Annotated in this window: 76 protein-coding genes; 31 read left to right on the forward strand and 45 right to left on the reverse strand. The window is 69.4% G+C overall.

The genetic code is table 11. The features are described 5' to 3' along the window. The 5 genes from ACWD4J_RS33470 to ACWD4J_RS33490 all read right to left on the reverse strand — a co-directional run. A partial coding sequence (locus tag ACWD4J_RS33470; RefSeq protein ID WP_451399239.1) for an ATP-binding cassette domain-containing protein occupies nucleotides 1–392 on the reverse strand: 392 nt, incomplete at its 3' end. Between the two features lie 74 nt (nucleotides 393–466). Continuing rightward, the gene (locus ACWD4J_RS33475) at nucleotides 467–2,038 is read right to left on the reverse strand and encodes an ABC transporter substrate-binding protein (RefSeq protein WP_451399240.1); all 1,572 of its coding nucleotides are present in this window, start codon (nucleotides 2,036–2,038) and stop codon (nucleotides 467–469) included. A gap of 90 nt (nucleotides 2,039–2,128) precedes the next feature. After that, nucleotides 2,129–3,031 (reverse strand): ABC transporter permease, encoded by a 903-nt coding sequence (locus ACWD4J_RS33480; RefSeq protein ID WP_451399241.1) that lies wholly within the window; start codon nucleotides 3,029–3,031, stop codon nucleotides 2,129–2,131. Continuing rightward, complete coding sequence (locus ACWD4J_RS33485; RefSeq protein ID WP_451399242.1) at nucleotides 3,028–3,966, reverse strand: ABC transporter permease; 939 nt, start codon at nucleotides 3,964–3,966, stop codon at nucleotides 3,028–3,030. Before ACWD4J_RS33485 ends, ACWD4J_RS33480 begins: the two co-directional genes overlap by 4 nt. Nucleotides 3,967–4,336: 370 nt before the next feature. Next, entirely contained in the window at nucleotides 4,337–5,356 is a 1,020-nt protein-coding gene (locus ACWD4J_RS33490; RefSeq protein WP_451399243.1) for a phosphotransferase, read from the reverse strand. A gap of 324 nt (nucleotides 5,357–5,680) precedes the next feature. Here ACWD4J_RS33490 and ACWD4J_RS33495 point away from each other — a divergent pair, with 324 nt between their 5' ends. Next, nucleotides 5,681–7,183, forward strand: coding sequence for an aldehyde dehydrogenase family protein (locus tag ACWD4J_RS33495; protein ID WP_451399244.1), 1,503 nt, complete (start codon nucleotides 5,681–5,683; stop codon nucleotides 7,181–7,183). A gap of 112 nt (nucleotides 7,184–7,295) precedes the next feature. Here the strand turns inward: ACWD4J_RS33495 and ACWD4J_RS33500 are convergent, their stop codons facing one another. Both ACWD4J_RS33500 and ACWD4J_RS33505 read right to left on the reverse strand, forming a co-directional pair. Continuing rightward, entirely contained in the window at nucleotides 7,296–8,936 is a 1,641-nt protein-coding gene (locus ACWD4J_RS33500) for an N-acyl-D-amino-acid deacylase family protein (RefSeq protein ID WP_451399245.1), read from the reverse strand. A gap of 97 nt (nucleotides 8,937–9,033) precedes the next feature. Then, the gene (locus ACWD4J_RS33505) at nucleotides 9,034–10,197 is read right to left on the reverse strand and encodes an aromatic ring-hydroxylating oxygenase subunit alpha (protein ID WP_451399246.1); all 1,164 of its coding nucleotides are present in this window, start codon (nucleotides 10,195–10,197) and stop codon (nucleotides 9,034–9,036) included. Between the two features lie 264 nt (nucleotides 10,198–10,461). On the opposite strand from ACWD4J_RS33505, the gene ACWD4J_RS33510 reads away from it, so the two are divergent. Then, the gene (locus tag ACWD4J_RS33510) at nucleotides 10,462–11,466 is read left to right on the forward strand and encodes a VOC family protein (RefSeq protein WP_451399247.1); all 1,005 of its coding nucleotides are present in this window, start codon (nucleotides 10,462–10,464) and stop codon (nucleotides 11,464–11,466) included. Nucleotides 11,467–11,490: 24 nt separating this feature from the next. Here the strand turns inward: ACWD4J_RS33510 and ACWD4J_RS33515 are convergent, their stop codons facing one another. Both ACWD4J_RS33515 and ACWD4J_RS33520 read right to left on the reverse strand, forming a co-directional pair. After that, the gene (locus tag ACWD4J_RS33515; protein WP_451399248.1) at nucleotides 11,491–12,702 is read right to left on the reverse strand and encodes an ABC transporter substrate-binding protein; all 1,212 of its coding nucleotides are present in this window, start codon (nucleotides 12,700–12,702) and stop codon (nucleotides 11,491–11,493) included. Between the two features lie 115 nt (nucleotides 12,703–12,817). Next, nucleotides 12,818–13,570 carry an ABC transporter ATP-binding protein gene (locus ACWD4J_RS33520; protein ID WP_451399249.1) on the reverse strand — a complete coding sequence of 251 codons (753 nt, stop codon included), beginning with the start codon at nucleotides 13,568–13,570 and terminating at the stop codon, nucleotides 12,818–12,820. Nucleotides 13,571–13,782: 212 nt separating this feature from the next. Here ACWD4J_RS33520 and ACWD4J_RS33525 point away from each other — a divergent pair, with 212 nt between their 5' ends. Both ACWD4J_RS33525 and ACWD4J_RS33530 read left to right on the forward strand, forming a co-directional pair. Continuing rightward, nucleotides 13,783–16,437 carry an ABC transporter permease subunit gene (locus ACWD4J_RS33525; protein ID WP_451399250.1) on the forward strand — a complete coding sequence of 885 codons (2,655 nt, stop codon included), beginning with the start codon at nucleotides 13,783–13,785 and terminating at the stop codon, nucleotides 16,435–16,437. 205 nt (nucleotides 16,438–16,642) lie between these two features. Beyond that, entirely contained in the window at nucleotides 16,643–17,350 is a 708-nt protein-coding gene (locus ACWD4J_RS33530) for a TetR/AcrR family transcriptional regulator (protein ID WP_451399251.1), read from the forward strand. A 113-nt stretch (nucleotides 17,351–17,463) separates the two neighbouring features. On the opposite strand, the gene ACWD4J_RS33535 is transcribed toward ACWD4J_RS33530, so the two are convergent. The 6 genes from ACWD4J_RS33535 to ACWD4J_RS33560 all read right to left on the reverse strand — a co-directional run bounded on the left by ACWD4J_RS33535 (nucleotide 17,464) and on the right by ACWD4J_RS33560 (nucleotide 23,845). After that, nucleotides 17,464–18,651, reverse strand: a complete 1,188-nt coding sequence (locus ACWD4J_RS33535) for a thiolase family protein (protein ID WP_451399252.1) — start codon at nucleotides 18,649–18,651, stop codon at nucleotides 17,464–17,466. A 103-nt stretch (nucleotides 18,652–18,754) separates the two neighbouring features. Then, complete coding sequence (locus ACWD4J_RS33540) at nucleotides 18,755–19,963, reverse strand: amidohydrolase family protein (RefSeq protein ID WP_451399253.1); 1,209 nt, start codon at nucleotides 19,961–19,963, stop codon at nucleotides 18,755–18,757. A gap of 253 nt (nucleotides 19,964–20,216) precedes the next feature. Then, nucleotides 20,217–21,005 carry an enoyl-CoA hydratase/isomerase family protein gene (locus tag ACWD4J_RS33545; RefSeq protein ID WP_451399254.1) on the reverse strand — a complete coding sequence of 263 codons (789 nt, stop codon included), beginning with the start codon at nucleotides 21,003–21,005 and terminating at the stop codon, nucleotides 20,217–20,219. A 108-nt stretch (nucleotides 21,006–21,113) separates the two neighbouring features. Continuing rightward, complete coding sequence (locus ACWD4J_RS33550; RefSeq protein ID WP_451399255.1) at nucleotides 21,114–21,752, reverse strand: PaaI family thioesterase; 639 nt, start codon at nucleotides 21,750–21,752, stop codon at nucleotides 21,114–21,116. Between the two features lie 24 nt (nucleotides 21,753–21,776). Then, nucleotides 21,777–22,973 (reverse strand): DUF2889 domain-containing protein, encoded by a 1,197-nt coding sequence (locus ACWD4J_RS33555; protein WP_451399256.1) that lies wholly within the window; start codon nucleotides 22,971–22,973, stop codon nucleotides 21,777–21,779. Between the two features lie 269 nt (nucleotides 22,974–23,242). Further along, nucleotides 23,243–23,845, reverse strand: coding sequence for a TetR/AcrR family transcriptional regulator (locus ACWD4J_RS33560; RefSeq protein ID WP_451399257.1), 603 nt, complete (start codon nucleotides 23,843–23,845; stop codon nucleotides 23,243–23,245). 329 nt (nucleotides 23,846–24,174) lie between these two features. Here ACWD4J_RS33560 and ACWD4J_RS33565 point away from each other — a divergent pair, with 329 nt between their 5' ends. Both ACWD4J_RS33565 and ACWD4J_RS33570 read left to right on the forward strand, forming a co-directional pair. After that, nucleotides 24,175–25,227, forward strand: coding sequence for an LLM class F420-dependent oxidoreductase (locus ACWD4J_RS33565; RefSeq protein WP_451399258.1), 1,053 nt, complete (start codon nucleotides 24,175–24,177; stop codon nucleotides 25,225–25,227). Further along, a complete protein-coding gene (locus ACWD4J_RS33570; protein ID WP_451399259.1) occupies nucleotides 25,224–26,366 on the forward strand; it encodes a CaiB/BaiF CoA transferase family protein in 1,143 nt (380 codons plus the stop codon). The genes ACWD4J_RS33565 and ACWD4J_RS33570 overlap by 4 nt, the downstream gene beginning before the upstream one ends. Nucleotides 26,367–26,400: 34 nt before the next feature. Here ACWD4J_RS33570 and ACWD4J_RS33575 read toward each other — a convergent pair whose 3' ends face one another. Continuing rightward, a complete protein-coding gene (locus ACWD4J_RS33575; protein ID WP_451399260.1) occupies nucleotides 26,401–27,579 on the reverse strand; it encodes an NAD(P)/FAD-dependent oxidoreductase in 1,179 nt (392 codons plus the stop codon). 148 nt (nucleotides 27,580–27,727) lie between these two features. On the opposite strand from ACWD4J_RS33575, the gene ACWD4J_RS33580 reads away from it, so the two are divergent. Together ACWD4J_RS33580 and ACWD4J_RS33585 are read left to right on the forward strand one after the other, a co-directional pair. After that, nucleotides 27,728–28,609, forward strand: coding sequence for an alpha/beta fold hydrolase (locus tag ACWD4J_RS33580; RefSeq protein ID WP_451399261.1), 882 nt, complete (start codon nucleotides 27,728–27,730; stop codon nucleotides 28,607–28,609). A 54-nt stretch (nucleotides 28,610–28,663) separates the two neighbouring features. Continuing rightward, nucleotides 28,664–30,121 carry a class I adenylate-forming enzyme family protein gene (locus ACWD4J_RS33585; protein WP_451399262.1) on the forward strand — a complete coding sequence of 486 codons (1,458 nt, stop codon included), beginning with the start codon at nucleotides 28,664–28,666 and terminating at the stop codon, nucleotides 30,119–30,121. 45 nt (nucleotides 30,122–30,166) lie between these two features. Here the strand turns inward: ACWD4J_RS33585 and ACWD4J_RS33590 are convergent, their stop codons facing one another. Continuing rightward, nucleotides 30,167–31,873 carry an N-acyl-D-amino-acid deacylase family protein gene (locus tag ACWD4J_RS33590; RefSeq protein ID WP_451399263.1) on the reverse strand — a complete coding sequence of 569 codons (1,707 nt, stop codon included), beginning with the start codon at nucleotides 31,871–31,873 and terminating at the stop codon, nucleotides 30,167–30,169. A gap of 184 nt (nucleotides 31,874–32,057) precedes the next feature. Between ACWD4J_RS33590 and ACWD4J_RS33595 the strand changes: the two genes are divergently transcribed. Both ACWD4J_RS33595 and ACWD4J_RS33600 read left to right on the forward strand, forming a co-directional pair. Further along, nucleotides 32,058–32,852 carry an SDR family NAD(P)-dependent oxidoreductase gene (locus ACWD4J_RS33595; protein WP_451399264.1) on the forward strand — a complete coding sequence of 265 codons (795 nt, stop codon included), beginning with the start codon at nucleotides 32,058–32,060 and terminating at the stop codon, nucleotides 32,850–32,852. 26 nt (nucleotides 32,853–32,878) lie between these two features. Then, entirely contained in the window at nucleotides 32,879–33,067 is a 189-nt protein-coding gene (locus ACWD4J_RS33600) for a ferredoxin (RefSeq protein WP_451399265.1), read from the forward strand. 102 nt (nucleotides 33,068–33,169) lie between these two features. Here the strand turns inward: ACWD4J_RS33600 and ACWD4J_RS33605 are convergent, their stop codons facing one another. From ACWD4J_RS33605 to ACWD4J_RS33650, 10 genes are all read right to left on the reverse strand, one after another. Further along, a complete protein-coding gene (locus ACWD4J_RS33605; protein ID WP_451399266.1) occupies nucleotides 33,170–34,273 on the reverse strand; it encodes an acyl-CoA dehydrogenase family protein in 1,104 nt (367 codons plus the stop codon). Continuing rightward, nucleotides 34,273–35,475: an acyl-CoA dehydrogenase family protein gene (locus ACWD4J_RS33610; protein WP_451399267.1), complete on the reverse strand. Its 1,203-nt coding sequence runs from the start codon at nucleotides 35,473–35,475 to the stop codon at nucleotides 34,273–34,275. Before ACWD4J_RS33610 ends, ACWD4J_RS33605 begins: the two co-directional genes overlap by 1 nt. Before the next feature lie 21 nt (nucleotides 35,476–35,496). Further along, entirely contained in the window at nucleotides 35,497–36,450 is a 954-nt protein-coding gene (locus ACWD4J_RS33615) for an acyl-CoA dehydrogenase family protein (protein ID WP_451399268.1), read from the reverse strand. After that, the gene (locus ACWD4J_RS33620) at nucleotides 36,447–37,631 is read right to left on the reverse strand and encodes an acyl-CoA dehydrogenase family protein (RefSeq protein ID WP_451399269.1); all 1,185 of its coding nucleotides are present in this window, start codon (nucleotides 37,629–37,631) and stop codon (nucleotides 36,447–36,449) included. The genes ACWD4J_RS33615 and ACWD4J_RS33620 overlap by 4 nt, the downstream gene beginning before the upstream one ends. 32 nt (nucleotides 37,632–37,663) lie before the next feature. Next, nucleotides 37,664–38,440, reverse strand: coding sequence for an SDR family NAD(P)-dependent oxidoreductase (locus tag ACWD4J_RS33625; protein ID WP_451399270.1), 777 nt, complete (start codon nucleotides 38,438–38,440; stop codon nucleotides 37,664–37,666). 78 nt (nucleotides 38,441–38,518) lie between these two features. Then, a complete protein-coding gene (locus tag ACWD4J_RS33630) occupies nucleotides 38,519–39,595 on the reverse strand; it encodes a Zn-dependent alcohol dehydrogenase (protein ID WP_451399271.1) in 1,077 nt (358 codons plus the stop codon). An 84-nt stretch (nucleotides 39,596–39,679) separates the two neighbouring features. Beyond that, nucleotides 39,680–40,879, reverse strand: coding sequence for an amidohydrolase family protein (locus tag ACWD4J_RS33635; protein WP_451399272.1), 1,200 nt, complete (start codon nucleotides 40,877–40,879; stop codon nucleotides 39,680–39,682). A 212-nt stretch (nucleotides 40,880–41,091) separates the two neighbouring features. Then, on the reverse strand, nucleotides 41,092–41,499 hold the full coding sequence (locus ACWD4J_RS33640) for a nuclear transport factor 2 family protein (protein WP_451399273.1): 408 nt from the start codon (nucleotides 41,497–41,499) through the stop codon (nucleotides 41,092–41,094). Nucleotides 41,500–41,544: 45 nt separating this feature from the next. Next, nucleotides 41,545–43,899, reverse strand: a complete 2,355-nt coding sequence (locus ACWD4J_RS33645; RefSeq protein WP_451399274.1) for a CoA transferase — start codon at nucleotides 43,897–43,899, stop codon at nucleotides 41,545–41,547. A gap of 67 nt (nucleotides 43,900–43,966) precedes the next feature. Beyond that, nucleotides 43,967–44,923, reverse strand: coding sequence for an LLM class flavin-dependent oxidoreductase (locus tag ACWD4J_RS33650; protein ID WP_451399275.1), 957 nt, complete (start codon nucleotides 44,921–44,923; stop codon nucleotides 43,967–43,969). Between the two features lie 163 nt (nucleotides 44,924–45,086). Between ACWD4J_RS33650 and ACWD4J_RS33655 the strand changes: the two genes are divergently transcribed. Together ACWD4J_RS33655 and ACWD4J_RS33660 are read left to right on the forward strand one after the other, a co-directional pair. Continuing rightward, nucleotides 45,087–46,565, forward strand: coding sequence for an aldehyde dehydrogenase (locus ACWD4J_RS33655; protein ID WP_451399276.1), 1,479 nt, complete (start codon nucleotides 45,087–45,089; stop codon nucleotides 46,563–46,565). Nucleotides 46,566–46,715: 150 nt separating this feature from the next. After that, a complete protein-coding gene (locus ACWD4J_RS33660) occupies nucleotides 46,716–47,948 on the forward strand; it encodes a cytochrome P450 (RefSeq protein WP_451399277.1) in 1,233 nt (410 codons plus the stop codon). Nucleotides 47,949–48,076: 128 nt separating this feature from the next. Here ACWD4J_RS33660 and ACWD4J_RS33665 read toward each other — a convergent pair whose 3' ends face one another. After that, a complete protein-coding gene (locus ACWD4J_RS33665) occupies nucleotides 48,077–49,075 on the reverse strand; it encodes a TauD/TfdA dioxygenase family protein (RefSeq protein WP_451399278.1) in 999 nt (332 codons plus the stop codon). Between the two features lie 199 nt (nucleotides 49,076–49,274). On the opposite strand from ACWD4J_RS33665, the gene ACWD4J_RS33670 reads away from it, so the two are divergent. After that, a complete protein-coding gene (locus ACWD4J_RS33670; protein ID WP_451399279.1) occupies nucleotides 49,275–50,264 on the forward strand; it encodes an extracellular catalytic domain type 1 short-chain-length polyhydroxyalkanoate depolymerase in 990 nt (329 codons plus the stop codon). A 73-nt stretch (nucleotides 50,265–50,337) separates the two neighbouring features. On the opposite strand, the gene ACWD4J_RS33675 is transcribed toward ACWD4J_RS33670, so the two are convergent. Continuing rightward, nucleotides 50,338–51,120 carry a phosphotransferase enzyme family protein gene (locus ACWD4J_RS33675; protein WP_451399280.1) on the reverse strand — a complete coding sequence of 261 codons (783 nt, stop codon included), beginning with the start codon at nucleotides 51,118–51,120 and terminating at the stop codon, nucleotides 50,338–50,340. 86 nt (nucleotides 51,121–51,206) lie between these two features. On the opposite strand from ACWD4J_RS33675, the gene ACWD4J_RS33680 reads away from it, so the two are divergent. Together ACWD4J_RS33680 and ACWD4J_RS33685 are read left to right on the forward strand one after the other, a co-directional pair. After that, a complete protein-coding gene (locus ACWD4J_RS33680; protein WP_451399281.1) occupies nucleotides 51,207–51,866 on the forward strand; it encodes a class I SAM-dependent methyltransferase in 660 nt (219 codons plus the stop codon). Between the two features lie 550 nt (nucleotides 51,867–52,416). Next, the gene (locus ACWD4J_RS33685) at nucleotides 52,417–53,058 is read left to right on the forward strand and encodes a lamin tail domain-containing protein (protein ID WP_451399282.1); all 642 of its coding nucleotides are present in this window, start codon (nucleotides 52,417–52,419) and stop codon (nucleotides 53,056–53,058) included. A 169-nt stretch (nucleotides 53,059–53,227) separates the two neighbouring features. Here the strand turns inward: ACWD4J_RS33685 and ACWD4J_RS33690 are convergent, their stop codons facing one another. Next, complete coding sequence (locus ACWD4J_RS33690) at nucleotides 53,228–53,359, reverse strand: DUF6893 family small protein (RefSeq protein WP_451399283.1); 132 nt, start codon at nucleotides 53,357–53,359, stop codon at nucleotides 53,228–53,230. Between the two features lie 181 nt (nucleotides 53,360–53,540). Continuing rightward, nucleotides 53,541–55,223 (reverse strand): hydrogenase maturation protein, encoded by a 1,683-nt coding sequence (locus ACWD4J_RS33695; RefSeq protein WP_451399284.1) that lies wholly within the window; start codon nucleotides 55,221–55,223, stop codon nucleotides 53,541–53,543. Between the two features lie 236 nt (nucleotides 55,224–55,459). On the opposite strand from ACWD4J_RS33695, the gene hypA reads away from it, so the two are divergent. The 6 genes from hypA to hypE are packed head-to-tail and all read left to right on the forward strand — an operon-like array spanning nucleotide 55,460 to nucleotide 61,657. After that, the gene (gene hypA, locus ACWD4J_RS33700) at nucleotides 55,460–55,837 is read left to right on the forward strand and encodes a hydrogenase maturation nickel metallochaperone HypA (protein ID WP_451399285.1); all 378 of its coding nucleotides are present in this window, start codon (nucleotides 55,460–55,462) and stop codon (nucleotides 55,835–55,837) included. Between the two features lie 18 nt (nucleotides 55,838–55,855). Further along, on the forward strand, nucleotides 55,856–56,620 hold the full coding sequence (hypB, locus tag ACWD4J_RS33705; RefSeq protein WP_451399286.1) for a hydrogenase nickel incorporation protein HypB: 765 nt from the start codon (nucleotides 55,856–55,858) through the stop codon (nucleotides 56,618–56,620). 25 nt (nucleotides 56,621–56,645) lie between these two features. After that, nucleotides 56,646–59,033, forward strand: a complete 2,388-nt coding sequence (gene hypF / locus ACWD4J_RS33710; protein WP_451399287.1) for a carbamoyltransferase HypF — start codon at nucleotides 56,646–56,648, stop codon at nucleotides 59,031–59,033. A 53-nt stretch (nucleotides 59,034–59,086) separates the two neighbouring features. Then, nucleotides 59,087–59,434, forward strand: a complete 348-nt coding sequence (locus ACWD4J_RS33715; RefSeq protein WP_451399288.1) for a HypC/HybG/HupF family hydrogenase formation chaperone — start codon at nucleotides 59,087–59,089, stop codon at nucleotides 59,432–59,434. After that, complete coding sequence (gene hypD, locus ACWD4J_RS33720) at nucleotides 59,431–60,564, forward strand: hydrogenase formation protein HypD (protein ID WP_451399289.1); 1,134 nt, start codon at nucleotides 59,431–59,433, stop codon at nucleotides 60,562–60,564. The genes ACWD4J_RS33715 and hypD overlap by 4 nt, the downstream gene beginning before the upstream one ends. Continuing rightward, the gene (gene hypE, locus ACWD4J_RS33725; protein ID WP_451399290.1) at nucleotides 60,557–61,657 is read left to right on the forward strand and encodes a hydrogenase expression/formation protein HypE; all 1,101 of its coding nucleotides are present in this window, start codon (nucleotides 60,557–60,559) and stop codon (nucleotides 61,655–61,657) included. Before hypD ends, hypE begins: the two co-directional genes overlap by 8 nt. An 86-nt stretch (nucleotides 61,658–61,743) precedes the next feature. On the opposite strand, the gene ACWD4J_RS33730 is transcribed toward hypE, so the two are convergent. The 8 genes from ACWD4J_RS33730 to ACWD4J_RS33765 are packed head-to-tail and all read right to left on the reverse strand — an operon-like array spanning nucleotide 61,744 to nucleotide 68,642. Next, nucleotides 61,744–62,586 carry a hydrogenase maturation protease gene (locus tag ACWD4J_RS33730; protein WP_451399291.1) on the reverse strand — a complete coding sequence of 281 codons (843 nt, stop codon included), beginning with the start codon at nucleotides 62,584–62,586 and terminating at the stop codon, nucleotides 61,744–61,746. Between the two features lie 23 nt (nucleotides 62,587–62,609). Continuing rightward, nucleotides 62,610–63,707 (reverse strand): hypothetical protein, encoded by a 1,098-nt coding sequence (locus tag ACWD4J_RS33735; protein ID WP_451399292.1) that lies wholly within the window; start codon nucleotides 63,705–63,707, stop codon nucleotides 62,610–62,612. Then, nucleotides 63,695–64,369, reverse strand: coding sequence for a DUF6084 family protein (locus ACWD4J_RS33740; RefSeq protein ID WP_451399314.1), 675 nt, complete (start codon nucleotides 64,367–64,369; stop codon nucleotides 63,695–63,697). The genes ACWD4J_RS33735 and ACWD4J_RS33740 overlap by 13 nt, the downstream gene beginning before the upstream one ends. A 5-nt stretch (nucleotides 64,370–64,374) precedes the next feature. Next, nucleotides 64,375–64,584: a hypothetical protein gene (locus ACWD4J_RS33745; RefSeq protein ID WP_451399293.1), complete on the reverse strand. Its 210-nt coding sequence runs from the start codon at nucleotides 64,582–64,584 to the stop codon at nucleotides 64,375–64,377. Further along, on the reverse strand, nucleotides 64,581–65,240 hold the full coding sequence (locus tag ACWD4J_RS33750) for a DUF5947 family protein (protein WP_451399294.1): 660 nt from the start codon (nucleotides 65,238–65,240) through the stop codon (nucleotides 64,581–64,583). The genes ACWD4J_RS33745 and ACWD4J_RS33750 overlap by 4 nt, the downstream gene beginning before the upstream one ends. Then, the gene (locus tag ACWD4J_RS33755; protein WP_451399295.1) at nucleotides 65,237–65,761 is read right to left on the reverse strand and encodes a NifU family protein; all 525 of its coding nucleotides are present in this window, start codon (nucleotides 65,759–65,761) and stop codon (nucleotides 65,237–65,239) included. The genes ACWD4J_RS33750 and ACWD4J_RS33755 overlap by 4 nt, the downstream gene beginning before the upstream one ends. A gap of 10 nt (nucleotides 65,762–65,771) precedes the next feature. Continuing rightward, entirely contained in the window at nucleotides 65,772–67,547 is a 1,776-nt protein-coding gene (locus ACWD4J_RS33760; protein ID WP_451399296.1) for a nickel-dependent hydrogenase large subunit, read from the reverse strand. 30 nt (nucleotides 67,548–67,577) lie between these two features. Beyond that, nucleotides 67,578–68,642: an NADH-quinone oxidoreductase subunit B family protein gene (locus ACWD4J_RS33765; RefSeq protein WP_451399297.1), complete on the reverse strand. Its 1,065-nt coding sequence runs from the start codon at nucleotides 68,640–68,642 to the stop codon at nucleotides 67,578–67,580. Nucleotides 68,643–69,043: 401 nt separating this feature from the next. Here ACWD4J_RS33765 and ACWD4J_RS33770 point away from each other — a divergent pair, with 401 nt between their 5' ends. From ACWD4J_RS33770 to ACWD4J_RS33790, 5 genes are all read left to right on the forward strand, one after another. Continuing rightward, nucleotides 69,044–70,807 carry an RCC1 domain-containing protein gene (locus tag ACWD4J_RS33770; protein WP_451399298.1) on the forward strand — a complete coding sequence of 588 codons (1,764 nt, stop codon included), beginning with the start codon at nucleotides 69,044–69,046 and terminating at the stop codon, nucleotides 70,805–70,807. Nucleotides 70,808–70,976: 169 nt separating this feature from the next. After that, entirely contained in the window at nucleotides 70,977–71,888 is a 912-nt protein-coding gene (locus ACWD4J_RS33775) for an HpcH/HpaI aldolase/citrate lyase family protein (protein ID WP_451399299.1), read from the forward strand. 58 nt (nucleotides 71,889–71,946) lie between these two features. After that, nucleotides 71,947–72,723 (forward strand): SDR family NAD(P)-dependent oxidoreductase, encoded by a 777-nt coding sequence (locus ACWD4J_RS33780; RefSeq protein WP_451399300.1) that lies wholly within the window; start codon nucleotides 71,947–71,949, stop codon nucleotides 72,721–72,723. 13 nt (nucleotides 72,724–72,736) lie between these two features. Then, the gene (locus tag ACWD4J_RS33785; protein WP_451399301.1) at nucleotides 72,737–73,639 is read left to right on the forward strand and encodes an LLM class F420-dependent oxidoreductase; all 903 of its coding nucleotides are present in this window, start codon (nucleotides 72,737–72,739) and stop codon (nucleotides 73,637–73,639) included. A gap of 23 nt (nucleotides 73,640–73,662) precedes the next feature. After that, nucleotides 73,663–74,535 carry an SDR family NAD(P)-dependent oxidoreductase gene (locus ACWD4J_RS33790; protein ID WP_451399302.1) on the forward strand — a complete coding sequence of 291 codons (873 nt, stop codon included), beginning with the start codon at nucleotides 73,663–73,665 and terminating at the stop codon, nucleotides 74,533–74,535. A gap of 86 nt (nucleotides 74,536–74,621) precedes the next feature. On the opposite strand, the gene ACWD4J_RS33795 is transcribed toward ACWD4J_RS33790, so the two are convergent. Then, the gene (locus tag ACWD4J_RS33795; RefSeq protein WP_451399303.1) at nucleotides 74,622–75,596 is read right to left on the reverse strand and encodes a TIGR03621 family F420-dependent LLM class oxidoreductase; all 975 of its coding nucleotides are present in this window, start codon (nucleotides 75,594–75,596) and stop codon (nucleotides 74,622–74,624) included. 115 nt (nucleotides 75,597–75,711) lie between these two features. Here ACWD4J_RS33795 and ACWD4J_RS33800 point away from each other — a divergent pair, with 115 nt between their 5' ends. From ACWD4J_RS33800 to ACWD4J_RS33820, 5 genes are all read left to right on the forward strand, one after another. After that, on the forward strand, nucleotides 75,712–76,569 hold the full coding sequence (locus ACWD4J_RS33800; RefSeq protein WP_451399304.1) for an enoyl-CoA hydratase/isomerase family protein: 858 nt from the start codon (nucleotides 75,712–75,714) through the stop codon (nucleotides 76,567–76,569). Next, nucleotides 76,542–77,765, forward strand: coding sequence for a CaiB/BaiF CoA transferase family protein (locus ACWD4J_RS33805; RefSeq protein WP_451399305.1), 1,224 nt, complete (start codon nucleotides 76,542–76,544; stop codon nucleotides 77,763–77,765). The genes ACWD4J_RS33800 and ACWD4J_RS33805 overlap by 28 nt, the downstream gene beginning before the upstream one ends. Nucleotides 77,766–77,825: 60 nt before the next feature. Continuing rightward, the gene (locus ACWD4J_RS33810; RefSeq protein ID WP_451399306.1) at nucleotides 77,826–79,115 is read left to right on the forward strand and encodes an aromatic ring-hydroxylating oxygenase subunit alpha; all 1,290 of its coding nucleotides are present in this window, start codon (nucleotides 77,826–77,828) and stop codon (nucleotides 79,113–79,115) included. An 11-nt stretch (nucleotides 79,116–79,126) separates the two neighbouring features. Then, a complete protein-coding gene (locus ACWD4J_RS33815) occupies nucleotides 79,127–79,468 on the forward strand; it encodes a hypothetical protein (RefSeq protein ID WP_451399307.1) in 342 nt (113 codons plus the stop codon). A 127-nt stretch (nucleotides 79,469–79,595) separates the two neighbouring features. Continuing rightward, complete coding sequence (locus ACWD4J_RS33820) at nucleotides 79,596–80,351, forward strand: SDR family NAD(P)-dependent oxidoreductase (RefSeq protein ID WP_451399308.1); 756 nt, start codon at nucleotides 79,596–79,598, stop codon at nucleotides 80,349–80,351. Between the two features lie 237 nt (nucleotides 80,352–80,588). Here ACWD4J_RS33820 and ACWD4J_RS33825 read toward each other — a convergent pair whose 3' ends face one another. The 5 genes from ACWD4J_RS33825 to ACWD4J_RS33845 form a co-directional block, all read right to left on the reverse strand. After that, entirely contained in the window at nucleotides 80,589–81,848 is a 1,260-nt protein-coding gene (locus ACWD4J_RS33825) for an amidohydrolase family protein (RefSeq protein ID WP_451399309.1), read from the reverse strand. Nucleotides 81,849–81,999: 151 nt separating this feature from the next. Then, the gene (locus ACWD4J_RS33830; RefSeq protein WP_451399310.1) at nucleotides 82,000–82,329 is read right to left on the reverse strand and encodes a hypothetical protein; all 330 of its coding nucleotides are present in this window, start codon (nucleotides 82,327–82,329) and stop codon (nucleotides 82,000–82,002) included. Nucleotides 82,330–82,345: 16 nt separating this feature from the next. Further along, complete coding sequence (locus ACWD4J_RS33835; protein ID WP_451399311.1) at nucleotides 82,346–83,632, reverse strand: aromatic ring-hydroxylating oxygenase subunit alpha; 1,287 nt, start codon at nucleotides 83,630–83,632, stop codon at nucleotides 82,346–82,348. A gap of 481 nt (nucleotides 83,633–84,113) precedes the next feature. Further along, nucleotides 84,114–84,614 (reverse strand): hypothetical protein, encoded by a 501-nt coding sequence (locus ACWD4J_RS33840; RefSeq protein ID WP_451399312.1) that lies wholly within the window; start codon nucleotides 84,612–84,614, stop codon nucleotides 84,114–84,116. Nucleotides 84,615–84,625: 11 nt separating this feature from the next. Beyond that, a complete protein-coding gene (locus ACWD4J_RS33845) occupies nucleotides 84,626–85,234 on the reverse strand; it encodes a TetR/AcrR family transcriptional regulator (protein ID WP_451399313.1) in 609 nt (202 codons plus the stop codon). Between the last annotated feature and the right edge of the window lie 381 nt (nucleotides 85,235–85,615).

Consider the following 85,615-nt stretch of genomic DNA (forward strand, 5'->3'; position numbering starts at 1 on the left):
CCGCGGGCCTCGGAGCGGCCGATTCCCAGCAGCCGGCGCATCCCTTCGGTCAGCTGGCGCTCGACCCGCACCACCGGGTTGAGGGAGCGGCCGGGGTCCTGGAACACCATGGCGATCTGCTTGCCCCAGATCTCGGCCTTCTCCTTCCGGGACAGGGAGAGCAGGTCCCGGCCCCGGAAGAACACCTCCCCCGAGCAGCCCGAGCGCGGCGGCAGCAGACCCATGATCGCCCGGGCCGTCACCGACTTGCCCGATCCGGACTCCCCCACCACCCCCAGCGCCTGTGCGTGATCGACATCCAAGGACACGTCATCCACGGCGCGCACGACGCCCCGCGGGGTGCCGATGTAGGCACGCAGATTCCGCACCTGCAGAACGGGCTGAGTACTCATGGTCTGCCGCGTCCTCTCATCCGGCGATGGCTTCGGTGACTGCTGCTTCTGGACCCACCTACTTCTGGATCCACCTACTTCTGGATCCACAGCTCCTCGGGCAGGACCGACTCCATGCCGTACGCCACGACGCCGTGGACCTTCTTCGACGCGATGACGCTGGTCGCGGCCCGGTTGACGAAGAGGACGGGGACCAGATCCTTCAGCCGCTCCTGCACCACCTCGTACGCCGCCTTGCGCTCCTGCGTGGACGCCGCGGTTCGGCCCTCCTGGAGCGCCGCGTTCAGCTTCTCGTCGCCGAGCCGCGACTGGTTGCCGCGCGAGTCGCCGTGGAAGGCCGCCCACATCCGCGGCTCGGGGTCTCCGAAGAAGGCGCCGCCGAGGATCATGTCGTAGTCGTAGCTGGCGCGCAGCCCGAGGAACGTCGCGGCATCGACCACCTGGATCTTGACCTTGACGTTCTTGAAGCTGCTGAGCTGGGCCTGGATGTTCTCCGCGACGGCCTTGTTCTCCGAGGTGGCGATGGCTTTGAAGGTGAAGGACACCGGCTTGCCCTCGGCGGCCAGCTCGTCGAAGAGCTTCTGCGCGGTGGCCTTGTCCGTCTTTGTCAGCTGGATGTCGGAGTAGAACGGCGACGACTTGGCGAACAGGGTCCGGGCAGGCTCGGACTTCCCGTTGTACACAGCCAGGTTGTACGCGTCGAGGTCGAACGCCGCGGCGACGGCCCGGCGTGCCCGCACGTCGTTGAACGGTGCCTTCTTCGTGTTCATCGCGAGGTAGAAGCCGCCGCTCAGCGCCGGGGTGTAGGTCGCCAGGCCCGCGTCGTGCGCCTTGGCGATGGTGTCCCAGTTGGACTCCATCGCCATGTCGGCGCCGCCGCTGGTGACGGTGTTGAGCCGCTGGCCCGCCTCGGGCGAGGTACGGACGACGAGGCGGTCGAGGTAGGGCTTGGGGGCGTCCCAGTACGTGGGGTTCTTCGCGAGCTCGATGCTGTTCTGGCGGGTCCACTTCGTCAGGGTGAAGGGGCCCGCGCCGACCGGCTTCGCGTCGAACGCCTTCCGGCCCGCCTTCAGCGCCTTCGGCGAGGCGATCCAGTTCATCGGGCTGTTGGTCAGGACCTGGGGGAAGTTCCGGTTCGCTGCGACCAGCGTGACCTTGAGCGTGGTGGCGTCCACGACCTTGCTGGAAGCGATCAGCGATGCGTCTTCAACCGCGTTCGACCCGATCTTCGGATCCTTGAGCCGGTCCCAGTTGACCTTCACGGCCTCGGCGTCCAGCGCAGTACCGTCGGAGAACTTCAGTCCGGGACGCAGCTTCAACTGGAACGTGGCACCGCCGTCGGTGGTGGAGAAGTCCTTGGCCATTGTGAACCGGACCTTGCCCGTCTCCACGTCGTTGACCACGAGCGTCCCGTACAGGGCGTTGCCCAGAATGCCGTTCACCGCCCACGCGTTGCCCATGGTAGCGGGGTCCAGGCTCTGGGGCTCGAGGATCTGGATGACGCGGGCGGTGCCGCCGGCCACCGGCTTGCCGTCGGAAGTGGAATCTGACGACGTGCCGGTGCCATTGCCACCACCGCACGCCCCCAGGACGAGGGCGGCGGCACACGCCACCACACCCGCCAGGAAACGCCTCTTGGGGATCATCGTCGACCTCTCATGAGCGGCTCGAGGAATTGCGGACAACTCGGGATGGCCGGCGGACACGACGGGCCGGCCGGCCGGGAGGGGAACACCTCAGTCGTGCATGGTGCGGTCGAAGCGGTGCCGCAGATGGTCGCCGACCTGGTTCAGTGCGAACACGGTGAGGAAGAGGACCGTCGCCGGGACGAACACCATGTGCGGGGTGTCGGCGATCGCGTCCTTGCCGTCGGAGATCATCCCGCCCCAGCTCGGAGTGGGCGGGGGAATGCCCAGTCCCAGGAAGCTCAGCGATCCTTCCGCCACGATCAGCGCCGCCATCACGATCGGCAGGTAAGCCCCCAGTGCCGGCAGCACGTTGGGCAGGATCTCCTTCAGCAGGATCCGCCGGTGCCCGGCGCCCATGTTCCGCGCCGCCAGGACGAACTCGCGCGCCGACCACGTCAGGGTGTTCGCCCGAGCCAGCCGGATGAACGTGGGAATGATCAGCAACGTCAGTCCCACCAGCAGCGTCCGCACGCTCGGGGTGAGGATCGACGACAGCGCCAGCAGCAGGATGAGCGGCGGGAACGCCAGCATCGTGTCGGCCACCAGCCGTACGAGCGAGTCGAGCGGCTTGCCGAAGTAACCGCCCAGCATCCCCAGGATCGAGCCGACGGCGGACCCCACCAGGCCCGCGACCGTGCCCACCAGCAGCGAGACCTGCGCCCCGTGGACACACCGCGACAGAATCGACCGGCCCTGCGTGTCCGTGCCCGCAAGCAAGTCCCACGACCCCCACTGCGGCGACTGCCGCGGTGGGCCGACCGGCGTGGCATACGACGCCAGCGGCAGCAGATCCGCCACCGCCGCCAGCACGATCACCGCGATCAGCCAGGCGTAGGACAGATACACCAGGACCGAGCGGGTCTTGCGTGCCCGGGGCACGACCGGCACGGCTGCCGCCGGAGCATGCGGCGCACTCTCCTCACGGCCCACCACCACATCCGACTGCGTCATGCCGCGGCCGCCTTCCTGATCCGCGGGTCGATCAGGCGGTAGCTCAAGTCGACCGCCATGTTGACCACCACATAGACCACCGCCATGAACGCCACGATCCCCTGCACCATGACCACGTCCCGGGAGATGATCGAGGACGCCAGCAACTGCCCCAGGCCCGGCAACGAGAACAGGTACTCCACGATCACCGTCCCGCCGATCAGCCGTCCCAAGTTGATCCCGACCAGCGTGACCAGCGACAACGACGACGGCCGCAACGCGTGCCGGAACATCACATAGCCCGCGCTCATGCCCTTCGCCCGCGCGGCCCCGACGAAGTCCTCCCGCAACGTCCCGATCAGATCGGTCCGCAGCAGACGGTGGAACGCGGCGATCTCGGTCAAGGCGATAGCGACCGCCGGCAGCACGGCTCCCCGCAGGTTAGGGCCGATGCCTTCACCGATCGGCGACCATCCCGTCACCGGGAACCACCCCAGCCGGAGCGCGAAGAAGTAGATCAGCAACGGCCCCGCGATGAACGCCGGCACCGAGAGGAAGACCGACGACACCGCGTTGATCGCCCGGTCCAGTGCACTGCCCGGCCGCACCGCGGAGGCCACGGCCAGCAGGACCGCGACGACGAGCGCGATGACGAGCGCCATCACGGCCAGTTCCAGCGTCACCGGCAGCCGCTCCGCGATCGCCGTACTGACCGGCTGGTTCGTCACCGGTGAGGTCCCCAGGTCCCCCTGCACCGCACCGCCCAGCCAGTCGGAGTACTGCGACCAGAAGGGCTGGTCCAGGCCCAGTTTGGTGTTCAGCTCTGCGACGGCCTCCGGCGTCGCGTTCTCGCCGAGGATGACCGACGCAGCCGAACCCGGCGCCAGACTCAGCAGTCCCACCACCCCCATGGTGACCAGCACCACCACGAGCAGACTGCGACCTATGCGTCGCACGACAGGGAGCACAACGGGGAGCACCATCTCACTCGCTTTCACCCGAGAACTCAGTTGAACGGCCGAGCAGTTCGTGCGCCTTGCCGGATCCCGCGCCGCCTCCGGCTCCCATCTCCGTGGCTGCGTCCTCGGACCATCGCGGTCGGAGGCCGGTCACCACCAGGGGAATTCGGAAGCCGCACAGGACCCAGGAGGTTCGTGCGCGTAAGGGAATGGGCGTTCCGGCGGCTTGAAGAGCGTCCGCCCGACCTTCGTCACCCACTCCTGACTGAGCGAGTACTTACTCTGATGCTTTGACACTATACGGATGCACCGGGTGCGCGTCACGACTCGCGTCAGAGGTTCGGCCGGCAAGCGGACCGGCCCAGCGCTACGCGCCCAGGCTCACCAGGGCCGCCGTGGTCGCGAGCTCCGCGAAGGCCGACGCATACCGCTCGGCGAGGGCAAGAGACACGTCATGCCGCTGAAAGCCGTCAGCCCCCAGGGTGGACAGCCAGATGGCGAGCCCGAACGCGGGCGCCGCCCGGTAGCGCAGCCACGCCTCCTCCGCTGTCGGCCGCTGCGAACCGGGGACGTCGAGCACCCTTCGGTACTCCTCGACGAGCTCGGCCTCGCTGCTGCGGCGGTCGTCCTCGGTGAGTGCGCCCACGAGGAAGTAGCCGAGGTCCTGGGACCACCCACCGCGGCGCACCACCTGCCAGTCGAGGAAACCTACGTCACCGTCGGGCATGACGTAGGTGTTGCCGATGTGCGCGTCACCGTGCAGCAGCGTCATCGGCCCTTTGCCGAGCGTCGAGACGTAACGCGCCCACATCCCTACGATGTCGTCGGCGTCGCACGTCGTCACCTCGACGGGCAGCCTCCCGGCCGCCCGCTCCAGGCCGATGGGGACGCGCTTGCTCAGCCCCGCCTGCCAGCCCTTCGTCGGCTTCCATGACTTCACCCACCGGAACTCCGGGTGCGTCCTGCGAGACAGGCCCCAGTACCGGCTGTGCAGGCGGGCGAGCCCACGTACCCCGTGCGCCACCTCGTCGATGCTCATCGGGCGCGTCGCGTCTCTCGGGTCGGCGCCGCGCGCCACGACGTCCTCCATGACGAGCAGGTAGTCCAGCCGCAAGCGGTCGACGACGGCTCTGTACACGAAGGGGTGCTCGATGGGGAGCGCCACACCCGACGTGACCAGCCGCGCCTCGCCGAACAGGTTGCCGTTGCGGAGGTGGATCAGCCGGTGCGCGGGGTCATGGGCCTTGACGAACACCGTCTCGGGCCCGGACCCGGCGGCGTACGTGAGGCCGAGCCGCGCGCGCCGGTTGTTGCCGTCTTCCCTCATGAGGACATCGACGTCACGGACGACTGCGCCGGGGTGGCGGCCGGCGATCGCCTCCGTCATCCACTCCGCTGTGACATCCTCCCAACGCCTCGGTATCCGGAGGGGCTTGAGTGACGCCTGCTTCGGCATGGTCTCCCACCTGTCCATCGCCGGAATGTCGCAGCGCGGGCAACGTCCTTGGTCAGCTGTTCAGCCTCGGTCCGTCCTGCCGGGCCGCCCCCTGGCGGCAGCGGTTCGAGCGAGGACCCACCCTAACAAGGTGAGCAATTACTTTCTACGGCTCGAGCGCCACTAGATGAGTGAGCACCCTTTTACTTGATGGTCCGCCCACGCTAGGTTGACGGAGAGACCGTCAACGGGCGTACCAGGCACTAAGGAGCCTGCATGTCGACACTCCCCCGCACGGACACGCCGAAGCCACCCTTCCTCGATGGTCGCCCCAAGCGATTGCTGATCGGAGGCGAGTGGGTCGAGGCGGCGTCCGGCAAGACCTTCCCTAGCATCAACCCCTCGACCGGCGAGGTGATCGCCGACCTGGCCGAGGCCGACACAGCGGACGCCGACCGCGCCGTCGCGGCGGCCCGGGCGGCCTTCAACGGCCTGTGGCGGCGCATGAAGCCCCGCGAACGCCAGTCACTCCTCTGGGCCTTCGCGGACGCCGTCCAAGCACACTACGAAGAGCTTCGGCTCCTCGAAGCGCTCGACATGGGTTCGCCGATCGGCCGACGCCGCTCCGGCACCACCCCCGCCTGGGAAGCAGAGGTGCTGCGCTACTTCGCCGGATGGGCGACGAAGATCCAGGGCGAGACCATCCCCAACTCCATCCCGGGATCGGTCTTCAGTTACACCCTCAAGGAACCGGTGGGGGTCGTCGCCGCGATCGTCCCGTGGAACCGGCCGATCAGCAATGCGATATGGAAGATCGCGCCCGTGCTCGCCACCGGTTGCACGATGGTGCTCAAGCCCGCCGAGGAAGCCGGCCTGGCCGCGCTGCGCATCGGGGAGCTGCTGACGGAGATCGGCCTGCCCGACGGCGTGGTGAACATCGTGACGGGCTTCGGAGAGACGGTCGGCGCGGCACTCACGGAGCACACCGGCGTCGACAAGGTGGCGTTCACCGGATCCACCGCGACCGGCCAGCGGATCATCCGGGCCGCCGCCGGCAACCTGAAGCGGGTCTCGCTCGAACTCGGCGGGAAGTCCCCTGACGTGGTGTTCGCCGATGCCGACCTGTCACGCGCCGTGCCAGGCGCGGGCATGGGGGTGTTCTCCAACTCCGGTCAGGTGTGCTGCGCCGGCACACGCATCTACGTGGAGCGGCCTGTCTACGACGAGTTCGTCGACCGCGTATCGGCGTTCGCCGACAACCTCAAGGTGGGCGACAGCCTGGCCCCGGAGACCCGGATCGGCCCGCTGGTGTCGGCAGAGCAACTGGATCGCGTCACCGGGTATCTCGAGGTGGGGCGCGAGGAAGGCGCGCGTACCACCGCCGGCGGCAGCCGCATCGAGTCGGGAGAGCTCGCCCAGGGGTATTTCGTTGCACCCACCGTCTTCGCGGACGTGCAGGACGACATGCGTGTGGCCCGCGAGGAGATATTCGGTCCTGTCGCGTGCGTGCTGCCGTTCGACTCCCTGGAGGAGGTCGCCGCCCGGTCGAACGCCACTGCCTATGGACTCGCGGGTGGCATCTGGACGCGGGACGTCGGCAAGGCGCACCGGTTGGCGCGCGAGCTGGAGGCAGGAACGGTATGGGTCAACACGATGCTGCTCTTCGACCCCGCGGTTCCCTTCGGCGGCTACAAGATGAGCGGATGGGGCCTGGAAATGGGGCAGCACACGCTTGACGAGTACCTCAACGTCAAGTCGGTGTGGATCGACACGGATTGACACCGCCGGCTCCCGGGCGGGCTTGGCCACCAAGCCCGCCCGGAGACAAGCCAGCCCGGAACCAAGCCAGCCCGGAACCAAGCCAGCCCGGAGACGAGCCAGCCCGGAGCACTCAGCTCCGCAGCAGCCGGCCCGCAGCTGCTGCGGCGACATCCTCGCCCGCGGTGCGCGTCGCCACCCCGTTGACCCACATGTGCTCCACGCCCGTACTGCGCACCACGAGCCGGTCGGCACCGCCCGGCTGGTCGTGGACGCGTTCGATCGGGGTCGTACCGATGGTGGCCGGATCGAAGGCCACGAGGTCCGCGAAGTACCCCTCCCGCACCAGTCCGCGCTCGGCGATCCGGAAGGCCCGTGCGGGCTGGCCGGTGAGCCTCCAGACGGCGTCTTCGAGGGAGATGGCCTTGCGTTCGCGGACCCAGTGCCCGAGCAGATGGGTCGAATAGCAGGCGTCGCACAGCTGACTGGCGTGCGCACCGGCGTCGGACAGACCCAGCAACGTGCGCTTGTCGGCGAGCAGGTCGCCGATCTCGTCGTCGCCGTCGTTGTCGAGGACGACCCGGAAACGAGTCGCCATGGTGTCGGTGAGCGCCAGATCCAGCATCAGGTCGAACGGTGTGGCGCCCCTGTCCTGCGCCAACCGGTCCAGCGGGATGCCCACGGCGTCCTGGTGGGCGTCCGTCTCCTCCACGCAGATCTTCGGCCAGCGGTGGCTCCAGGCATCGAGCGTCGCCGGACGGGCGCGATCCCGCCATGCGGCGTCCTCATAGAGGGCGGCCCGCTCCGCACGCGGACGCGCCAACACCTCCTTCCACTCGTCGATCTCGGCGAGCGGGGTCGGGTCGGCCATGCTGATCTGCATCACGATCGGACGGCAGGCGATCTGCGGATAGACCTCGCCCGGCAGCGAACCGCCGCGCTCGACCGTACGCAACGCGGCACCGGGCTTGTCCGCGCGCGCCACCAGAGCCGTCCATGTGACGGGAATTCCGTAGCGCACCGCCAACTCGGAGAACTGGTCCACGAACAGGCCCGGCCCGATGGAGACCTGCAGGACCCCCTTGCCGGCCTCACCGAGCACGGCGGCCAGGTCGTCGATCTCGTCCAGTTCGGCGAACCGGCTCGGCACCGGCCTGCCGAACGCACCCTGGTGGGCGGGCTGCCGGGAGGTCGAGAGCCCGATCGCACCGGCGTCGAGGGCCTCGCGCAGGAGGCTGCGCATCTTCTCGGTCTCGTCGGCCGTCGCCGCCCGCTCGTCCCCGCCCAGCACGAACAGGCGCAGCGGCGTGTGCCCGATGAAGGCACCGACGTTGAGGCGCTTGCTGCGCTTCTCGAGCGCGGACAGGTACTGCGGAAACGTCTCGAAGCACCAGTCGATCCCGGCGTCGAGCGCCTCCATCGACATGCCCTCGACGTTCTCGAGGGTGCGGACGATGATCTCCCGGTGCCCGGGACGCGTCGGGGCCACCCCGAAGCCGCAGTTGCCCATGATCACGCTGGTCACCCCGTGCCAACTGGACGGGGTGAGATCGCCGTCCCACAGGATCTGGGCGTCGTAATGCGTGTGGACGTCGATGAACCCGGGCGCCAGCGCCAGTCCCTCCAGGTCGACGACGCGTGTGCCGGAACTCGGTGTCAGCTCTCCGGCACCACCGATCGCAGAGATGCGGTCCCCGGTCACCGCCACGTCCGCGGCACGGCTCGGGCCGCCGGTCCCATCGACCAGCCAGGCTTGACGCAGCAGCAGATCCATCGTTCCTCCCGATCGCTCCGTCCGGCAGGTCACCGTCAATCCCCGAGGTTAGCAAACACTCGCTTACTTAGCGATGTGCTTCCCTCGGCCTTCCGCGTCAGCGGCGCTCCTTGGCCGCCTGGAGCGCGGCGGCGAATCCCCGGTGCAGGTGCTGGGGTGCGGGCTCGTTGCGCCCGAACACGACGGTGTCGAGCAGACCGGTTCGCACCCCGGGCTCCGTCCGGCCGGCGACCCAGAAGTCCTCTCCGTCGACCACCGTCTCGCAGATCCACGGCGCCATCTCCGCCGCCTTCGCCCGTTCCTCGTCACTCAGGCCGGGCCGGAGGTAGGCCGTGTGCACCACCTCCGAGGTGGTGGCGTCGACCGGGAGGATCTGCCACAGCTCGATGTGCCTGCTGTCGAACGTCAGGCTTGTGTTGGGGAAGAGCGCGTACTGGTAGCTGACGTGCCGCGTCACGTCCCCCCATTCCGACTCCGGACGGCCGCGCAGCTCGTCGATGGACCGAAGCGCCGAGCAGTTGCGCAGGTGGGGCCCGAAGGCGTCGAAGGTCAGGACGTTGCCGTAGGCGTATGTCGCCAGCGTCCGCCGGTGCAGGATGTTGAAGTGGTAGTTCTCCCGGAAGGTGTCGAGCGTGACCTTCCAGTTGGCTTCGACCCGGTGGACGTGCGGCTCGCCGTGGGGTTCCCAGTCGGCGAAGTCGAGCATGGCGAGTTCGTCCGCGAGTCCGGGGCCCAGGTAGTCGCCGACGTCCAGGGCAGGGCCGCCGGGCCGCAGGCGGCCGATGATCAGCCCGTAGCCCTCGGCGACCGGCAGTTCCACGAGCCCCTTCTGCTCGCGGCACATCCCGTCGAACGCCTCGGCGACCGGTGTACGCAGGAGACGGCCGTCGATGTCGTAGAGCCACGCATGGAAGGGGCAGCTGAACCTTTTCGCCGCACCTGATCCGTCCGCGACCCGCACGCCGCGGTGGCGGCAGGCGTTCACCAGCGCCCGCACCCGCCCCTGCCCGTCCCGGGTCAGCAGGATCGGCGTCCCGCACAGGTCGATGGTGCGGAACGTGTCCGGCTCCGGCAGAGCGCCCGAGAGGCACAGAACGAGCGGCTGGTCACGGAAGAGGACCTCGACCTCCTCCTCGTGGTGCGCCGGCGAGTAGATGTCGGTCGGCAGCTCGAGCACGCCGTCGGCGAAGTCGGTCGTGCGGTGCTCGATGTGGTCCAGCAGGCGGCGCGCGATGCTGCGGTCGAATGCTTCCCTGTCCACGGTAGCTCCCCTTGTCGGCCGATAGGTTCGTCTGCACGCCCGGCCTGACCGGCTCGCCAGATGACCGGGATCACGGCCTCCAAAAAACTTAGACAGTAATCGCTCACTCCGCAATAACGCTGCAGGTCCTCTGCGAGGTGCCAGGCAGCGACCGAGCGCGAGCCGACCGCGGGCGCACCGAGGCCCGCTTCACGCGTGACCCTGTACTGAGTAACCGCTCACAAAGTACCCTCGGGAGTGCCTGCTCACCTTGGGGGTCTACTGATGACTGGTTCGCCCTCCGCCGGTCTTACGACGTCGCGTGGCGTCGAGCACCTGAACATCACCGTCGCCGACCTCGACGAGGCGACGGCGTTCTTCACTGATGTGTTCGGTTGTCAGACGCTGTACACCATGGGTCCGTTCGAGGACCGCAGAGGGCCGTTCATGCGCGTCATCGCCAACGCGGATGTGCGATCGGTCGTCCACTGCGTCCGCGTCCTGCGCAGCCCGCTGCTCAACATCGAACTGTTCCAGGTGAGTACGCCACGCCAGCGCTTGCTGTGGCCGGATCTGCTCGATATCGGCGGCTGGGGTCTGACGGCCGCGGTCGATGACGTCGATGCCGCAGTCGACTATCTGCAGGGCAAGGATGTGTACGGGCTCGGCGATGCCCGGTACCTGACGCCGTGGGGCTTCCACTTCGAAGTGGTTCCTTCGCACGCGCCTGCACCGGCCTGGCAGCCTCGCCCCGGGTCGATTCCCGGGTTCAGCGGCTTCGAACGGCTGCGTGTCACCGTCGCCGAACTGGACGAGGCCAGTGCCTTCTTCGAGGAGGTACTCGGCTTCGAGCGGGACGGCGACGTCCCACCCTGGCCGCAGGGCGGTCCGGACGGTGGGCTGCGCGCCTTCGCCAACGTCGACGCCCGGGCCACGCCGACTCGCGCACGTTCTTTGCGATCGCCGTATCTGAGCGTTGAGCTCATCGAATGCCCGGCCTATCCGGGACAGAACCGGGTCTGGCCGGCGATGTTCGACATCGGCGGATGGCACCTGGCGTTCTACGTCGACGACATCGACGCCGCCGTCGACCGGCTGACCACCCACGACGTCCACATTCTCGGCCGGAAGAAGCCGGCGTATCTGTACGAGGCCGGTGACGAGGCGTACACCTTGCACTGCCTCGCACCGTTCGGCCTCTACTTCGAGCTGGTGACCTATCCTCACGGGCGCTACCAGGAAGGCGAGCACGCCGGCCCCGCCTGGCACCCCGCTCGGCCGCTCAGCTGAGCGAACCGCCGCCTTCTCCGTGCGCTACGGTGCGGCCTGCACCACCTTCCCGGTTCCGTACCGGTGGAGTTTCCCGTCCCACGTCACTTCGCCGTTCTTCACATGGACCGTGGTGTACGCCGGGTTGTAGACGGCGGCGTACGGCAGCGGGCTCCTGGTGGAGAAATCGATGGCCGGTGTCAGACCTCCGGTCTTGACCTTCGCCGTCTTCCGGATCCCGCCGAGCACCGAGGCCCGGTCGACGCGGTCGAGCGTGGACGCCAGCTGGGCGAAGCCCCGGACACTCAGCCAGGAGTTCAGACTCAGCTCGTCGATCGTCCCATCGGGTTCGTAGGCCTTCATGTCCTCGTTGAACTGCTTGCCGTACGCGGTGGAGGTGTCCCATGCCGGGGGAAGCACAAGGCCCGCGGTCAGTGGTCCGTCGGCACCCATGTCCTCGAGTTTCTTCCGGTCGAAAGCACTGGCGGCGAAGGCGACCGTCCCCTTGTAACCCGTTTCCCGCAGCGCCTTGACGGCCACCCCGGTCTGAGCAGCGAAGGTGAGCCAGAGGACAGCGTCGGGATTCCCCTTCGTCACCTGCTGAGCCGACGCACTGAGGTCGGCGGTGGACGGTGAGAGCTGCACGTTGTTCACGATCTCGACACCGGCCGCCTTCATCACCTCTCCGACGGTCTTGCGGGCCACGTCGGCCACCGGAATGTCGAGCGTGACGAGCCCGACCTTCTTGGCGCCACTCGCGACCACATCCTGGGCCAGGCCGTGGAGTTCGACAGCGATACCGCCGTTGACGTTGAACGAGAGCTGGCTGCTGAGATCGAACCCCGCGATGGGGTACACACCGACGAACGGCATCTTGGCCGCCTCGATCTGGCTCTTGGCGGCATCGCGATAGGTGTCCGAGCCGCCCACGACGGCGGCGATGTCCTTGTCCGCCAGGATCTTGCGATTGCACGCGGCGGAATCGGTCGCGGTCTGGTGGTAGTCGCAGAGGGTCAGCTCGAGGCGACGTCCGTTGATTCCGCCCTGCGCGTTGATGGACTTCACAGCGGCCATCGCGCCGTCGCCGTACTCGGGGTTGCTGCTGACGCCGCCGGAGATGGCAGCGATCGAGGCGATCTTGATCGGCTTGCCCCCGGACGCGTTCTCCGCCTCGTTCCCGTCGCCACCACCGCATGCGGTGGCCATGAGGGCGAGCAATCCCAGCACCGCGAGCGGCCTCAGAAGCGCCTTCGACATGATGTGCCCTCTCGTTCGTAGCACCGGAGCAGGAAACAGGAGACTGAATGTGCATGCGGGACGGGAATGCACCGCCGCCGGCCGGTGCGCGCCGGAATCCGTTTCCCGTCAGCCGCTAGGAGAGGTACAGCGACGCCAGACCATCGAGGTCGTTCTGCCACTCCTTCGCCGGCCGCTCGTCCACGATCTCGCCCCGCCTCATGACGTAGGCGCGATCGGCCCGGCTCACCACAGCCCCTGCGTTCTGTTCGACGACGAGCACGCCGACACCGCGGTCGGCGGTCTCCCTGAGGGTGTCGAGGAGGCGCTCGCGCACCATGGGTGCAAGCCCCAGGGACAACTCGTCGATGAGCAGGAGGCGCGGGTTGCGGGCCAACGCCAGGGTCAGCGCCAGCATTTGCTGCTCGCCACCGGACAGGAGAGCTGCACGGTGGCGAGCACGCTGAGCCAGCGACGGAAACAGTTCCCGGGCCTCGCCCTGGTCGCGCACGAGTCGGAGCGACTGGCGGACGGTGAGGCCGGGGAAGACATGGCGCTCCTCCCCCATGAAGGACACACCTTGCCGGCACCGCTTGTAGGCAGGTGTCCGGTTGCAGCGCACCCCGAAGAGGTAGACGTCGCCGTCGGTCGGGCGCCTGTACCCGGCGAGCGTGCGCATCAATGTCGTCTTCCCTGCGCCGTTCGGTCCGAGAAGGGCCACCATCTCGCCCGGCCGTACATCGAGATCGATGTGCCGCAGAACCTGCACCCGCCCGTAGCCGGCGGACAGTCCGCGCGCCGCTATCCCTGACACCTCATCGGGGGCCGTCACCCGTGCCACGTCGACGCACGGTCGTGACGAAGCACCCATCGGCTCGCCCTCGCTCATCTCGGATCCTCCGGGTTCGACGTCGTCGTCACCACACTTGCGAGTGAGCGTTCACGAAACTACAGTCGGCGCGGACGGTCCGCAATGGGTGCGTAGAGGTCTCGTCGTATGGGACGGGCCGGATGCGCGAGACGAGTCGTTCGTCATCGGTCAGCACATATCTGCACAGACTCGTCGTCGTCACTCTCTTCACAACGGTGTCAGGGGGTGCCATGGATCTGCAGCCCATCCTGCAGTTCGCATTGCTGGGCCTCGGTGTCGGCGGCGTGTACGCGGTGAGCGCGGTCGGCATCGTGGCGATTCACCGAGGATCGAAGACGATCAACTTCGCGCACGGAGGCGTCGCGTTGTGGGGTGCGTTGGTGTTCTATGCACTCCGCGACGACCATCACGTCCCTGCCGTCACGGCCGCGCTGCTGACGCTGCTCGGAGCGGCCCTCTTCGGCGTCATGGTCTATCTGCTGATCATCCGGCCCATCCGCCACCGGACCGAGGTCTCGCGCATGGTGGCGACACTGGGGTTGCTCGGACTCCTGACCGGTCTTGCACACACGGCCTTCGGTAACGCGACACGCGTTCCCGACAGCGCGCTTCCCACCTCGGCCCTGCGCATCTTCGGCCTGACGATTCCTGCGGAACGCCTCATCATCTTCGTCATCGCCGTGGTCGTCATCGGTGCCTTCACCGTGTGGTCCGCGTGGGCACGGCTTCCGCTGATGACGAAGGCGATGGCGGAGCACGAGTCCGCCGCGCAGGCGCTCGGCGCCTCACCGCACATGCTCGGCAGTGTCAACTGGGCACTCGGATCGGTACTCGCCGCCGCGGCCGGCGTCCTCGTCGCACCTATCGTCGGGCAGTTCGACACCGCCATGCTGACCGTGACGGCGTTCGCCTTCGCTGCCGCGTTGCTCGGTCGCTTCGACAGCTACCCACTCGCGCTCGCCGGCGGTCTGACCCTCGGCGTGGGAGAGAGCGTCGTCACCCACCTGGTAGCCGAGCACGTTCCGGACCGGTTTCAGCTCGGCTGGCCCCAGACCGTTCCCTTCGTGGCTGTGATGGCGATCCTGACGCTGCGCAGAGACCGGGCGAGCAACCGGCTCCCGGCCACACCTGCCGCTCCCGTGGCTGCCGGGTTGTTCCGGCCGCTACCCGTGACCGCCGCACTGGTAGCAGTGATCGCCGTACTCGCCCTCGGTGACAGCACGTGGCGCGACGCCGCAACCGTCTCCATCATCTTCGCCATCCTCGTGCTCTCGCTCATCCTCCTCATCGGATACGCCAACCAGATCAGCCTCGCGCAGATGACCGTCGCGGGACTCGGCGCCTACGCCGCCGTCCGACTCGATCTGGACATCCGTCTGCCGTTCCTCCTGGCGCCTCTCGCGGGTGCGGTGGTGGGAGCCCTCGCCGGACTGCTCGTCGGTCTTCCGGCTCTGAAGGTGCGCGGCATCAATCTCGCCATTCTCACCATGGGTATGGCGTTCGCCGTCTCGAGCGTTCTCTTCGACAGCTCGCACTACACCGGCGGCATCATGGGTTCCCAGCCGCGTCCGCCCTCGCTGTTCGGCCTCGACGTGGACGCTGCACTGCATCCCGACCGGTACGGGTACTACGCGCTGTTCTGGCTGGTCGTCGCAGGCGTGGTCGTCGCCGTCGTCAGGCGGTCCCGGCTCGGGCGCCGGCTGCTCGTCGTCCGCACCAACGAGCGGGCGGCCGCGTCTGTGGGCATCAGCGTGGCGCGGGCGAAGCTCTCCGCGTTCGTGATCTCGTCGGCGCTGGCGGGTGCCGCCGGGGTGCTTCTGGCGTTCCGCAGTTCCTCGGTCACCTTCACCCAGTTCTCGTTCATGGAATCGATCAATCTGGTCAGCCTCGCGGTGATCGCGGGCGTCACGTCGATCTCCGGCGGACTGCTGGGCGGAGTCCTGGCATTCGGCGGCCTCGTGTGGCTGCTGATCGACAGCCTCCAGATCGGCTTCATCACGGACAACTACGCCACGATCTTCGGCGCCGGCCTCGTCCTGACCGTGGTCGTCCACGAGAACGGCGTGGCATGGCGGAAACGATCACAGGTCGATCCCGCACCGCTTCCGAGCGGCGACCAATCAGCACGTTCGGGTGAGGCACTGATCGTCGAGAGCGTGTCGGTGGGCTTCGGCGGCGTGACCGCCGTGAGCGCGGCGAACCTCCACGCCCTGCCCGGTACGGTCACGGGCTTGGTGGGTCCCAACGGCGCCGGAAAGACCTCACTGCTGGACGCGATCGGCGGCTTCGCTCCCGTCCAAAGCGGAGTGGTGCGACTCGGCGACATGTCGTTGAACGGCCGGGCCGCCGACGCGCGCGCTCGGTCGGGGTTGGGCCGGGTCTTCCAAGGAGGTGAGCTGTTCGAGGATCTCACCGTCGCCCAGAATCTTCGCGTCGCGGCAGAGAGCGCGGGCCACACCGATGGGCGGCTGCCCGCTCCGGCCCGGTCCGCACTCGAACGGTTCGAGCTGGCAGAGGACCTCCTGCGGCGCCCCACCGAACTCCCCATGGCGAAGCGGCGGTTCGTCGGTATCGCCCGAACACTGGCCTCGAACCCCGCTGTCGTACTGCTCGACGAACCCAGCGCCGGTCTTTCGATCACCGAGATCGACAACCTGGCCGTGAGCCTCCGCGAACTCGCTCACACAACTGGCCTCACCGTGCTGGTGGTCGACCACGACATGGCGCTTGTGATGTCGGCATGTGACCGCATCGTCGTCCTCCATCAAGGACAGGTGCTCGCCGACGGCACACCGGAGCAGGTGAGAGCGGACGCGGCCGTCCGCGAGGCATACCTCGGCGAGGCGGCCGAGCCGGTTGTCGGCACATCGGACCCGGCCGTCTAGGATGCCGCGCGAGACTGACCCTGCCGGCATCCGGCCTGCGTGGCGGACCGCGGCGCCTGCCACTGACACCCGGCCGGCCTGGCGGACCGCGGCCCGGCAGGAAGGCAGCACATCCCTTGTACGACAAGCAAGTCACGCCCTTGTACCCGGTGCCGCACACACCCACAGACCACACGGGGCTAGAATGAGTACACACTCACCACGTATGCAGTCCCGGAAGCGAGGCGACCTCGTGGCTAAGTCGGCCGCCCAGACATCCAAAACCGCCAGCGAAGCACCGCGCCCGCGCCGACGGCTCACCGCCGAGGCTCGCAAGAGCTCGATCCTGGCCGCCGCGCGGCGTGCCTTCACCAAGACCGGCGACATGAACGGCACGACGATCAAGATGATCGCCGAACAGAGCGGCATCAGCGAGGGCGTGATCTACCGCCACTTCGAGAGCAAGGACCAGCTGTTCTTCGAGGCCGTCGTGGAGCCGCTCAAGGTGGCCGTGGACGAACTCGTCGCCGCCACAGCGGTCGTCGACCGGGATCAGCCGCTGACCCCCGAGCGTCAGCTGGAGACGATGAACGGCCTGTACCGGCAGCTCATCTCGACGTTGGAAGAGGTGCTCCCGCTCCTCGGCCTGGTGCTGTTCGGCGATCCGCAGGTGGCCCGGCGGTTCTACCGGGAGAACTTCTCCGTGGCCATGGACCGCCTGGCCGAGGCGTGGCGCGAGGTCGAGGACAGGTACGGATTCCCGTTCGAGTCCCCCGACATCTCGGCCCGCGCGGTGATGGGCGTCGCACTGATGCAGGCGCTCGAGAGCCGCCACAGCAAGCAGTTCGATCGCGATCGCGCGGTGAACTTGATCACCGAGGGAACCATCAAGGGCTTCTTCCCGACCATCAAACGCGGCCAGCGGCGGCGCTGAGCCGGCCCACACCCAGGCGGCTGCGCCGCCTCGTCCTCAAGCGCCGGACAGGCCGAAATCTTCAGCCTGTCCGGCGCTTGAGGACCAGCCCGAAGCGGTTCGGAACGCCTCGTCTAGGCAGGGCGCGGCACGTCGAGCACGAGGGCGGTGGCCATCCCGCCGCCGGCACACATCGCGGCCACACCGACGCCACCGCCGCGGCGGCGCAGCTCGTGAATGAGCGTGAGCACCATCCGGGCACCGGTCATCGCGACGGGATGCCCCAGGCTGCACCCACTGCCGAGGACGTTCACGGTGTCCTCGTCGAGCCCGAGTGTCCGGGTCGCTGCGACGCTCACGGAGGCGAACGCCTCGTTGATCTCCCACAGGGAGACGTCTGCGACCGACAGGCCGGCACGCTGGAGGGCCTTTCGGACGGCGGCCGGCGGCGCCAGACCGGTGTCGGCCGGCGGCACGCCGGCGGATGCCCACGCCCGGACGACCGCCAGCGGCTCGAGTCCGTGCTCTTCCGCGAAGGACCGATCGGCGACGACCGTCGCCGCCGCACCGTCGTTCACTCCCGCCGAGTTGCCGGCGGTGATGCTGAAGCCATCGATCTCGGGGTGCAGAGGCTTCAACGACGCGAGCTTCTCGATACTCGAGTTCCGCCGGGGATGCTCGTCGACCGCGAAGGTGAACCGCGTCCCGTCGCGACGGGTGACCTCGATGGGGAAGATCTCATCCGTGAAGCTTCCGGCGTCGATCCCGGCGACCGCACGCTGATGGGAACGCAGAGCCCACGCGTCCATGTCCTCCCGCGTGATGCCCGCCTTCACCGCGGCGTTCCAGCCGACCGTGATGGTCATATCCCTGATCGGGGCGTCGGGTGTCTCGCGATGGCTGGGCGCGAGCCAGTCCTCCTCCCATTCGTCGGTGCCGGGGATACGACGGCTGGTCTTCGGGGCGGTCGAGCTCGACTGGACGCCACCGGCGACGACGACGCGGTCCATGCCGGCGATGATCGACGCCGCGGCGGTCTGCACCGCGGCGAGCCCCGAGGCGCAGTGGCGATTGTGGGCGATGCCCGGCGCGTTCACCAGTCCCGCTTCGATCGCGGCGTAGCGGCCGATGGCCCCGCCGCCGTAGAGCGACTCGCCCATCACCACGTCGTCCACGAGCTCGGGCGCGAGGCCCGCTCGCCGGACCGCCTCGGCGACCGCCGCCGTCCCGAGTTCCAGTGCGTCGACGTCGGCCAGCGATCCCTTGTAGGCGGTCCCGATCGCGGTTCGGGCACCCGAAACAATCACAGCCTCACGGCTCATGAGACTCACTCCTCCCCACACGACTTCCGTTGCTTCACTTCTGACACGACGCGCTCCGGGCCGCTCCCCTGACGGCGGCCCGAAGCGCGTCGGCGGCCAGGCGTCAGGAGACGCTGATGGTGGCCGGGTCGGCGGGGCTGAAGTCGTAGACCCGGGCGGCGTTGCCGACGGTGATCTTGTGCTGCACATCCTCGGGCAGGTGGCCGAGCCACTTGTTGGCCATCGCCACCGTGCCGGGCCAGGTCGAGTCCGAGTGCGGGTAGTCGCACTCGAGCATCACGTTGTCCTCACCGATGAGGTCCAGCAGCCGGATACCGGCCTGGTCCTCGATGAACGTCCCGTAGACATGCTCCTTGAACTGCTGGCGGATGTCGGTGTCCAGGTCGAACTTGGCCTCGGTCTTCGTCTCGCCGCGCTCGTGGGCGGCGTTCATGTCGATGTCGAAGCGGGATGCCCAGAACCGCTGCTTGTCGATGACCTGTTCCGCGCGCTCGAGGAAGTACGGGATCCAGCCGATCGAGCCTTCGGACAGAGCGATCTTCAGGTTGCCGAACCTGGTGAAGTTGCCGCTGAACAGCCAGTCCAGCAGCGTGCCGGCCTGGTTCGCCGCCGCTGAGTACGCCATGAACGCCAGCGTCGGCATGTCGTCGGAGGTGCGGATCAAGTTCGACGACGACCCCACGTGCATCGACACGACCATGCCCGTGTCGTTGCAGGCGCCGAAGACCGGGTCCCAGTAGCCAGTGTGGATCGACGGCAGCCCCAGTTTGGCCGGGTTCTCCGAGAACGCGATCGACTTCGCCCCGCGGGCGGCGGTCCGCTCGATCTCGGCCGCGGCGGCCGCCGGATCCCACAGCGGGATGATCATCATCGGGATGAACCGGCCGGGGTAGGCGTCCGCGAACTCCTCGAGGATGAAGTCGTTCCACGCCCGCACGCACAGGAGCGCCAGATCTTTGTCCCTGGCCTCGTGGAAGACCTGCCCGCAGTAGCGCGGGAAGGACGGGAACAGCATCGAGGCGAGTACGCGGCCCTCGTTCAGGTCGGCCACGCGAGCGGCCGGGTCGTAGCAACCCGGCCTCATCTCGTCATAGGTGATCGGCTCCGGCGAGAACTCCTCGCGCCGCTTGCCGGCCACGGCGTTCAGGCCGGTCGTGACGATCTGACGGTCCTCGTAGACCCAGAACTCCGAGTCGCCGTCCCGCACGATACGCGGGCCGGTTTCCCGCCACCGTTCGGGCAATCGCTCCTGCCACAGACGAGGCGGCTCGATGAGGTGGTCATCGACCGAGATGAACCAGCTGAATGACATGAGATCTCCCACCTGTCCGCAGTGACAGCGACCCCTGGAAACGAGCCTTAGAGATGACCCTTATAAAGCGAACGCTCACATACCATGATAGGTGCCGGGCCGCTCGTGCGCCAGGGCCGGTCGGCGCACTGAACACACAGCGGCACTACGGAGCACCGGGAACCACGCCCCTCGAAGCGGACGAACTCCTCGTCGAGCATGGCGATTTCGAGACCGGCCGCACGGAATTCGTCAGATGCTTCAGGTGACGACGTCATCGCTGGTGCGCCCTCCGCCGGAGCGCGAGCAGCCGGTCACGGTGCTCGGCGGACCGCATGGTGACGGCCTCCGCGGCGAAGCCTGCCTGGACAGCCCCGCTGAGCGCCTGCGACAGGTAGATGTTGACCACCCGCTTGGTGCTCCGCAGCGCCTCGCTCGGTTGCGCCGCCAAGCGCTCGGCCACCCGTCGGGCCCCTGGCAACAGGTCGGCGGGTGCGGTGGTACGGGTGGCGAGCCCGAGTTCGACGGCCGTGGCCGCGGAGATGCGGTCGCCGGTGTACAAGTACTCACGCGACTTGATGATCGGGGTGAGCAGCGGCCAGAACGCGGCGCCTCCGTCACCGGCCACGAGACCGACAGCGACGTGCGGGTCGGCCAGGTGGGCGTTCTCGGACATCAGCACGATGTCGCAGAGCACCGCGAGGCTGCAGCCGAGCCCCACCGCTGCGCCGTTGACTGCGGCGATGACCGGCAGCGGGAATCGGAGCATCTCCTCGATGATCTGTGCGCCCTCGCGCAGGCTGGCGTCGCGAGCCACCGGATCGTCGAGGAACGAGGTGATCCAGTCCAGGTCGCCGCCCGCAGAGAAGGCCTGTCCAGCGCCGGTGAGGATCACCGCCTTGACCTCGAGGTCCTCGGACAGCTGCCGCCATACGTCGGCGAGCGCGGCGTGGAGTTTCTGGTTGACGGCGTTGAGCTCGGCGGGCCGGTTCATGACGACCGTGGCGATGGGACCGTCACGCTCGACGGTCAGCTCCGGTGGAAGATCGTAGGCGTAGGTCACGGCGGCACGCTCCCGAGAGGATGGATGAACCGGCGGTCAGGCCGCCGTCGGGCGAGCTGACGCATGAGTTGGCCGCGCGATGAGGACGGGCCCAGCGGCTGCGGCGGCTCATGGCTGACCGGGGCGCAGCTCGATGAACAACCCCTCCGCATCGGCGGTGACATGCTCGCCGTCGTAGACGGCACCGGTGAGGAAACGCTTGCGCCCCTCCTCCCGCTGGAGTTCGGCGTCCAGCCTCAGTTCCACGCCTATCGGTGTGATCCTGTGGAAGTTGACGTGGAGGTATGCGGTACGGGCTGTCGGTCGTCCGATGTTCGCGAGCCGGCCCAACACCTCGTCGAACAGCAGGTGTATCGCCCCGCCGTGTGCCGCACCATTGCCGCCGAGGTAGTGGCGCCCCAGCGTGAAATGGCCACTGACACGCGAGTCACCCCACTCGTCCGGAACGAAGGGCGGTGCCAGCGCCTGGCCCCGCCCCGGCAGGTCCATTCGACGGCCGGCGATCTGCTCCTGCTCGGGGACCGTGAACGGTTCGAGGGCAGCCGACAGGCTCTCCAGTGCACGCGTCGTCTCCTCGACCACGTGCGGTGGCGGGCTGGCCCCGGTGATCCTGTCCTGCAGCCGTCGCAGAGCCTCGATCATGCCGCCGAACCCGGGCCCGCCGGGTACCGAGCCGGGGTCAGGACCGGATCGCGCCTCCCACGGGCTGCCGGCCTGCATCTGATCGCCCCATGCCAGTTCCGTCAACGCACGTCACCTTTCTTTCGAGGGTCAGTCCCCGACCGCGGTCACCCGCCAGAGGGCGTAGACGTCCTCCAGTCCGCGCAGCATGTCGTTGAGGTGGGTGCAGGTGCTCAGTCCGCTGAACGTTTCGCGCACGTGGCGACGTAGCCCGTCGAGCCTCTGCCCAGCCAGCCGTCCGGCACTCGCCGCAGCGGCCGGGCATTCGACCCACGGCAGCACACGGGGGCGGGCCTCGCAAGCCGTCATCGTCCTCGTACGCGGGTCGACCTCGGCAGTCAGCGTGTACTCGTGAATGACGGTCTCGGTGCCGTCGGGCAGGACGTACGAGTCACGGAACATGGCGTCGACTCCGGCCGGTTCAGCGGAACTTCCGGGGAGGACGTCGATCCGGCGTGCGCGGCGCATGCTGTATGGCGGCAGGGGATCGGTGGGATGCCAGCCCTGCGGATCCCGCTGGCCCGGGAGACCGGGAGCATCACCGTTCGTGTCGAGCGAGGGGGCCACCGGGCCTGTCACATAGGATGCGCGGCCCGTCTTTTTGAGTTGCACCATGATCGTCCCGTCTGCTGCGAATCCCGCGCAGATTCCGGCCCGTTGCTGCAGCTGCCGTCGCGCGTCTTCCGTTCGAGGCTCGGTGCCGCCCTCCCACCGGGCAGCGAAGGCCTGCCCGGAGATCAGAGTGGAGACCGGTACGTCGTCCAGCAGCAGGTACAACAGGTTGTGCTCGGTGACGAGGGAGGGGTCCGACTCGTCCAGACGCCGCCGGAACCCTGACGCGACCCCGGTTCCGACCAGTGCGTCGAGCTGTGGGCGCACCGGATCCGTGGTCAGCTCCTGAAGTGTCCGTCCCTCCGCGTAGTCGACGACGCCACGGCAGGACGCCTCGGCCACGACCGATGACGAGCTGTCCACGGCGGTATGCAGGTCCCGGCCCCGGGCGGCCAGCACGAGCGGTCCGTCCAGACCTTCGGGCCGGAGCATGTCGATGGTGGTGGTGCGACGCACCGAACCGGGGACGCGTACGGGGGTGCCTGACGTCGGCTCATGGATGCCATGCCGGGGATGCAACTTACGAGGCTTGCTGCCCAAGTCGGCTTCAGAAACGAGTTCACCCTGCGTCTGGCCGGTGCGTGACGTCTTTCCCATGGTGTCCGGTGTCCTTACTTCCTTGAGGAGCAGGGAGCTGAGGGCCAGAGCCGACGCCGGCCACTGCTCTCGATGCATCGGGCTCAGCGGAACCATCCGTCCACGGTGTCGCGTGCCCGCATCGTGGCACTCACGCACTTCATTGAGAACGGCATTTTCAACATGGTCGCCCCGGTGCCTGATGGTGTCAACGCACTGAGCCGCCACCGAGGGTGGGATAGAACACAACGCCATATCTGCACAACGGGACTTCGTCCAGCGTTGACCGAAAACCAGGTTTTCGCATCAGCGGCTTCTCGTGCGGATCAGCGCCGCAAGGCGTCACCCCTGGGCGCGCTGACGCTCTGTCACGCTGCCGGTGACGCCACCGCGGCCCCCAGCGCCCGCAGTGCGAAGTCCACCACCCGAGCCGCCGCCTCGGCTGCGCTCACCGAGGCCGACTGCGACATCTGCTCATCGAACGCCTGGTTGATCACGGCCAGGATCGCCCGCGCATCGGAATCGGGCTCGCTCCAGGGAAACGACCCGTCCTCCCGGCCCTGGTAGAGGATCTGGGCTATGGCCGCCTCTTGTGCAGCCACCGACCGCGCCCGCTCCCCGGCGTATCCCACCGCCCTCTTCACCCCCTCGGAAGACAGGATCTGCACGCGTCGGCGACGCTGCGCGTCCGAGGTCACGCGCAGCACCGCCTCGATCCAGCCGCGCAGGGCGTCGGTCGGCGACGCGGCCCGTGCGACCGCGCCCTGCAGTTCGGCCAGCAGGCGCCCGCTGTCGCGGCGGAACATGGCAAGAAGCAGGTCGTCCTTGGAGTCGAAGTGCCGGTAGAAAGCACGTGTCGACAGAGCCGCGTCCCGGAGGATGTCGCCGACCGACACGCTGCCCCCGTTGCTGTCGGCCAGGCAGCGATACGCCGCTTTGATGATCCGCTCACGCTCCGCGGACTCGGTCACGACTGCAGCCTCCTGTCGCCCGGACACCGCCCGCCATCATGACACTCCCTCCCTGACGACGGCCAAGGACAGGGGCGGTCCGACGGCCGGGGCAGACATGCCGTCGCACTGCCCGCCACCCACTGATCGCCCTCACACTCTCGTGCCGGGCGGCGGAGAAGAGCTAAAGTTGCCCGAACATACCAAGTCGGCCGCACAGGCATGACGACCCAGCAGCCCGCCCTTCTCGAGAAGTCACCCGCGGGCGCTGTCGGACTCCGCGCCACACCTCACCACGCCACCCACTTGTCGGATGAACCGTTCGCGGTTCGAGGGGGAGGACCACGGACATGCGGATCGGGATCCCGATGGCCTACAGCGGGGGCTTCGCTGAATCGGTCGAAGGCCTCGGGGACTACGAGAAGGCCGGGCTGGACATCGTGTTCCTGCCGGAGGCCTACGGCTTCGACTCGGTCAGCCAGCTCGGTTACATCGCAGCGAAGACCTCCACGTTGGAGATCGCCTCGGGGATCCTCAACATCTATTCCCGTACACCCACCCTGCTGGCGATGACCGCCGGGGGTCTGGACCACGTGTCGGGCGGCCGCTTCACCCTGGGGCTGGGTGCGTCGGGCCCGCAGGTCGTGGAGGGCTTCCACGGTGTGCCGTACGACGCCCCGCTGGCCCGGACCCGGGAGGTCGCGGAGATCTGCCGGAAGGTGTGGCGGCGTGAACGGCTCGTCCACGACGGACCTCACTACCACCTCCCGCTGGACCGCGAACACGGTGGCACCGGGGCCGGCAAACCACTGAAGATCATCAACCACCCGGTGCGTGAACGCATCCCGATGTTCCTAGCCGCCCTCGGGCCCAGGAACGTCGCCCTGGCGGCCGAGCTCTTCGAGGGCTGGGAGCCGATCTTCTACTACCCGGAGGCCGCTCAGGCCGCGTTCGGCGACGCCCTGGCGGCGGGACGGGCGCGCCGGGATCCGGCGCTGCCCCCGCTCGAGGTGGTCGTGGACACCCACGTGGCCATCACCGGGAACGACGAGGAGCGGCAGGCGGCGGAACAGCAGGTCCGTAAGCATCTCGCCCTGTATGTGGGCGGTATGGGCGCCAGGGGCAGGAACTTCTACAACGATCTGACCTGTCGTTACGGGTTCGAGGAAGCCGCCGTCACCATCCAGGAGCTCTTCCTGGCCGGCCGGAAGGAGGCGGCAGCCGCGGCCGTCCCCGATGATCTGCTCCACGGTGTCTCGCTCATCGGCCCCGCGGCCCGTGTCAAGGAGCGCATCGCCGTCTTCGCCGAGAGCGGGGCGACGACGCTCAACGCCAGGCCGCTGGCCGCCACCCACGACCAGCGTGTCCGCGACATCGCCACCCTGAAGGAGCTCAGCGCGTGATCACGGCCGAGGATCGTACGAGCGGCCCCCTCAAGGGCGTCCGCGTCCTGGAGCTGGCGGCCCTCGGACCGGCCCCCATGGCCGCGATGATGCTCGCGGAGCTGGGCGCCGACGTCGTACGCGTGGACCGGCCGACTGCCCCCGTCTTTCCCGACATCCTCGACCGGGGCCGCCGGTCCGTCGTGGTCGACCTCAAGCACCCCGCCGGTCCCGAGACGGTGCTCCGGCTCGCGGAGAAGGCGGGCATCCTGCTCGAGGGGTTCCGGCCCGGTGTCGCCGAGCGCCTCGGGATCGGCCCGGAGCAGGTCCGCAGGCGCAACCCCGCGCTGGTGTACGGACGGATGACCGGCTGGGGCCAGCAGGGTCCCCGGGCACACACCGCCGGACATGACATCAACTACATATCCCTCACCGGCGCGTTGGCGGCCATCGGCCGGGCCGGCGGCCCGCCGCAGGTCCCCCTCAACCTGCTGGGTGACTTCGGCGGCGGTTCGCTGTACCTGGTCACGGGCGTGCTCGCCGCGCTGCATCACGCTCGGGCCACGGGTCAGGGTCAGGTGGTGGACGCCGCGATCGTCGACGGTGTCACCCATCTGTCCGCCATGATCTGGGCCGAGCGCCGGTACGGCGGCTGGACCGACGAGCGCGGCAGCAATCTGCTCGACACCGGGGCGCCTTACTACGACGTGTACGCGACGTCCGACGGCGGATGGATGAGCGTGGGCGCACTGGAACCGCAGTTCTACGCCCGCCTCGTGGAACTGCTCGGCCTGCCCCGGTGGGCGGATGCCCAGCTCGACCGCGCTCGCTGGCCGCAGATGCGCGAGGCGTTCGCGAACAGGTTCGCGTCGCGTACACGCGCGGAGTGGGAGAAGGTCTTCGAGGGCACGGACGCCTGCGTCACGCCCGTACTCACCTGGTCGGAGGCGGTACACGACCCGCACATGGCCGCGCGCGGGACCCATACGGTCATGGACGGAGGCGATGTCCCCGCTGCGGCCCCGCGTTTCTCCGTGACACCGACGCGTGCCGCCGGGCCGGGCGCCCCGTACGGCACTCACAGCCGGGAGGTGCTCAGGGACTGGGACGTCGAAGGAGCGGACGCGCTCTTCGCCGACGGTGCAGTGATACAGCGCTGAGGCGCTCGCTGATGCGTCCCGTGCGTTGCCGCTGCTACGACGACGTGGGCGCGAGGGGAGTCAGTGCGCTGACGATCTCCTTGCGGCGCATGAGTGTCTGCTTCGGCATGTTCCAGCCGAGCACACCGGTGATCTTGGTGCCCTGACGATAGAGCGCGACGAAGCGGCGGCTTGCTGTGTCACCTTCCACGACGGTCGTCTCCGCGTCGGCGGTCAGCACTCCGTGCGCCTGGATCCTGGCGTCGAACTGGTCGGTCCAGAAGTAGGGCACGGGGCAGTAGGGCCGATCGGCACCGAGGATGTTGGCGGCGACGAGGCGGGCCTGCTCGACGGCGTTGGTCCGGTTCTCCAGCCGCACCAGGACATCGAGCCCTTCGTGGTGCCAGCCGACCGCGTAGATTCCCTCCGCGGCCCGGCAGCGGGAGTCGCAGACCAGGCCGTTGTCGACCCTCAGTCCGCTGTCCGCGAGCCATCCGGTGGAGGGGGCCACCCCGATGGCCACCACGACGGTGTCGGCCGGCAGCACTTCGCCGGTTTCCAGGCACACACCTGTCACCCACCCGTTGCGGCCGGCCAGTCCGGTCACTCCGGCACCCATCCGCAGGTGGACGCCGCGTTCGGTGTGCAGACCGGCGAGTACGGCTGCTGTCACCGGACCGAACTGAAGGGTCATAGGTGCCGGAAAAAGGCCGGCCATGGTGACGTCCAGGCCCATGGAGCGCGCCGTGGCGGCGATTTCGGCGCCCAGAACGCCCTCCCCCACGACCACGAGCCGCGAGGACACCAGCAGGTCCGCCCGCAGTGCCAGGGCGTCGTCCAGGGTACGCAGCACATGCACGCCTGCCAGACCGGCCTGTCCGGGAAGCAGCCTGGGCTTCAGTCCCGTGGCCACGACGACGGCGTCGGCGTTCAGGGCGCGCCCTGATGCGGTGTACACGGTGCGCGCGGCCGGATCCAGGCCGGTTGCCGTTTCGGCGAGGATGAACTCGGCTTCCAGAGCCGCCAGTTCCGCTTCGGGCCGTAGCCGGGTCCTGTCTGGGGTCCAGCTGCCGGAGAGGACCTGCTTGGACAAGGGGGGCCTGTCGTACGGCGCGTGGTGTTCGTCCCCGAGCACGGTCAGTCTGCCGTGGTAGCCGCCCTGACGCAGTGCTTCCGCAGTGGCCAGACCCGCCGCTGAAGCACCGACCACCAGGACGCTGGAAGGGTGGTTCATGTGTCCTCCCTCAGGTTGGCGGCGAAGGCCGGACACACCATGGCGGCTTCGCGGACCGCGGCATGCAGGTGCTGTGGTGGTCTGACGTCGGGCCAGAATTAGTGAGTAAACACTTCCTAACATGAGCGTTTCATAGTAGCGTCGCCCCATGAGCCGAGCAAGGGTGAACGGCCTGTCGGTCAGCTACGAGGTGATCGGGGACGGGCGGCCGTGGGCGATCACGCCCGGCGGGCGCGTCAGCAAGGACTCGCCGGGCATCAGGGAGTTCGCGACCGCGCTGGCGGACCGTGGCAACCGGGTACTCATCTGGGATCGACCGAACACAGGCGAATCGGACGTGTGCTTCACCGGGAGTTCGGAATCGGCCATGCAGGCCGACGTCCTGGCGGGACTGCTCAGACACCTCGACATGACGCCCGCCGTGATCGCGGGAGGGTCCGGAGGTTCCCGGATATCGCTGCTGACGGCCGCGCGCCATCGTGACGTCGCCGCCGGCGTCGCCATGTGGTGGATCAGCGGCGGGGCCTACGGCCTCATGTCCATCGGGAACTACTACTGCGGCAACTCGATCAGGGCTGCGTGGGAAGGCGGCATGGAGGCCGTCGTCGCACTGCCCGAGTGGGCCGAGGTCCTCGAACGGAACCCGGCCAACCGGCAGCGGTTCCTCGATATGGACGCCGGGGAGTTCATCGCGACGTTCGAGCGGTGGCTGGCCGCCTACTGCCCGTGCGGGGACGAGCTCGTGCCCGACCTGCCGGCCGCCGGCGTACGAGCCCTCGATTTCCCCGCGCTGGTGTTCCGGAGCGGTGCGAGCGACCTCCACCACCGACGCGAGACGTCCGAGCACGTCGCTCGGCTACTGCCGAACGCCCGCCTGGTCGAGCCTCCGTGGGGGGACACCGAATGGGTTGAGCGGCAGGCGGCGCGCAACGCCGGCGAGGCTCCGGGCCTCTTCGTGCGCTGGCCCCTGCTCGCCCCGGTCCTGCACTCATGGGCGAGCGACGTGGTGCCTGTGCACTCAGGGACCTGATCCCGCTGATCCACTCAGGGCCTATCGGCTGCTTCTACTCGGGGAGGACGACAGGTGGAAGGCCCCATCAGCAACGCTCGCAGGATCCAGGAGCTCGCCGAACTCGACCCCGGCACCACGGTGTTGCGCCATATCGGGGTGGATGGCCGCGAGCTGACGTTCACCTGGCCTGAGCTGGACCGGCGCTCGGGTCAGCTCGCCGGTGCGCTCTGCGCGCGGGGGCTCGGGCTCGGCGACCGGCTCGGTCTCGCCCTGCACAACTCGCCCCAGTTCGTGTGGGGTGTGTTCGCCGCCTGGAAGCTCGGCGCCGTGCCCGTCCCTGTGCGGTGGGACGTACCCGACTGGGAGCTGAAGCGCCTCCTCGAGGTCATCGAGCCCCGCGTGCATATGACCGCCGACGACCGCCCGTGGATCGAAGCGACGGCCGGACTCGACGTCCCGGATCTGCCCGACGCGGTCTCACCCCACGTCAACGGCATCTGCAGCAGCGGCTCGACCGGCACGCCGAAGGTCATCGTCAGCGAACAGCCCGCCGTCCACAACGCGCTCTTCAGCAGACCGCTCATGGAAGCGTGGGCACCGGTACCCCGCCCGCAGACGATCCTCGTGCTCGCGCCGATGTACCACGCCAACGGTTTCGCGACGCTGTACAGCATGCTCGCCGGGGACCGCCTCGTCGTGCTGGAGAAGTTCGACGCCGCCCGGGTCGTCGACGCCATCGAGCGCCACCGGGTCTCGACGTTCACCGCCACACCGACCATGCTGCAGCGCATCGCCGACCTTCCCGGCATCGACGCCCGCGACCTGTCGAGTCTGCAGTGGATCGTCCAGGGCGCGGCGCCGATGCCGCCGTCGCTCGTGCACCGCTGGGCCGGCCTGATCGGCGCGGAGCGCATCGTCATGGCGTACGGCATGACGGAGGGACTGGGTCTCACCGCTCTCCGCGGCGACGAGTGGATGACGCACCAGGGTAGCGTCGGCCGCGGATTGCGCGGGACGGAACTGCGCATCCTCGACCCGGCCGGCAGCCCCGTCCCGCCCGGCGAGATCGGCGACATCTACCTGCGCTCCCCGGCCTACCACGGATACCGGTACCTGGGTGACGCTCCTCGCCTGCGGAACACCGACGACGGGTTCCAGACGGCCGGCGATGTCGGCTATCTCGACGACGAGGGCTACCTCTACCTCGTCGACCGACGTGTCGACATCATCATCACGGGTGGCGCGAACGTCTTTCCCGCAGAGGTCGAGGCGGCCCTCATCGACCACCCCCGGATCGCCGACGTCGTCGTCATCGGCCTGCGCGATGCGGAGTGGGGCCGGCGGGTCCACGCCGTGATCGAGCCCGCCGACCGCGGCGCGCCGCCGACGCACGAGGAGGTCGTCGCCTACGCGAAGAGCCGGCTGGCACCGTACAAGGTCCCGAAGACGACCGAGATCGTCGACTCCATCCCCCGGAGTGCGGCGACGAAGGTCAACCGCGGCGCGCTCGTCAAAGCCCGCGGCGGCTGACCTCACCCGGCCGGCTCGTCGTGAACAACCCCGGTTGTACGTCGGTCACCTCGCCGCCACCAGCCGCCCTGGGTGCTCGTCGGTCAGCTCGTCGTGATCGACGAGCACCTTTCCGTTGACGAGCGTGTAGTCGTAGCCGCGGGCACGCTGGACGAACCGGTTGGCCCCGAGCGGGAAGTCGGCCACCATCTCGGGCGTGTGGAGGTAGAGGCCGTCGAGGTCGAGCACGTTCACATCGGCGAAAGCGCCCGGCGCCAGGACACCCCGGTCGGCGATCCCGAACAGGTCGGCGCCTTCGCGCGTGATCTTCTTGACGGCCCACCCGATGTCGAGGAGTCCCTTGTCGCGCACCCAGTGCTTCAGGAAGTACGTCGTGTTGCCCGCGTCCATCGTGAGGGCCACATGGGCGCCGGCGTCGGCCACGCCCACCACGACGTCGGGATTGGTGATCATCTGGGCCACCGCGTCGAGGTCCTGGTTGAGCACCGGGTAGTAGAGGAGCCCGAGGCCGCGGGTCTCGACGGTGTAGTCGAGGAACGCGGCGGCAGGGCTCGTGCCCCTCCGCGCGGCTTCGGCGGCCAGGCTGTTGTCCGGGCTGACGTCGTATTCAGCCGGTCCCGGGGGCATCAGGTAGAGCTTGGCCGGATCCTTGGGCGCGAGCGGGCCGGACAGGTCGGCCGGCTGCTCGGCCTGCTCGAGCAGGCGGCGCCGTACCGACGCATCGGCCAGTGCCTCCAGGCGGGCGGCGAACGGCTTGGCCATGAGCTCGGCCCAGGCCGGCAGCGTGTCGTAAGGGGTCCGGCTGACCAGGCCGTAGACGATGGCGGTGCCGCGCACCGACGTCATCGGGCGCACATCGGCGCCGCGGCCCCGGGCCTCGGCCGTCCGCTCCATCACCCACGACCAGAGGCCCGGGCGGCGGTCGCTCTGCATGATGGAGAACGCCAGCGGCCGGCCCGATGCGCGGCTCACCTGCTCCATCCACGTCATCTCGGCGGTGGAGTTCTGCCGTTCGGCGCCGTCACGCTCGCCGATGCGGGGTACGACCTGGAAGGTGCCGCGGCGGCGGGTGGCGAGGACGTCGGCGATGGCGGCGAGTTCGGCGGGCCGCGCATACGTGCCCGGCACCGCTCGGCCATCGGGGACCGTGTGCATGAAGCTGCGCGACGTCGAGAAGCCGAGGGCGCCGTTGTCCATGGCCTCGGCCACGACGGCCGCCATGCCGGCGATGTCGTCGTCCGTGGCGGGCGACTCGTCGAGGCTGCGCTCGCCCATGACGTAGTACCGCAGGGCACAGTGTCCGATCAGGCCGCCCACGTTCAGGCCCAGCTCGCGTCGGCCCAGGACCTTCAGATACTCGCCGTAGGTCTCCCAGCCCCAGTCGAGGCCGGTCATGATCGTGTCGGCGGGGATGTCCTCGACCGACTCCATCATCCCCGCGAGGTAGCCCTCCTGCCCGGGGCGGACGGGTGCGAAGGTGACTCCGCAGTTGCCCATCACGACGGTGGTGACACCGTGGTGGCACGACGGGGTCGCCACCGGGTCCCAGAAGAGCTGGGCGTCGAGATGGGTGTGGACGTCGATGAACCCGGGGGTCACGAACCGGCCGGTGGCGTCGATCTCACGCCGGCCGCGCTCGCCGACCAGGCCCACCTCGGTGATGCGGTCACCGTCGATGGCGACGTCGGCCCGCATCGGGGCCGAACCCGTCCCGTCAACCACGGCGCCGTGACGGATCACGATGTCATGCATGGCTCACGTCCTTTATGGCGTCCGGCAGACATCAACAGAGTGTTTGCTCACTCACGATACCGACAACTTCCCGGCGCGAACAGAAGAAAGTATACGCTCACTTTGCTAGGGTGGACGGCAGGTCCGGGCGTGATTCGCCCAACGACTCACTTCGGGGGTGCGCGTGGGATCAATGGACGGCCGCGTGGCGATCGTCACCGGCGCAAGCCGCGGTATCGGGCAGTACATCGCCGAGCGATTCGCGGCCGAAGGTGCGGCGGTGGCTCTTGTGGCACGGACTTCCGTCCCGGGTAGGTCCCCCCTGCCCGGGTCGCTCGCGGAGGTCGTCGACCGCATCCGGGCGAAGGGCGGCCGGGCCGAGCCCGTACCCGCCGACCTCACCGCCTCCGACGACGTCGAGACCGTCGTGGCGCGCGCCGAGGCGGCGCTCGGGCCGGTGGACACGCTGGTGAACAATGCCGGGGTGAACTTCTACGGGCCGGCACTCGACATCCCGGGCCGTCGCTACGCGTTGATGTTCCAGATGATGGTTCACACCCCGTTCCGCCTCTGCCAGTTGGCGATTCCCGGCATGGTCGAGCGTGGCCGGGGCTGGGTGCTGAACATCACCTCCAAGCAGGCCCGCCACCCGATGGGGCCTCCGTACCCGGACTGGGCGAGCGACGGCTGCGTACCGTACGGCATGTGCAAATCAGCGCTCGACCGGCTGACGACCGGTCTGGCGGCGGAGTTGTACGACTGCGGAGTGAGCGTCAACGCCCTCGGCACATCCGGTCTGGTGATGACGCCGGGCGTGGCCGTGGTCTCGCCGCACACGCCCGACAACGCTCCGGTCGAGGATGACAGCGCCATGGCCGACGCCGCCCTCATGCTGTGCAGCGCACCACCCGGTAGCGTGACCGGCCGCGTCGCCTACAGCATGGAGCTGCTCGGTCGGCCTTTCCCCGAGGGCCCGTGGGCCCTGTCGGGCACGTTCTGATTGATCCAAGACGAAGGAGACCCACGATGAAGGTCACAGTGGATCCGGATCGATGCCAGGGACACGCCCGCTGCTGGGACATCTGCCCCGAGGTTTATGCCCTCGACGACCAGGGGCACGGGCAGGTTCTGGTCGCCGACATCCCGGCCGAGTTCGAGACGAAGGCGCGCGAGGCCGCGGCCAACTGCCCGGAGCGCGCCATCATCGTGAACTGAAGCCTGTCGGGGGCACGCCCCGCACCAACGACTTCGCCGTCGCCGCCGCCTGGGTGGGCGGTGACGACGGCGCGCTGTCGACGGACCTCAGGTCCCATCGTGTCAGCGGTATCGCTCAGCCAGACGCCTGCGATGAGCCGAGGGCGAACCGAACAGTGAACGGTTGAGCGTTGCGCGCTTGAGGTAGACGTGGATGCCGCTCTCCCAGGTGTAGCCCATGCCTCCGTGCAGCTGCATCGCCTTGCCGACGACGTCCACCGCGGCGGCGCACGCGTACGACTTGGCCATCGACGCCGCCACCGTGGCGTCCGGGTCGCCACCGGCCAGCGCTCGCACGGCGGCGGAGAGCAGCCGCCGGGCGACCGAGACCCGTACGAGCATGTCGGCGCACGCGTGCTTCACGGCCTGGAAAGAACCGATCGGGCGCCCGAACTGCTCGCGGACTCGGGCATGGGCGACGGTTGCGTCCAGCATGGCCTCGCTCAGGCCCACGCTGTCGCAGGCGACGGCGACGGCGGCCCGGTCGAGCAGCGTTCTGACGGCGTCCTCGGGATCGCCGCCGAACCGCCACACCGACGTCTCGGGCACCTCGACGCCGTCCGCTCGTACGAGAGCCAGGGCGCGGGTCGCGTCGAGTACGGGTTGCGCGGTGACGCCGAGCGCGGCGATGCGCGGTGCCACGTCGACGATCACGGGCGCACCGTCCAGGCCGCGCGCAGGCAGCAGGAGCCGGTCCGCCTCCGCCGCGTCGGGCACGAAGGCCGCCTTGCCGTACAGGCGCACCCCGCGCGCAGACCGTTCGATGCGGAAGGGAGTCCCGCCGTCGGCGTGGCCTTCCTCGCCGCCTGGGAACGCCACGGCCGGCAAGGCGCCGCCCGACGCGATCTGCCGGAGCGACTCGTCCCGGCCGGGGCCCGGTTCCAGCAGATTGAGCGTCCCGGCACCGAGAACGACAGCCCCCAGGTACGAGCTGCGCGTCGCAGCGCGGCCCATCTCCTCCAGAACGACGGCGACTTCGGCGAACGTGGCGTCCGCTCCGTCCAGTGCCGCGGGCACCTCCAGGCCGAGCCAGCCGGACCGGGCGAGCAGCCGTTCCTCGACGCCGGAGGTCACCGGGCCTGCCTTCCCGAGCAGGTCGCGCGCCACCGCGCGGAGTTCTTCGTGGAGATCGGAGAAATCGGAGAGATCCGAGATATCGGCGGACATCAGCTTCCCATCGGTTCTCGAGGCAGTCCGAGGCCGCGCTCACCGATGATGGTGCGCTGGATCTCGCTCGTACCGCCCGGGATGGTCCATTCCCACGAGCCGATGAAGTCCAGGACCCACGCGCCCGACTCCCATCCGCTCGAGACGGGCTTGTGGAGCTCGGTGTGGGCGGCGAGCCCGGCGATCTCGGCACCGAAGTCCGTCATCCGCTGCAGTAGTTCGCTGTAGTACAGCTTCGCGATCGAGGCGTCGGCCGGTCCCGCGGTGCCGGCGTCGTGGCGTTCCACGAGGTCCCGGCACAGCGCACGGAGGCCGGTGACCTCGGTCTCGAACGCCGCCAGCCGGTCCCGCACCGCGGAGTCGTCGATCGGACGTCCCCCGCCGGGCCTGGCCTGGGAACACGCGTCCACGAGCCACCGGAAACCGGCGTTGCCGAGCCGTTCCGCCAGCTCCAGCATCGTCATGCCGCGCTCGGCGCCCAGGGTCTCCTGCGCGACCCGCCATCCCGCGTTCTCCGGCCCGACGAGGTTCGTGGCCGGGACGACGACGTCGTTGAGGAAGATCTCGCAGAAGTGGGACGCCCCGGTCGCCTGGCGGATGGGACGCACGTCGACACCCGGCGTCCGCATGTCCAGCAGGAAGTAGGAGATGCCGTGCCGCTTCGGAGCATCCGGATCCGTGCGCGCCAGCAGCAGGCACCAGTCGGCGTGCACGGCGCCGCTCGCCCACAGCTTCTGCCCGTTGACGATGTAGGCGTCGCCCTCCTTGCGGGCGGTGGTCCTGAGACCGGCCAGATCGGAGCCGGCCTCGGGTTCGGAGAAACCCTGAACCCAGATCTCACCCTCGAGGATCGCCGGAAGGTGCCGCCTGCGATGCTCGTCGGTGCCGGCGGCGAGCAGCGTGGACGCGGCGTGGTGGATCGAGACGAAGGCCAGCACCAGCCGGGGCGCGTCGTGGGCGGCGAGCTCCTGGTAGAGCACGATCTGCTCGGCGACGGACATCCCGCCACCCCACTCCTTCGGCCAGTGCGGAACAGCGAAGCCGGCGCCACGGAGCTCCTGGAACCATGCCTTCTGGAAGCTGACGAACTCCTCGTCACCGACGTCCGTCTGCGCCTGCCGCCAGCCGGCGGGGATGTGCTCCCGGCACCATGCGCGCACGGAGGCCCGGAACTCGTCGAGGTCGTTGTCCGAGGACGTCATCGTCGGTGCACCCTCCGTGGCTCATCGCGTCAGCTGCTCCGGTTCGCCGCCGAACAGTCCGGTCAGGCCGCGTCGGCCGAGGCGGCGCGTCAGGTGGTCGCGTGTCGCGGACAGGCCCAGGGGCAGCCGCCGCAGGGGCTGGCTGTACCGGGAGAGCCAGGACAGGGGCATCTCGTCGCAGAATCCGATGGCGCCGTGCACCTGGTGCGCGACACGGAACACGGTCTCGGCCGCCTCGACGGCCGCCATGCGCAGCGCGAGCGCGTCGTCGAGCGCGTCGTCGCTGCGCGTCTGCACGCTCCACAGTGCGTACGTGGCCAGCACCTCGACGCCGCTGCGCTCGACCTCGGCGTCGGTCAGCTGGAACTGCACGCCCTGGAACGCCGCGAGCTGCCGGCCGAACTGTTCGCGTACGAGCACGTGGGTGCGCGCGAGATCGATCGCCCGGTCGAGCATCCCCAACAGCGTCCAGCACGGCAGAACCAGTCCGAGTGCCACGTCCTCGGCGCCGTCGCTGTCGACCGGCGTCAGGTCCAGTTCGGTGACGAATGCCGAGGTGCGCGGTGACACGCTCGCCGGCCGGGCGACGGCCCTGCAGCGGCGGCCGTCCAGCGTCACGGTCATCCAACGGCGGTCGACGCCGGCCACCGAGCCTGCGGGACCGGTGTCCGCGGCCACGATCAGGCCGTCGGCGTCGAGATCCGTGGGTCGTGAGAGGCGCTCCGCCACCGGATAGGGGACGGCCCAGTAGCCCGCGCTGCGGCACAGGGCGGCGGCCGCCTCCAACTCGTCGGCGCTGCCGCGGGGGTCGAGGTCCCATGCGCCGAGTTCGCCGAGGACCGGCACGACGAGGTTCTCGCGGCGGTCGGGCTCCAGCTCCGCCAGCTGAACGAGCTGGTCCCCTCCGGCCGCCTCGAGCGCGCGGAGCGCCAGCCGTCCGTACTCGCTCGCTTCCGGGCTCAGGCTGGTGTTCACGACGCCGCCAGCAGGGCTCGGGCCAGAAGGATGCGTTGCATCTCGATACTGCCCGAGGCGACGGTGGCAGCCTGCGAGTAGCGCCAATGGTCTTCCACCTCGAGGCGGAACCGGTGGCCTTGTTCACCGGTCAGCGACACCGACGCGACGATCTCCATCAGCACCTCGGCACTGTCCTGGTCGAGTCTGGTGACCGCGATCCGGTAGGCCGCGGCGTCCTTCGGGCTCACCTGGCCCTGGCTCTGCAGCGACACCACCCGGTAGGCCAGCAGCCGGGCCCGCCGGCAGTGCGTGAGCATCCGCGCCCACCGGCCTCGCAGCTCCGCCGGGAGGTCGTCCCACCGGTCGCCGAGCGCCGACGGGGCGTCCTGCAGCAGCCGCTCGCAGCGGGCGTAGCGGGCGATGCCGACGCGCTCGAACGCCAGCACCTCCTGGACCACCGTCCAGCCCTCGTCCACGGTGCCGAGGACGTCGGCCTCGGTCACCCGCAGGTCGTTGAAGAAAACTTCGTTGAGGTGGTGCGGCCCCATCATGCAGTGAATCGGCCGGACCTCGATGGCCGGGTCGGACATCGGCACGAGGAAGATCGTCAGGCCGTGCTGTTTCTTCTGCCCCTTCGACGTCCTGGCCAGCAGGAAGCACCACTGCGCCATCGTGGCGTACGACGTCCAGATCTTCTGGCCGGAGATGCGCCACCCTCCCCCACTCTCGGCTCCGCTCGAGCGGGAGGTACCCCCATCGTCGCGCCGTGCCGCGGTGCGCAACGACGCGAGATCGGACCCGGATTCGGGTTCGCTGAAGCCCTGGCACCAGATCACCTCACCTCGGGCGATCGGGGGAAGGTGCTTGTGCTGCTGCTCCGGGGTGCCGTGCCGCATGATCGTCGGACCCACCCAGTTGACGCCCATGTACTGCGCGCCTCGAGGCTCGTGATGCGCCCACATCTCCTCGCGCACCACGGTCTGCTCCCATACGGAGGCGTCGCCGCCGCCGAACTCCTTCGGCCAGGCCATGCACAGCAGGCCACGCTCGGCCAGCAGCCGGCAGAACCCCTGAGCGACCTCCAGGTCGGCCGGGTCGTCGGTGAACGCCCCCAGGAAGTCCGCGGGGACATGTTCCTTCACCAGCCGACGCAGCTCACCTCGGAGCGCCGTGGCGCCCTCCCCCATCGTGAAGTCCAATGACCCCATCCTTCGCCCCCTCGAGTCGTCTCTCAGCGCGCGGTCCAGCCGCCGTCGACGACGATCGTCTGCCCGGTCACATACCGTCCGGCGTCGCTGACGAGCCACAGGACCGCACCCACGAAGTCGCCGGTGTCTCCGTCCATGGGAAGCGGCGTGTTGCGCCGCAGCCAGGCGCTGGAGCGCTCGTCGTCGTACAGCCCGTCGGTGATCTCGCTGCGGAAGAATCCGGGGGCGAGTGTGTTGACCCGGATGGAGTGCCGGGCCCACTGCACGGCCAGTTCGGCCGTGAGTCCCGACAGGCCCAGTTTGCCTGCGGCGTAGGAAGCCTGGGGGATCCCCGGGACGCCGACCCGCCCGCTGATCGACGACACGTTCACGATCGATCCCCGGCCTGCGGCGACCATGTGCGGGAAGACGTCCTGGGCCAGCCGGAACGGCGCCACCAGGTTGAGGTCGAGCGTCTGGCGTATCGCCTCCAGAGGCTCCCGCTCGGCCGGTTCATAGCTGAAGATGTTGCCCGCCGCGTTGACCAGGATCTCGGGGGCGCCCAGTTCGTCGGCGACTCGGGGGACGATCTCCCCTACCTGCGCCATATCGAGCAGATCGCAGGTGATCGCCGCTCCCCCGATCTCCTCCGCCAGCTTCACCAGGCGGTCACGGCGGCGAGCCACCACGGCCACCCGCGCGCCAACGGAGGCGAGCGCCCGGGCGAGGGCCTCGCCCAGGCCTGACGATGCGCCCGTCACCACGGCCACCCGGCCTGTGAGGTCGAAGCGCCGCAGTGCCTCGGGTACATCCGGATCCATGGGGCTGCTGCCTCCTTCGGCTTGGGTTCGAACACCGGGTCGCCGGACCATCGAGATTGAGCGGCAAGGGCGTCGGTCCTAGACGACGACCGTCCGCACTCCCTCCGCCCGGGTCACCAGGTCGATGCCGTCGTTGATCTCGTCGAGCTTGATGCGCTTGGAGACCATCGATCCGAGGTCCAACTTGCCCGACTCGGCAAGGCGGATGAACCGGGGGAAGTCACGCAGGATCTGCGATCCGCCGACGGAGGACCCGGCCAGACGCTTGCCGGAGAACACGGCTTGCACAGCGGGCAGCGTCAGGGTCGCGCCCACCGGCGGCATGCCGACGAGTGTCACCGTGCCCTGGACGCGCGCCATGTCGAAGGCCTGCACCATGAGTTCGGGGCGCCCGACGACTTCGAAGCTGTAGTCGGCCCCACGCCCCTCGGTCAGCTCCCGAACCTGCTCGACCGGGTCGCCCGCGGCCGGGTCGACCGTGTGGGTGGCTCCCGCACGGGCGCTCGCCTCGCGTCGGCCCGCTATCGGATCGATGGCGATGATGACCGCGGCCCCGGCGATACGTGCCCCCTGGATCACCGACTGGCCGACTCCTCCGCAACCGATCACCGCCACGCTGGAACCCGGCCTGACGGCCGCGGTGTTGAGCGCGGCGCCGAGACCGGTCGTGACGCCGCATCCGAGGAGGGCGAGTTGCTCGTCGGCGAGGTCGGTCTCCACGGGGACCACCGACGCCTCGTGCACGACCATGGCTTCGGCGAAGGTCCCGCAGCCGCACACCGCGGCGGCCTGCCGGCCATCGCCGAGTGCGAACCGTGGTGCCGCTTTGACCGCCGGGTTGAGCTCGCAGTTGTTGGACATGCCGTTGATGCACCACCAGCATGTCCCGCACGCAGGCGCGACAGAAGCGAGCACGCGGTCCCCGACCCGGACCCGGCGCACCTCGGCGCCGACCTCCTCGACGATGCCGCAGCCCTCGTGGCCGGGCACGATGGGCAGTGGCAGCGCGGACAGTCCGTTGATCACGTTGAGGTCCGTGTGGCAGATGCCGCTCGCGGCGATGCGCACGAGTACGTCCCGTGGCCCGACGGCCGGGACTGGGAGGTCTTCCAGGACGAGTGACCGGCCGGCCTCGTAGGCGACGGCGACTTTCATCTGCGTATCCCTTTCAGATCCGGCCCGACCCGTGGAAGCAACGGTGGGCAGCCGTAAAGACCCGCGGTTCAGGCAGGCCGGTGCTCAGCTCGACAGCGCCGGTGCCTGGTCGAGCAGCCCCAGCAGCTTCGCGGTGTTCCCACGGAGCACCTTGCGGCTGACCGCGGCATCGCAGTCGGCGAGCCGGGGAATGTAGTCGCGCGGCTGTCGCAGGCCTTCGGGGTGCGGGTAGTCGGAGCCGAACAGGACGTGGTCGGCTCCCATGGCGTCGATGAGTTCGTTCACGTCGTCTTCGGGGAACGGGCAGACCCACAGGTGCTCCGCCAGGGCCTCGCTGGGGCGGGGCGGGAGCTTGCCGCCGAGCATGGGGCCGCGGCGGCCGAGCGCCGCCGCCTTGTCGACCGTCTTGAACAGTGGCTTCAGCCAGCTGGAGCCGTTCTCGATCGAGACGATGCGCACGCCCGGATGGCGCTCGAAGAGGTTGTGCAGGGTCAGAGCGATGAGCGTGTCGACGACCGGCCGCTCGGTGTTGCAGAGGGCCCACTGCAGCGGTGACTGCTGATGTGACGGGTTGTCAGGGTCCTCGGACCAGTGCGTACCGTAGAAGTGCTGGTAGCCGCTGTTCGACACATGGAACACGACCGGGATTCCGGCCTCGGCCACGGTCGCCCAGAACGGGTCGAACACCGGGTCGGCCGGGGACCGGCCCGCCACCGGCCCCGGGCAGAGATGCACCATACGGGTCCCTGCGTCGATGACCCGGTGCAACTCGACCATGGCCTGGTCGATGTCGAGCAGCGACAGCATGGGCACACCGAAGAGCCGACTGTCGGCTCCGTACCCCCAGTCCTCCTCCAGCCAGCGGTTGAAGGCCCGCAGGCTCGCGTAGGTCAGCTCGACGTCATCCCTCATGTCGTACTCGACCGCGACGCCCAGGGTCGGGAGCATAAGCGTCGCCTCGAGGCCCTGCTCGTCCATCAACGCGAGGCGAGCGGTCCGCTCGGTGAACTCCGGGTAGTCCTTGGCGTTGATCACCTCGCGGTGCGTGAACCCGTCGGCGACCTCGCCTGCGAACAAGCCCTCAAGGGCCCCGGGGGCCGAGGCGTAGTCGCCCGGCATCACGCTCATGAACGTACGGCGGCCCCGGAGGAAGACGCGGCCGAGTCCGTCGGTCCCGCGCTCGACGCGCACGGTCTCGTCTTTGAATCTCGCCTCGATGTGACGGGAGAAGCAGTCATCGGGCTCGTAGTAGTGCCCATCGGCGTCGATCAGACGGTACTCCATCGCCGCATACCTCCGGACGGGTCAACCAGCAGGAAGGCGAGAACGTTAGTGAGTGAACGCCCACTATCTCATCGGCGTCGTCCACCAGTCAAGGCGGTCTCTCACGGCACACCGCATGCCCGATGGGCGTGACAGAGGTGCCGTACAGAGCGGTGGCTGCGCGCGAACGCGACGCCGGACGGGAGACGGCGTGAGAGCGGCCCCGGGCCGGCCTACCCCAGGTCCAAGGTGGCCAGCAGCGCATGCGTGTCCTGCTGGAACACCCTGATCTCGGCGATGAGCCCGTCGGCGAAGGAGAACAGCTCGACGACGTCGACCGTCGCCGAGCGGCCGGACGTCTTCGCCGTCCACGTCTGCGTGGTCACCTGCACGACCGAGTCGCCGCAGCCGGATATACGTGGATCGCTGATCGTGCGGTCCCAGTGCCGCGCGAAGGTCACGCCCATCGCGACCATGCCGTCGCGGCCGTGGTGCCACCCGCCGTGGGGCAGCGACGCCGGTTGCTGGATACGGAACGCAGGATGGAGCAGCTCGAAAGCGCCGTCGGCGTCGCCGGCACTGAACCGGCGCGCCATCTCGTTCACCAATTCCAGGTTCTCTTTGCCGTCGGTCTCACTCATGCCTGTTGCGCCTCCTCGCGGTCGACCGGGCAATCCGTGCTCTGATCAGCGTGACCGCCCGGTCAGGGTCGATGCGTCATCCGACTGCCGGACGGCCTTCACGGCCAGGAGCTCGCCGATCTCCTCACGGCCGAACCCCAGCCCGGACAGGACTTCCTCGGTGTGCTCCCCGATGCCCGGCAGCATCAGCCGTGGCCCCCCGCCGGCCTCGGGCCCGCACCGCACAAGCGGGCCGATCTGCTCGAAGTGGCCCCAGTCGGCCGTCTCGTACGACGCCACTCGACCGAGTTGGCGGTTCACCGGATCGTCGAGAACGGCGCGCCGGAAGGCATCCCGGTCGAGCGGCTCGATGAGCTCGGCGAGGAGTTCCAGACGTCGCAGCCGGTCGACCCACTCGACCGCGGGCGCAGTCGCGAACACGTCTTCGAGGATCATCTCCGCCTGGCGCGCGACGGAGTCGGTGGCGCCGCCGCGCAACGGGGCATACGTCGAAGGGAGCGACCTGGTCTCGGAGAGGGACGCCAGCCGCAGCCACGCCTCGCCGTCCGGTACGACGAGCGCGAACCAGTTGCCGTCGCCGCCCTCGTAGATGCGGTACCCGGGCCCGTATCCCGTCTGCCGTGCGTCGAGCTCGGGACCGCGCACGAGTTCGCCGTCGCGCTGGAACACGCCGCTGTGCATCAGCATCCCGGCGCCCAGGAGACTCGTCGTCACACGCTGTCCCCGACGGCCCGCGGCGCGGGCGTACAGGCCGGCCAGGATGCCGATGGCGGCGACCCACCCTCCGGACATGTCGATGGGTATCCACGTCGCCGCCAACGGGTCGTTGCCGGCGCCGCCGATGGCCCGTTCGAGCCCGGTCACCGCCTGCATGAGCGCGTCGTTCCCCGGCAGGGCGGCCCGGCGGCCGGTGGTGCCGAAGGCGCTGGCGTGGCAGTACACCGCGTCCGGGTTCAGGCGGGCGACCGTCTCCTCGTCGATGCCGAGCCGTTCCGCCACTCCGACGCGGAAGTTGTGCAGGACGACGTCGGCCCACGTCAGCAGCCGCTCGACGACGGGACGCGCTGCCGGTGCGCCGATGTCCAGTGCCAGGCTGCGCTTGCCTCGCTGGCACGCTGCGACGGCATACGCCGCGGCGCGCATCGCCTCGCCGTCGGGCGGCTCGACCTTGACGACGTCCGCGCCTAGGTCGGCGAGTACCTCGGCGGCGAGCGGTCCGGCCACGAACGCCGAGAAGTCCACGACGCGAAGACCGGCGAGGAGGCCCGACGTCGCCGAGCCCGGCACGGCACGGGTCACCCCCCGCGCGTCGTCCGGCGGCGCCGGCCGGCTCTCGGCCCGCGGCGCGGCGCCGAGCGGGGACACCGAGATCGGCGAGCCGAGCACGACGTCGTGGTGGCCCGCGTCCGACCGCGGTAGCGCCAGCCCGGTCTCGGCGAGATGGGGGTCGGCCAGCGCCTCGCCGGGGCCGAACACGGGCTCGCACGCGACGCCCGCATCCCTCAGGCGCCGGATCCAGACGTCGCGCGGCCGGGTCGCGAAGAACGAGACCCATCGCGCGGCACGCTCGCCGAGCTTTCCGGTCATCTGGTCGGTGTAGTAGCCGTCGGCGCTCGGCTCGTCGCCGAGGACCTCGATGAGCGAGCGGTACATCCCCTTGCCGCCGAACCACACCTGGATCAGCTCCTCGTCCGCGCAGCGGTACAGGAAGTTCGGGAACGTCGACCCCTTCTCCCAGTAGCCCTCGATCTCGGGTGCGGCGCGCTCCGACCGGCCGATCATGCAGCCGAGCGTGGCGAGCATCCCGTCGTAGAGGGAGGTCTCCGCCCAGCCTCCGGCTCCCGTCTGCGCCCGGCGGCGCAGCAGCGCGAGCACCGAAACGGTGAGCAGGGAAGCCGTGCCGATGGCGGACGCCCGGACGTCGACGAAGACCGGGCCGGGCCGGTGGCCGTCGAGCTGGGTGCAGAGCCCGGCGTACGCCTCCACCAGCAGGCCGAAGTCCTCGACGGTCCCCTTGGACGTCCGGCTGGGGCGGCACCGGGCGTAGACGAGTGACGGGTTGGCCGTCTGCAGATCCTGGTAGCCCAGGCCTCGCCCTTCGACGAGGGTCTCCGGCCCGTACACCAACGCGACATCCGCGTCCCGGAGCAACGTGAACGCCTCGTCCGGGTCGTCGGTGGCCACGATGCGCTTGTCGCGGTGCCATGCCCGGCCCCACGGCAGGTCCTCGTCGATGGGCATCGCGGCCGTGCCCACCACCCGGACGACGTCGGCGCCGAGGTCGGCGAGGAGCATGCCCGGTACGCCTCCGGCCAGTCCCAGACCCAGGTCGCTGGTGCCGGCCGCGAGTTCGACAACCGTGAGGCCCGAGCAGGGCAGTCCGGCGACGGGAGTGCTCATTGGAGGATGATCCCTTCTGCAGCCCTTTCGGCGGGTTGGTGAACCTCCGGTCAGAAGCCCTGGGGCATCACACGGGAGTCGGTACGGACAGGCGCGGCAACACTTCCTCGGCAGCGAGCGTGACCACCTCGAGCGTGTCGTCCGGTGCGGCCGGCGAGATGACGAAATTCCGGACGCCCGCGTCGACGTACTCCTGGAGGCGTGCCGCGACCTCCTCCGGCGTACCGGCCGGGGCGATGCGGTCGAGCATGGCGCTCGGCTTGTCGCCGTAGGCGCCGCCGATGAACGTCGCGACATCGTCGCGGGCGCGGCGGCCGTCGCGGCGGATCGAGCAGTACAGGTACATCATCCACTCGAAGCCCGTCATATCGCGCCCGATGGCCCGCGCCTCCTCCTCGATGGCGCGCACAGAACGGGCGTATGCGTCAGGCGACATGAGGTACGGCATCCACCCGTCACCGAGACGAGCCGCGCGGCGCATGGCCGGCCGCTTGCGACCCGACACGATCAGCGGCGGGCCTCCCGGCCGCATCGCCGGCGCGGCGGCCCCCGGCGGCCGAACCGGCCGGAGCTCGAGATCGTCGAAGTGGAAGAACGTGCCGTGGTGGCTGACCGGCCGCCCTCCCCTCCACAGCGACCGGAGAACGTCCATCGACTCGTCGGTGCGCGGACCGCGCTCCCCGACCGGCACGCCGACGGCGTCGAACTCGTGGCGGAACTCACCGCCGACCCCCACACCGACCGAGACCCTGCCGCCGGAGCGGGAATCGAGGTCGGCGAGCTGCTTGGCCACGATCACCGGGTGGTACAACGGCAGCAGGAGGATGGCGGTGCCCACCCGCACCCGCTCGGTCCACGCGGCCATCAGGGCGAGACGGGTGATCGCCTCCCCGGTCGCGCTGGGCGGCAGGAGGTGGCCGCCCTGCCAGACCGATTCGATCGGGAGACGTTCCACGGCGGCCAGCCAGTCCCGATCCGGCTCCGGTATCGCTGCCGCCCCCAAGATGATGCGATCGCCTGGCAACCCGGCTCCTTCGACGAGTAGCGCGGTCCGGCGCCGGACGACGCCGCTCGCACGAAGATAGCAAAGGCTCACTTTCTACGATAGGCACAGCAGGCAGGGACCGTAGAGGGCGTTCACTCATTAAGCTTGGTTCGCAGACCCTGAACCGAGCGCGGGAGGCAGCATGGAAGAACGGCTGATGTACCGGCGGGAGTTCTTCATCGGGGGCGAGTGGGTGGCCCCCGCCGGCAGTGACCGACTCCGCGTCGTCTCACCGTCGACGGAGGAGGTCGTCGGCGAGGTCCCGGTGGCCGCGACGGCGGACATGGACCGTGCGGTCGACGCGGCACGCTCGGCGTTCGACGAGGGCCCGTGGTCCCGTATGACGCCGGACGAGCGGGCCGCCGTACTCGCGCGCGCCGCGAGCATCCTGCGCAAGCGCGAGGCCGACATCGCAGGCGTCACCGTGGACGAGATGGGCTGCGCCATCAGCCAGGCGCCCAAGGCGCAGACCGGAATGGTCGCCTCACTGTTCGACTACTACGCGGAACTCATACGCACCTACGAGTTCGAACGCGAGGTGGCCGCCGGCGATCACACGGGACTGGTGACGAACGAACCGGTCGGGGTGATCGCGGCCATCGTCCCCTGGAACGCGCCGGTCACCTTGGCCAGCTGGAAGTCCGCGCCGTCGCTGGCGGCAGGGTGCACGGTGGTCGTCAAGCCACCGCCCGAGGCGCCCCTGAGCAACTTCATCCTCGCCGAGGCGCTGGAGGAGGCGGGCGTACCGCACGGTGTGATCAACGTCGTCCCGGGTGACCGCGAGGTCGGCGAGCACCTGGTGACGCACCCCGGCATCGACAAGGTCGCGTTCACCGGATCGACGGCCGCCGGCAAGCGGATCATGACCCTCTGCGGCGACCAGGTGAAACGGGTCTCTCTCGAGCTCGGCGGAAAGTCGGCGGCGATCATCCTCGACGACGCCGACCTGGCCACTGTCGTCCCGGCACTCGTGAACGGGGGGATGCACCTCTCCGGACAGGTCTGCGGCGCACACACCCGGATCCTGGTGCCCCGGTCACGGTACGCAGAGACGGTCGAAGCCGCCGCGGCCGCGGCGTCGGCGGTACCGGTCGGTGACCCCCACGACCCGTCGACCCTGGTCGGACCGCTCGTGGCGGAACGCCAACGGGACCGGGTCGAGGGCTACATCGCCCTGGCCGTCGACGCCGGCGCACGAGTGGCGGCCGGCGGCACCCGCCCCGCCCACCTCCCTAGGGGCTGGTACGTCGCACCGACGATCCTCGCCGACGTGGACAACTCCATGCGGGTGGCCCGCGAAGAGATCTTCGGGCCGGTTCTGTGCCTCATCCCCTACGACGACGAGGACGAAGCCGTGCGCATCGCCAACGACTCGCCGTACGGGCTCGCGGGCGGGGTGTGGACCGGCGATCCGGCACGAGGACTCCGGGTCGCCCGGCGGATGCGCACCGGCACCGTTGCGATCAACGGCAGCTACCCCCCGTTCCCGCTCGTGCCGTTCGGCGGGTTCAAAGAGTCCGGCCTGGGTCGCGAACTCGGCCCCGAGGGACTCCAGAACTTCCTCGAGCCCCGCAGCATCGGGCTTCCGGCATCTCTTCGCTCCACAACACCACGCCCCTGAGCGTGGTGAGTTGACGGACACGCGCCGAACCACTGACTGGTTGAGCGCCGGCACGAGCCGGACGACGCACTCGTCTAGAAAGTAATCACTCACCCTGTTACGGTGCGCTCACCGCACGGTGTCCGCACGCCCGACCTTGTGGGGGAAGCGATGGAGGAGACCACTTCGAAAGCCGGCCCACTGCCCGACGACTGGTGCTCGGATCACTTCGATCATCTGTCTCCCGAACTGGCCGCGACGATGCCGGACACGATGGCGCGCATGCGCGAGCTGTGCCCCGTGGCCCACAGCGAGGAGCACGGCGGCTTCTGGGTGGTGACGCGCTACGAAGACGCCCTCAACGTCGCCCAGCACTGGGAAGCGTTCAGTTCCGCGCACGGCCTGAGCGTCAATCCGTCGCCGACGGTCGTGCGCAACCTTCCGGTCGAGGCGGATCCACCGGAGCACCGCATCTACAAACGCCTCATCAATCCTTTCTTCACCCCGGCCGCCATCGCCCCGCGGGAGCAGTCGACTCGCGACCTCGTGACGCGCCTCATCGACGGTTTCATCGAGGACGGCTCCTGCGAGTTCATGGACGCTTTCGCGCGGCCGTTCCCCAGCCTGGCCTTCTTCGACCTCGCGCTCAACGCCCCCGCCGATGACCTCGAGCGGGTCGCGTACCTCGCATCGAAGTCGTCGACTCCCGACGATCCTGAAGCGCGCGAGTGCTGGCTGGGCCTCTACCACTGGATCAAGGAATTCCTCCGGCAGCGGCGCGAACAGCCGCCTTGCGGCGACGTCGTCGACGCCGTGCTGAACGCTCAGGTGGATGGGCGCCCCATCAGCGACGACGAGGCCATCGGCACGGTGCAGTTGCTCATCCTGGGAGGGCTCGAGACCACGGCCGGTGCGCTGGGACTGATGTTCAACAGGTTCTGCAACGAGCCGGAGATCCCTGCCCTGCTGCGCCAGAAGCCGGAGTTGATAGCGAGCGCCGTCCAGGAGTTGCTGCGGCTGGACCCTCCGTTCGTCTCCGTCGGCCGCACGGCAGTGCGTGACACCGAGATCGGCGGCTGCCCGGTCAAGAGGGGCGAGAAGGTTCTGATCCACTGGGCCTCGGCCAACCGGGACGACACGGAGTTCTCCGACCCCGACGCCTTCGAGCTCGGCCGTGAGCAGAACCGGCATCTCAGCTTCGGCGCGGGCCCGCACCGCTGCGCCGGCTCGCACCTCGCCCGCCTCAACCTCCGGATAGCCCTGGAGGAGCTGCTCCGGCGTCTGGAGGACATCAAGCTGCAGGAGGGCACGGAGATGACGTACCACCGCGGCCTGACCCGTTCGCCCGTCAGCTTGCCGATCACGTTCACGCCCGGTCCGCGTCTCGGTTCGACGACCTCATAGCGGCTGCGAAGGCTCCGCCGGTGAGTACGGGAACCGCCGAGCAGGCGTCCAGCTCGGTCGCGACGGCACCGTCGTCGGCCTGCTGGGCTACCGGCAGCTGCCTCCCTCTCGGCGGCGGCAGACACGCTTCACCAGCGCTGCGGCTCGGTGCCGACGATCGCTTCCGACGGCCTGCCGTCCACGCCGACCGGCACGTCACCCGTCAGCATCACCCGGTGCATCACCCGCGGATGATCGAGGTGGGCGGTGTCGCCGGGGGCCAGATGGATGGTGGACCGGTTGTCCCAGAAGGCCACACTGCCCGGCTCCCACCGGAAGCGGACCGTGTACTCCGGCCGGGTCGCCTGCTCCAGCAGCATCTCCAGCAGAAGCCGGCTCTCCGCACGCGAGACGTCCTGGATCTGCTCGACGTAGTAGCCGTTGACGAACAGCACCCGCTCACCCGTCTCCGGGTGCACCCGCACCAGCGGATGCACCGACGCGACCTGATGGTCGAGCAGATGACGCACGTACGCGTCGTCACCCGGCCGCGCCTGATAGCCGACGCCGAGCCTGTGTTCGGCCCGCAGCCCGTCCACGAACTCGCGTACCGGCACGGACAGCCCCGCGTACGCCGCCGCCAGATTGGACCAGGTCGTGTCACCGCCGTACGGGGGAACGGTCTCGGCACGCAGGATCGTGGCGGCCGGCGGGTCGATACGGGCTCCGTGATCGCAGTGCCAGCCCCGGAGCGGAGTGTGGCGGCGCCGCTGCAGCCACTCGGTGTGCTCCATGCCGTAACGCCCGCCCAGCTCGAGCCGGTCGGCCGTCGTCTCGACCTCGGGAACGTCCGGCGGCGACGCACTGCCGCGCCGCCTGAGGACGACGGGTTCACCGAACCGGCGTGCGAAGGCCACATGCCCGGTGTGGTCCAGACGCTGTCCGCGGAAGAAAACGACCTTCCAGCGCAGCACCGCCGCCCGGATCGCCGCGACCACCGCCTCGTCCAGACGATCCGCCAGATCGACTCCGGTGATCTCCGCTCCGATATGACCCGCGACCGGCTTCACCTCGACCCTGGCCACCCGCGCCGTCTCCCCCGTGGCGGCCGGTGACGCCCCGCTCGCCGTACCCCGGTCCGTCGTCATGCGCGCTCCGATCTCCTCGCGTGCCGCCTGCTTCTGGGAGAGCGTGACAGTCTTGGTCGAACACTGCGACAGGGCCTCGCCTCTTGCGTGCCGCGTGTCGCACCGCCGGCAGGCGTCGCCCGAACCACAGGCCGGCGAGGCGGGTTGTGGTGTCCGGGGCCATGTCGGCGGCCCGGTGCGACTTCTACAGTCCCGCGGCATGACCCCCACCAGAGCCGCAACATCCCGATCCCGTGGAGGACTGGTGGCCGTGCTGGCCGCCCTCCTCTGCGTCCTGTTCCTCCCTGCGCCGCAGGCCTCCGCCGCGTCCGTCGAGGAGGTCACCGGTTTCGGCACCGACCCGGGTGCGCTGAAGATGTTCCGCTACGTCCCCGACGGGCTGCCCGCCGGCCGGCCCGTCGTCGTGGCCCTGCACGGCTGCACCCAGAACGCCGCCGGATACAGCACCGGAAGCGGCTGGACCGAACTCGCCGACCGCTGGGGCTTCTCCATCGTCCTGCCGCAGCAGCAGACCGCCAACAACGCGTCGTCCTGCTTCAACTGGTTCCAGACCAGCGACATCCAGCGCGGTCAGGGCGAAGCCGCCTCGATCGCGCAGATGGTCGACCGGCAGCTCACCGACGTCTCGGGCGACGCCTCCCGCGTCTACGTCACCGGCCTCTCCGCGGGCGGAGGGATGACGGCCGTGATGATGGCGACGTACCCGGAGAAGTTCACCGCGGGCGGCGTCGTCGCCGGACTGCCGTACGGATGCGCGCAGGCCGCCGCATCCCCGTACGTGTGCATGTACGTCGGCGCGACCCAGACCGCCCAGCAGTGGGGCGACCGGGTACGGGCCGCCCGGACCGGGTACACCGGCCCCTGGCCCACGCTGACGGTCTTCCAGGGGACGTCCGACTACACGGTGAAGCCCGTCAACATGACGGATCTGATGAAGCAGTGGACCGATGTGCAGGGTGCGGACCAGACCGCGGACCTCAGCGACACCGTGGCGGGCTACCCGCACCAGGTCTTCCGGGACCCGGCCGGGAAGGCTGTCGTGGAGACGTACAGCATCACCGGCATGGGCCACGGGCAGCCCGTCGATCCGGGCAGCGGTACCGAGCAGTGCGGCACCGCAGGCGCGTACATCCTCGACGTCAACATGTGCGCGGCCTATCGGCTGGGCCACGCGTGGAACCTCGGCTGAGGCAGGCCGCCAGGCGCGCACCCGGCCGTCCGGACGCGCGCGACGAGGCTCGGACGATGGGTGACGGCCGGGCTCAGCCGGCGAGCAGAGCACGCAGCCACTGATCTTCTCGCTGCTCGGTGTATTCGGCGTCGCCCCGCCAGGCGTCGCCGTGGCCTTCCGCCCAGTGGGTCGCCCAGGGCTGGTTGCCCTGGGCGGCCTGGTCGCGCAGGAAGTCGTACATGGCGCGCGTACGGCGGCCCAGCAGGGGCACGAGGGCACGCCGTTCGGCCTCGTCGAGCCCGTAGGCGTCGGCGAAGGTCCGCAGGCGTTCGCCGGCGTCGGTGCGCTGCCAGTGGGGATGCGCGGACAGCGGGATGAACCCGTGCATGGCATAGGCGACATCCCACAGGCGCGAACCAGGCGCCGCGGTGTCCCAGTCGATGAAAGCCCATTCGTCGTCGCCGCCGGCCACGAGATTCCACGGAGCCATGTCCTGATGGGCGATGATGTCGGCTCCCTCTGCAGGGACGAGCACCCGCCACTGGGCGTCGGGCGGTGGCGTGAAGCCGTTCACGGCGTCGTGGAAGTCCCTGATGAGACGTGCGACGCGAGCCAGCCGGGGTGCGGGCTCCAGCAGCGCGAACCGGTCGGGCCAGACCACGTCGCCCGGCATGAAGGTCAGCACCTCCCGACCCTTTTCGTCGATGCCGAGGGGGCGAGGGGCCCCTCGGAAGCCCGCCTCGTGGAGATGGGTGAGCAGTGCGTGCACTGCCGGCGTCCATGGTCCCGCCGGGCGGCGGACGGTATCGCCGACGCGGACGACACCGTCGCTGACGTTTCCTCCGGACAACGGCTGCTCTTCAACGTGCTGCATGGAGCCAGGATGGCAGCCCGAGCTTCTGGCGATCATCCCAATTACCCCGAGACCGAAGCCTGTTGCCGTCCTCTACAGTCATCGGGGTGACTGAACCCTCCTACCTCGCCGCGGTCCGGGAATCCTACGACACCGTCGCTGCCGACTACACCAGACTGGTCAAGAGGCCGGCCGAGCTGGATCCGTTGTCACGCGCGATGCTGACCGCGTTCGCCGAGGTCGTACGGGCGGCCGACCGTGGACCGGTCGCCGACGTGGGGTGCGGCCCCGGCCTGGTGACGGCGCACCTGGCCGAACTGGGGTTGTCCGTGTCCGGTATCGACCTCTCGCCGAAGATGATCGAGCTGGCCCGGCAGGCCCATCCGGGCCTGAGCTTCGAGGTGGGGTCGATCACCGCGCTGGAGATCGCGGACGACACACTGGGCGGCATCCTGGCCTACTACTCCGTCCACCACACGCCGCCGGAGTTGTTGCCGCTCGTGTTCGCCGAGTTCCACCGGACGCTCGCGCCCGGCGGCTGCCTGATGCTGGTCGGCCATGCGGGAGACCATGAACATGTGCGACCGACACAGGCGTACGGCGGCCATCCCGTGTCGTACGAGTCCTACCTGCTGCCGCCGGACCGGATCGCCGAATTGCTGTGCCGGGCCGGGCTCGCCGTCACCTCACAACTGGTCCAAGCGCCCGCCGAAGGCATGAAGAGAACGATCGCCACTTTTCTGGCCTGCAAGCCCGACCGGCCTTGAGCGGCGCGGGAACTCACCCGCCATCGCCCGGCGGCTCGGCAAGCTGCCGTAGCTCCATCCGGAGGAACGTGCCGTCACCGGTCGGCCGCGCATCCGGTCCCCTGGCACGTCACCCGTAGCGTGGGCGCCGTCCCGGCCGGGGTCGCCGGGTCGGCGGGGCTTCCGGAGTCGCACATCATCGAGCGCCTGCAGCCTTGTTGTGCGTGCGTACGAATGCAGGCTCGGGGTTGTTGTTACAAGTCCGCATCCAGCACGGGGAGGTGTGGGCAGGGCGGCTGGATGTGTGCATGCCGGAGCCGGTGAGGGCTTGCTGTCGTTCCCGCACGGGTCGTTGTAGTGGTCAGTGGTTGTCAGGGCCACGCGGCGGTGACTGTGTGCCCCACGAAACAGACGGTTACGGAAATGTCCGCTTTTGGAAACATGAAACGTCATGGCGGTGTTCAGCGGGGGCGTGGCTCCACAGTGATGGTCCTCGGCCCACCGGGTCGAGAGCCGAACCGCACGGCCGACTCGGGGACGGGTCGCCCTGCATGACTTGAGGGAGCATCACTTGTCTGCTTCTGCCATCGCCCGCCGGTTCACGGCCGCCGCGCTCGCCGCCGGCTGCCTGCTCGGCGCCGCCACGGTCTCGGCCGCCGCCGACGACGCCCCGGGCCGTCACCACCGCGCCCCGAACTCGTCCGACGACTACCCCGGCCGTGACCACCGCGACCCGTTCCCCTCCGACGGCCGTGACCACCGGGACCCGTTCCCCGGCCGTGACCACCGCGATCCGTTCCCCTCGAACGGCCGTGACCACCGGGACCCGTTCCCCTCTCATGGACGCCCCGGCCGCACGCCGTACTCCGCGGTCGAGATCAGAGATGTCCAGGCCGACAGCCCGGGCTTCGACGACGGCTCCAACTGGTCGCTGAACGGCGAGTGGATCGAGATCGCCAACACCTCTCGCCGGAGCGTCGACCTGTACGGCTGGACGCTGCGCAACGAGGACGGTTTCCGCTACCGCTTCGGGTACCTGCGCCTTGCGGCCGGATCCACTGTCCGCGTCCACACCGGCATCGGCCGTGACACCCGCTCCGACGTCTACCTGGACAGCCGCCGCTACGTGTGGGACAACCGCTCCGACACCGCGGCCCTGTACGACGACGCAGGGCGTCTCGTGGACATCGTGTCGTGGGGCCGCCGCCGCTGATCCGCGGCGGAGGCACCAAGAAGTCCGGATGAGGCTCGCATCCGAGGGGAAACTCTGGGCGCATTCGGGCTGTGCGTGACGTCGGCCTCCAGGACCCGCCGGGGTCCTGGAGGCCGTACGCATGCCGGATGTCCGCCTGCCCGGATGAAGGAGGCGGCTCAGGCGACCTCTACATCGTCTCCATCTTGATGTACCGCCAGGCCTCCGGTGCCTCCGCGACGACGAGCGCCACCAGGGCAGCGGCCGCGACTCCCGCAGCGATACGCACCACAGTCGCCGGAATGAAAATGCCGTTCCTCATCTCGGACCTACCTCGCCTCTCGCACGTCGGCGGCACAGCCGGGGCGCCGTGGACGCGACGCGGCCCGGTTGCCCGCCAGGACCTGTGGGAACGCTCGATGCCCGTCCTGATTGCAGGCTGACACGGGCGACGAGCGGCTGCAAACAGGACGTTCCCCATCCGGGACCCGTCAGGGCCACGATCATGGTGTGCCGCCGGCCCGTTCCTTGCGTACGAAACCCGCCCTCAGGGCGTGGTAGGGCGCGTCGGGACTGAAGAACGTCTGCCACATCCGTGCCAGTTCTTCTTCACGGTAGGCGAGAAGGGGCTTCACGGACTCGTCGCGGCCCCGTGTCGCTTTCTTCTCCCCCACGCGCGCGTGCAGGCGCGCCGAGGAGGCGAGCCGCGCGGCCGTCCGGGCGACCTCGTCGCCGAAGTCCTCCGGCCCGCAGTGGAGCACGTGGTCGACGAGTCCGATCCGCTGAGCACTGGCCGCGCTCACCGGCTGTGCCTCTCCGGTCAGCCGCTCCGCCTCCGCTGCGCCGACCCGGCGGGGCAGGGTGTAGGTCCAGTACTCGGATCCGTACAGTCCCATGAGCCGGTAGTGCGGATTGAGGACGGTGCCCGCCCTGCACCACACCTCGTCCGCCGCGAGCGCCAGCATCAGCCCGCCGGCCGCGGCGTTGCCGCCGATGGCGGAGACGACCAGCCGGTCGGTGGTCGTCAGAACGGCCTCCACCAGGTCGTCCATGGCGTGGATGTTCGCCCACGACTCCGCCGCTGGATCGGCGGCGGCCTCGATCACGCCGAGGTGGATGCCGTTGGAGAAGAAGTCCCTGGTGCCGCCGAGTACGAGCACGTCCGTCGGACGGGAGCAGGCGAAGCGGTACGCCGCAAGCAGCCGCCGGCACTGGTCGGTGCTCATCGCGCCGCCGGGGAAGGTGAAGCGCAGGAACCCGACTGTGCCCGCCTCGTCGTAGCGGATCTGCGCCCAGGTGCGGTGCCGGGCGGGCGGCCAGAGAGGGCACGGCACCTCGGGGACGTGGGCCAGCCGTTCGCCCAGCGCGTGGACGGCCGGGAGTTTGAACGTCTTCGGGCCTCCTGGCCTCCGCTTCGGGCGTACCTGCGGGATCCACACCGCGCCGTCGGCGGTGGCGCGGCAGATCGCGCCGTCACGGGTGGCGAGGACGTCCCCGGGCCGGCCGCCGAGCCGGTCCTCGGGGTGTCCGCCGTGCAGATACCATTCGCCGTCGAGGAACGTGTCCAGGACTCCCGGCTGTGAATCGGCCGCGCGCAGCTTGCGCAGCACCGTTTCGGACGAGTCCGACGGCCAGTCGATGCGCCGAAGGTCCTGGCGCAGGTACGGACGTGCGCCGTGCTCAAGATGCTCGAGGCCGGCGTCCGCGCGCTGCGTCCATGGAGTGAAGGTGCGCGAGGCGAAGCGGTCTACGGCGAGAAGGACCGCTTCGACGGCGGCGTCGGCGGCCTCGCCGCGGTACAGGTCGCTCTTGCCGACCCCCGGAACCGCGAAGGGCACCGAGGCCCAGACCGGGCCCGCGTCCATCTCCGCCTCGGCCTGCAGCACCGTCACGCCCCATCCCTGCCGGCCTTCCTGCAGCGCCCAGTCCAGCGACGAGGGCCCTCGGTCACCGGGCGGCCCCGGGTGCACGATCAGGCATGTGTGACCGGACCACACGTCTTCGGGAATGGCGGTGGTCAGCATGGGGGCGATGACCAGTTCCGGTTGATGTCGTCGCACGGCCTCCCGCACGGAGGCGTCGTCGCGCACCGGCTCCACCGCGACCCGGTGTCTGCGGTCACTCAGTTCGGCGAAGACCCGCTGCGTCAGACTGTTGAACGCGCTCGCGATGAGCAGGATGTGCATCACGCCTCCTGAGCCGGTGCCTGTTGGACGTTCGCCGACGCCGCCACCGCGTCGGCGCGTGCCTCTTCATGCCGTGCCGCTGTTCGCCGAACGGTCTGTGATGCTCTACGCAGGGCGCAGTACGCAGACCGTGGCGCGCCGGTGTCTCCGGGTGCTTGCGCCGCCCGAGGGAAATCGGGTCCCTCGCGTGGTCACGTCCCGTGGGCGCGGGCGGCGGATGCCTAGCGTGGCGAGCCATGCATGAACTGTCGCTGGCGGCTGCCGTCGTCGAGGCCGCCGAGGCCGTCGCCCTGGAGCACGGGGCCGCCTCGGTGGAGTCGGTGCGGTTGCGTGTCGGCGAACTGGCGGGCGTGGTGCCCGACGCGCTGCGTTTCTCGTTCGAGCTCGTCGCGGAGGGCACCGTACTGTCCGGGGCCGAACTGCTGATCGACGAGGTGCGCGCGGTCGCTCGCTGCGGCGGCTGTAAGTCGGAGTTCACCGTGGGTTCGCCTCCCCGGATGCAGTGCCCTACGTGTGCGCGAGCCGCGGTGGAACTGCTCACGGGACACGAGCTGGAACTGGCCGTCGTACAGCTCCCGCAGTCCCGTGCGTGTACGGCCTTCAGGGAAGCGTGACAGGAAAGCGAGCCCGAGATGTGCCGAATCATCGATGTGCGGCAGGCCGTTCTGGCGAAGAACGACGGTCTGGCGGCGGATCTGCGCGCCGACCTGGCCGCCCGCGGAGTCTCCGCCGTCAATCTGCTCTCCAGCCCGGGCAGCGGCAAGACAGCCCTCCTCGGCCTCGTGCTGCGCCGGGCCGTCGAGCACGGCGTCCCTGTCGCCGCGATCACCGCCGACCTCGCGACCGAGAACGACGCGCGGCGGCTTGCCACGTCGGGGGCCCCGGTGAAACAGGTGCTCACGGGCGGGCTGTGCCACCTGGAGGCGGACCAGGTGCGCGGCCACCTGGACGGCTGGCTGCCGGACGGCACCCGGGTGCTGTTCGTGGAGAACGTCGGCAATCTGGTCTGCCCGGCCTCCTACGATCTCGGCGAAACGCTCCGGGTCGTGCTGATGTCGGTGACGGAGGGCGAGGACAAGCCGCTCAAGTACCCCACGGCTTTCGGCCTGGCCAACCTGGTGGTCGTCACCAAGACGGACATCGCGGAAGCGGTCGGATTCGACGACCGTGCCTTCACCGCACACGTCGAGCAGGTCAACCCCGGCGTCGAGGTGCTGCGCACCTCAGCCCGCAGCGGCGAGGGCGTGCCATCACTCCTCGACCAGGTGCTCGCCGTCCGCGACGGGAAGCCGCCGCACCGGCCGGTCCTCGCCGCACAGCACTCCCGCCGTCACGGTCACGATCACGGCGTGCATCGTGCCCCCGCGCACGACATCACGACCGCCGGCACGCTTTGAGATCGGGATGATCGAGGTCGGCGGCATGAGCACTGCGACGGGAGCGGCTACGACGGGCCGCTCCCCTGCGAGCACCACGACTGCGGCCGTTCGGCGCCGCGTCGTGGTGCAGGGCGTCGTACAGGGCGTGGGTTTCCGCCCCTTCGTCCACCGGCTCGCGACCGAGCTGCGGCTCTCCGGGTTCGTGAGCAACAACGCGCAGGGGGTGCTGACCGAGGTCGAGGGGAACCCCACGGCCGTCGAGGAGTTCTGCCGCCGTCTGCGCGAGGAGCCGCCGCCTCTGGCGGCGGTCACGCACGTGGCGTACGAAACCGTCGCCACGCTCGGTGTCGAAGGGTTCGTCATCCAGCCCTCCGAGCGGGGCGATGGGCGAACGCTGATCCCGCCGGACACCGCGCCCTGCGCCGACTGTCTGCGTGAGTTCGCCGATCCCCGGGATCGCCGTCACCGCCATCCGTTCATCACGTGCACGCACTGCGGCCCCCGGTTCACCATCATCACCGGGCTGCCGTACGACCGGGCGACCACCACCATGGCGCCGTTCCCGATGTGTGCGGACTGCGCGGCGGAGTACTCGGATCCGGACGACCGCCGGTTCCACGCCCAGCCGGTGGCCTGCCCGTCCTGCGGTCCGCGGCTGACTCTCGTCCCCGCCCCGGGCACCGGGATGGCGCCCGCCCGCGGAGAGCAGGCGGTGGCCGAGGCCAGGCGGCTGCTGGCGCGGGGAGCGGTCCTGGCCGTCAAGGGCCTCGGCGGCTACCACCTCGCCTGCGACGCGTCCGATCCCGCCCCTGTCGCAGCGCTCCGCCGGCGCAAGGAACGCGGCGGCAAGCCCTTCGCCGTCATGTGCGCGGATCTGGACACGGCCGGGCGACTCGCCCGTATCGGCCCGGGTGAACGCAGTGCCCTGGCGAGCCCCCGCCGCCCGATCGTGCTGCTGCGCCGCCGCGCGCCGGGCGCCTCGCCGCAGCTGGCCGAGGGCGTCTGCCCCGGCAGCCCGGACATCGGCGTGATGCTGCCCTACACGCCGCTGCACCAGCTGCTGTTCGGCCTCCACGGTGATCCGCCCGGCCCTCGGGTACTGGTCATGACCAGCGGCAACCGTTCGGGTGAGCCCATCGTGACCGACGACCGGGAGGCACTGACCCGCCTGGCCGGTCTGGTGGACGCCTGGCTGTCCCACGACCGTGCCATCGAGGTGCCGTGCGACGACTCCGTGGTACGAGTGCGCGACGACGGCAGCGTCGTCGTGTTCCGCCGTTCCCGCGGCTACGCGCCCGCACCGCTCACCCTCCCGGTTCCGGTGCGGCGCTCCCTGGCCGTCGGCGGGGACCTGAAGAACACCCTGTGTCTCGGCGAGGACCGCACGGCCTGGTTGTCGCCCCACATCGGCGACATGGCCGACCTCGCCACCGTACGGGTCTTCGAAGCGGGTGAGCGGCGCCTGCGGATGCTGACCGGGGTGACGCCCGAGCTGCTGGCGGCCGACCGGCACCCCGGCTACCACTCGGCGCGCTGGGCCCGGCGCCACGCCGCGGGCCGCCCGCTGCGGCTGGTGCAGCATCACCACGCGCACATCGCATCGGCCATGGCCGAGAACGGGCTGCCCGGCACCGAACCGGTCATCGGCGTCGCTTTCGACGGGACCGGCTACGGCGACGACGGAGCGGTCTGGGGCGGGGAGGTGCTGCTGGCCGACTACGACGGCTACCGGCGCTTGGCGCACCTGGCGTACGCACCGCTGCCCGGCGGCGACGCGGGGGTCGGCAACCCGTGCCGCATGGCCCTGGCACAGCTGCGCGACGCCGGCATCCCATGGGACGCGGACCTGCCCTGCGTCACAGCCTGCTCCCCCGACGAACGCCGCCTGCTCGAGCAGCAGTTGGACCGCGGTCTGGCCTGCGTGCCGACCTCCAGCATGGGACGGCTGTTCGACGCGGTGTCCTCGCTGGCGGGGGTGTGCCACCGAGCCGGGTACGAGGCCCAGGCCGCGGTGGAACTCGAGGCCGCCGCCGTGCAGGCGTACGCGGATCACGGGCCCGCGTACACCTTCGGCCGGCGGCGAAGAACCTCCGGCTCCGGGAACGTGATCCTCGATCCCGCGCCCGTCCTGCGCGCGATCGTCGACGACCTGCGGCGCAGCACCCCTGTCCCGGTCATCGCCGCACGCTTCCACAGCTCGGTGGCGGGAGCCGTGGAAGCGGTCTGCCGGCTGGCCCGCACAGAGACCGGCGTACGCACGGTCGCTCTCACCGGGGGCGTGTTCGCGAACGCGCTGCTGGACGAGGAGTGCTTCCGGCGCCTGGGTGCGGCCGGCTTCACGGTGCTGCGCCACCGGGAGGTCCCACCGGGCGACGGCGGCTTGGCCCTCGGCCAGCTCATCGTGGCGGCCCGCACCGGCGGGGGTCCCTAGCCAGGAACCGGCTGCCGCCGGTACACGACTGAAGCGACGAACGGGAGGACACCATGTGCCTGGCCGTGCCCGGCAAGGTGGTCGGCATCGAGGAACGCGACGGTACGCGCATGGCGCGGGTCGACTTCGGCGGTGTGGTCAAGGACGTGTCCCTGGCCTACGTGCCGGAGGCGGACGTGGGCGCCTACGTCATCGTCCATGTGGGCTTCGCGCTGCAGCTCCTTGACGAGGAGTCGGCCGAAGAGTCCCTCAGGCTGTTCGAGGAACTCGGCCTGCTGGAAGAGGAGTTCGGCGACCCATGGGCGCGGGCGGCGGCCGAGGCCGGTACCAGCCGGCCCGATACGGCCGGCGTCCCGCGCGCAGCGCAGGTTGCGGCGGCGACACAGGAAGGCGCCCGATGAAGTACATCGACGAGTTCAACGACCCCGAACTGGCCCGTCGGCTGCTCGACGACATCCACGCCACCGTCACCCGACCGTGGGCGATGATGGAGGTCTGCGGCGGGCAGACGCACTCGATCATGCGGCACGGCATCGACCAGCTGCTCCCCGACTGCGTCGAGCTCATCCACGGGCCCGGCTGCCCGGTGTGCGTCACACCGCTGGAGATGATCGACAAGGCTCTGGAGATCGCCTCCCGGCCCCACGTCGTCTTCTGCTCCTTCGGCGACATGCTCCGCGTGCCGGGAACCGGCCGCGACCTGTTCCGGGTGAGGAGCGAGGGCGGTGACGTACGCGTGGTGTACTCCCCGCTGGACGCCCTCACCCTCGCGCAGCAGAACCCCGACCGGCAGGTCGTGTTCTTCGGCATCGGCTTCGAGACCACGGCACCGGCCAACGCGATGGCGGTCCACGAGGCCCGGCGTCTCGGCATCGCCAACTTCAGCCTGCTGGCCTCTCATGTGCGCGTACCACCGGCCATCGAGGCGATCATGCAGGCCCCGCACTGCCGCGTCCAGGCGTTCCTCGCGGCCGGCCATGTGTGCAGCGTGATGGGCACCACCGAGTATCCGCAGCTGGCGGACCGGTACCGGGTCCCCATCGTGGTGACCGGCTTCGAGCCGCTGGACATCCTGGAGGGCGTCCGCCGGACGGTCCATCAGCTCGAACGGGGCGAGCACCGTGTGGAGAACGCGTATCCCCGCGCGGTGCGGGCCGACGGCAACCCGGCCGCTCAGCGCATGATCGAGGAGGTGTTCGAGGTCACCGACCGCAGCTGGCGCGGCATCGGGACGATCCCGGACAGCGGCTGGCGGCTGTCCGACGCGTTCCGGGCGTACGACGCCGAGCACCGCTTCGACGTCGCCGGCCTGCGGACGTGCGAGTCCACCGAGTGCCGCAGCGGCGAGGTGCTCCAGGGCCTGATCAAGCCGAACGAATGCGGCGCCTTCGGCACCCTCTGCACCCCCCGGACCCCGCTCGGCGCGACGATGGTGTCCAGCGAGGGTGCCTGCGCCGCCTACTACCTGTACCGGCGCCTGGACGCGACCGCCGTGCCCGCGCCCTCGAAGGAGGCGACCCCCATTGGCTGAGACCACAGAGCTCACGGGTCCGACGACCGCCGGACTGCCGCGACTTGCGAATCCTGCCGAATGGTCGTGTCCGGTGCCTCTGCGCGACCACCCGGTGGTGGTCATGGGACACGGCGGCGGCGGAGCACTCTCCGCCGAACTGGTGCAGCACCTCTTCGTCCCCGCGTACGGCAGCGTGACGCTGGCCGGCCTCGGCGACTCGGCCGCCGTGTCGCTGGGCGGCGCCCGGCTCGCCTTCTCCACCGACTCCTACGTGGTGCGGCCGCTGTTCTTCCCGGGCGGCTGCATCGGCGACCTGGCGGTCAACGGCACCGTCAACGACCTGGCCATGAGCGGCGCCCGGCCCGCCTACCTGTCCTGCGCGTTCATCCTCGAAGAGGGGATCGAGCTCTCGGTCGTGGGCAGGGTGGCGCAGGCCCTGGGAGCCGCCGCCTCGGCCGCGGGTGTCGCCGTCGTCACGGGCGACACCAAGGTGGTGGACGCGGGTCACGGCGACGGTGTCTTCATCAACACGTCCGGGATCGGGCTGATCCCGGGCGGCGTCGACATCCGCCCGCAGCGCGCCGTACCGGGCGACGTGGTGATCGTCAGCGGCCCGATCGGCATGCACGGCGTCGCGATCATGAGTGTGCGGGACGGCCTGGAGTTCGGCGTGGACGTGGCGAGCGACACCGCGCCACTGGCCGGTCTGGTCGAAGCGATGCTGGCGGTCACCCGGGACCTGCACGTCCTGCGGGACCCCACACGGGGAGGCCTCGCCACGGCACTGCACGAGATCGCGACCGCCTCGGGTACCGGGGTCGTTCTGACGGAGCGCAGCGTGCCGGTGCCGGAAGCCGTGGCGGGCGCGTGCGGTTTCCTCGGGCTCGACCCGCTGTACATCGCCAACGAAGGCCGTCTGGTGGCGTTCGTTCCCCGGGAGCAGGCGGACGCCGTACTCGCCGCGATGCGCGCGCATCCCGAGGGGGCGGAAGCAGCCGTGATCGGCGAGTGCGTGGCCGAGCACCCGGGAATGGTCGTGGCCCGTACGGGACTGGGCGGCACAAGGGTGGTGGACCTGCCTCTGGGCGAACAGCTGCCTCGTATTTGCTGAGCGCCCCCTGGGGAGTAGTCAAGCCGGCGTCCTTGCGGACCGGGCAGGCCTCCGCTCGGTCCGTCCGGTCTCTTCCTGCGCCGGAGTCAGCGCCCCGGAGACCGCACGACGGTGTCTCGTACTGCGCGGACCTCCGCCAGCAGATCGTCCACCACGGACTCGACCAGGCCCACCGCCCGCCCGACGGCAAGGCGTACGGGTGCGCTGAGGCCGGTGCCGACCTCTGTCTCGTCGTCCGTGGTGCACGCGTGTGGTTCGCAGCCGACGATCAGTGTCCGGGGCAGATTTCCGTTCAGGTGGCGAGCCAACGCGAGCACCCTGACCGGGTCCATGCCGTGCGCCTCGGGGGCGGGTTCGCCGGCGGGCTCTTCCGGTTCGATGACGTAGAGGGTTCCAGGGGCCTGCCCGCGCGGGGCGGCATCCACCAGCACGGCCGCGTCGTAGCCGTCCCCCAGTGCATACGCCAGGTCCATGCCGCGGATGCCGAAGTCCGCGATGTGCACGCCCGCTGGACGGGGTCGGGTCAGCAGCACGGCCGCCACTTCGGGGCCGAACGCGTCGTCGCCCAGGAAGATGTTGCCGATGCCCGCGACGAGAACGCGCGCGTCGGAGGTGCGATCGCCGGCCTCGCCCAGCGGTTCGAGTTCCGCCGGCGAGAAGAAGAAGCGGTGCGCGATCTGGGCGCCGGTTCCCAGGTCCCGGCCAGGATCGCCGTCCAGTGTGACGCTGACATGGATACGGCCTTCGAGATCCTCCTCCACGGTGGCGACCTCGGCGGTCCGCCCGGCCAGGGCCATGTCGAAGATGTCGGCGCGCTGCCGCGGCCGCAGCCGGACGCGGCTGCCGCGCCGCAGGACGGTGCCGTCGACGGTCACGGTGCGGGACAGAGGGCTCGACTCTGTGCCTTCTTCCTGTCGGACGGCCGTCATGCGTCCCTCCTCTCGAGCGGCCGTCATGCGTCCTCCAGTGGCCGGAACTCCCGGATGGTGCCGTGCAGTGCAGACAGCTCTCCGGCGGTGAGCGCGGTGCAGCGCTCGAGGATGTCCCGGCTTCGCGGGTCGGCGGCCGCCATCTCCTCCCGCTCCTCGTCGGTCATGCTGATCACGCTGAGCACGAGCAGCTGGTCGATCTCGGTGCCGTCGAACATGTCTCCGGGGCTCTCGGGGGCCACCTGCGGGTAGTCGGGGAGGGTGATCGGCGAGGACAGCACGGTGTGTCCGCCCTCGTCCCCGACCAGTACCGGCCAGGTGCCCTGGTTGTCGCACTTGCGTACGGCATCGCGGAGGTGTTCCGGCGGGTCGGTGAGCGAGACGAAGGCCCCGCGGTCGCTGTGGAGCACGGCGTGCGTGGACACGAGGGCGTACCGGGCCGCACGGTCGCGTGCGCCCCGGGCATCGGGCTCGGGCTGCGGGCACGGAGTGGTGTTGATGATTTGTACTGTCAGTCGCACCGTCCGGTCGGCTACCCGTACGGCTTCCAGCCGCACGATCCCGGTGAGCCGCTTCCAGGTGCGCAGCAGTGCGCCGACCTGCTGTCCCTGTTCGTCGTGGACGGGCTCTCGGTCACTGCCGGCTGGGACCGCGATGCGGACCGCACGCGGAAGAGCGAGCAGTTCGGCCACGGTGGTGGACGGCAGCCACAGGTCCCGCTCGGTGGCCTCCTGCCATGTGACGTATCGACGGCCCTGCACGGTGATGCTGTCGACCGGCCTTGGGCCGTGTGGGCCCTCTTGAAAGACTGTGCGGTCGACGACGTGCAGGAACCGCACACGGACGGTCAGGTCGGCATCCGGCTCGCCATGCAGCAGGCTCTGGGTCTGGATGCGGCACGGTTCGCCGAGCGCCTCGACGGTGGTCCGCGGGTAGACGGCGCCGAAGGTCCAGCGGCGGGTGTTCTTCAGCGCGGATCTGCTGTACGGCCACAGCAGATATCCCTCGTAGAGGCAGGTCCGGGCGATCTTCTCGACGGCCTTGTCCGCAGCCGCCTCGACGGCCTTCTCGACGGTCTTCTCCACAGCCGTCTCGGCGGCGGTCCTGTCTAGGGCGTCCATGCTGCTCCTGCGGTGTCTGCTGCGGTGGGGGCGGCGATCCTGTCGAGCAGGTCGCACACTGCCTCGTCCCAGGTGGCGAGGGCGTTTCGGGCACGATGGGCGTCGAGGCGGTCCTGGCCCGCGCGGGTCAGCCGGATCCAGGCGTGGTCCCCCGTCGCCTCCTGCCACAGCGTGCGGGGCAGCAGGAACGAGGCGTCGCTGTTCCACGAGATCTGAGCGGTGCGCAGGGCTCCGTCGGCCGCCGTGTGGAAGACGGTTCCGCTGAAGAGGAAGTCGAGCGGTACCTCTCCGTCCCGTACCGCCCGGACGTACTTGACCACGGCGAGTTCGACCCCGCAGGGGCAGGGCACGTGGAGGTCGAACACGGTGCTCTCGTCGAAGGGCGGGACCACGGAGGACACCTGAGTCCACGTGACCGGCCGGAGCGTGGTGGCCCAGCGCTCGGGGGCCCCGAAGATCTCCGTGAGCCGCTCCTGGGCCGGGCCGTCGTACCTCCGGCGGGCCGGGGCGATGCGGATCGCTGTGTGCAGCAGGACCGAGCGGACCGGTCCCCCGCCGACGCGGCGGATGAGGATCTGGAAGCCGAGAGTCGGAACCGCTGTGTGGGCGAGCGGACGGGCTCCGACGACCTCGAAGTCCAGGTCCGGGCTCACGGCATGCATGCCGCTCACGCCGGCGAGATGTTCGGCATGCCGGGCATGACCGGGTTGCGGGACCTGGCGCAGATGCCGGTGGAGCGACGGGCCGTGGAACGGCCGTCCGGCAGATGGCCGGGCATCCGCTTGTAGTGGCCTCTGTGGTTGCCGCGGCGTACGCCGGCAACGTGTGCCGTCTTGTCCGGCTTGACGTCCGGCTTGCCGACCTTGATGTTGCTCATGATCCACTCCTGGTGACCAGGTCCTCGAAGAAGTGCTCGATGTGCTCCCGCACGTCGGGACCGCCGCCGATCCCCTTCCAGTGCGTGCGGATGACGGCGGAGAGCCGGAAGCAGTCGTCCAGCGGCAGCAGCCAGTTGCGCGGGGCGCTGCCGGTGCGGTCCGCCAGCAGGGCTTCCACGTCTTCTTCCATACTGCGCAGCTCCGGACGGGACCGCTCGATCTCGGACCACGTCCCCGGATCCACGTCGCCACGCATGGTGCCCAGCGGATTGGGATAGCGGGCGGTGACCGCCCCGGTGGCACCGCTGCGGACGAAGAACACCAGGTCGACCGGGATGCCGAGGGCGGCCCATCGGAGGTCGTCCAGGTCCAGGCCGTCCAGCCGCGTCCGGCGATCCGGAAGGAGGCGGTAGTGACCGCCACCTGCCTCCTTGTGGTCGAACAGCAGGGCGCAGGCCCGGCAGGCACAGGCGATCGCGTCGGAACGGACGTCGAGCAGATGCCGGTGGGTGGACGGCAGAGGCTCGGCGCACAGATCGCAGCGCTCCTGGTCCCCGGCACGGCCCTGCCGCTCCGCGAGGGCGGGACGCGGTACGCCGAAGCCCTGACGCTGTGCGAGGCTGCGCAGCCGAGGCGATGAGAAGGTCCTGGTCACGGCGTGTTCCCGGCTCCCCCGCGCAACGGCGTCAGCAGGGCTTCGACGGGGATCAGCGTCCTGCGCGACGCCGGCTCCGGCTGGATCGCGTCGACCCGCTCGATCTCGGGAGCGGCGACCGCGAGGATGCCCTCCACGGCCGCTGTCCCGGAGCCGCAGCATGCGCCGCCTTCCGGCAGCCTCACCCGCGCCACCCGCCCTTCCACACCCACGAGTTCGACGTCACGCCGTCCGGCCTGTTCCAGAGCCCGGCGGATGCGCTGCTCGGCCGGGAGGGGATGGAGGTCGTGCACCAGCAGCACATGGCCGACCAGTTCGTCCTCGGCACAGGCTTCCGCCGTCTCCGTACCGGCGAGACGGTCCATGATCCGGCCCAGACACTCTCCGTAGAGGTCGATCAGGGCCTGGACGGTCTCGACTGCCCGGGCGCGGGCGGCCTCGTCGGTGATGGCGTCGAGAGCGGAGAGCAGTGTCTCGATGCGAGCGACGTGCTCACGGGCACGGTCGTCGTCCCAGCGCATTCCCGGCTCCCTATGCCCTCGGGCCGAATGTGGGTGAGTGGAACCGCTCGATGGTGCGTCCCCCGCCGACGTACATGTGCACGCCGCACGGCAGGCACGGGTCGAAGCTGCGCACGGTGCGCATGATGTCGATGCCCTTGAAGTCGTCCGGACCGTTCTCCTCGAAGATGGGGGTTCCCTGGACCGCGTCCTCGTACGGGCCGGGTGTGCCGTAGGAGTCCCGTGGGCTGGCGTTCCAGGGTGTGGGCGGGTACGGCTGGTAGTTGGCGATCTTGCGGTCGCGGACGACCAGGTGGTGCGAGAGTACCCCGCGCACCGCCTCGTGAAAGCCGACGCCGATCGTGTCGTGCGGGACCTTGAAGTCCGTGAAGACCTCCGTCCTGCCTGCGCGGACCTCTGCCAGGGCCCGCTCGCAGAAGTACAGCGCCATGGCCGCCGCATACGCGATGAAGTAGATCCGGGCCCGGTTGCGCTCGATGGTGTTGGGGAACGCCGGCGGCCTCCACTCGAGCCGGGTCTCCGCCGTCTTGGGAGTCTTCGGCAGATCGATCTGCACCGATTCCCCGGTGGAGCGGACGTACGGGGTGCTGACCAGGCCGCTGATCGCGGTGGACCACAGCCGCGCGAGCGGGCCGCCGCCGGTCTCCAGCGGCAGATGCTCGCCGCTGCGCTGGTCGAACCAGCGGGGGCTGACGACCCAGCTGTACTTGCCGCCGTTCAGATCGCGCTTCTGCGGTGCGGGGAGGGTGGTCTGGTTCCACGGGTGGCGTTGGTCCACCGGGTTGCCGAGCGGGTCGTGGGTGACGAACCGCTCCTCGTTCGCCCAGTCCTCGTAGTAGGAACTGCCGAGCAGGATGCGCATTCCGAGGTTGATGTCGACGAGGTCGTTGGTGACCAGCTCGTTGTCGACGATGATGCCGGGCGTGACATACATCGCCTTGCCCCACTCGTTCATGTGCCGGTAGTCGTAGTCGACCCTGTCCGGGTCCTGGAAGCAGCCCCAGCAGGCCAGCAGGGTCCGGCGCCGGCCGACCTCCTCGTATCCGGGGAGAGCCTCGTAGAAGAAGTCGAAGACGTCGTCGTTCATGGCGACGGCCTGCTTCACGAAGTCCATGCACCGCATGAGCCGTACGAGGTAGTCGGTGAAGACCTGCGGGGTGGCGACGGTTCCGACGCCTCCCGGATACAGCGTCGAGGGGTGGACGTGCCGGCCCTCCATCAGACAGCACATCTCGCGGGTGAGGCGGCTCATCTGCAGGGCCGCCTTGTACATCTCGCCTTCGAAGGGGTTGAACGCGCGCATGATGTCGGCGACGGTGCGGTAGCCGTGCACATGGCCCCGTGGCGCCTCGGTGGTCTCGGCGCGCCGCAGCACACTGGGGTTGGTCTCCTTGACCATGCGTTCGCAGTAGTCGACGAAGACCATGTTGTCCTGGAAGATCGTGTGGTCGAACATGAACTCGGCCGCTTCTCCCAGATTGATGATCCAGTCCGCGAGCGGCGGCGGCTTCACCCCGTAGGCCATGTTCTGCGCGTACACCGAGCACGTCGCGTGGTTGTCACCGCAGATCCCGCAGATCCGGCTCGTGATGAAGTGGGAGTCCCGGGGGTCCTTGCCCTTCATGAACACGCTGTAGCCGCGGAAGACGGAGGACGTGCTGCGGCACTCGACGACTTTCCGGTCCGCGAAGTCGACCTTGGTGTAGATGCCGAGGTTGCCGATGATGCGGGTGATCGGGTCGAACGCCACCTCGGTCAGCTGGCGGCCCGGCTCGGTCGTGGTCACAGGTCCGTCCTCTCAAACGGCAGTGGAGGGTCAGCCGCGGGGCCAGCGCGGCTGGTAGCCGCTGGTCAGCTCGGGGCGGTTGTGTCTCCACCGGGGTTCCTTGTTGACGCTGTAGTTGGTCAGGGAACGCATGGTGCGGATGAAGGGCCCATAGGCGTTCATGATCATTGAGGACAGGCTGCCGCCCGGTGGCTCGTCCATGAAGGGCATGAACTTGTCGGGGAACCCGGGCATGGTGCAGGCGATGCAGATCCCGCCGACGTTGGGGCAGCCGCCGACGCCGTCCATCCAGCCGCGCTTGGGGACGTTGCAGTTGACCACCGGGCCCCAGCAGCCGACCTTCACCAGGCACTTCGGCGAGTTGTAGTCCTTGGCGAAGTCACCCTGCTCGTAGTACGCGGCCCGGTCACACCCCTCGTGCACCGTCTTCCCGAACAGCCAGGTGGGCCGCAGCTGGTCGTCCAGCGGGATGGGCGGCGCCAGCCCCGCGGCCTGGTGGAGCACCCACAGCAGCGTCTCCATGAAGTTGTCCGGCTGCACCGGGCATCCGGGGACGTTGACGATGGGCAGTCCGCCGGCGGAGCGGAAGTCCTTGCCGAGGTAGTCCGCGAGGCCCATGCAGCCCGTGGGGTTGCCGGCCATGGCGTGGATGCCGCCGTAGGTCGCGCACGTGCCCGCCGCCACCACGGCCCAAGCCTTGGGCGCCAGCCGGTCGATCCAGTCGTTGAGGGTGATCGGCTCTCCGGTGTCCGGGTCGTTGCCCATCGAGGTCCAGTAGCCGTCACCGTTGATCTTCTCGTTGGGAATGGACCCCTCGACGACGAAGATGAACGGCGCCAGTTCGCCGCGCGCCGCCTGGCGGAACGGCTCCACGAAATCGTCGCCGGTTTCGTAAGCGAGCACCTTGTTGTGCAGGTGCACCTTCGGCAGCCCGGGGATGGCTCCGAGCAGCACGTCCTCCAGGCTCGGCAGCGACGCCGCGGTCACCGAGACGGTGTCGCCATCACAGCTCATGCCTTCGGAGGTCCACAGGATATGGATTTCGTCGAATCCCGGCACTGCCTGCTCGAAGCTCATGGATATCCCCTTGCTCATGGGTATTCCCTTCCGAATCACCCCGCGCTTGATGAGAAATACCCGTTGCGTGTGCCACGCGGTCGCATACCGGCGCCTGTCACCCGACCGCTGTGTGGATTCACCGGATGCGACCCGTAACCCACTCTTCGGCCGCCGCTACCAGGCCGACCTGCAGCGGAAGCATTCCCCTGCACAACACGAACGGCGGAAAAAGAGGCCACTCGATTGAGCGTATTCGGCCGATCGGCTGCGTGCTGCGCGACTCGGATATCGGCTGCCTGGAGCAAGGTGCGGATCACCTGAAGCCTTATCAGATCCGCAGAAAGGGCTGTTTCGTGGAGTTGTCCGTTGACGGGCGTCGCCGAATCGAGCGCCAGAGGTCAGTGCGTCGGATCCCGTGTCGCGCCTGGCATTGCGCCATGGCCGTGGTGATCGCGCTGGCGATTGCGGCTCTGGCACTGGTCACAGCGAGGCCCACCGCCGCGGCAACGGCAGGCGACGAGGTGTGGACGTGGGGCCGTAACCAGTACGGTCAACTGGGAAACGGTTCCGTCAACGCGGCCGGCGAACCGGTCGCGGGACTGGCCTCGCTGCCCGCGGGCACCCGCGTGACGCAGGTGAGCGGCGGTTACGGGTTCTCGGAGGCCCTCACATCGACCGGGCAGGTCCTGGCCTGGGGTCAGAACGACGTGGGCCAGCTGGGAAACGGATCCTTCACGAACAGCAGCGTTCCGGTCAGCGTCCAGGTGCCGGACGGTACGACGATCACGGCGATCGCCGTCGGCGACGACCACATCCTTGCGTTGACCTCCACCGGCCAGGTCCTGGCCTGGGGGTACAACGAGTGGGGTCAGCTGGGCAACGGCACGAACGATGAGAGCAACGTGCCGGTACCGGTCGATCTGCCGGACGGTACGACCGTCACGGCGATCAGCGCCGGTGCGGGCCACAGCCTGGCGCTGACCTCCACCGGCCAGGTCCTGGCGTGGGGAGAGAACGACTTCGGCCAGCTGGGCGACGGCACCAGGACCGACCGCTCAGAGCCGGTCGAGGTCCAACTGCCCACCGGCACCACCGCCACCGCCATCGTCGGCGGTGACGACCACAGCCTGGCGCTGACCTCCGCCGGGGACCTCCTTGCCTGGGGGTACAACGTCAGCGGCCAACTGGGCGACGGCACCACCACCACTCGCACCGCACCGGTGACGGTGCACCTGCCCACCGGAACCAGCGTCAGCTCCATCGCCGCCGGCAGCGGCTTCCAGAGTTTCGCCATCACCACGTCCGGATCGCTCCTGGCCTGGGGAGACAACTCCTACGGCCAGCTGGGCGACGGCACCACGACGAGGCGTACCGAGCCGGTGTCGGTCCAGTTGCCTGCCGGTACGACGGTGACGTCCGTCGACTCGGGCGACGATCACACCGTGGCGCTGACCTCCGGCGGCCAGGTCCTGGCCTGGGGATACAACCGCTACGGCCAGGTGGGCGACGGCACCACCACGAACCGGACCGAGCCGGTCGAGGTCCAGTTCGGCGCCCGCACCGCCGCCACCCGCACCGCCGACGTCCGCACCAAGCCGGAGCGGGTCCTGCAGCCCGCCGGTGCCACCGTCGTGGCGATCGGCGTGGGCAGTTATCACAGCCTCGCCATCGCACAAACAGCGCAGAGCACGACCACATTGACGGTCGATCCGGAACAGCCCCAGGCCGGCTCCCCTGTCACCTTCACAGCGACGGTGACCTGCACCCTGGGCATCCCGGCCGGAACCGTCACCTTCACCGACAACGGGCAGGACATCGGCTCCGCCACGCTCGAGGACGGCACCGCCACCCTGGTGATCGATGATCTCGCCGAGGGCGAGCACACCATCACGGCCAACTTCGCAAGCGACCTTGGCTGCCCGGCTTCGAGCTCCGGACCCGTCACGATCACCGTCACCGCCGGATCCGGACCCAGCCCGACTCCCACGACAGGGCCGATTTCCCCGCCGGCCCCCGGGCCGGCTCCCGGCGAGGCCACGCCCGGGCCCTCCACGAGCGGCTTCACCCCGCCCACGTACGGCGGCCTTGCCGACACCGGCACAACGGCCTTCACCCCAGGCCTGATTGCCGCGGCCGCCGGCACGCTCGCAGTGGGCGGCCTCATGCTGCTCATTCGACAGCGGCGGCTGCGGAGGCGCTGAGGACGCACATGCAGTTGCTGGGCCGTCACGATCGGGCGGCCCAGCGGCTGCGTACCGCACCCAGCCCTGCCGTGGTGCCCGTGAGGAACCGGTCTGGATTGCGGCACACAATCGATGGATATGCTATTTACGTTTTGCGAGAATATCGATATCGCTTGTGGAGGCACCCGTGCGAGAACCGCGCGCCCGACGCTCGGAACTGGCCACCCCAGCCAGCAGCGAGCGCATGTGCGAGAAGGCCGCCAGCTCCGGCGCCGACCTCGCCTTCCTCGATCTCGAGGACGCCTGCGCACCCTCCGCGAAGGAGGCGGCGCGCGGCATCGCCGTGGCCGCGCTCACCCAGCTGGACTGGGGACGGACGGTCCGTGCCGTCCGCGTGAACGGTCTCGACACACCGTGGTGCCACGGCGACATCATCGAGGTCGTCACGGGCGCGCGCGAGGCGCTCGATGTGCTCATCGTCCCCAAGGCGCGAACAGCCCGCGACGTGTGGTGGGTCGACGTCCTGCTCACCCAGCTGGAGACCAGGCTCCGGCTGCCCCGGCCCGTCGGCCTGGAGGTGCTCATCGAGGAGGCCGAGGGGCTGGCCAACGCGACGGAGATAGCCCGGTCGAGCCCACGCCTCGAGGCGGTCATCTTCGGCGCAGGCGACCTATCGGCGTCGCTGCGGGCGCGCGTGGACGGAAACTTCGACCCACTCGGCGAGTACCCCGGCGACTTCTGGCACTTCGCTCGCACGACGGTTCTGGCTGCGGCGCGCGCTGCGGGCATCGACGCGATCGACGCGCCGTATCCGGACTACCGCGACGCCGAGGGGTATCGCAGGTCCGCCGCGCACGCGAGCCTGCTGGGTTACGACGGAAAGTGGGCGATCCACCCCGGCCAAGTGCCCATCGCCAACGAGGTGTTCGCTCCGACCGCCGAGGAGGTCACCGAGGCCCGCGAGGCCATGGAGATCTACCGCAAGTCCGAGGCGGAGGGCGTGGGCGCGATCGGACGCGACGGCAGGCTCGTCGATGCCGCCCACATGCGCCTCGCCACGAACGTGCTGTACAAGGCTTCGCTGGCACGAGAATCATAATTTCACTAATGGAGAGTTACGCTCTTTTCATCGCGCCAGCAGTGAGTACACTGCAGGCATGGCTGATTCCCTCTTGGTGACCGATCGGATACGCCGGCTCGAGGGCAAGGTCGCGGTGGTCACCGGCGCCGGCTCCGGCATCGGCCGGGCGGCCGCCGTGCTCTTCGCACAGGAGGGCGCGAAAGTCGTCTGCGCCGACATCAGCGGCCGGGAGAAAGAGGCGGCAGCCTCGATCGGTGACAGTGCGGTCGCGGTGCACGTCGATGTCGCCAGGTCAGACGACGTGGCCCGCATGATCGACACCGCCGTGCAGGAGTTCGGGCGGCTCGACGTGCTCTTCAACAACGCCGGATTCGGTGGCCCGCCCCACCCGCTCACCGAGTTCGACGAGGCCACCTTCGACAGTCTGATCGCGGTGAACCTCAAGGGTGTCTTCCTCGGCATGAAGCACGGGATCCCGGCCATGCTCCGCGGCGGCGGGGGCTCGGTCATCAACACCGCCTCGACGGCAGGCCTCGTGGGCTGGAAGGGCAAGGCCGTGTATGCGGCGGCGAAGGGCGGGGTCGTGCAGCTCACCAAGTCCGCCGCCCTCGACTTCGCCACCCAGGGCGTGCGGGTCAACGCCATCTGTCCAGGCATGACATGGACGGGGCTGGCCGCCGCCGCTGCGGACGGCAGCTCCTCACCACCGCCCGAGTCACGCCCGCCCCAGCCGATGGGCCGGTGGGGCATGCCGCATGAGCTGGCAGCCGCCGTGCTCTTCCTCGCCAGCGACGAGTCGTCGTTCGTCACCGGGACGGCGATCCCTGTTGACGGCGGCTACGTCGCCCGCTGACACGGAGGTGACGATGCGCTTCATCTTCCACTATCCCGAGACGAACGGGCCCGACGGCGACGTCCTCGACGCCGGGCCGCTGCGTGAGGTCGCGGTGACGGCGGAGCGGTCCGGCTTCGACGGGCTGTCGCTCAGCGAGCATCCGGTGCCAGGGGCCCGGTGGCTCGCCTCGGGCGGGCATCAGACACTCGACCCCTTCGTCGCGCTCGCCTATGCCGCCGCAGCGACGGAACGCCTGCGGCTGCTCACGTATCTGGCGGTCTCGCCTTACCGGAACCCGTTCCTCCTCGCCAAGGCCGCGGCGACGCTCGACAAGCTCTCGGGAGGGCGCCTGTTCCTGGGGCTCGGCACGGGGTACCAGAAGAGCGAGTTCCACGCCCTCGGTGTCGACATGGAGGAACGCAACGCCCTGTTCGACGAGGCCCTCGACGTACTCCCGTTGCACTGGAGCGGAGAGCCGTTCAGCTACCAGGGGCGGCACTTCAGTGCGCGTGACGTGATGGCGAGACCCCGGCCGGTCCAGGATCCCATTCCGGTCTGGGTGGGCGGCAACTCGAAGCTCAGCCGTCGCCGCGTCGCCGAGCGGGCGCAGGGGTGGATGCCGATGTCCGGCGGAGCGCAGCTCAGCGCCACCGCTCGCACTCCCAGCCTGGGTTCGGTGCGGGAACTCGCCGTGGCGATAGCCGAGTTGCGGGATGCCGCGGCCGCGGCCGGGCGTTCCGAGCGCGTAGACGTGCTCTACTCCTACCAGGGCCCGGGGATCCAGGCGCCGGCCGTCGAGCCGGACCGCCATCGGGAAGCGTTCGCGGAGCTCGAGAAGGCCGGCGTCACCTGGGTGGTCGTGTCGAGCGGCACCCGCACACTCAGGGCCACGTCGGAGTTCCTCGAGGCCTTCGGCTCGACGTACCTGTCGTGACGGCGGGAAGGGGGGCAGCGCGCGTGGGATGGTTCGAGGAGCGTGGCGGGCTCGCAGGCACCGTCGCCGTCGTCACCGGCGGGGCGGGCGGTCTCGGTGAGGCCATCGTGTCCGACCTGGCTGCGGTCGGCGTCCGCCCGGCGGTGCTCGACATCGACGGCGAGGCGGCCGACGGGCTTCGCCGGTCGCTCGCCGAGCGGGGTTGTGAGGCGATCGTGCACCGGGGCGACGCCCGCGATGCCGACGCGTTGTCGGCGCTGTTCGCCGCCGCGGACGAGCGCTGGGGCCGGCTCGACACGCTCGTCAACGTCGTCGGGGGCACCTTCCGGGCACCGTTCACCGACACCACCCCGAGGGGCTGGGACGCGCTCTTGCGCACCAACCTGCTCCACGTACTGCATGCCTGCTCCCTCGCCGCCCCGCGGATGCGGGCGGGCGGGCGCGGCGGCAGCATCATCAACCTCACGACGGTCGAGGCGCACCGGGCGGCGCCGGGATTCGCCGTCTACGCGGCCGCCAAGGCGGCGGTGGAGCATTTCGCGCGGACGCTCGCCGTCGAGCTCGCCCCGGACGGCATCCGGGTCAACAACGTCGCCCCGGACTACACCCCCACGCCCAACATCCTGAAGATCTCAGGCGGCGACGAGTCGCTCTCGACCCCCACCGGCGTCCGCGTCGCCATCCCCATGGGACGGGTGGGACGCGTCACGGACGTGTCGAACTGCGTGGTGTTCCTCGCGTCGGAACTGTCTGCCTACGTCACCGGGACCACTCTCCACCCCGACGGCGGCACGTTCGCGTCAGCGGGATGGTTCAACTGGCCGGATTCCGGCTGGGCCAACCATGCCCCGCCGAGCCTTCTGAAACACGTAGTGCCGGGCGACGGGGAAGCGTGACCAGGGCCGATCCGAGCGCCGGCCCTGAAGCGTCCGTCCGCCCGTGAACGCCCGCGACAGCGCCGGCCGGCGTCCTACCAGGCGCCCTACTGACCGCTCAGGCGCGCGGCGATCGGAGCGAAGCTGTCGATCTGCGCCTGCTGGACGGTGACGTAGTTGACACCGAGCTCCTCGCGGCGCTCCTGGAGGCGCTCGACGATCTCCTCGGCGGAGCCGACCAGGACGTTCGGGTGGTCGAGCAGCCCCCCTGAGGGGACCCGCATCAGCTTCGCCACCCGCGCGGCGGCGGTCCCCGGGTCGTCGGTGACCTCCGTGAAGAACGGAGAGCTCTCGATGTCGAGGGCGCCGAACCGGTCCCCGGCCGCCTCCCTCACGTAGCCCAGCCGGCGGGCGGCCTCCTGCCGGGGCGACAGACCGTGCGAGTTCACCGGCTGGAACGGCACGTTGGAGATACTCACGATGTCCGCCTCGCGGGCGGCCAGGGAGAGCACACGCCTGCGGCCGCCGCCGATCATGATCGGGGGATGTGGGCGCTGGGCCGGAAGCGGCAGTCCGGCATAGCCCGACACGTTCACGAACTCGCCCTTGGCGTCGAGCTCCTGCCCCGACCAGTGGGCCTTGACGAGCGCGACCACCTCCTCCAGCTTCGTGACGCGCTGCGGGGCCGGCCCGAAGTCGAGCCCGATCGCCCGGTACTCGGGGGCGGACCAGCCGGCTCCGATGCCGAACTCGAGCCGTCCCTCGGAGAGCAGGTCGATGGTGGCCGCCTCCTTCGCGAGCACGGCCGGGACGTGGTAGTCGACGCAGAAGACACGGCAGCCGATACGCAGCGTCCGCGTGACCGCCGCGGCGGTCGCCATGGCCGCGATCGGCGCGAGATGCTGCGGGACCTGGCTCGCTTCGCGGCTCGCGGGGCCCGGGCCCAGGTAGTGGTCAGCCGTGAAGAGAGTGGAGAACCCCAGATCCTCGGCCTTCCGGGCCAGATCGCGCCATTCGGCGGCAGACCTCGCCTTGGTCGCCTGCACGGCAAAACGGAACGGACGCACGGTCGTCGTCTGCATCCGCTGAAAATATCACATGCATCAATCGAAAACAGAGGTGTTGACTACTGGATATGACGTTCTTCTAATAGAGAGGACACGTTCTACTCACACCGCAGGCCGAAGGGGCGCGAGGGTGGCCAAGAGGACGAGGTTCGCCGAGTACGAGAACCGGTATGCCAACTACCGCTTCGAGCTGAGTGAGGAGGGCATCCTGTTCATGCAGTGCCACACCAACGGCAAGAGCCTGGTGTGGGACTGGAAGGCGCACGACGACATGGCCGACGTCTTCGCGGACATAGCAGGCGACCGGGAGATCAAGGTCCTGATCCACACCGGCACCGGCGAGAACTACAACGCCGACTGGGGTCTGCTGCCGAACGGACAGCAGCCCGAGGAGCCCGTGTACCAGCTGATGCCCGGCGAGCGCGGGCTGAACAAGCTGGACGAGAAGGCGTGGTACTCCCGCAATCTGACCTTCAATGTGCTCGATGTCGACGTGCCGATGATCAGCGCGGTCAACGGCCCGTGCAACATCCACTCCGAGGTCCCGCTGATGGGCGACATCGTCCTCGCCTCCGACGACGCGTGGTTCCAGGACGTGTCGCACTTCCCGCGCGGCCAGGTGCCCGGCGACGGCCAGCACGTCATCTGGAACTTCCTCGTCGGCCACAACCGCGGGCGCTACATGCTGCTGACCGGCAAGAAGCTCAGCGCCCAGGAAGCCATGGAGTGGGGCGCCGTCGCCGAGGTACTGCCCAAGGAGCAACTCCTCGACCGGGCCTGGGAGCTGGCCCGCGAACTGGCGAAGCGCCCCCCGCTGGTGCTGCGCTACACCCGCCAGCTGTTCACCCAGGAACTCAAGCGGGCCTTCCTCAACGAACTCGGCCATGGGCTCGCCCGCGAGACCTACGCCCAGCGCGCGTTCTTCCCCTTCGGCGGGGAGATGGAGCCACTGGACCGCCCATGGGACGACCGCCCCTGGTCGGACTGATGCCCGTGCAGGCGCTCGAAGGCATCAGGGTCCTGGACCTCGGCACATTCATCGCCGGGCCGTTCTGCGCCACCGTGCTCGGCGAGTTCGGCGCCGAGGTCATCAAGGTGGAGCGCCCCGGCACCGGCGACCATCTGCGCCGCTTCGGCACCGACACCGACTGCGGGGACACCCTGGTCTGGCTCAGCGAGGGCCGCAACAAGCGGTCCGTGACGCTCGACCTCGGCGACCAGCGCGGCAGGGAGTTGCTGCGGGAGCTCGTCGCCGGCGCGGACGTCGTGATCGAGAACTTCCGGCCCGGGGTGATGGAGCGGTGGGGACTCGGCTGGGAGGAGATCCAGGAACTGAATCCGCGCGCGATCCTGCTGCGGGTGTCCGCCTACGGGCAGTCCGGGCCCTACCGCGACCTGCCCGGCTTCGCCCGCATCGCCCACGCCTTCTCGGGCCTGGCCTACCTCGCCGGGGAGCCCGACGGACCGCCGGTGACCCCCGGCTCCACCTCCCTGGCCGACTACACCACCGGCCTGTACGGCGTCATCGGCGTCCTTCTCGCCCTGCACGCCCGGGAGTCCACCGGCGCAGGGCAGTGCGTGGACCTCGCGCTGTACGAGACGATCTTCCGCCTGCTCGACGAACTGGCGCCCGCCTACCAGCAGTCCGGCTACGTACGGGAGCGGATGGGCGCCGACACCGTGAACGTCGTCCCGCACAGCCACTACCGCACCAAGGACGACCGCTGGATCGCCATCGCCTGCTCCAACGACGACATGTTCGCCCGGCTGGCCCGGGCCATGGATCGCCCGGAGCTGGCGGCGGACGACCGGTTCGGCCCCAAGGAGGCCAGGCTCGCGGCACGGGACGAGGTCAACGCGCTGGTCAGCGAGTGGGTCGGGTCGCTCACCCGGCAGGAGGTTCTCGGCCGGTGCCGGGCGGGGCAGGTCCCGGCGGGGCCGCTCAACTCGATCGCCGACATCTTCGCGGATCCCCAGTACGCGCACCGCGGCACGATCCGGCTCCACGACTCACGGATCGGCCCGCTGGCCGTCCCCGGGGTACTGCCCGCGCTCTCCGGGACGCCGGGAGAGATCCGCTGGCTGGGGCCGGCCCTCGGCGCGGACACCGACGCGGTGCTCGGCGGGATTCTGCACCGCACGCCCGCGGAGATAGCGCGACTGCGGGACGACGGGATAGTCTGACGGAAACGCCATTCTCCGTATACAAGAGCCTCATAACAGGGAAGAGAGAAGGGCTGCAGGATGACCGGTATTCAGGAACGGCTGGCCACCGGGAAGGGAAAGTTCACCCCCAACTTCCCTGAGCTCGGCACCGCTCCGGTGGACTACGAGGACTCGATCTCTCAGGAGTTCTTCGAGGCCGAGCGGGAGGCCGTCTTCCGGCGGTCCTGGCTCAAGGTCGGGCGGATCGAGCAACTTCCCAAGCGGGGCAGCTACTTCACCCGGGACCTTCCCGGCCTCGGCTCGATCGTCGTCGTCCGCGGAACGGACGACACCGTGCGGGCCCTCCACAACGTCTGCGCCCACCGCGGCAACAAGCTCGTCTGGCAGGAGCATCCGCAGGAGGAGAGCCAGGGCACCTGCCGCGCCTTCACCTGCAAGTACCACGGCTGGCGCTACGGGCTCGACGGCAAGGTCGCCCACATCACCAACGAGGACCAGTTCTTCGACCTCGACAAGAGCGGCCTGCGCATGCCGCCGCTGCACTGCGAGGTGTTCGCCGGCTTCGTCTTCGTCAACTTCGGCAAGGACGCCGAACCGCTGCGGAGCTTCCTCGGCGAGCGCCTGCTGGAACTGGAGAGCTACCCGTTCGGCGAGATGACCCAGCACTTCGGCTACCGGACCCGTATCAAGGGCAACTGGAAGCTGTCCATCGACGCCGTCCTCGAGTGGTACCACCCGCCGTATGTGCACGCCCGGTTCATCGACCCCGACGTGAGCAAGGCGGAGAAGCTGGTCCCGCCGGTCGACGCCTACCACTACGACATCTTCGACCCGCACATGCTCACCTCCGTGCCGGGCCCGCGCCCGCTGCCGCCGCGCCGGCCGGGCGAGCTCGGCCCGGCGGAGCGCAGCCAGAAGTGGATCTACCGTCTCTTCCGCGCCGGCCTGTTCGGGCCGGACGACGTCCCGGACGTCGGCCCGCTGCCCGAAGCGCTGAACAAGGGCGACATCCGGTCCTGGGGCAACGACTCCTTCTGGTTGTTCCCGAACTTCTCGGTGCAGATCTGGGCGCGGAACTTCTACATCACGTACCAGTACTGGCCCGAGGCGGTCGACTCGCACACCTACGAGCTCGACATCTACTTCCCGCCGCCCAAGAACGCCCAACAGCGGCTCGCCCAGGAGCTGGTCTCCGACAGCACCATCGAGTTCGCCATGCAGGACTCCAACACCGTCGAGGCGACCCACTCGGCGCTTGCGACCCGCGCGAACCAGCAGTTCCACCTGTCCGACCAGGAGCTGCTCATCCGCAACTTCCACAAGGTCATCCGCGACGCGGTGGACGCCCACCGGTCGGCCGAGAAGTAGGAGGAGCTCCGGTGACCACCGCCGCTCGGGCCCTGCCCGAAGCATTCCGCGACCTCGAACCGTACGTCGCCGACTGGGCGCTGCCCACCCGCCAGGAGCGGTACGACATGCGTCTGTCGAAGCCCTTCGAGGAGCTGGTCGAGTTCTACGACGCCGTCGCCCCGCGGGCGGAGGAGGCGATCGACCACCTCGACGCCCTCGGTCTGAACGCCCTGCCCGAGGAAGCCACCCGGCTGCTGCGCCTGCTCTACTCGCTGGTCCTGGTGTCGTACGCGGTGAACGTCTTCAAGCAGCCCCGCATCCCCGACTCCGGCTCGGCGTTCTTCGACACCGTCGCCGAGCCGGCCGTCTGACGCGGTCTGACCGCCCGACCGTCCGACCAGTAACAGGAGGAGCGATGGACAGCACGGACGTACCCCGCACCGAGAAGCCGTCCCGGCTCGTGCACCGCACACCGAAGCAGGACGGGGAGGGGGTCGCGTGAGCCGGCGCCGCACCGCGCTCGTCACCGGCGGCGCGTCCGGCATCGGGCGGGCCATCGCCCTGCGCCTCGCCGAGGACGGTTACGCCACCGCCGTGCTCGACCTCGACGCGGAGGGAGCCGAGAAGGTGGCCTCCGAGTGCCGTGAGAAGGGGTACGAGGCGGTCGCCTTCGGCGGCGTCGACGTGTCCGACCGGGCCCAGGTGAACGCCGCCGTCCAGCGGGTGCGTGACACGCTCGGGCCCGTGCTGGCCCTCGTCAACAACGCCGGTGTGACCGGAACCAGGGCGTTCTTGAAGATCAGCGACGAGCAGTGGGACCAGCAGCTCGCCGTGAACCTGAGCGGTCCCTTCTACCTGTGCCAGGCGGTCCTGCCGGACATGATCGAGGAAGGCTGGGGGCGGATCGTGAACATCTCGTCCTCCAGCTTCCACTCGGGACAGCCGTACATGACGCACTACGTGGCGGCCAAGTCCGGTCTCGTCGGCCTCACCAAATGCCTGGCCCTCGAATTCGGCCCGCACGGCATCACGGTGAACACGATCCCACCCGGCTTCATCGACACCCCGATGCTGCGCGAGTCGGAGCGCAAGGGCCTGATCGGCGGCTCGGTCGACCATCACGCCGGGCTCACGCCGGTACGGCGCCCGGGCCGGCCCGAGGACATCGCGGCCGCGTGTGCCTTCCTGGTCTCCGAGGAGGCGGGTTACGTCACCGGGCAGGTCATCGGAGTCAACGGCGGTCGGAACACCTGACGCCGTCACCGCCGCCGGGGCATAACGCGGGGTCGGCGCCGTGGTCTTGACCGGCGCCGACCCCGCGTTCTGTTGGCCGCTTCGCCGACACCCATGCCCGTCTCGGCATGATGCCGGGAGCAGGCACCACCGTTCTACGATCAGCCGGCCCACGCACGCCGCCACCCTCGACGAAGCGCACCGAGGACCCCAGACCATGCGGTCTGGGGTCCTCAGCCTCCACCCACGGGCGCGGATTCAGCCGGAGGCTTCGTCGTGGCGGTACACCTGGCCGCCCTTCATCACGAACCGGACGTCCTCGGTCACACCGATGTCGGCCAGCGGGTCGCCGGGCACCGCGATGACGTCGGCGAGGAGTCCGGCCTCGAGGCGGCCCCGGTCGTCGGCGTCGATGAGTTCGGCGGCGACGGTCGTGGCCGCCCGGATCGCCTGCAGGGGCGCCATGCCGCGGTCGACGAGGGCGACGAGCTCCTTGGCGCCCTTGCCGTGCGGGATCGCGGGCGCGTCGGTGCCGCAGGCGATGCGGACCCCGCGCTCGATGGCCTGGCCGATGGTGGCCCGAGAGCGGGGGAAGACGTCGGCTGCCTTGGCCTGCAGCTCGGGGGCCGCGTGCGAGACGTCCATGCCCTCGGTGAGGTAGGTGGTCGCGACGAGGAACGTTCCGCGCTCCACCATCAGGTCGAGCGTCTCGTGGCTCGCGAGGGAGCCGTGCTCGATGCAGTCGATGCCCGCGTCGAGCGCGGCACGGATCGCGGTGTCGCCCATGCAGTGGGCGGCCACCTTGAGGCCCGCACGGTGGGCCTCGTCGACGATCGCCCGCAGCTCCTCGTCGGAGTACTGCTGGGCGCCGGCCGGACCGGTGTGCGACATGACCCCGTTGGAGGCGCAGACCTTGATGACCTGCGCGCCGTGCTTGATCTGGTAGCGCACCGCCTTGCGGACCTCGCTGACCCCGTTGGCGATGCCCTCTTCGACGCTCAGCTCCATGATGTGCGGCGCGAACGCCTGGAACATGGTCGGGTCGAGATGTCCGCCGGTGGGCGTGATGGCGTGGCCCGCGGGCACCACCCGCGGGCCCTCGATCCAGCCGAGGTCGATCGCCTTCTTCAGGGCCACGTCCAGGAGGAGTCCACCGGTCTGCACGAACAGGCCGAGGTTGCGCACCGTCGTGAATCCGGACCTGAGTGTCCGGCGCGCGTTGGCGACGGCGCGCAGGGTGCGTACGGCGGGGTCGTCCTGCACCGGGTTGAGGGGGCTGCGGTGGTCGGGGCCGCCCAGGAGAAGGTTGACTTCCATGTCCATCAGCCCCGGCAGCAGGGTGAGGTCGCCGAGATCGAGCACCACGGCGTCCTTCGGCACCGAGGTGGGTGCGACCTCGACGATGCGCTCCCCCTCGATCAGGAGCTCCCCCGGCCGGACGTACTCGCCCTTGTCGACGTCGAGCAGGCGGGCGGCGCGCAGGAGGACGGGCGGTTGCGGTGTGCGGGGTCGGGGCATCGTGCGGCTCCTTCGATCGTTCGGCCAAAGGGGACGTCGTCCGCGGGCCGGCATACGGATCGACCGAGGTCGCGGCCTGGCGGGCCCGCGGCTCACCTGCCGGATCGGCGACCGGCCTCGCGCGCGGGCCGATGCCGGCGGGCCGAAAGGGTCAGACGGCGGGTTCGAGGATCGCGTCGATGCTCGACGGGCCGGCGTCGGGGACCCTGGGCTGGCGCCACGCCTCCACCGGGAAGGCGACGGTCACCAGCGAGCAGAACAGCCACAGCAGGCGCGTGTCCTCCTCGGATATGTCGTCCATCTCGACCTTCTCCAAGTAGGAGGTGCCGGACTCGAGAAGCGGGAAAGCGGCGTTGTAGAAGGCGTCGAGCTCCTCCATGGTGCTGGCGATGCGCTTGGCGTAGCGCGCACTTTCGCTCGGGATCGCCCAGTCCGCGAACGGCTCGAGGCCGGCGAATTCGGGGGGAAAGACAGTGGCCATGGTTGGTCTCCTCGGATCAGGAAGCTGCCTGCGTCTGGACCTGCCGCTGCTGGTGATCGCGCACGTACTGGTACGTGGTGTTGTGGAGGTGACGCAGCAGGACCTCCTGGTCGTTGAGCGGGAAATCCGTCACCGCCCGCGACTCCAGCATGGTCTGCGTCGCCTCGAGGGTGTTGCCGTCCTGGAGGCCGTACTCCTTGAACGAGACGACGGCGAGCTCCTGTTGCAGGCGCTGGAAGGCGTTCTTCGGCGGGACGAAGTAGCACGTCCCCTCGAAGATGTGGGTGTTGTAGGACGTCGGCCAGTAGTGGTAGGTGAGCACCCAGTTCGGCCGCCAGATCAGCAGCATGAAGTTCGGGAAGAACACGAAGGAGTCCATGCCCCAGCGGGGGTCCCGGGTCGGGTTGACGGCAGGTGGCAGATCCTCCGTGGCCATGCCGATGTCGGGCGCGTCCCAGGGACCGAAGAGCCCGCTGCGCAGTGCGCCCTCGATCGGCTTGACCATCTTGCGGTCGAGCGGCGGCGCGATGCCGCCCCAGGACGACACCATCCCGTGGGGGCCGTCCACGTCGTAGGAGAGCGCCTCGTAGCCGTACTTCTGGATCTTGCGCCGCTCCTCGGCCATGTACTGCCCGCCGTGCAGGATCGGCGCGTGGTAGAACTCGGCGAACGCGTCGATGAACAGCTTCCAGTTGCTGCCGATCTCGGCGCGGTACTTGTGCACCTGCGTCAGCTTGTCGAACGGGTAGCCCTCGATACCGGCCGCGAACTTGCCGAGGTAGTCGCGCAGCGGCGTCTTGTTCTCCGGATCGAGGTTCACGAAGATGAACCCCTCCCACACCTCCGCCTGGACACCCTTCAGCCCGTAGTCGGACTTGTCGAGGTCGAAGAACTCGCCTTCCTGCTGGACGAAGGTGAGTTTCCCCTCGAGGTCGTAGCGCCAGGCGTGGTACTTGCAGGTGAACTGCCGGCAGACCCCGCTCGTCTCCTCGCGCGGGAAGTCGTTCCACACCAGCTTGTTGCCGCGGTGCCGGCACACGTTGTGGAACGCGCGCACCTCGCCGTCCGAGCCCCTCACGACGATCACGGACGCGCCCGCCGCGTCCAGCTCCTTGGTGAAGAAACTCCCCTTCTTCGGCAGTTGCTCGACGCGGCCGACGTTCAGCCACGTCCGGCGGAAGATCGCGTCACGCTCCAGCTCGTAGAACTCGGGGGAAATCGAGTCCTCGAACGAGAGGGGCTCCGTCCCGATCTTGAAGTGCTGGGTCCAACTGCCCGCATCGGGCTTGGGGAAGTGCGCCATGGATCTGCCCTCCGGTCGGTTCCACAGAGCTCGACGATAACATGGATACCTGATTGAGAGAATCCCGTTCTCGGCAGGGATCGTCAACCCTTTCTGTGAACAGGTACGCCATGAGCGAGGGGGAGATCCTGGTGATGTCGTCACTGGGTCCGGCGTCCAGGCGGCAGCGGCGACCCGCGCACGGCGCGCGGAACCGGAAGCGGCTCAACCTGGGCGGCTCGCGCTCGGCTTGGCCACCGGCCACCGACAGAGGACCGCGGAGCGCTCAAGGGTGTTGACCCGGGGCGAAAGACCACCCACGGGACGGCTGGCATGCTCTCCGACGTGCTGAGCGAGAACCAACAGCACAGCAACTACTTTGCTTGCAGTACCAAACCGGGCTGGTTCCAACCCGGCTGGTGTTGATCGTGTAAGACCTGTCAGTCCGCTGGGCCGCAGGCGACGTGAGCCAGGAATCCCCCTGCGTCAGCTGGGGGAGGGTTCAAAACGTTGCAGGTTCGCGGTCAGGTGTTCCCGGCCGATGGGGCAGCTCGCCGCTCCGGAACACCTCGGTGACGTCCATCGAGCCGATCGGAGCGGCGGCCGCGGCCAGGGCCTGAGCCTTGAACGCCCGTGCGGCCACACTCAACCGGTGCCGCACCGAACCGGCTCCGTCGTCGTCGATGTCCGCAGTCCGCCGGTCGCCGCAGAACCTGACGTCATCCGCGCCTGACTCGATGGCCTCCAGCACCATCTGCCGGACTCGCGCGTCGGATCCGTACAGATCCGTGTCGACCATGACGGCCTGCGGTCCCGGATCGAGAGTCGGCGGCGCCGCCAACCAGGTGTCGAGATCGGCGGCTTGGGCCCCGAGGATCCGCAACGGCCGGGGATCGGCATGGTCCGTGGTGAGGACTGCGGCGTCCCAGCCGGCCATCACCTGATCGAACAACCAGCCTCCGGCGGACCGCACCACCCCGGCCGTGGTCGGCGCGACCACCACGAGCCATTGCCTCAGGAATCGCCCGCCGACGGGACCAGCTGCCGGGTGAGTGACCTGGCGTACTCCTGGAAAACCTCGTCCAGCGGAATCGAAGGGTCGAGCAGCCACGATGTCTCCATCCCGTTGAGAAACGCGATGATCTCCACGGCCTTCACGGCCGGATCCAGGTCGGTGCGGTACGTGCCCGTGTGCTGGCCCCGCCGGATCTCCTCGGCGACGATGTTCACGGCGGACCGGTATCTGCTGAGGAAGCGTCCGTGCAGCGGGGCGTCGGAGTTGAGGTTCTCGATCAGGAGCACGGCGAACATGCTGACCAGGTCCGGCGCCTGCCGGAACCGCTCGGCGCGCCCTTCGATGCGCTCGATGATGTCGCCCGGCAGATCCCTGCTGGCCTCGTCATAGGCGTCGCGGGCGTCGAGTACGGCATGCAGCAACTGCTCCTTGGACTCGAAGTGATGGAGCAGGCCCGCCGAGCTGACGCCCGCCTCACGGGCGATCTGCCCGAGCGTGATGCTGCGCCACCCGTTCCGCGTCAGCAGCCGCTGAGCGACCGTCAGAATTCGCTGCCTGCGCTCCTCTCCCTTGGCCAGGAGCGTGGCATACGGCCGTGAACTGGACACCGGGCCCCCTTCAACCAACCTACTGAATCGACAGTAGGTTGGTTACCCAGGCGCGACAAGACTCTCACCCGAACGAAACCTGACGCCGCCCGACGCGGCCTCGCGACCATGTGCCGTCTCACGGCCCGGGCCCCGCGGCAGGGCGCTCCGTGACAGGCAGAAGCCCGGCTCGCGCCACGCGCCGGGCCGGGCTCGTTCAGCTGTGACTTGTGGGCCTACTGACCTGCTGACCTACTGCAGCTTCTGCTTCATCTCGTCCAGTCTCGCGAGGATCGGGTAGCCGGTGACGCTCAGCGCGTTGCCGTGGCCGGTCTGGTGGATGTCGAAGACGGACTGGATCGCGGCATGGAAACCCTGCACGTCCAGCGTCTGGTTCACGGC

Source organism: Streptomyces sp. NPDC002577, from assembly GCF_053594815.1.

Excerpts from the sequence above, each read along its gene's own strand:
- ACWD4J_RS33475 (WP_451399240.1), bottom strand. The coding sequence starts at position 2,038 with ATGATCCCCAAGAGGCGTTTCCTGGCGGGTGTGGTGGCGTGTGCCGCC.
- ACWD4J_RS33480 (WP_451399241.1), bottom strand. The coding sequence starts at position 3,031 with ATGACGCAGTCGGATGTGGTGGTGGGCCGTGAGGAGAGTGCGCCGCAT.
- ACWD4J_RS33490 (WP_451399243.1), bottom strand. The coding sequence starts at position 5,356 with ATGACGGAGGCGATCGCCGGCCGCCACCCCGGCGCAGTCGTCCGTGAC.
- ACWD4J_RS33495 (WP_451399244.1), top strand. The coding sequence starts at position 5,681 with ATGTCGACACTCCCCCGCACGGACACGCCGAAGCCACCCTTCCTCGAT.
- ACWD4J_RS33500 (WP_451399245.1), bottom strand. The coding sequence starts at position 8,936 with ATGGATCTGCTGCTGCGTCAAGCCTGGCTGGTCGATGGGACCGGCGGC.
- ACWD4J_RS33510 (WP_451399247.1), top strand. The coding sequence starts at position 10,462 with ATGACTGGTTCGCCCTCCGCCGGTCTTACGACGTCGCGTGGCGTCGAG.
- ACWD4J_RS33515 (WP_451399248.1), bottom strand. The coding sequence starts at position 12,702 with ATGTCGAAGGCGCTTCTGAGGCCGCTCGCGGTGCTGGGATTGCTCGCC.
- ACWD4J_RS33520 (WP_451399249.1), bottom strand. The coding sequence starts at position 13,570 with ATGAGCGAGGGCGAGCCGATGGGTGCTTCGTCACGACCGTGCGTCGAC.
- ACWD4J_RS33525 (WP_451399250.1), top strand. The coding sequence starts at position 13,783 with ATGGATCTGCAGCCCATCCTGCAGTTCGCATTGCTGGGCCTCGGTGTC.
- ACWD4J_RS33530 (WP_451399251.1), top strand. The coding sequence starts at position 16,643 with ATGCAGTCCCGGAAGCGAGGCGACCTCGTGGCTAAGTCGGCCGCCCAG.
- ACWD4J_RS33535 (WP_451399252.1), bottom strand. The coding sequence starts at position 18,651 with ATGAGCCGTGAGGCTGTGATTGTTTCGGGTGCCCGAACCGCGATCGGG.
- ACWD4J_RS33540 (WP_451399253.1), bottom strand. The coding sequence starts at position 19,963 with ATGTCATTCAGCTGGTTCATCTCGGTCGATGACCACCTCATCGAGCCG.
- ACWD4J_RS33555 (WP_451399256.1), bottom strand. The coding sequence starts at position 22,973 with ATGCATCGAGAGCAGTGGCCGGCGTCGGCTCTGGCCCTCAGCTCCCTG.
- ACWD4J_RS33565 (WP_451399258.1), top strand. The coding sequence starts at position 24,175 with ATGCGGATCGGGATCCCGATGGCCTACAGCGGGGGCTTCGCTGAATCG.
- ACWD4J_RS33575 (WP_451399260.1), bottom strand. The coding sequence starts at position 27,579 with ATGAACCACCCTTCCAGCGTCCTGGTGGTCGGTGCTTCAGCGGCGGGT.
- ACWD4J_RS33580 (WP_451399261.1), top strand. The coding sequence starts at position 27,728 with ATGAGCCGAGCAAGGGTGAACGGCCTGTCGGTCAGCTACGAGGTGATC.
- ACWD4J_RS33590 (WP_451399263.1), bottom strand. The coding sequence starts at position 31,873 with ATGCATGACATCGTGATCCGTCACGGCGCCGTGGTTGACGGGACGGGT.
- ACWD4J_RS33600 (WP_451399265.1), top strand. The coding sequence starts at position 32,879 with ATGAAGGTCACAGTGGATCCGGATCGATGCCAGGGACACGCCCGCTGC.
- ACWD4J_RS33605 (WP_451399266.1), bottom strand. The coding sequence starts at position 34,273 with ATGTCCGCCGATATCTCGGATCTCTCCGATTTCTCCGATCTCCACGAA.
- ACWD4J_RS33610 (WP_451399267.1), bottom strand. The coding sequence starts at position 35,475 with ATGACGTCCTCGGACAACGACCTCGACGAGTTCCGGGCCTCCGTGCGC.
- ACWD4J_RS33625 (WP_451399270.1), bottom strand. The coding sequence starts at position 38,440 with ATGGATCCGGATGTACCCGAGGCACTGCGGCGCTTCGACCTCACAGGC.
- ACWD4J_RS33630 (WP_451399271.1), bottom strand. The coding sequence starts at position 39,595 with ATGAAAGTCGCCGTCGCCTACGAGGCCGGCCGGTCACTCGTCCTGGAA.
- ACWD4J_RS33635 (WP_451399272.1), bottom strand. The coding sequence starts at position 40,879 with ATGGAGTACCGTCTGATCGACGCCGATGGGCACTACTACGAGCCCGAT.
- ACWD4J_RS33640 (WP_451399273.1), bottom strand. The coding sequence starts at position 41,499 with ATGAGTGAGACCGACGGCAAAGAGAACCTGGAATTGGTGAACGAGATG.
- ACWD4J_RS33645 (WP_451399274.1), bottom strand. The coding sequence starts at position 43,899 with ATGAGCACTCCCGTCGCCGGACTGCCCTGCTCGGGCCTCACGGTTGTC.
- ACWD4J_RS33655 (WP_451399276.1), top strand. The coding sequence starts at position 45,087 with ATGGAAGAACGGCTGATGTACCGGCGGGAGTTCTTCATCGGGGGCGAG.
- ACWD4J_RS33660 (WP_451399277.1), top strand. The coding sequence starts at position 46,716 with ATGGAGGAGACCACTTCGAAAGCCGGCCCACTGCCCGACGACTGGTGC.
- ACWD4J_RS33665 (WP_451399278.1), bottom strand. The coding sequence starts at position 49,075 with ATGACGACGGACCGGGGTACGGCGAGCGGGGCGTCACCGGCCGCCACG.
- ACWD4J_RS33670 (WP_451399279.1), top strand. The coding sequence starts at position 49,275 with ATGACCCCCACCAGAGCCGCAACATCCCGATCCCGTGGAGGACTGGTG.
- ACWD4J_RS33675 (WP_451399280.1), bottom strand. The coding sequence starts at position 51,120 with ATGCAGCACGTTGAAGAGCAGCCGTTGTCCGGAGGAAACGTCAGCGAC.
- ACWD4J_RS33690 (WP_451399283.1), bottom strand. The coding sequence starts at position 53,359 with ATGAGGAACGGCATTTTCATTCCGGCGACTGTGGTGCGTATCGCTGCG.
- ACWD4J_RS33695 (WP_451399284.1), bottom strand. The coding sequence starts at position 55,223 with ATGCACATCCTGCTCATCGCGAGCGCGTTCAACAGTCTGACGCAGCGG.
- hypA (WP_451399285.1), top strand. The coding sequence starts at position 55,460 with ATGCATGAACTGTCGCTGGCGGCTGCCGTCGTCGAGGCCGCCGAGGCC.
- hypB (WP_451399286.1), top strand. The coding sequence starts at position 55,856 with ATGTGCCGAATCATCGATGTGCGGCAGGCCGTTCTGGCGAAGAACGAC.
- hypF (WP_451399287.1), top strand. The coding sequence starts at position 56,646 with ATGAGCACTGCGACGGGAGCGGCTACGACGGGCCGCTCCCCTGCGAGC.
- ACWD4J_RS33715 (WP_451399288.1), top strand. The coding sequence starts at position 59,087 with ATGTGCCTGGCCGTGCCCGGCAAGGTGGTCGGCATCGAGGAACGCGAC.
- hypD (WP_451399289.1), top strand. The coding sequence starts at position 59,431 with ATGAAGTACATCGACGAGTTCAACGACCCCGAACTGGCCCGTCGGCTG.
- ACWD4J_RS33730 (WP_451399291.1), bottom strand. The coding sequence starts at position 62,586 with ATGACGGCCGTCCGACAGGAAGAAGGCACAGAGTCGAGCCCTCTGTCC.
- ACWD4J_RS33735 (WP_451399292.1), bottom strand. The coding sequence starts at position 63,707 with ATGGACGCCCTAGACAGGACCGCCGCCGAGACGGCTGTGGAGAAGACC.
- ACWD4J_RS33740 (WP_451399314.1), bottom strand. The coding sequence starts at position 64,369 with ATGCATGCCGTGAGCCCGGACCTGGACTTCGAGGTCGTCGGAGCCCGT.
- ACWD4J_RS33745 (WP_451399293.1), bottom strand. The coding sequence starts at position 64,584 with ATGAGCAACATCAAGGTCGGCAAGCCGGACGTCAAGCCGGACAAGACG.
- ACWD4J_RS33755 (WP_451399295.1), bottom strand. The coding sequence starts at position 65,761 with ATGCGCTGGGACGACGACCGTGCCCGTGAGCACGTCGCTCGCATCGAG.
- ACWD4J_RS33765 (WP_451399297.1), bottom strand. The coding sequence starts at position 68,642 with ATGAGCAAGGGGATATCCATGAGCTTCGAGCAGGCAGTGCCGGGATTC.
- ACWD4J_RS33770 (WP_451399298.1), top strand. The coding sequence starts at position 69,044 with ATGGCCGTGGTGATCGCGCTGGCGATTGCGGCTCTGGCACTGGTCACA.
- ACWD4J_RS33780 (WP_451399300.1), top strand. The coding sequence starts at position 71,947 with ATGGCTGATTCCCTCTTGGTGACCGATCGGATACGCCGGCTCGAGGGC.
- ACWD4J_RS33785 (WP_451399301.1), top strand. The coding sequence starts at position 72,737 with ATGCGCTTCATCTTCCACTATCCCGAGACGAACGGGCCCGACGGCGAC.
- ACWD4J_RS33795 (WP_451399303.1), bottom strand. The coding sequence starts at position 75,596 with ATGCAGACGACGACCGTGCGTCCGTTCCGTTTTGCCGTGCAGGCGACC.
- ACWD4J_RS33805 (WP_451399305.1), top strand. The coding sequence starts at position 76,542 with ATGGGACGACCGCCCCTGGTCGGACTGATGCCCGTGCAGGCGCTCGAA.
- ACWD4J_RS33810 (WP_451399306.1), top strand. The coding sequence starts at position 77,826 with ATGACCGGTATTCAGGAACGGCTGGCCACCGGGAAGGGAAAGTTCACC.
- ACWD4J_RS33825 (WP_451399309.1), bottom strand. The coding sequence starts at position 81,848 with ATGCCCCGACCCCGCACACCGCAACCGCCCGTCCTCCTGCGCGCCGCC.
- ACWD4J_RS33830 (WP_451399310.1), bottom strand. The coding sequence starts at position 82,329 with ATGGCCACTGTCTTTCCCCCCGAATTCGCCGGCCTCGAGCCGTTCGCG.
- ACWD4J_RS33835 (WP_451399311.1), bottom strand. The coding sequence starts at position 83,632 with ATGGCGCACTTCCCCAAGCCCGATGCGGGCAGTTGGACCCAGCACTTC.